We start from the raw sequence: 84,056 nt of genomic DNA, 5'->3' as shown, positions 1-84,056 counted from the left end.
GTGATAAATCAGAAAAAGACGATTGAGTTTTTAAGATTCCCCGTTATCTTTTTATTATAAGATATGGGTCAAAGGTGAGGGATGGTGAGGGTAGATTTATAACCCTTTATTTTATTATTTTCTATACTATCTCCTTTTTTATCTATAAAAAAAATACGAAAGTTATAAATCTACCCTCACCATCCCTCACCCTTGACCCATTCATTAGCGCAACGTTTAACTCGTTTCTGCACAAACAGTACGTACTGTTTTCTACACCTCATTCAGTTAAAAGCAACTATACTTATACTTTCCTTTTTTTAAAAGCTATGAAGTACCCGGAAATTTATTACCTTTGTGTAATTGATTTATAAAACCGGAGTATATGAGCACTAAAATTTATCCCATTGGTATACAGAATTTCGAAAAGATTCGTAATGACGGTTATTTCTATATTGATAAAACGGCATTGATGTATCAAATGGTAAAAACCGGTAGTTATTATTTCTTAAGCCGCCCGCGCCGCTTCGGAAAGAGTCTGCTCATCTCTACTCTTGAAGCCTATTTTCAAGGAAAAAAAGAACTGTTTGCAGGACTGGCTGTAGAAAGGTTGGAAAAGGATTGGATTAAATATCCGATACTACATCTGGACCTTAATATCGAGAAATATGACACTCTGGAGAGCCTGGATAATATACTCGAAAAATCGCTGACTGCTTGGGAAAAGCTCTATGGAGCCGAGCCATCCGAACGGTCATTTTCCCTGCGTTTCGCCGGCATCATTGAACGCGCCTGCAAGCAGGCAGGACAGCGCGTAGTCATTCTGGTAGATGAATATGATAAACCTATGCTGCAAGCCATCGGTAACGAAGAGCTACAAAAGAAATTCCGGGATACTTTAAAACCTTTTTATGGGGCACTTAAAACAATGGATGGGTGCATAAAGTTCGCGTTCTTGACCGGTGTCACCAAGTTCGGCAAAGTCAGCGTGTTCAGCGACTTGAATAATCTGGATGACATATCAATGCGGAAGGATTATGTTGAAATCTGCGGTGTCAGCGACCAGGAAATTCACGAAAATCTGGAAACAGAACTTCATGAATTCGCAGATGCACGCGGAATAACATATGATAGGCTCTGTACAGAATTAAAAGACTGTTATGACGGTTATCACTTTACGCATAATTCTATCGGCATATATAATCCGTTTAGTCTGCTCAACGCTTTCAAATATAAAGAATTCGGCAGTTATTGGTTTGAGACGGGGACACCTACCTATCTGGTTAAGTTACTAAAAAAGCATCATTATGATCTGGAACGGATGGCACACGAAGAAACTGATGCACAAGTACTGAATAGCATCGACTCCGAATCAACCAACCCGATTCCAGTGATTTACCAAAGCGGATACCTCACCATTAAAGGATATGACGAACGTTTTGGCATATACCGTTTAGGTTTCCCCAACCGTGAAGTAGAAGAAGGATTCATTCGCTTTCTGCTTCCTTTTTACGCGAATGTGAATAAGGTGGAATCCCCATTTGAAGTTCAAAAATTCGTCCGTGAAGTAGAAACGGGAGATTATGATTCTTTCTTCCACCGCCTGCAGAGTTTCTTTGCCGATACGACTTACGAAGTAATCCGGGAGCAGGAACTACATTATGAGAACGTACTTTTCATCGTTTTCAAGCTGGTTGGCTTCTATACCAAGGTGGAATACCACACTAATGACGGGCGTATAGATCTCGTGCTACAGACAGAGAAGTTCATTTATATAATGGAATTCAAGCTAAACGGAACAGCAGAAGAGGCTTTGCAGCAAATTAATGACAAACGCTATGCGCTACCTTTCGAAGCGGATGGACGGAAACTATTCAAGATAGGAATTAACTTCAGTGAGAAAACCCGCAATATCGAAAAATGGGTGGTAGAATCCTGAAGTATACCCCGCCTTGAAAAGAGACTGTTATTATTAACGTGGTGATCTTATTCCAATCCCGGCCACGCTTTTGTTGAATACGTAGACTCAAGCGCATTTTCTAAATTGTCATTCAGACTCGGAAAGAAATCGATTCCTGTCTTTTCTTCCAGTTCGTCTATTGATAACGCATAGTCAACAAGTTTTATTGTTTTTGACGGTTTGCTGTCCGTATGTTCCATCCAGAAAGCAATTGCTTTGAAAGAATCTCCCTTTTTAAACAACAAAGCCATATAATAATATTTAGGAACAGGCTTGCTACGGTCGCCACCTATATATTCTTTGACTTGTTCTTCCTTATCAATCGTTCCGCCTTTTACTACATACAAGGTATCTGAAGCTGTACAGCTACGCCCCCATGACTGTACTTGCCCTTCCAATGCCAACCAAACACCTGTATTAAAATTGTTCCGTTGCGGACTCATATTCGTGTAATAAAAGGTTTGGTCGTTAGCTTCTTGTCGATAAAGTCTGTCGGCAGAAGCACAAAGATGCCCTCTATCATAACCTTTTTTCCCAAAATCTACTTGAGTACGCTGATATTCCGTATCAAGAGAAGGGTCCGGAATAAAATTATCGCCACGAGTTGCCCCTTGCAGTCTAGTTTGATTATCGAATCGAAAAGCAACCCAACGGGAATGCTTCTTACTCTTATCGTATTCCATACTGAAAGAGGTTACTTTCTGCCCATTGAAAGTGGTGTAGTGTGTTACAAACACATCGTTTGCACCATTGCGAAGTGCAGGTAGTTCTACGATGCCAGTGGCAAAATTATTGGAGTCGTTATTATCATCTTTATCACAAGCACAGAAACTTATACATAACAGACTCAACCCCCAATATAAAAATCTATAATTCATATATTGTATTATTATAATCAAACAAAATGGACGAAATTATATCTATCAAATAAATTCATTTAAATAAGCCATACAAGCTTCACGAACAAATATGAGAAACTCATAAAATTAGCATCTCTCTCATTCTTCTTTCCAGGATAAGAATAGAACAAGAGAGATGTTAAACTTAGATTAAAAGATTGCAATTAACTTATTGTCATAAAATGTATGTCATTCCTTCACTTCAACAACTTCAAAGTCATCAAAATAAATAAATCCAGAATTATCGCCTTCTTTATAAGTTCTCACTTCAAAACGTAATTTATTTGCTGTAGCTGGTGCTAGCAATGTTTTAGAATACTGTTGCCACTCTACATTATCAACAGAATAAGTACTAGGACGTAAATCATTAACATGATCATTCAAAGTAGTAGTTCCATCTACCCAGAATATCCACGGACGAGTTCTTGCATTTGGAGTATTATCCAAATACCAATATGATATTCGATAAGTTTTTCCTCCTTCAATTGTTATTTCCTGTTGAAGTTTATTGGTAGCTGTTGCATCCTGTTTCACGGAAAAATTACCTCCGTGCACTATTGATGCTTCTTTGGTGATACCTGTATTGTAAGTTGCATTATCCCATGCCGTAGGTAAAGCCGCAGTCCAATTTTCAAATCCTGGATTAATCACCAAATTACCTTGTTCTGGCTCCGGGTCTACTCCTCCACCTCCTACAATACCTCCATCTTCAGTTTTCAAACTTGCATCATCTATCAACAAATCTTTTCCCGGACTTTTAGGATTCATAACAACCAAACATATCTTCTTTTCTTCTGTCAAAGAAAATGTGTAACTTTTTGTAACCCAATCCGCATTAGTGATCTCATTTACATATTCATCATATACATAACTTTCAGGTTTACCAGCTTCATCAATTGGAACATACCCCAAACGAGCACTAGTCTTATCAGCTGTAGCAGCCTTAAAATAAGCAGAAAACACATAAGTACCAGCCTTCAATGTCATTTCTATGCTACCTAGTCGCTTATTGCTTGATGGGTCTCCCTTTACTAAAACAGACGATGTACCACTCCGCTTATCAGTAGACTGTTCTAGAGTTGCACTGCTTGCTGTAGATACAGACTTCCAACCCGTCGGATATCCATCAGCCCAGTTTTCAAAACCTCCATTAGTTAACAATTCAGTACCTTCTCCCGGTCCAGGAACTTCTCCGCCTCCTTCACCATACAAAATATCATCAATTCCATAAGTCTGTACCTCTTCACCTCGCATTGCCATATACTGGAAACCAACAAAACCATTCTGCCCCGCATAAGTACTTAAATCTACCTTTAAATCACTTGTCCATTGATATGTACCAGAAGTAGGGATACCAGTAACAGATATTTCATGGCGTTCCATTTTACCATCTTTCATCTGCAAGAAGAATACCTTCAGAGACATTGTTTCAGAATACTTATTTACAGTAGCTTTAAAAGTAAATTGCTTATCGGCATTAACTGTAAAATAAGGAGTCACAAACCAATATTCTGCTGTCTCACCACTATTTACCCCATAAGTTGAAGCTGCCAAATATTTTTGAGGATCATAAATAGCACCTTGCCAAATTCTATTTCCTTTAACAGCCTTATTAATCCAACCAGCTTTTGAATAATCTGCCTGATGTTGAACATCGTCAAAATTATTAGATAAATCTACTAATGGAGCTACTGAAGTATCTAATCCCAGAGGATTATCAGGATCTAAATCTTCTCCACCTTGTTCTTCGCCAATCTCTTTATTATTAAATACTGCAGCTGTTGTATTTATCAATGCTGCTTTTCCAAAACCAGCACTTAACTCACCTTGAATCAACAAGATTCCTCCTTTATTTTCAGGATGGTCTTTCAAGTTTAAAGCAGTAGACAGTTCACTTCCATTCTTTATTTTAACCGGCAAGCATTTACTTTCATTGGTTTCATCTGGACTTTCAGCAATCAGCACATTAGATGTTATAGTAAAAGGAGCTGTAAAGCTGGCCTTATTGCCTGCAAATTCCCCTTTATCATCATATACATTTTCTATAGCACCCACAATATATCCTTGCACCCAAGCTATGGAACCGTCTTGTTTCTGTTGTGCAGCTTCTATATTATATGGATTCTCTTTCGTACCATCACCCGCCAGTCCCGGAACATCACCTTCTCCCAATATATCATAAGGAGCCGGTACATCACTACATGAACTAAATGTGAACACTGTAAGCAGCGTCAAGAATAAAGCATTTAGAATCTTTTTCATAATTATATGTGTTAATTGAATTAATTATTTCGTTTGATATCGTTTAAAGTACGAACAACAACCTCCCATTGGTTATTGTAACGCAATAAAATACCTGTAATATTTACACTGCCCTGTGGCATCACTTCCATTGAAAAATTAGCATAAGCGCTGGTATAAAGGAATAAGTTACTTCCACTCTCCGTACCATCGGCATAAGTAAAATAACGTTTTACCGATCCCTCATCACCCGGAGCGTAAGTCGCAATTCCATCTGCTTCGGTAAGTTTCACATTTTTGAAGGTAACCAATACCGGAGCTTCTTTCAAGTTTATAGCAGCAAGTTCGGCAGGAGTAGTAATTTCAATTGGTGTCAATTCCGAATAGTATAACTTAGGTTCGTTTATCAAACGTACATGTTGTTTCCATACATATTCCGGCATACGTCCTACTGCATTATTATAAACAGTTCCGATCTGCGCCTGTTTACGATAGCTACCTATCTGCAAACCCTTACAGTCAATCACTACTTTCTGACCTACCGGGCAGAATGCATACAATCCGGTTGCATTAACACCAATAACGATCGCTCCTGTTTCATCTGCCACCACGAGCTTCTTATACAAGTTTCCACTTTCATCATCGCAGGTAATTACCCCTTCAATACGCGTTTCACCTTCGATAGTCGTATAAGTATCTTTGCTTGTATCGATGAAATCATTGTATTTCTCTTTCAACGCCGCTATTGAAATCGTACGTCCTTCCGGGATCGAGTTATTGCCATAAGCATTTCCCGTCACCGGATTATCATAGTTCTCACAGGAAGTGAGGCCTGCGCCACATAGCAGTAATCCGGTACATAATATAGATAGTAATTTCTTCATAATTGTTTCTTCCTTTCTTTTTGTTTTGGATTGATAACTACACATTCTTAAAATCTATAACCAATGTTCAAGAAAGCATTGAACGGGAATGCGTAGAAATACTTAGAATTCTTGGAAAACTTGTAAACACGTGCGTCACCGTCTTTGTAATTATCATCACGGTTTTGTTCGAAACCACCTGTACGCAAATCTGTATTGTTCAGGATATTAGTCAAACTTAAATTGAGACTAATGCTCTTTCCATTGCGCAAACGGATATATTTTCCAATAGAAGCATCCAACATAAATCCGCCATCCAGTTTCTCCTGACCCGGTACATTGAGAACCGGATTTCCGTTAGCATCTACACCAGCACCATTCTTATCCAATACACTGCCAAGACGACGATAGCTTGAGAAATCGATATATACACGATCATAATAATTTCCTGTCAAATTGAAGAACCAACCTTTTACGTTATAATCCAAAGCAAGACTATAAGCAGAAAGCGGAGTGCCATTGGCACGCATACCTTTAGCATAAACACGGTCGAGGTTTGACTCATTCTCACTTTCATACGTCAACACAGCATCCGGATTATTGGTATACTTAGCTTCGCTCCAAGTACCGATAGCTGTTAATGACAGCTCACTTGTCAATTTAAAGGTAGCAGCAGCTTCTATTCCCCAATGTTCCTTTTCAATACCGTTCATAGAAAGATAAGTGAAACGTGCTTCGCTATCGTTATAGAAAGCATCCATTTCTACTTGATTCTGGAAACGAGTGTAATAACCCGTCAAACGTCCCATCACCCAAGGAGTATTGAAGTTGTAAGTCAAATCACCACCAATGATACGCTCTGTTTTCAAATCTCTCACAAAATCGTTCTTAATACGCGGAGCGATGAAAGAATTGTAAGCCAGCGGTGCACGTTCTTCATATCCGGCATTCAACGTAAAGGAATGATTGCCATTGATAGCCCAATTCAGACCAGCTTTTATACCGCCTTCCAGGAACTTCGCCGTACCGCTACTACCTAGTGATTTCAATGGCGCACGTCCGTTTCTCATCAAGCCATCACGGAACATTTGTGTAGATCCGATTTTACCGGAAGCAAAATAATTTAATGATCCACCATTATTACCCTGATAACGTACCCATGCGCTCTGCTTATTCACATAGATGTTATAGTCATAACCAAATTTATCACCTTCACCAATACGACGGTTAGGATTATCGAGGTCATTCTGCACCATGCTGGAACTAGCGCCATGGTCACGTACTGCGAACTTGTCGACATCCGTATAAAGTTGTCCACCCAGCAAGTCTTTCATTTTCTTATAATGCATACCTTTGGTTGTATTCACTGCAATTCCGGCAACATAGCTATTGCGCTCATTCCATTGATGATTGAATACAGAACTTAAGTTGAAAGCTAACTGGTCGTCGTGACGTTCTTCCACATAATAAAGCGTCTCTTTACCTAATGCATTCGCTTGTTTATTGGCAAAATAAAGAGCATCCCAATCCAACTGACGATAAGCTTTATTATTCTTCCAATTATCAGTAACCTCATTAAACTGCTGCAGTTCATCGGCAGTAGGAACGGATTCCCACACGTCGAAGATAGAGCTAGGCAACTTTTTATAATAATCCGGACGCGGATCGGCTGCATTACCATTCCAGCCCAAAGCACTTTTGCCATAATTGGAATATTTGAATCCGGCACTCGTCACCAGTTTCTTATTATCATCAATGGTGAAATTCCATGAAGCGATGGCTGATGGCTCGAACTGGCGTACAATACGCGCATTTCTTTTTTCTCCATTCTGATATCCCCAGTTCGGATTATAATAATGACTGTTTGCTAAATAATAGGCTTCTTCAGTTGCCGCCATTTGCTGCCCTCTCTCTGTAGGTGTTCCCCAAGTTGCCAAAGAAAGACTATGGCGATCATTGAATACTTTCTCTGCACCGAGGAAGTAAGAAAAAGAGTTGTACTTGATTCCTTCAATATTTCCCTCGTTACCCCAACGATATCCCAATGAACCGGTAAAGGCCCATCCATTATTCATCAGACCTGTAGAATAAGTATACATTCCACGCAAGATATAGTTGCGGTTACTACCTGATAAGGTTAGTTTTGAACCGGCCGCATATTGGCTGGCACGTAAATTGATATTGGAAGCTCCCCCTATGGCTCCGAAAGTAAAGTTGTTAATTTCAAAAGGACCGATCCCCTCCTTATTACGGGTAGCATCGTTTAATCCTCCTATTAATCCGTAACTGAAACGTCCTGTTTCTGCATCATTAAACTGTACCCCATTGATATACATGTCACTATACTGGGAATCATATCCCCTCACACGAAATCTCATTGGGCTAAACAGATAACCTACATTTGACAGATAAACATCATTGTTAGAAGTGACCAATGCAGATGTGCTCTGTGCTGCATCATCATCCTCATTCAATTGTGATTCTGTAAACATGAAAGAAGCATTGTCCTCACGGGCGTTTTGCTTTGCCTTTTGCTGAGCAAAAAGTGCTGGCATTAAGCAAAATAGCACGATCGCTAACCCTAGTCGTTGTTTCATAATTTAATTTATATTAATGTTAATTGGTCTTTCGCTTTGCAACACAAATGAAATAAGCTGTTACGCAAAATAACAAAGAATTTTATAAATAACAATGTTTTTTACAAAAAAAGTAACTCGTAAGGGTGGGTTTTTCGTTTTCTTTTTAGATATTTGTCATACAAATGACAAATTACCCACTTTTAAAATCAATTTCAAAGATGAAAAAAAGCTTAATGACTTTAGGTGTACTCGCTCTTTTCGTCCTCATGGCCTATGGACAGGAAAAGAAATTTGCCCTCTACAGTGTAGCGTTCTACAATATGGAGAATTTGTTTGATACCATTCACGATGAAGGTAAGAATGACTACGAGTATCTTCCTAACGGTACTAATCAGTGGAATACGATGAAGTATAAGGCTAAGCTGAAAAACATGTCGGAAATATTAAGCCTGTTAAGTACCGACAAGTTGCCAATGGGTCCCGCCATTATCGGCGTTTCTGAAATCGAAAATTACAGAGTATTGGAAGACATACTGAAACAACCTGCTTTAGCGGACAGAGGGTACCAGTATGTTCACTACGAAGGAGAAGACCAACGTGGTGTGGACTGTGCTTTTTTCTATAATCCCAAATTGTTTGAACTGACAAATAGTAAACTCGTACCTTATGTATATATCAATGATACAGTGCATAAGACACGTGGTTTCCTGATTGCCAGCGGCAATATCGCAGATGAGAAAATGCACTTTATCGTCAATCACTGGCCTTCGAGAGCTGCCGCTTCTCCAGCACGTGAACGCGCAGGAGAACAAGTTAGAGCTATCAAAGATTCACTGTTAAGGGAAGACTCCGCAGCCAAAATTGTTATCATGGGGGATATGAACGATGACCCGATGGATAAAAGTATGGCTGTAGCACTTGGAGCTAAACGGAAACCTGTTGATGCAGGTCCTACAGACTTGTACAATCCATGGTGGGATACTTTGAAGAAAGGATATGGAACTCTGATGTACAAAGGTAAATGGAATTTGTTCGATCAAATTGTATTCACCGGAAATTTGTTGGGCACTGACCGCAGTACACTGAAATTCTATAAACATGAAATCTTCAGCCGTGATTTTATGTTCCAAAAAGAAGGAAAATATAAAGGATATCCTAAACGGACACAGGCAGGTGGTGTATGGCTAAACGGATATAGCGATCACTTGCCTACTATTATTTATCTAATTAAAGAAGTGAAATGACAAAAGCATTATTTAAACTATTCATCCTGTTCATAACTTGTAGCACTGCAATCTCATGTAGTGAACAGGATTCGCCTGAACTTCCAGACAACTCAGGCAATACCAATCAAGGAATTGCCTCTATTGACCAAACACAAATCAATGCCAATGGAGGCGGATTTATCATTCGTGTAAAAGCTGATGGCACATGGCAGGCTTCAAGTAGTGAGACTTGGTGTACATTGAGTAGAACATCCGGCAATGGAAATGGCTCTATCAGTGGATATATGAAAGCAAATACCGGAGCTGAACGAAGTGTCATTATTACAATCACAGCCGGAAAAGAGGAGGCCAAATTCACACTCAAACAATTAGCAGGCAATGGTTCAAATCCCGTTCCAGATCCGGAAAAACCTTCGGGATATGCAAGCATGCTTGAGATTCCAGCGTTAAAAGGTGGAAGTATGAACCAATTTATCACTCATACAACTAAACGGAATGGCAAAGATTACCCAACTTATAGTTTGGAATACAGTTACAAGTATAAACATTCTTATTGGATAGCTTATCGTTTCGACAATACAACAGGCGGAAATGTTGGACGTAATGAAGCATACAAACCCGATCCTGAATTACCATCACAATATGCGGCAAAGCACAACGACTATACAAATTCCGGATATACTAGAGGGCATTTATGCGCATCATCAGACAGACAGTACTCCAAAGAGGCCAATCAACAAACATTCTATATGTCAAACATAAGCCCGCAATCTGGTAACGGATTCAATCAAAGTGGAAGTGCCTGGAATACGGGAGAAGACAAAGTACAAGCATGGGGATATAACATTTCAAGATCAACAGATACACTATATGTTGTAAAAGGAGGAACTATTGGAGAAGGCATGATAAAAGGATATATAAAAAATGAGATAGCTATTCCAAAATATTTCTTTATGGCAGTACTTTTCCGTAGCGGAGATAATTATAAAGCAATAGGATTTTATATGCCTCACGAAAATCTTAAAGATGATCCTGACAAAAAAGACCCAAAGAAATATCTCATGTCGATTGATGCTTTGGAACAAGAAACTGGCATAGATTTCTTCCATAATCTACCCGACAATATCGAAAATACAGTAGAAGCAACTTATAATGTAAATGATTGGCAGTGGTAAAAAACAAGACACGTTACTAGCAATCATTAGATAAAAGATTTCATGTGATTTTTAAATATAATAAAAAAGAGGGGTGCACATTAATCTGGCATACCCTCTTTTAATATTTAGTCCTGAATTTTTATTATCCAGGCATCTTTACAAATCAGGAATAGCTTATTCATCCTTCATCATCCAACAACCACCTCCATACCGGCACAACCCGAATCGTCTTCTCTCCTTCTACGATCATTTCCTCTTCGTCTCTGGTAATAATACACAGATCATCCACTGCCACATTTTCTGCAAGTTTCAGTAAGGCATTCACTTCTCGTTTTCGAGTCTCCGGATCTTTTAAACTATATGATACTTGTATGGCCTTATGCCCTTCATCCAGATAAAAGTCTACTTCTATATTCCGATGATAGAAATATAAATCATCACCATACCGTTTCTTTAATGTAACTGCCACGAGATTTTCCAATAAAGAAGTTTCCGGATCCATTAAAAACAGACTAAGTATTCCATTATCCATAAAATAATATTTTTTATTGGACACTTTATCGGCTAACTTACTAGCGTAGTTTTCTAAAGAAAACATGATCCAGGTATCTTCCAGATAATTCAAATAGTCTATAATAGTATCAGTGGTAATCTTCTTGCCTGTGGAAGATACTAAATTAGCCAGACGAGTGAAAGAAGAAGGCTGCTTCACGCTTTCAGCCAGTTTTCGAATGAGTACCTTTAACGCCATATCATTTCGAATAGAATAACGAGCCACTAAATCACCGAAGAATATCTTATTAAAAAGACTACTCAGCCATTGTCGTTTCTCTTGTCCCTCGGCCACTAACAGTTCAGGTAAACCACCAAAACGAAAGTAAGTATCGAAATGTCGGACTACCTCCGAACGGTTCTTATAAATCCAAAGCTTATCTAATTGAACACCGTTAGATGACAAATACTCACGAAACGAGAAAGGATAGACGTATTGAATCATAAAACGTCCCCCTAGAGTAGTAGCTATATCCTTACTCAACATCTTAGCATTGCTCCCTGTTACATAAACCCTGTACTTCTGATCGGCAAGCCGTCGGACAAATTGTTCCCAATGCGGTACAATCTGTATTTCATCTAAAAAAATATAGGACGATGAGAATACATCTCTTCATAACATCTCTTTATCATATCAAGATGTTCTGTATCCATACCAGCTATTCGCTCATCCTCAAAATTAAAGAAAAGAATCTCTTCCGGTGAAATACCTATCTCTATTAAATGATGTATCTGCTGATACATCAAATAAGACTTCCCAACCCGACGTAAACCTACAAAGACATAATTGAAGTTATCAGATAGAGTCACCGCACGTTTCACGAATGACACGCTCTTTACAAACTGCTGATATTCAGCTATCAATCCTTTTATCAGTTCCTTATTCATTTTACATTATCGATTATATTCGACAAATATAGATTATTTTTATCGAATATAGTCGACAAAAACACATCTATTTCATCGATTATATTCGACAAAATAGTAAATTACTAGAACTAGGACTAATGAAAAACGATCAATTGCTCCCCTTTCTTAAATATAAAAGAACAGCAACAAAACGAGATTACAAGCAATTACCACACCGAATCCTCCCAAAATCCAAGGACGAAGTTTACTCCCCTTCCCTGCAAAGAATAGAGCATAGAACATGTTTACCATTATATTGCTAATAATAGCCTGCATACTACAAGCAGTAATTATCAATGCAGCAACACTACCCGTATTTTGCAATAAGTTTAATATGAAAGGAGTGATATCACTAAAACCGGATACAAAAGAAAGGAGATTCAATCCGCCTGTACCTGCATAAACAAGTGTATAATGAGTTAAGAAAGTGAATATCACAAAGAGTACGGCAAAAATCAAAGCAACTTTAAATTCCAACGGGTTGCTACTATCATCCTCTTCTGTTTCAGCAGACTGGTCTTCCGGTCGTTTTTGCCGGGAATGGATAAACCAGGCAACAATAGCCGCGACTACAGCCATAGTCAACAGATATGGATAAATAGACAAGAAGATTTCTCTACTGAAAATAAGTATCAGTATCATAAATCGCAGAAACATCATGCTAACAGCCAGCAACATGGCAGCAACATAATCAGTCGCTTCCTGCTCTGATGCTTTTCGGCTTTTGCGGGCAAGTACCGAGATCGTAGCCGTACTGCTGTATAATCCACCAATAATACCAGAAACTAACGTTCCGGATTCATGGAATACATACCTTTTTAATAGATAAGAGAGATAGGAAATGCCGGATACTACTACTGTTGCCAACCAAATAGAATAAGGAGTAAGATTAATATCCGGAATCAGATTCTTATGCGGAAGCATCGGTAATATGATACCGCTGATAGCCAAGAACTTGGCTAACGTAATCATTTCATCATTCTTCATTCGTTGCGCAAATTCCGTAAAAGTATGTTTGAGTTCAGTCAGCAGGAGCACAGTCACAACTACCATGACATAAAACCAGGAAGGTTGGGTAGCTACGATAGGAGCCATACAATAAGTAATCAGGGCAATAATGATGGTAGTTACACCAAAAACATGAAATTGTGATTGCTTTACATAATAGTTTAATCCCAACAGCAATCCCAATACCGCTCCACCTCCCATAAACAGACGCATATCCGTAGGGTCTAAGATATAAAGCAAGTAACCCAGTATACCAATAAAGGTAAAAGTGCGGTCAGTTCCGAAAAGAGTAGTCTCCCCCTCACGCTTCAGACTGATTCGACGTTGCGAAAGTCCAATTAATAAAGAAAACAAGGTTACTAAAACAAAAGTAACCAATTCACGCGGCACATAGCTGTACAACTGTTCCATATCCATACACTGCTCTCTTTTTTATATAAGAACAAATATACGGTTTATTTGTTAACGCTCACCACGTTTTATACGGTTTTTTCATTAGCTGTGAATTATAGTAGCGTATGTCGCCCGTTACCTCCTCACCAATAAAGTCGGGTTTTACAAAAGCCTCATCTTCCGATTCCAACTCTACTTCTGCCACAATAAGTCCTTCATTCTCACCATAAAACTCGTCGACTTCAAATACATGTTTGCCACTACGTACCAAATAACGGGTCTTGTCAATAATCCCCGGTTCGCAAAGCCTCATCAATTCTTCTGCTTCTGATAAGGCCAGCTCCTTTTCCCATTCATAACGACTGGTACCGGAAGCATTAGAAGCTCCCTTTATTGTCAGATAACCTTTTTCATCCCGAATACGAACCCGGACAGTACGCCCGCGAGCACTACTGATATACCCCTGCACAATATGACTCTGCGCAAAAGCCGAAGACTTGAATTCACCGATAACTAAAAATTTACGTTCTATTTCCTGTGCCATGGCACAAAGATAAATTAAAAATTGAAAATTGAGAATTAAAAAATGATAGTTTGATACCTCACATCATGTATCAGAAAACTACAATTCTCAATTTTCAAGTCTCTATTTATTTCAGAATCTCGTCATGAACTCAATCACGATTTTGTCCCGTTCCGATTCTTTTGGAACGCCGGAGTTCTTATAGAAATATTTCTCGAAGTTCAGTCGGAGGTCGGCAATGAAAGCTTTGGAAAGACTTAATGTGATTCCGCCTGTCACACGATGTCGGGCATAATCATTTATAATCAAAGCTTTTGTCGTTTCATCCATCTTACCATCACTATGATCGGTCATCATATCATAGCGAGCCAGGAAGGAGATTTTATTGAATACTTTCTTTAATGGTAAATCGTAATTAATAAAACTATTCACCGCATGAACATCTTTAAATGCTTCGTGACCGTACATTTTATATAAATATTCCGCCTCAATATGAAAACGGTCATTCTGATAATAGACACCGGCATCGTACATATTAATCCGTACATTTTCCGGTTTTATCATTTGGGTGCTAAGTGTCAGATTCCAGTTCTTATTAGGCAGTAACTGTGCTTTTATGGAGTAATTCAGCGTTTTATGCCATTCTTTCTGATTGGTCAAACCGGAGCCGTTGAATAATCCTCCTTCAAGGATAAAAGGGAAGCCACCTTTATTCGTATAGCCAGCCGTAAAACCAACGTCACGCACATTTCCTACTTGCTTGGCAATGAATGAACGGTTGGCAAAATACTGCTGATGTGGTGAGCGGTGAGCGTCTATTGTGAAAGGAACGCGCATCTGACCAATCGTAAAATTCAGGTCTTTCACCGGAAAAACACGTGCATACGCATCAAGCATCTTGATAGAGCCTTCATCGGAAAGGTCGATTTCCGCTTTATAAGCAACTATCGGATGCACATTTCCCGAAACACTGAAGCGTGCATTACGTACTTCAAAACGGCTTTCACTTGTTTCTGTCTGATATTCGTACTTTCCCCGGATTGTTCCGTGAATCTCCGGCAGATAATCCTTAAACTCCATGGTCTGTTTATCCAGCATCTTACCATCCCCTGCATCTTCTTTTGCCTGTCCAAAGGCCATTGTCGCCAGCAAAAGCATAACGACGGTTGTTCTGATTCTACTCATTTCAGTTGTCTGCTACTAAATTCACGGCAAAAGTACAACTGTGAGGATACACGAAGATGACAAATCGAATACAGGAAAATGACAGAAAAGTTACATTTATATTACAGAGAACACAAATGCATTACAAAACAAAGAGTTCGCCACAAATTACGCAGATTAACACAGATCGGATTTGATATTTATCCTATCAATAACCAAACAATCTGGGTTAACCGTATAATTTGTGGCGAACTTATCAGCCGAAAAAGGAAAATGCGATCAGCATAATCAATGCCAAAATAATTAATGAGACGAACACTATTTTGACAACCTTCTGGGCTTGTTCTTCTTCTTTCTTACTAATTGCTACTTTTTTCTTCACCTTACCCATAATAGTTAGCTTTAAAGTTCAACGCTAACAAAGTAAGTACAAATCTATTAACTTTCCAAAAATAATTCTTGCTAATTTTATTTTTTATGATTCTTGTGAAGAAAACTCCATCAAATAAGCTTTGATAAAACCATCTATTTTGCCATCCATCACGCCGTTCACATCCGAGGTTTGATAGTTGGTACGGTGGTCTTTCACACGACGGTCATCAAATACGTAGCTTCGGATTTGTGAACCCCATTCGATTTTCTTCTTACCGGCTTCCACCTTCGCCTGTTCTGCCATACGGTGCTGCAATTCCTTATCATATAAGATAGAACGTAACTGACGCATTGCATTCTCACGATTCTTCGGTTGGTCACGGGTTTCGGTATTCTCGATCAGGATTTCTTCTTCCTCACCGGTATAAGGGTCTTTATACTGATAACGCAAACGGACACCGGACTCCACCTTATTCACATTCTGTCCACCGGCACCACCGCTTCGGAACGTATCCCAAGAGATATTGGCAGGCAAAATATTAACTTCAATACTGTCATCTACCAACGGAGTAACAAACACAGAAGCAAAAGAGGTCATACGTTTACCCTGCGCATTGTAGGGAGAAACACGAACCAAACGGTGCACACCGTTCTCTCCTTTCAAATAACCATAAGCAAAGTCACCTTCGATATTGATAGTACAGGTCTTGATTCCGGCTTCATCCCCTTCCTGAAGGTTGGCAATGGTAGCTTTATAACCATTCGTCTCGGCATAACGCAGATACATACGCATCAACATGGAAGCCCAGTCCTGACTTTCCGTACCACCGGCACCTGAATTGATTTTCAGCACACAATCCATCTGGTCGGCTTCATCACGAAGCATATTTTTGAGTTCGAGTGCCTCTACCGCCTCACTGGCTTTTGCATAAGCAGCATCTACATCTTCCTCAGTCACCAGTTCTTCTTTATAGAAATCAAATGCCAGTTCGAGTTCGTCTGCCAGCGTTTTGAGTTCGTTGTAACCCTCAATCCACTTTTGCAGGTCTTTCACCAGTTTCATTTGAGCTTCGGCTCTCTTCTGGTCATCCCAGAATCCCGGAGCTTGTGTTCTTAATTGCTCTTCTTCGACTTGAATTTTCTTCCCGTCGATGTCAAAGATACCTCCTCAGCGCATCAGTGCGCTCTTTCACGTCTTTAAGTTGTTCAATAGTAATCATTTGATTTACAAATTTATTATTTACAAATTTCAGATATCGGGGACAAAGATAAGCAAAATTCTGCTACCTTTGTTTTTGTTATTAAAATGTTGTCATATTATGAACAAACGATTGAAACTTTCTTGCTTGTCACTCTTCCTGGCATTAGTGATTTGCAGCTGTAGCTCACAAAAGAAGTATAGCTACGAAACAGTGCCCAATGACCCGCTAAAAGCCCGCATTTACACACTGGATAACGGACTAAAGGTTTACCTCACCGTAAACAAGGAAACTCCGCGCATACAAACATTTATCGCAGTAAGAGTGGGCGGGAAGAATGACCCGGCAGAAACGACGGGACTTGCCCATTATTTCGAACATCTCATGTTTAAAGGCACCGACAAGTTTGGCACAAAAGACTACGCGACCGAAAAACCTCTGCTGGATGCAATCGAACAACAGTTCGAAATTTATCGTAAGACTACGGATGAAGCGGAACGTAAGGCGATCTACCACACCATCGACAGCCTTTCTTACGAAGCTTCCAAGTATGCTATCCCTAATGAATATGACAAATTAATGGCAGCCATCGGATCTACCGGCAGCAATGCTTATACCTGGTATGACCAGACGGTCTATCAGGAAGACATTCCTTCCAACCAGATAGACAACTGGGCGAAGATTCAGGCAGATCGTTTTGAAAACAATGTAATTCGTGGTTTCCATACTGAATTGGAAGCTGTATATGAAGAGAAAAATATGTCACTCACCCGTGACAACAGCAAAGTGCAGGAAGCTATTTTTTCTTCTCTTTTTCCCAAGCATCCTTATGGAACGCAGACTGTGTTAGGTACACAGGAGAACCTAAAGAATCCTTCTATCACGAATATCAAGAACTACTATAAACAATGGTATGTGCCCAACAATATGGCAATCTGTATGTCTGGCGATTTAGACCCGGATGCAACAATTGCATTAATCGATAAATATTTTGGTGGATTGAAACCCAATCCGGAACTCCCGAAACTGGACCTTCCGAAAGAGGCGCCAATCACGCAACCTGTTGTAAAAGAGGTGTTAGGTCCGGATGCCGAAAGCGTTGCATTGGCTTGGAGATTCCCCGGTGTATCCGACAAAGACTTTGAAATCCTGCAAGTCGTTTCGCAAGTATTGTACAATGGAAAGGCAGGACTTATCGACCTTGACCTGAACCAGCAACAGAAGGTCTTGAATAGTTACGGTTACCCGATGGGACTGGCAGATTACTCTGCATTGCTGTTAGGAGGACTTCCTAAACAAGGACAAACACTGGAAGAGGTAAAAGACTTGCTACTCAGCGAAATCAAGAAGCTCCGTGCCGGAGAGTTCGACGAGAAAATGCTGGAAGCGAACATCAACAATTTCAAACTCGGTGAACTGCAAAACATGGAAAGCAACGAAGGACGTGCCGATATGTTTGTCAACTCATTTATTAACGGCACAGACTGGAAAAATGAAGTTACTGCCATCGACCGTATGGCCAAACTGACCAAAGAAGACATCGTAGCGTTCGCCAACAAATACCTGAAAGAAGATAATTATGCCGTTATCTACAAAAAGCAAGGAAAAGACCCGAACGAAAAGAAGATGACGAAACCGGAGATTACTCCTATCATAACCAATCGTGATGTAGCCAGTCCGTTCCTTGTGGAGGTACAGGAAAGCGCAGTCAAACCGATTGAACCAGTGTTTCTCGATTATCAAAAGGATATGAGCCAATTAAAGGCAAAATCGGATATTCCGGTTCTTTACAAACAGAATGTAGCCAATGACCTGTTCCAATTGATTTATGTCTTTGATATGGGAAACAACCATGACAAAGCTTTTGGAACAGCATTCGATTATCTCGAATATCTCGGTACTTCGGACATGACACCGGAAGAACTGAAAAGTGAATTCTATCGCCTGGCTTGTACTTTCTATGTTTCTCCGGGTAACGAACGCACGTATGTCGTACTTTCCGGACTGAATGAGAATATGCCTGCTGCCGTACAATTATTCGAAAAGCTACTGGCAGATGCGCAGGTTAATAAGGAAGCCTATACTAATATGACCAGCGATATACTGAAAGCCCGTTCGGACGCCAAACTGAATCAGGGACAGAACTTCTCCCGTTTGATGAGCTTTGCCATGTACGGTCCCAAATCCCCTGCCACCAATCTACTGACGGAGGCGGAACTGACAAATATGAATCCACAGGAACTGGTAGACCGGATTCACAATCAGAACAGCTACAAGCACCGTATTTTATACTACGGCCCAAGCAGCAGCAAAGATTTACTGGCTACCATCAACCAATATCATCAGGTTCCGGCAGTCCTGAAGGATATTCCTGCCGGAAACGAGTATGCTTATCTCGAAACTCCCGTTACTAAAGTTCTAGTAGCTCCTTATGACGCCAAGCAAATATACATGGCACAGATATCCAATCTCGATAAGAAGTATGATCCTGCCATTGAACCTATCCGCGCATTATATGATGAATACTTCGGAGGGGGCATGAACTCTATCGTCTTTCAGGAAATGCGTGAAACACGTGGATTGGCTTATTCCGCCTGGGCTAGCATAATGCCGCCGAGCTACTTGAAGTATCCCTATGTACTACGTACACAGATTGCCACGCAAAACGACAAAATGATTGATGCCGTCACTACATTTAATGACATCATCAATAATATGCCGGAATCCGAAGCTGCTTTCAAACTGGCTAAAGACGGATTAACCAACCGTCTGCGCGCCGAACGTATCATCAAAGGTGACATTATCTGGAGTTATATCAATGCACAAGATTTAGGGCAAAACGTAGACCCGCGCATCAAGCTCTACAACGACATACAGAACATGTCGCTAAAAGATATTGTCGATTTCCAAAAGCAATGGGTAAAAGGACGTACGTATGTTTATTGCATCCTGGGAGATAAGAAAGATTTGGAGCTGGATAAATTGAAAGCTGTAGGTCCTATTGAAGAATTGACCCAAGAACAGATTTTCGGATACTAAAAAGAAACGAGCCGGCCATAAATAATTAGCAGGTGTCAAAGCCCCCCCTAAACACAAAGTTTACCCCTGTTACAAATTGAACTGTAACAGGGGTAATACTTTTAAAGAGAGCTCCAATACACTCTTTATTGTTTCCGATTTATCATTTACGGTTTATCGTTTCATTTTTAACGATAAACCGCTTATCGCCTATTTCTCACTTTCTTCGTACATCTTCTCTATCTGCTCACTATAATTCTTGGCAACCACCGCCCGTTTCAGTTTCAGTGTATTAGTCAATTCTCCACGTTCCATGCTGAATGGCTCAGGCAGTAAAGTGAAACGTTTGATTTGTTCATAGTGCGCAAATTGTTGCTGAAGTGTATCGATCCGGGCACGGAACAATCCTACAATCTTCGGATGCTGCAACAGTTCCGTCATATCCTTATATTCAATACCCTTTTCTTTGGCATACTCTTTCACAAATCCATATACAGGAACAATCAGAGCCGAGACAAACTTACGTTGATCGGCGATAATGGCAATCTGGTCGATATAACGGTCAATGACCAACTTCGTTTCCAAAGCTTGCGGAGCGACGTATTTGCCGTTTGATGTTTTGAATAAATCTTTAATACGTTCCGTCAGGAAAAGCTGTCCATTTTTAAAGTAACCGGCATCACCTGTATGGAACCAGCCATCCGGCTCAATAGCGGCAGCTGTGGCTTCCGCTTTTTTGTAATAGCCTTTTGTGATCGTCTTACCCCGAAGCAGGATTTCATTGTCTTCACCGATTTTCACTTCAATCCCCGGCAGTACAACACCTACCGAACCGATATCATAGCCAACCGGCAGTGTACAAGATACAGTAGCCGTAGATTCCGTCAGTCCATATCCTACCACCATATTGATTCCTACCGAATGAACGAATTCATTAATCTCATCGGGAACGGCAGCACCGGCAGTCGGGAAAAAGTTACCATTCTCAATACCGATTGTTTTTTTTAGCAAAGAATAGATAGTCTTTTCGTAAAACTTATATTTCAGTTGATTCATCACCGGAGGAGTCTTTCCCAGACGCAGATAATCCAGATTATGGATTCTACCTACCCGGATAGCATCCAGCATCAGTGCCTTCTTCAACCCTGTAGTTTCGTTTATTTTTTCCTGTACCCCTGCATACACCTTCTCCCAAAAACGGGGAACACTGCACATCAGTGTCGGGCGAATTTCCTTAATGGTTGTTTGTATATCTGCCGGACGGAGATTGATACAAACCTGCACTCCTTTATGAATACAGAGATAACACCATGCTTTCTCAAACACGTGTGTTAATGGAAGGAAGTTCATCGATACATCCTTATCCGACATCGTCGTCAAACGGTCATCATGTGTATGAAACTGTTCCAGATAACAAGAATGATGAAGCATAACCCCTTTCGGTTCCCCCGTTGTGCCGGAAGTATAGAGAATATTTGCCAAATCATCATAAGAAGCCCGCTCCGTACGTTCTTCTACCGTATCATTATGAGGCAATCCCTCTCCCGTCGCCATAAATTCATCAAAATAGATAGATGATACGTCACGAGGGTCTTTTACCACCGAACGGTCAAAGATTATCAGTTGTTGCAAAGAAGAACAGAAACCAAAGATACTGAAAGCGGCATCATACTGGTATTGCTCACCGACAAAAAGAAAACGAATCTGCGCATCATTAATGATATATTGCGCCTGCGCAGGTGAACTCGTTGCATAAAACGGAATGGTAACCGCCCGGTTGGCAAATGCACCAAAGTCTACATAGAACCATTCGGGTTTATTCTGTGAAAATATACCGATATTCTCTTGTTCTTCCACTCCCAATGCCACGAAAGCATTAGCTGCTTGCCGTACTGTTCCGGAGAACTGCTTCCATGAAATAGGAATCCATTGAGCTGTCTCATAGTCACGGTATTTTAAGGCTACCTTGTCGCCATATTTTTCGGCCTGACGATGGACCAGGACAGATAAATGATGATAAGTCATACTCTTTGTATTAGTAAATATGGTACAAAGGTATTAGTTTTATTTGAAACTATTGCTCAAAACGACTATCTTTGTGCAAAGATTAAGATATAGATAAAAGATTTGCACTATGAAATATGATATTCCATATATGACAACAGAGGCTGTAAGCCTGCTTAAATCACTGATTAGTATTCCTTCAATCAGCCGGGAAGAAACCCAAGCTGCGGATTTCCTGCAAAACTATATTGAAATGGCAGGTATGCAGACGGGACGTAAAGGAAATAATGTGTGGTGCTTTAGTCCTATGTTTGATCTGAAGAAGCCGACTATTTTACTTAACTCCCACATAGACACAGTGAAACCTGTTAACGGTTGGCGGAAAGATCCGTTCACTCCACGTGAAGAAAACGGTAAGTTATATGGATTAGGAAGTAACGATGCCGGTGCCAGCGTTGTTTCGTTATTACAGGTGTTCCTGCAACTATGTCGCACTTCGCAGAAGTATAATCTGATTTATCTGGCCTCTTGTGAAGAAGAAGTTTCTGGAAAAGACGGAATTGAGAGCGTATTGCCGGGACTTCCTCCAGTCTCATTTGCCATAGTGGGCGAACCGACAGAGATGCAACCCGCCATTGCCGAAAAGGGATTAATGGTATTGGATGTTACTGCCACAGGTAAGGCGGGACACGCAGCGCGTAATGAAGGAGACAATGCTATTTACAAAGTATTAGATGATATTGCCTGGTTCCGTGACTATCGTTTTGAGAAAGAGTCACCCTTGTTGGGTCCCGTAAAGATGAGTGTCACTGTCATCAATGCCGGTACACAACACAATGTGATTCCCGACAAATGTACTTTCATCGTCGATGTCCGGAGTAACGAGCTTTACTCAAATGAAGAACTGTTTGCTGAAATCAAAAAGCATATTTCCTGTGAAGCCCAAGCCCGTTCATTCCGTCTCAATTCTTCACGAATTGACGAAAAGCACCCATTTGTACAGAAAGCTATGAAGTTAGGACGCGTTCCTTTTGGTTCTCCAACATTGTCCGACCAGGCCTTAATGTCCTTCCCATCGGTAAAAATAGGTCCGGGACGTTCGTCACGTTCACACACGGCAGAAGAATATATCATGTTAAAAGAAATAGAAGAAGCGATCGGACTTTATTTAGAGCTATTGGACGGACTTCTGATTTAATAAAAGTCATTGGTGAATTGATAGTGGTTATCCTATTATATAGTTCTCAACTATCAATTCACCCATACAATAAAAACAAAGCAACGATTATTCAAACAACTTCGATAAAGCTTCCTCCAGTTTTTCACCCCTTAAATTTTTGCCTATAACAATTCCCGTAGGATCTACAAGGAAAGTTCTGGGTATAGCATAGATACCATATATATCAGAAGCATCCACATCCAACAATTGTACCCAATTCATTCCAAGTTCTTCAACAGCAGCCCTCCAAGGTTTCAGTTTCCGATCTGTGGATATGCTAATCACCTCAAATCCCTTAGAAGCATATTTTTCATAGGCAGCTTTCACATTGGGCATTTCATGCCGGCAAGGTCCGCACCATGAAGCCCAAAAGTCAATCAAGACATATTTTCCCTTACCCACATAATCAGACAAGAGTTTCATGTTACCTGCATTGTCTTTCACTTTAGCATCCGGGAAACGTTCGCCAATCTTTATCTTGGCATCCATCTCCTGCCGTTTCTTTCGTTCTTCACGCTGTTCCGGAGTCATTTTATTTTCAAGTTCCGCCTTCCTTCGCAGCTCTGCTTGGTTCTTCTTTTCCACAATATTTCTCACCAAATTATTTTGTGAAAACAGAGGCGAAGCTTCTTTCATCAGAATCTTCATATCATCAAAAGGCATCATCATACCTCCAACGGAGAAAAGATATACACCCACTATACTATTCTTATAATCCTTTATACAATGTGATACTGAATCCATTTGTGCAAGAAATTTCTTCTCTATTTTATCATATCTTGCTCTAAATGCAGTATCATTCACCATCTTATCAGCAAATTCTTCAGATTTCATTCCAGTCATTAACTTATAAATACTATCTGATGTTTTCAACATATTATCCATTATTAGCTGCATACGATTCAAAGCTATATTCAATGAATCATTTAAAGGCGTTCCCCCTCTCTTATTCGCAGCAATATTTACTGATATTTCTCCTTTTTCGAAAATCAACGGATAGGTTTCTCCATCCATATCCTTGATGATTGCAATATCCGGCATCCGATGTACACCAGAAAAAGAGAACTTACCTTTTTCCACTGTTGTACTGTCCAAAACGACTTCTTTGGCTTTCTCTCCATCTCCCATCAGGCATAAATACAACAATTGATTATTCAATTCCTCATTAGCAATACCTCGGATAGAGAATTTCTCTTGGGCAGAAGAAAATATAGCAATAGCACAAAACGTGCATAAAATCATAATTCGATTTCTCATATAGAATAAATTTATATCAAAAACAGTAAACACTCATGTTCAATGCCTGCTATTATCATTTCAAATTCTGATAATCATTTAAACTAATAATAGATCTTCTTATTTTTCTTATCGGAAATAGTCTGATAATCTTTCACCTTTACATTAAAATATGATTTAGACTTTCCATCATCATTAGAAGGCAACTGTTCTTTATCTTTTTTGTGTGGCAACTCAAGAATATCTATTTCTTTCACACTCTTCTTCAGTTTCGGGAATAAAAGACTGATATAAATATATTTATGATTAAATCCTTTGACAGCCAACAGCCTACCTATCGGAGCTCCACCATCATATCCTCGTACATTATACTCATCGCCACTTTTCTTATCGATAATCTTAAATCCCGGACTATAATACAACCATTGCCAGTCCCAATAAATAGGTTGTATAAATGTCACTTTAGTATCATTCTTTCTCCTTTCAATCGAATATAAAGAAGGACTTGTAGACATCCCATTTTCATACGCTTTCTCATACACTTCTTCAGGAACTATAACTATACTATCGCTTGGAAGCATATAGGCTTGTGCATATAATTCTTTATCACGTTTCTTCTTTTGCTCATATTCTTTCAACCGCTGTTCACCTCTTTTTACTCGTTCACTTTTCTCTGATCTAACCACTTTGAATGTCTCTGTCTGGAGTTGCTTCACTAACAACGGCATTGTCTCACGCATAACAATCAATGAAGCCTCTTTATATTTCTTACCTACGGGAGATTCATAAAATGCAGCAACAGCTTTTAATTCTTCCAAAGTTAAATGCTTCTCATAAACAGGCATATACATTTCAAACACCTTACTTTCTATTTTCTCTTTCCAGTTTTTAGAAAACTCATTCCAATAAGCCTCATCCTTTTCCGGCGCATTTAATTTCATCACAGATGTGATTTTTTGGAAGAAGTCATCCGTAGTAGCCGAAGCACCGGAAAGTACCATAATCTTTTTCAACGTTTCTTTGTACTCATCTGTCGCATTTGTATTTTGTGCAGAAGCTGGTAAAATTAAAGTAAACAGTGCAATTATGCACATCATTACTTTGGGAAGGAAAATGTTTTTCATAATTATCTGATTTTATTTATTTTGATTCCATATTTTATTTTGCATTTCCTACAAAGATACACATTAAATCTATATCATTTAATAGAATAGTACAATCAATGAGGCTACTATCCGGCTGCCCTGCAATGTATAGATAAACGAAATACCCCCTATTCATCCCTAATTATAACATTCATCCCCCTCTCTTATCAAAATGGCTTTGAACAATTCATTTCATCTTTTGATATGATATTATTATCTTTTTCTCACATACTTCGTTCATTTTTCGTAATTAACGCTATCTTTGCAATAGGTCGCTAAATCTAAATAAGGCTTTCAAAATACATAATATACGAATATGAAAAAGATTTTATTTTTATATATCATTCATCTAGGATTTGCCCTACAACCCATACAAATTCAAGCTTGTTGTCTCGACAATGAGGTTGTTCTCGCCAATGGAACTGCCATTATTCTACAATCACCTAAAGTGGACAATACCAAAACCATTCAGTTCATCAAAGATTTCTACGCAAACTACGTTTTTGGAGCAAAAAATTATGTTCCGGCAGTAAAAAAGCATTGTACAGCCAAATTGCAAAAGCAGCTGAAAGATAACTACGAGTATGACGGCGAAGGATATGCGATATGGAACTTCCGAACAGGTATGCAAGACGGACCAAGCGACATATCTAAAGTAACATCAGTAACTACATTGGGAAATGGTTTATACAAGGTCAATTTCATTGATATGGGAATAAAGGGTAACCGTACTTTGAAAATTATCGACGTAAACGGGACACTGAAGTTCGATGCTATTAAATAATCCCCTCTAAGCAGATATATTATCAATTTAACAGATAACTAAAAAAGCCTTACTATTCAATCAAACAATGAAAGTAAATCATCTATAAGACTACATCCTTCACCGCTTTCACCTTCTTCCTGAAACCTCCACCCAAAGCAGGAAAGCGGGTGAAAGCGACCATGAAAAACCCTTCCATCCTACTTTCAAAGGTTTCACCTACACACTTCAAAAGTTCCGCTTACCGCCGGAGCACATCACGAGACACCCCGTAATAACCTGCTGAAGCCACATAAATCGGCTGCATACGTTTGCCGATATTTTTCAATTTGCCTTCTTCCAGTAATCGCCGGAGGTGACGGTTCGCCGTAGTCCGTGTCATGCAGCATACCTCCTGAAAATCGTAACGAAGCATTACGTCATGATCGGCGAAATATTCCTTCAGCCGCATATCTATCTCCACTACCGACAAGGATTCCGAATGGCGTGCATACTTGCTCCGGCTGCCCTTAACACCTACCAGTTCCCCTCGCAAACGAGCGTCGGGACGAAAACCGATTGTTTTCAACTCCATTTTCAACCATTTGTTCTTAGTGCTGCGAGTCACTTTTTGTGTACTCCGCAAGATTGGAGCAAAATAGCCAAGTCCCTCAATATGCACCTCACGTCCCTCGCGCAGTTCTTCACCACAAATTTGGGCAAGCATCTCGAACGCATTTTTTACATCACCTACGGAAAGCGAACTGCGCCCGTGAATCATCCGGCACAGTTTATCCGTTCCCACCTTACCATTCAAAAAAATGCGGGGATGCAAACCTTTCTCTTCCGAATCGTCGGACTCACCGGGATTCTCATACCAATCGTAAAGTATAGCCATTAGTAGTTAACGTTTTGATAGTGATTATATTTCATGTAAAAACTTTAAGCTTATTATTAAACCACTACCGTGGTTCATTCAAATCACAGTTGTTATCCAATTAAATCACCTTTGTCATTTGATTGGACCACGAAAGTGAATCATCAATAACTCTTCGTCAAAGATACGATAAAAAATAGAGAAAAGGACGATAAGAAGCCGACTTCTTCAGATACGTAGAAATTAATATTTTTTCCGGAGAAATACTTGCAAACCGGTATCATCCTATAGTACCTTCGCAGTATCAGCGCTGAACAATAAACCGATTTTAATCACTTAAAAATAGAAAAAATGATGAATGCAATAACATTGATATGGAAACAGGTATTGAAGGAACTAAAATTGTTTCAAATGAAGGAGAACAAAGAAGATGCAGTTGAGAAAACAGACAAAGAGCCACAGAAAACGCTAAAATGTCATGAAGCTAAATATACCATTCCCCTGCCGGACACTGCACCGCCTACTGGAAGGGAGAAAGAGACAGAACGAAAACAACCGGTCCGATTAACCCAAGAGGTACGTACATTCCTGCAAAAACAGTATGATTTTCGTTACAACCTATTGACGGAAGAAACGGAATATCGTCCTGCCAACAAGCGTGCCGTTCCTTTCGAACCTGTAAGTAAGCGGGAACTGAACACTTTCTGCATGGAAGCACACGACCAGGGCATATCCTGCTGGGATAAAGACTTGAGCCGTTACATTTATTCCACTTGTATTCCCGAATACCATCCTTTCCGGCTTTACATGGAAGAACTGCCCGGCTGGGATGGGACAGACAGACTGGAGGCTTTGGCACGGCGTGTCTCTGACCATCAGCTCTGGATAAAAAGTTTCCATACCTGGATGCTGGGACTCACCGCCCAATGGATGGGCATGACGGGAATACATGCCAACAGTGTAGCCCCCATACTTGTCAGCAGCGAGCAGGGACGACAAAAATCCACATTTTGCAAGGCACTGATGCCGCCGGCATTGTCACGTTATTACATGGACAACCTGAAACTGTCTGCACAAGGAAAACCCGAAAGGTTACTTGCCGAAATGGGACTTCTGAACATGGATGAATTTGACAAGTACGGAACGCAGCAAATGCCATTATTGAAAAATCTGATGCAAATGGCAAACCTGAATATCTGCAAAGCTTATCAAAAGAATTTCCGCAACTTGCCGCGCATCGCTTCTTTCATCGGTACAAGCAACCGTTTTGACTTGCTCACCGATCCCACCGGTAGCCGGCGATTCATCTGCATTGAAGCAGAACATCTGATCGACTGCGAAGGTATCATGCACGATCAGATCTATGCCCAACTGAAAGCTGAACTGCTCTCCGGCATCCACTATTGGTTCACAAAAGAAGAGGAACGGGAACTGCAACGCCACAATGCTGCTTTTTATCATCCGTGTCCGGCAGAGGAAGTCTTTCATGCCTGCTTCCGGATAGCTAAAGATGATGAAGAGGGAAGCGAACGGCTCTCGGCTTCGGACATATTCAGGAGACTGAAGATGTATAACCCCGCTGCCATGCGTGGAAGTAATCCGGCTACGTTCGCGCAAGTTTTGCTTGCGGCAGGGGTCACCCGCAAACATACCAAATATGGGAACGTGTATTTGGTGAAACCGATGAAAGCGGCATAAAGCTCCAAACAGAGGGAGGGTTCACCCGTAAGAAGCTGGGGAAAAACTGTTTACAAAGGGGTGAAAGAGGTGAAAAGAGAAAGAGGATATTAAGAGGGAAATAAGCTATAAACAATAAGATTTTGAATAGAAAATCAGGAAAAACTTGATTATCTATTCAAAATCTTATTGTTTCCGGATATTTATCCTACTATCCATTTACTGCCCGGTATAAACGAGATTATCTTAGTTGTTACAAAACAACAGATAAACGTAACCACTGCGATACATGGTATAGCGGCAACAGTGGGAAGCGCCAATGTATCTTTGAACACAGTCACCCACAGTCCGAGCCAGAATATGTGCATAAGATACATACCATAGCTAAGTTTCGATGTTTCCGTCACCAACTTGGGAGCTTGCGGACGTTTGATACATGTAAACATAAGGAATGTACCCGTTGTGAGAAGCACACAGTTAATCGTACAGAAAGCCCATCCTATTTCTATTACAGGTGTGGAATGGAGTTCGCCGGGTATAGCCTGCACATAGAATGAATAAATAGTCCATACAGCACCGATCACCATTAAAATAATTCCTATAATGAAACGTTTGGAACGGTTCCACGTAAGGTGTACACGAATGTAATGCGCTAGAACAAGATAGCCCAGATAACCGGAGAAGTACCACAACATGTGGTATTCATTCCAGAAACATTGTCCCCACACTTCACCGCACCAACGATTGAGATAAGGCATACAGGTTGACAACACGAACAGCCCTATAAAGAAACGCTCTTCTTTAGCCGTGGCTTTTCTCAACCATGGGGATATAATTGGGATAAACAAATAAAGGCTTATCAGAGGATACATAAACCACAAGTGTCCGGCTAGCGTCGGAAAATTCAGGAATATCCGCGACAAGTCCTTCATAGATGTTTCTCCGTCTATCTGTCCCCACAACATAGGTAGAGTGCTGTACAGTAGCATGAATATGAAAAACGGTGGAAGGATGCGAAGACAGCGCTGGCGATAGAATTGCCACATAGACTGCTCTTCCTTCATCGGTGCAAGCAGGAAGGCAGAGACTATCATGAACAGGGGTACCGCCATACGTGAAAAGCCATCGTATACTGATACCCATAGCCGGTCTGCTTCATTCGCTAGAAAAGACTGCGGTCCTGCCATATCGGTGGATCCGGGAGCACCGTAGAAATTCTCACTGGCATGAACAAGGATGACGAGAAAGCATGCAAACACACGGATGTAATCTAAAAAAACAATACGTTTCATTTATTCTAAGTTTTCTAGTTATTAATTTATTCTTTTGTATTCGGGAACGCAGAGATTCTCAACCGTGCCGCACCCATAGGGATCAATGTTATTTCTTCTTTATCACCTTTCACCGCATCTTCTTCCGGCAATACGCCACACAGTCCTGTTTCGTCTATCTTCCATTCAGGTACCGGACGACCGATAGCTTTTACTTCTAAAGGTACACTGGCTACTGTGAAAGGATAGTTGTCAGCCGGCCAGGATTTACGGATGACCTTGAAATTCTTCAAAGGTTCTTTCTTATCCAATACCAATGAATAATTCCAGGGGCTATCCGGATAGATTTCAGTAGTAGGCCATTTCTGGGGATCAGCACCTTTCTGCCATTTTGAATCACCGATAGCAGTCTCGCGACTGTCTTTCTCTACATATTTCTCTGCAATCTTAAGAGACAAAGTCAAAGGTCCGTAATCTACGCTTACGCTGTTTTTATTAACCTGCCAGGTACGCATAGACAAAGACATCGGAAGAGTCAATTCCACACGGTCACCATTCGCCCACTCGCGATTGATGCAAAGATATTTTCCCGCTACAGGAGCTGCACTTACCTTCTTGCCATTCACCCGCACTTCCGCCTTTTGAGTCCATGAAGGAATACGAAGATAAAATGGAAAAGCGACCTTTTCATCGGTAGAAACAGTGAAGGCAATAGCTTCTTCAAAAGGATAATTTGTCTCTTCGTGAAGAGTGATTTCCTTGCCGTCACCCACTTTCACTGTAGCTTTGCAAGCTGCATAAATAGCTGTTGCCACTCCGTTGTCGGGAGTTGCCAGTACCAGATGTTCGGTGAAGTAAGGCCAGCCCTGTGCATGATTATGTTGGCAGCAACGACTGCTGAAAGGATTCATCGAAAGGAACGGGCCACGATTGTCAATGCCCGGATGATGATTCTTCGAATCACTGACAGCATGGTTCGGACAAGTGATATAACGCAATGCCTTGAAGTCCGGCATCACGGCAGCCGGATAAGAGTTGAACGCTACTTCTTCACAGTGTTCCGCCCACATGGGATCTCCTGTCATGCAAAGCATGATTTCATCAGAAGCCATTTGTTCTACCAAGCCGCAGGTTTCCACTCCCTGTCGGGGATCGATATATCCTAAACGGGCATTTTCGTCCGCACCGAACATACCTCCGGGAACCTGACCAAAAGTACGCCGTATCAGATGATGGACATTATAAGAGGCTTTCAGCATCGCTGAATCTCCGGTCTGCATATAATAAGTGGCAGGTTCACGGGAACATTGGGCGATATTTACATTGTGCCAGTTAGGTAAGGAGGTGGATTTCGTCCAGTCGGCTGTGTTACGGTGAATCTTCTCGGCTAATTCGAGTAGGAAAGCATCCCCAGTATGGTTGTAAAGCCAGTAGATACTGATGATGTTATCACCGCCACGGCTTTTCTCCCAATAATCTTCCAGAAGTTGGTCATCGGGAACAGTCATCTGCCACTTGAAGTAATTCGTCATCAGGTCAATGACACGCTGATCTTGAGAATATTCATAATAAGATTGCAGACACCAGAGCATAATCATCTGTGCCCAAAGTTCGCGTTTGCCGTTACGTTCATTGACCGGACCGAAATAGCCATCCGGCTGGCGACTGGCAAATACACCTTCAATCCAATATTTGGTTTCTTCAATCATCTTCGGGTCATTCAGGATATATGCTAGATTGCCATACCCTTTGAGCCAGTAAGGGACTTCCTCCCAGCCGTGATCGCCACCGGTTGTCAACCAGGCATTATTATCCTTTTCCAGCCAAGCGCTGATTTCTCCCAAGTGTCCGGTCAGACCGTCACGTTGCAACTCCAGATACTTCTTCACCCAGCCTTCAGGCTGAATACTACCTACCGGCAACTTTATAAAATTCAACGGTCGAAGCGGAGCGCGATACCCGATATAATTGGTATTGACGGACTGTATGTCCGGTCGGTCCACTACCGTCACCGTACCACTAGAGGAAGCAGGCGCACAAGCTGTAACCGCCACTCCAAGCACTATCGATGCAAAAAGTCCTTTCGTTTTATTTTTCTTCATTTCGTCTATTCTACTACTTCCGGAAATCATCCTAATTTCCCTATGAACCCAATTGAGCACTAACAAATTACATTAAAATAAAGAACGGATAATCTCTAATCAGACAACCCGTTCTTCAATGGCATGAACTGCCTTTATAACCTATTTATCAACAGAGAATTTGAAGATACATTGGCTTGTATACTTTTCGCCCGGGCGAAGTACAGCCGACGGCCATTCCGCTTTGTTCGGAGTATCCGGATATTTCTGTGTTTCGAGACATACGGAAGCACGTTGGTTGTAAGTAATGCCTTTCTTTCCTGTCAGTGAACCATCGAGGAAATTACCTGCATATACCTGAATACCCGGTTCATTAGTATAAACGTCGAGTACGATACCAGTCTTCGGTGATTTCAAAGAAGCGCATTTACGGGTTACGTCGCCTTTCGTGTTCAATACCCAGTTGTGATCGTAACCATTGCCATTTTTCAGCTGTACGAAATCATAGTCGTTGATACGTTCGCCTACCGGAGTCGGGGTGCGGAAATCCATCGGAGTTCCTTCTACCGGAACGATCTCGCCAGTTGTCATGAAGGTACTGTCCACCGGAGTATAATAGTCCGCATCCACCATCAACAAATGACCGGAGTTGTTGCCGGCATCGCCTTCAAGATTAAAATAAGAGTGGTTGGTCATATTTACAATCGTCGGTTTGTCTGTTTCCGCTTCGTATTGAATATCGATGGCATTATCGTCCGTCAGTTTCATCACTACCTTACAAGTGATGTTTCCCGGAAAACCTTCTTCACCGTCTTCTGCACGATAAGTCAACTGCAATTCCTGCGGATTCAACAATTCTGCATCAAACACCCGGTATTGGAATCCTTGCGGTCCGCCGTGCAGACAATGACCGTAGTTATTGCGGGGAAGCTGATATTCTACACCATCCAAGGTGAACTGTCCCTGATTGATACGATTGGCATAACGTCCGATAGTCGCACCGAAATCCGAAGGCTTGCTGATATAGTCCTGAATAGAATCGAAACCGAGAACAACGTCACGCATCTGTCCGTCTTTGTCGGGAACCATCACTGAAACAATACGTCCACCGAAGTTCGTAATACAAACTTCCATGTTGTTCTTGTTACGCAGAGTGAACAAATCAGTCTTCTTTCCATCTACTTCTGTCTGGAATTTACTCTGCAGTAAACCGGAATCTGTAGCCTTTTCAGCTTTCGGAGTACAAGCTGCCATTAAAAGGGCGGCAACTGCCCATACACATAACTTTTTCATGATACAATTGGTTTTTAAATATTAGTTTTCAGCTATTCATATTTAGATGCAGACGACGCGGATAACGCGTTTTTTCTAATTTTGCATCAGAAAAAGAGCCGCATCATCCGCGTTATCCGCGTTCAATTTACTATGTCAGCATATCACTGTATACTATTCAATAAATCTACCTTTCCTTCATTAACCAGCTTCAAAATCAACTCACCGAAAAGAGTATTCTGCCAGGCAAACCATGCACGGGTAAATTTCTTCGGATTGTCCTTATGGAAAGATTCGTGCATAAAACCGGTACCGGCATCCGTGTCCATCAACATCTTGATACAGGTCTTGATTTCGGCATCATTCTGACTTGTGAAGGCTTTCATCATAATACTCATCGGCCACACCATATCGTAACCGATATGCGGTCCGCCGATCCCTTCGCCTGCCTTGCCTTTAAAGAAATAAGGATTGTCCTCACTCCACACAAAACGGCGGGTATTCTGATAAATCGGATCGTTTACATTCACATCACCCAGATAAGGCATCGCAAGCAAACTCGGCACATTGGCATCATCCATCAGATGATGATTTCCAAAACCATCTACCTCGAATGCATAGATTTTACCATATTTAGGATGATTATACACCGCATATTTCTTTAAAGCTGTTTCCACCTCCTGCGCCAAGTCCTTACATTCTTTAGACAAAGCTGTCTTCTTGTTTACCTTCTCCAAAATCTCGGCTGCCTTACGCAAAGAAGATACGGCAAAGAAATTGGAAGGAACCAGGAATTGAAGCGTAGTAGCATCGTCCGAAGGACGGAAACTGGAAACAATCAAACCGACAGGTTTCACCGGTGCTCCCAGACCGTCATTGCTCACAGTATCTAGTGCACGTTCCGTCTTACGTTGGAATTTATAAGGGCCTACTCCATCTTTACGTTGCTGTTCTTTGAATGTTTTCAGTACATTAGTGATTGCCTGAATCCATTCTTCGTTGAATATACTTGCATCTCCGGTAGTCTTCCAGTAATGATAAGCCAAGCGCAACGGATAACACAAGGAGTCAATTTCCCATTTACGTTCGTGGAGTTCCGGCTTCATATCGGTAAGGTCACTCATCCAATGACCGTCAGGAATAGCGCCGTCATTAAACGCATTTGCATACGGATCGATATTGATACATTTGAACTGGCGGAGAATAACACCTGCCAGCATTTCTTTCAGTTCAGGATCCGCATTAGCTAATTGCACATAAGGCCAGACCTGTGCACCGGAGTCGCGTAGCCACATGGCGTGAATATCGCCCGTATATACGAACGTATCCGGTTTGCCATCGCTTCCTTTACGGAAATGTACGGTTGTATCCAGTGTATTCGGGAAACAGTTGGTAAACATCCATGCCAACTTCGCATTCTTCAAAAGTTTCTGTACACGGAGAATCTCCTTCTCTACCGCATTGGAACAGAACAAACGATTGGATATTTCCGGGCGGTTATCTTTCTGAATAGCATCCGCCAGACATACATGCATTTCCGTCATACGGTTGGAGGCTTGTAGCTCCCCGCCACAGAGAAGCATACCTGCCAGCATACCTGCGCTGATATATTTGATATGTTTCTTCATGATTACTTCTTCTTTTTAAATTCGTTAGAGAAAGAATAAGGGAAATCGGCCTCTTTGGTACCACGTTGCTGATTAGGTTTTGCGTCCATTTTGAAAGAAATGGTGGCACCATTCAGCAGGTCCTGATGAGTCAGGTAGTTTTTGGTATATTCTTTACCGTTCAATTTCATCGACGAAATGTAACGTTTATCGTCTCCGTTATTCGGAGCGGAGATAGTCACCGTCTTTCCGTTTTCCAGATGCAGCTTCATCTCCTTGAAGTAAGGAGTACCCAAGACATATTCATCCGTACCCGGACATACCGGATAGAATCCCATTGCCGAGAATACATACCAGGCAGAAGTCTGACCGTTGTCCTCATCACCGCAATAACCGTCGGGAGCTGGAGTATAGAGCTTGTCCATCACTTCACGAATCCAATGTTGCGCTTTCCAGGGTTGGCCGGAATAGTTGTACATATAGAGCATGTGCTGAATCGGTTGGTTGCCATGTGCATAGTTGCCCATGTTCATAATCTGCATTTCACGGATTTCATGAATAACGGCTCCATAATAACTTTCATCGAAAATCGGAGGCAGGATAAATACAGAATCCATCATCTGGTTGAATCCGTCTTTACCTCCCATCAGGTCAATCAGACCTTGAGGATCATGGAATACCGACCAGGTATAATGCCAACTATTACCTTCCGTAAAGGCATCCCCCCACTTCAACGGATTGAACGGAGACTGGAACGTACCGTCTTCATTCTTGCCACGCATCAACTTATGTTTAGGGTCATAGAGATTCTTATAATTCATTGCACGCTTTGCAAAGATTTCAATCTCTTTTTTCGGTTTCTTCAAGGCTTTGCCCAATTGATAGATACACCAGTCATCGTATGCATATTCCAGTGTACGGGCTGCATTCTCGTTAATACCTACATTATAAGGCACATATCCCAATTTATTATAATACTCATGTCCTAATCGTCCGGTAGAACGAACATTCGGATGCACTGCGTTCGCTCCATGTTTCACGGCTTCCCACAATGTCTCGATATCGTATCCTTTCAATCCTTTCAGGTAAGCATCGGCAACTACAGAAGCAGAGTTGTTTCCAACCATACAACCTCTGTGTCCCGGACTTGCCCATTCCGGCAGGAATCCGCTTTCTTTATAAGTGTTCACCAATCCTTCCTGCATCTTCGTATTCATGGATGGATACATCAGGTTAAGGAATGGGAAAAGACAACGGAACGTATCCCAGAAACCGGTATCGGTAAACATATAGCCCGGAAGCACTTCGCCATTATAAGGACTGTAGTGCATCACGTCTCCTTTGGCATCTATCTCATAGAAACTTCTGGGGAACAATACCGAACGATACAGGCAGGAGTAGAATGTACGCAAATGGTCGATATCATCGTCTTTCACTTCGATACGTCCCAGTACATCGTTCCATATCTTGCGGCCTTTCGCTGCAATCTGTTCAACATTGTCCGTACCCAGCTCTTTCAGGTTCAGTTCCGCCTGTTCAGGGCTGATAAAAGAGGAAGCTACACGCACATTTACCTGTTCGCCCTTGCGGGTTTTGAAACCGATCAGTGCACCGGCATGATTGTCTGTCGCTTCCAGTTTATTGGCATCAATCACACCGCTAGCTACGGCAGCTGTATAAGTGAACGGTTTGTCGAATACCAGTACAAAGTAGTTTTTAAAGTTAGCAGGAACACCACCGCTGTTTTTAGTGGTATAACCGATAATCTTGTTCTCCGAAGGGATTACTTTCACAAACGAACCTTTATCAAAGGCGTCTACCACTACATAAGAGTGGTCGTTTTCGGGGAAAGTGAAACGGAAAGCAGCTGCTCTCTCTGTCGGAGCAATTTCGGTCACTACATCATGATCGGCAAGATATACTTTATAATAATAAGGAGTAGCCGTTTCAGCTTTATGAGAGAACCAACTGGCACGCTCATCCTGATTAAATACTGCCTTACCGGTTACCGGCATGATGGCAAATTGACCGTAATCATTGATCCAGGGACTTGGCTGATGGGTTTGTTTGAATCCTCTGATCTTGTCAGCGTCATACGTATAGGCCCATCCATCGCCCATTTTACCAGTCTGCGGAACCCAAAAGTTCATTCCCCAGGGCAGCGCAATGGCAGGGTAAGTATTTCCGGTAGATAATGCGTGCTTTGACTGCGTACCAACCAGCGGACTAACATAGTCCACCGGTCCGGTAATTGTTTTTGCAGTCATAGCCCATGCACTAAGTAACGTAAAAGCGAATAGAGCTAGTTTCTTCATGGTATTTTTGTTTTATTTAATCAGTTTTCCTTCAAGCATTTTGATATAATATCCACCTACAACGGAACGTGCCTGGAAGCCTCTTTGATTCGGTTCGTCTGTAAATACCCAGTCGGACATCGGAACACGGTTAGGTGTAACGTTCATAAACAGATATACGGGTTCGATAAATTTCTCAAAGGTAGCTTTGTCATTTGCCAATGTAGCTGTCCACATGATCCAGTCGGTCTTTGTGTATGTTTCACGGTTATCCAACGGAAGACCATATTTATTTTGCTTCGAAAGATAGTAAGCTATTTCCGTTTCTGCAACATTTTTAGGGAAGATTTGCAGATCCAACAGTTTATCCCACACCAAGTTATACTTCTGGCTCCATGTTCCCGGTTTGTCAAATGTGAGACGATAGTGGTCACCATCATCCGCCATTTTCACCCATTCGGCAGCCATTTCTTTCGCTTTCTGTGTGTACTTTTCAGCCACGTCTTTCTTGCCCAGCATATCTGCCAGATAACCATAAGAAGCAACACCCATGATCGCTTTGATAGAAAGGTTGGCATTGTGTGCAAAGTGTCCTGCAAAGTCATCGGTACAAAGTTGGTTGGCCGGATCAAGTCCGTACTCTACCAGATAGTCTGTCCATGTAGTCAGAGTTTCCCAATGTTTTTGTGCGTAATCTGCATTACCTTCTACCTTTGCAATGGCAGCAGCCAATACTACCATATTACCCGATTCTTCTACCGGCATATCACCGCCATAAGTCTGGCCGTTAGCCAATGGATAAGTACCGACATCATGTGCAGCAAATGGTTTCGCCCATTTTCCGCTTTCGCTATAATAGAAGATATGGTTCATGGTAGCCTTCACCAACTCCGGATTGTAGTATAAGAGCAACGGAGCTCCCGGATAAGTCAGGTCGACTGTTCCGATGGAACCATTACTGAAGTTCTCCTTAGAAAGGAATACCAAGTCGCCATTCGGAGCCTGTACCAGTTTATGTGCAGCCAATGCCTGACGATAAGCCAATGCACAAAGTTCGGCATATTTACGTCCACCGGCAGCAGTAGCTTCTTCCATCAGTTTCTTGTCGAAAGCAGCACTGTTCTTCATTTGTGTCTTGTATTCTTTCTCCGCTTTCTGGAATTGGGAAACAATCGTTTCATTGCCCTCACGATTCCAGTAAGGACGCAGGTTATCACCAAAGTATTGGATAGAATAAATATCATCATATCCGATCAGCAGATGGCCATCAGCTTTTTGTGTTTCGCCCAATGAACGTACCAAAGCCAGTTTATCATAACCGTTTGTGGTAGGAGCTTCCAGTTTATTGGCTACGAAGTTCTTGCGCAGCTCTCTGCCGTCACCGATTGCATAGGTACTGTTTTCCTTTTCAGCTGCCAGATAGAAATGTCCCCAGTCAATACGAACATCATCACCCTTTTTCTTCAGAATATCCTGATTGCGGCTTCCGGTACGAAGGAATAACAAATCGCCGTCAGTAAAGCTGTCGGCAACAGATTCCTGGTGAGGTTGGTCGATTGCCCATTGCGGAGATGCTTCGAAATACAGTTCAACCTGATGTTTCTTTCCATCATTGGAGGCTACTTCATAAGAGATATAGTTGACAGGACGTGACAACAAGTCCAGATTATCCATGAACATAGGAGCGGTAAATGTCAGTTTCAGATCTACCGGACCACAAGTAAATGTATAATAAGTCTGCATAGGCTGCACGTCTGCAGATGTTTGTTGTGCTGTTTGATGGAAAGAACGGTAACCGTCCAGTTCTACCAACAATCCGAAATCCAGTAATCCGTTTCCTACACGGTTACGGCAATAGCCGGCAATCAGATTCTCACCCGGTTTCAAAGAAGCTACCACTTCTTCGGGCAGTTTCACTCTCTCGTTCTTTTTACAAGCATTACCTGTATCTACCACTTTGATGCCGTTGATATAGATAATAGCATCATCGTCATGAGAGAATTCAAGATATACATTCTTTCCTGTCAAGTCTTCCTGAATATCAGCTACCCGGCGTACCCAGATAAATTCTTCACCCCATTGAGTCTTTGCTGTATGTTCATTCTCCATGGTTCCGAAGGCAGCTTCGCCTTCTTTCCATGCTTTATCATTAAATCCAGCATTCTGCCATCCGTCAGCAGGCTGTTGAGTGGTATACTTTCCCGTCCAGCTACCTTGTTCGGATGTTTTCACCAAAGGACGTAGTTCCAGTTCTTCCGTTCCCATGAAACGGTAGGTTTGTCCGTCTACTTTTGCAACACCAAGTAAAGAAAAATCCTTGCCTGTCCAATGTTTTACAGGACTGTCGTATAGATTGTCCGTAGTAGACCATGCACTAGTATAAGGATCAATTGTCACCAGCGGATATGCCGGAGCACGTAATTCATTCTTCTCGTGCTGTTCTACCTGGGTCTCACAGCTACAAAATACAGAAGCTGTTCCCAGTAACAGCATCATCAGTTGTTGTTTCATAATTTAAATCACCTGTTTATTTAATCTATTTTACGCAAATTCCGTCGTTTTCTATTTATTTTTTAGCCGGAAACAAAAGCATCAATGCCGGTATACCGGAAGCAGAATAACTGTCGATTTCCGCACCTTCCGGCAACTTTTTATAGTATTCGCCTCCACATACGTTCCGTGTCTTATCTCTGTTTGCCCAACCTGTTTTGATGGTACGTTTCAGGAACGGGAGATATTGGGTTTGTCCGCAATCATACACCAACCATGCCATATATTCCGCAAAGATGGCAGTATAGATACCCTGTTCAATACCACCTTCGAAAGGTAGCACTTTATGTTCTGCAGACATATCTTTCACTGTATAGTCTGCTGCCAGAATAGCATTGTCCAGATAACGTTTCTCTCCGGTCGCCTTATAAAGCAGTATGGACGCTCCGATAAAGGTTGCCTGATTATAGACATGTGCTTTCCAGTCAGGATTACCATTTCCATGACGGCTATCGGCAATCTTTCCTGTTGCTTTATCCAAGAGATTTTCCACTCCCCATTCATAGATTTCTTTACCTTTGGCAAGATATTGAGCTTTCGTCTGATAATCCGGCCGTTTGTCGGTCGATTCTTTTCTATTTTCAGGCACGTTATTATAGAGGGTTAATGCTGCAACAACTGTCGGAAAGTTGATACATGCCATCTTTCCATCACCGAATTTATTCGGTTTCGGATTTTGAATGGGTTGCCATTGCCAGAACATACCTCCGTTTTCTTTGTCATACGAACCGGTATCACCGACTTTTTCCGAGCCATACCATACCCGTTTGAAACTGGCTTCCGAGAGTTTCAGATATTCATCCACTCCAAAAAGTTCGTAGCCGCGTGCCAAGCTGATAGTCCACCACATGATGTCATCGTAGATGAACCAACCGGTATTTTCGTTGTTATCATCAAAATCAAACTGACAATATTGCGCTTTGTTCCCTGCGAATATTTTCTCGCAGAGTGTTTTATAATAACTTGTCTTCTTTCTGTCTTTCTGTGCCTTTGCCAGTTTATAGGCATTCATTGCCATATCCCAATAAATAGGCTGACACCAGATAGCCGCTGCTCCATTGCCACGGTCAACAGCACTTGGATAGGCAGAATTTGTCTTGTAAATATATTTATTGGAGTCTAGTAGTGTATTGTTAAATCCTTCATAAGCTGCCCATACATCTTCGTTCGTATATGCGTGCTTCTTCTGGTTTGCTTTTCCTGAATTGCCGACTGCCCATATAGTAGTTGATGCTCCCAATAGTAGTGTCAGAGCTAAAAGAATTTTGCCTTTCATGATAGTTTATAAGTTTATAAGTTTATAGTATTTTTCCTGTTACAAAGATTGCAGAAATAGCTGAAAAAAAACGATAATATTTATTCAATAAAGAACAAATACAGACCAAAACACTTTTCTACAATAAAAATAAAGGATTAATAAAGGGTTATTGGAGAATAATTCCCCCTCACTCTGTCCTTATGACAGAGATAAGGGGAATATTTAATCTACCTATTGAAAACTCATTCCGGTAAACAATTATTTGTTATCTGTAATATCTGTGGATTCAATCCATTGCCAGTTATCACCAACCAATGTTGCCGTATGGCCTTTCAAACCTGTTATTGTGCTGGTAGCACTTTGAGTAGGCTGATCACCTTTCACTTCAAAATCCCAGGCTTCTACCAAATTCGGATTATCGGCACTTACACCTTCTTCATTCCCCATATAAGAAGCATATACCTGATTTTCTGTCCGGTTTGTTTTCCAGATACGTATCTTCTTTATGTAACCGGAGAACCATTCGTTACGATTTCCATTTTTGTCCATCATACAGAATCCCGTCATGCGAATCTGATTGGCTATGGATTGTTCATTGATATACGTTCTCCAAGACTCACCCACACGAATAGGATCTCCTTGCCTCGTACCGTCAATCATGGAATAACACTTCACATCTGTCGGAGTATCAAATCCCGGCAGTCCCTTATCCCTGAAGAGGAATGCATAATGCGTCCAACGATCTTTGGTCCAGTTGTCCGACTTTTTCCATCCCGGTTCCCATTCTTGTGGATTTGTATGATTATTATCTTGCCAGTGAGCAACCATTGTTCTCAACAATCCCTTCGTACGATCCTGTGCGCGCCATCCGCTCCAATAAGGATCGTTGGTCATGGTAGAAAGGAAAGTACAGTTGTCTTCTCCCTGTCTATTGCAATATTCTTTAATATTCACCCAAAGTTCAATCGTAAATGCCTGATTGTCATCCTCTCCAAACTTCACATAATCCTCGCTATAACCAAAGTCTATATAAGAACCGGCATTTCCGTCTACAAACAGATTCCAGGTAATCTGACTGTTATCCGGCCATGCAGAATCTTCGACTTCTTCTACTTTCTTATCGGCAGCAGCAATAGCCTCATCATAAATCTCCTGCGTCATATCTGTGATGGAACCGGATTTGATTCTTTCAGCCAGACTTTCCAAGTCTTTAGCTGCACTCTCCAAAACCGACTTATTTTCTACCGGATATTGTCCCTGATGATTTCCCCACTTCGTTTCATCATTAACGATTGCAAGTATTTCATCCGCCTTAGCCAGTAAATTATTGATATATTGCTGTGCTTCCGGAGACAGATTATAATATTTTGAATTTTTAAACTCGTCAATCGCTTGATTTACCTTTGCTACAGCAGCTTCCAAAGTTGTTTCATCCAGTTCTTCGCCAGCTTCTACCCGTGTTATCAGTGCATCCAACTCGGCAATAGCAGCATTTAATATATCCTTTCCAGTTTCAGGATATGTTCCGGGAGCAGTTCCATAGGTTGAATTTTTCAATAAATAGTTCAATGACGTACGGCTTTCCTGTAAGATACTTAATTGTGTATCTGTTATGTACTCGTCTTCAATATCGTCACAAGCGGTAAATATCCCTGCCAGACTAGAAATCAGGAGGAAAGAGAGGAGCATTGCTCCCTCTCTCCATTTATTAGTTAAACATTTCATGTTTTTCATCGTTTTTACATTATTATTCAACAATACGTTGCCACTCGTAAGTACCGATAATCTTAGCAGTATGACGGCCTGTCAAATCTATTACTTCATTACCCGAACCGGAAGGTTTGGTCATGAAATCCCATGCTGCCGCCAAATCTGCTTCTTTACCCGTCACTTCTGCCGTTCCATTATAAGAATTCTGAACATATTCGTTATCCTTTGCGCTCTTCCAGATGCGGATTTTCTTCATATAACCGGCAAAGCCTTCTTCAAACAGATTATCACTGGTACGCATATAACGTCCGAAAGCGGTCATCGGGGCATTATAGTTGGCATAGTTGCTTGAATTATAGAATCTGCTACCCACGCTTCCCTCGGTTGTTTTCACTTCTCCGTTCACATACAATTTCGCACGAAGCTCCGGACTGCCCGGCAAGCCTTTATCACTGTACACAAACAAGAAATGTTGCCATTCTCCATCTTCCGGTGCCTTTAGTGACGGTTCACAGATATTTCCTCCTGTTTCGCCCCAAGTTGCACGATAAATACCACCGTCTGCATTACGCCAGTACATCATCCAGCCGTTACGCCATCCATCACCGCCCATATAAGTTGACAGGAACACATTCTGGTCTTTTCCACCACCTTTGGTTACTTTCACCCAAAACTCAACAGTAAAGGCTTGGTTTCCTTCGGTTCCGAAATTGACATATTCTTCGCTACGTCCGAAATCGATATAAGAACCACCATCACCACGTCCGTCCACAAACAGTTCAGCCGGTGTTGTTTCAGCGTCTTCTGTACGGATCGTACTCTTGAACTGTTCTATAGACGCCTTGGCTTCTGCCACATAGCGTTGTTTCTCACTTTCCGACGGAGAGGGTTGCTGATATTTGATTAAAAGTACCGCATGATTGGCATCATCTATCGCATCTGTCAGAATTGCCCGGCTTTCGGTGGGGTACTGTCCTTTCTTATCTCCGTAGTCTGAATTTTGCTGCAAATCGGTCATTTCAGCAATCAATGCATCCAGTTGGTCGATATAGGTATCTTCTATTTCAGGAGCCGCAGTATACTCGTCATGCGTTTCTTCAGAACAAGCCGCCAATTGAAGTGTCAGTACCATGCATAACACATAATACCACATTTTCCAATTTGAATATTTCGTATTCATTATTCTTCTTTTTTATGGGTTACAATTATTTATCTGCCGGAAACAACAACATCAATGCCGGTATTCCGGATGCACTATAGCTGTCAATAGTAGCGCCTTCTATCTGTGCCTTATGATATTCGCCACCACACAAATTACGTGTCCGGTCGCGATTAGCCCAGCCGTAATTAATGCTACGTTTCAAGAACGGTACGTACTGGGTCTGGCCACAATCATTCACCAGCATGGCCATGTATTCCGCAAAGATAGCGGTATAAATACCCTGTTCCACGCCACTCTCGAACGGCAGTAAATCATACGTTCCGGACATGGTATTCATTGTATAGTCAGCTCCCAAAATTGCATTGTCCAAATATGTTTTCTCACCGGTAGCTTTATAAAGCAATAACGAAGCTCCGATAAAAGTGGCCTGATTGTATACATGGTCCGACCATGCCGGATTACCTTCACCATGCTTGCTGTCGGCAACCTCTCCGGTATTGCTGTCTACCAGATTCTTCACAGCCCATTCATAGATTTCTTTTCCTTTTGCCAGATAAGCTTCCTTCGTTTCATAATGCGGACGGGTAAAATCACCGTACTTATTACTCCAGCTTTCCGGATTCGGATCAGCCACACGATCGGCAGGAACGTTATTGTAAAGGGTCAATGCAGCTACCACAGTCGGGAAATTAATACAAGCCATCTTACCATCACCGGCAGCATTTTCATTCGGATTGCCGATAGGCTGCCATTGCCAGAACATACCTCCACCCAAATTCTTTTCAGGATCTGCATAAGAACCCGTATCACCTACGCGGGGAGAACCGTACCATACACGTGCAAAACTTGCTTCTGCCAGACTGCGATACTCTTCCACTTTAAATAATTCGTAAGCACGTGCCAAAGTAATGGTCCACCACTGTATATCATCATAGATAAACCAGCCGGTATTCTCATTATTATCGTCGAAATCAAAGTTTACATAATGTGCTTTATTTCCGGCAAACAAATCATCACACAACTGCTTGTATTTGTTTTCTCTTTCCGTATCTCCTTCCGCTTTTGCACGTTTATATGCGTTCATGGCCATATCCCAATAGATCGGTTGGCACCAGATAGCGGCAGCTCCGTTATTACGGTCGGTAGCAGCAGTATAAGCGGTACTTGTTTTATAAATGTTCTTATCGGGGTCCAGTAAGTTATCATTAAATGCTTCATAGGCAGTCCAGGTATCCGCATTGGTATACTCCGGTACAATCTCGTAATCCGGAGTATATGGCTTTGCCTGTTTATCCTCATTGCAAGAGGACATACAAAGGACACCGGACATGAGACAAACTGCAGAGAAAATATATTGTTTCATCATCATTTCTATTTTATAATCAGTATTTAGAATCCTGTATTCTGAACCAAGTTTTTATCAATATCAATTTCGCCCTGTGGTATGGGGAAGAAGTACTGACGGTCAAAAATACGCTTCACAATCTCCGTACGCTTGAAGAATTCATTTCCGTCATAATTGACATTCATACCGTGAATTGCCTTGTTGAAATACTCATTTACCAATCCCCAGCGACGTACATCAAAATAACGGCAGTTTTCAAAACTCAACTCAATGCGTTTCTCCTTACGAATCAGCTCCATGACTTCTTCCGTTGTAGTCGGTTTAGGCAGATTGACTGTTTCACCGTAGCCCGGAATGCCCGCACGCTTACGGATCATGTTCATATACGTCCAGATGTCTTCATGAGTCGGGCTGACATGAGCAAGCGCTTCGATATAGTCAAAATAAATATTAGTCAGACGCAAGAGCACACAAACCAGATTCTGGTTACGGTCACCGGAATCCATACATTTACGTACTAAATAACCTGTACTCGTATAGTCATTGCTACCTTGTTCCTTACCACAGCTTCCGCTATAAGTGAAATCTACTATATAACCGCCTTCTGTTCCTTCAAACCATTTTGAATTACTAAAGGTTATGTCTGCATAGAAACGAGGTTCACGATTAACATACATCATTCTGGTTCCTACCGGTGCATATAAAGTACCGTCTATTCCTTTGTATTCTGCTGTAGAGACTCCTTCTTCTACATAATCGGATTTTTCGTTGATAATCGGAGTGACACCGTCAGCACTATAACCGGAAATAGGGGATTCTCCGTTTGACATGAAATAGGCATCTACCATTTCTTGGGTTGCTCCCAACAAGCTACCACCCCTATAGTTGGTCGTATTACCGGATCTATTCGGCATACGGTCGTACTGCATGGTTCCGGCAGCATTATCCAAACGGTAGAAAATCATTTCTTTATTGTTACCCATTTCAGAAAACAAGGTTCTTACTGCACGGCGATAAGATTCCGTCGGACTGAATCCTTCCGAGTCCGGACCGGAAACAGCAACACCGTCCTTATTGGTATACATCAAATGATAACGACTTCCGTAATTAGAGAAGAAAGTGTTACATTCATCAATCACTTTCTGCCAATTGGCACGTTTGGTAGCTTCATCCGGTTTGTTAGGGAACAGCTTTGTTCCGTCCGTATTAGCCAAGCCTGAATAGTAAGTGCACTCTCCGTTAAACAACCAGCTGGCACGATAAGTCAATGCTTCAATGATAAACGCCTGTGCAATCGCCTTGTCAATACGGCCATATCCGGACACTTTGTCGGTAGAAGCATCGTCCAATAAACCATCGTTTTGTGCACCTTTCAGTTCTGATACGATAAAATCAAAACACTCATCTACCGTATTGCGCGAGAGTTGCAACTCATCACTCGGAGTATCCATCGGAAAATCCTTTTCAAGCAAAGGAACCGGACCATAAGTACGTACTAAATAAAAATAATAGATCGCCCGCAAAGCTCTTGCCTCCGCTTTCCATTGATTTCTTTCTGTAACAGTCAGCGGTGCCTGATCTACATTTTCTGTAAATACTGCCGCTTCATGAATACCTGAAAACCAACTCTTCCAGCGATATAATACCATTGTTCCTTCAGTCGCATCGATAGAGTTGTTATTTATCAGTTTTTCCTTTTTGTCATTTGTCCACTCCGCCTCATCGCTAGCGCCCGTCCAAGGACCGGGAGTACGGTACAGACTTGTTTCATGCACCTGACGTTGGTTAAATTCATCCGGTAAGAATGTGTATACATTCGAAAGATACCGCAAGGCTCCATCTCTGGTTGTGAAAATCTCCTTGAGTGATAAACGGTCATCAGGCACCTGGTCAAAATAGTCATTACAAGATGTCGTCAAGAGACACGCCAGCAAACTTACGATTATATAATTATATTTTTTCATTATCTTTTTGTTTAGAATGTGAAATTAATACCAACTGAATAAGAAGTCGTATTCGGATAAGAAGCACCATTATCGGTATTCAACTCCGGATCCCACAATTTGAAGCGACTCAAAGTGAACAGGTTAGTTCCCATTACATATACAGCCGCATTCTTCAGATGAACTTTATTCACCCAGGGTTTCGGCAGATTATAAGAGATCTGCAATGTCTTCAGACGCAGGAAGTTCATGTTACGCACCCACCAGGTACTTTTCTGGAAGTTATTAATGCTACTGGTTGTTTCGCTTCCATAAGACAAACGCGGATAAAAGGCATTCTGATCCGGATTTTCCTCTGTCCAACGGTCGTCAATGTTAGAGTAGAGGTTACCGCTACCACCACCGCCATTAAACGGATTAATACTGCTACCGTTCAATACACGTTCGGCTCCCGCTACGCCCTGAAACATCATGCCCACAGACAAGTCTTTCCAGCCTACTGTAAATCCGAAACCATAGACAGTTGTCGGCACATCTCCACGAGAAATGTAAGTCTGGTCGTACGCATCAATCTGACCGTCATTGTTCAAGTCCTTGTATTTGATATCTCCGGCTTTCACTGTTCCAAACTGTGAAGCAAACGGTTTGGGAGTAATGGCTTTATTGGCAGCCGACAAAGATTCCCAACGTGCCATATCATCTATTTCAGCCTGAGTGAACAGTCCCTCGGCAACATACCCTTTCGCTCCATTGATGTTACGTCCATATTGGTTCATCCATTCGTATTTCTGTTCCGGCAATTCTCCCTGAATCCATTTATCCTTATTAAAGGTGACATTACCCCGAAGCGCAATTACCCAGTCTTTATTGATACGCTTGTTATATTCGATTGTTCCGTCAAATCCCTTATTTTCTATGATACCGATGTTTCCGTAAGGAGCAGATGTGTTGTACCCCAAGAATGAAGGCATAGAATGTTCACGCTTCAACAGAATGTTTTCACGACGTTCCTTAAACAAGTCGAACACAATAGACAGGTCGTCATTAAATAGCTTAAGGTCAATACCCAAGTCTTGTTTGCGAGATTCTTCCCAGATCAGGTCAACAGCCATATTCACTGTTTCATAACCGGCCCACTTAGTTCCATTCGGTCCGAATTTATAGCCATAGTCTCCATTCTCTTTCATCTGATCCAGATACATGAAACGACGGTCGGAAACTTCGCTATTACCCACTTTACCATCCGTATAACGTATCTTCAAGAAAGAAACTGCCTTCGACAGAGGTTGCCAGAATTTCTCATTTGAAACAACCCATCCTACACCAAATGCAGGGAAAGTTCCGAAACGATGTTTGGGCGAAAAATTCTCGGCACCGTTATAACCGATGTTGAACTCTGCGAAGTAACGGTCTTTCCATGAATAAGTGGCACGACCGGCAATACCCATCATACGATACGGAATCGCATCTTCCAATGTCCCTTTCGGATATAATAGTTTGGATTGCTGATTGAACAGGAATAACGCACTAACACGATGATCGTCGTTGAATGTCCGGTCATAATTCAAGGAAGCCTCCAAATAAGTCTTTTTGTTGCCACTCGTTTCCTGTGTATAGCTTAACACGTTACTTCCTTCATAAATACGTTGCAGAATAGGTTGTCCATTCATATCGTAAGGAACACTAGTGTCCAGGAAGTTGTAGGTAGACTCCGCACGGTCCTGATGTACATGTATCTCATTGTATACGTCGAATGCGTACATAGCAGTCAGTTTCAGTCCTTTCGTGAGCATATCCAAATCCTGTGTGACGCGCAAATTAGAGTAAATCTGATTTTTCGTCAGGTTGTCATAACCACGACGTGTAGCCTGTGAATAAGGGTTATTAAAGTTGTTATTGGTTGAAGTTCCCGGCACAAAGGCTTCTCCGTTAACAAAGAACATCTTCGGATATTCAACCGGTGAGATAGACATTGCCGCATTATACAAATCGGCAGAAGAGATGGCCGGATAGTTTCCTTCTCCCAGATAACCTTGCGCACCGATCTCGACCTTAGTAGTAGGAGTTACGTCGATATTCAAATTGGTAGTAAAGTTATAACGGCTATATTTCATTTTGGAATCATAGGTGTTGATATTCTTATCAGTCACCGTCATACCTGTCTCATTAAAATAGCTGACTGATGCATAATAAGCGACTTTCTCGCTACCACCGCGTACATTTACATTCACACGGCGATTATGTCCCCAATCATTAAAGATTTCTTTCAACCAATCCACATTCGGATATAGATAAGGATCCTTACCGGCAATCGTGTTACGTATCTGATCTTCTGTATATTTCGTAGCAATACCGTCATTACGCATTGCCTCGTTGGCTGCATTCATATAAGTGATACCATCTGCCAAATCGACCATCTTCGTGAAACGGGTAAACGATTCATAATAATCCGCGCTCACTGTCGGTTTTCCTACCTTTCCCGGTTTGGTTTTAATCAAAATTACGCCATTGGCACCACGTACACCATACACAGCTGTTGCTGATGCATCTTTCAGCGTTGTCAACGATTCAATATCTTCCGGATCGATGTCATTGAACGAACGTTCCACTCCATCCACCAATACCAGCGGAGAAGAAGTGTTGGGAGTGGAAATACCACGAATCCAGATATCAGCAGCATCTTTTCCCGGTTCTCCTGTACGTTGTACAGCCACAACACCCGCCAGACGTCCCGCCAATGTAGTTGTTAAACTGGCAGAAGGCGTCTTAATATCTTCCATCTTCATGGAAGACTGTGCACCGATATTACTTATTTTACGCTGGGTACCATACCCCACAATAACAGTCTCTTCCAATTCGTTGACCTGTTCTTCCAAGGTGACATCATAAATGTTGGTCGAGGCATTGGTTCGTATTTCAGAAGTTTTAAACCCGATATAGGTAAATTTAAGCACTACGCTCTTCTTGGTTACGAATATCTCATACAAACCATCCATATTCGTAATCGAACCGTTTGCATCTCCATCCACAGTGACGTTCACCCCAATAAGCGGCTCTCCTTTTATATCAGTGACACGTCCGGATATTTTCCGCTTATTCTGTTGCTGTTCGGTTGAAGCAGGGGCTTTTCCGGAAATAAATATTTGCCTGTCAGAGATCCGATAAGTACACGAAGTACCTTCGAAAAGTTCAGAAAGAATATCTTCTATATTTTTATTCTTACTGTCGATAGATACCTTACGTTCTAAGTTGACAGCGTCATCTAAATAGAAGAAAACAAATTGACTACTTTTCTCTATTGTTTTAAGCACTTCTCTCAACGTCGAGTTACTCATGCTGACCGAAAGAGTCTTAAATTGAGAATAATTGTTGTAACTTGCGAAAGAGTAGTCTATTCCGAGAAGTAAAAAGCACAGGAATAGCCCGAGAACCTTACTCTTTCGTTCTCTAATTGCATTTTTCATATTAAACATGTTAAAAATTTCTCATAATATTATTTTCTGTATATAAACATTCATAGGCACACAAGTCCCATCTGGATGATAGTTCGTATCATCCACTCTCTTCAATAATTACCATAAAATACGGGAGTTAGATTAGTTTATTATCTTATTTTTTTATATCTATTTCTTTACTACTCGATACGTTTTATATTGTTCATCATAGGCATAAGAAATTGGTGCAACAAAGGTTAATCCATTAATAACTGTTTCAAAGTTGTCTTTCAAATCGATTTTTCCGGAACATTTTATTTTACTTAGCGCTGGGTCAAATTCTACATTCACACCATAATAGGTAGACAAGCGTTGCAAGACTATTCCCAAATCGGCACTTTGGAAACAATAGAGTCCATTTATCCACGATATTGCCTGTTCTACATCTACTTGTGATATATTTTCCTTTCCATCGGCAGAACTGAACATCTGATTAGGAGCCAAAATCGCTTTCGGAGTCCGGGCTGTCTCTACCTGAACACATCCTTGCGCCAGCACTACACTTCTAATTGCTTCCGACTCATACGCCGTTACATTAAATTTAGTACCAAGCACCCTGACATTCATATCTTTGGTCCGCACATAGAAAGGGCGGTTTTCATCTCTGGCTACTTCTATGTAGATTTCTCCGTCCACATAGATTTCACGTTTATCTTTTTCAAACTCTACCGGATAAATCACTCTCGTGCCGGCATTCACCCAGACTTTAGATCCATCGGCAAACGTCAATACCGATCGCTTTCCACGCGGAATGACCAATTGATTGTAAGCTGCCGATTTTTCCTTTTGTATACTTTCCTGATTTGTTTTGATTTCTACGGAATCATACGTAATCTCCGTTTCTTTTTCTTTCAGGCTCACTACGTTATCTTCCGCCAAAATCAACAGTGTTTCTTCCGTCAGAGGCAAATCAGCTTTGGTATTCACTGCAAAAGTGGCAATATCCGGATCCAGCACCGAAGAATAACTCTTTAATAAGAAGAAACATCCCACAAGAATAGCAACACTGGCCGCCGAGCTCAATCCTATTAAGAAATAGTTCTTACGTTTCGCCTTCTCCTTATTTATATTGGTTGCCTGTATACGAGTCCATAAATCATCCGTTTCCTCGTTTGAAAGTACTTCTTCTTTCTCTTTTGAAAAAACCTCCAAATATCTTTTTGCTGCTATATATTCATCTATATTAGAAGGATTCATCTGTTCAAATTCATCCCAGAACTTCTGTGTTTCTTCCGTAGGGTAATTCATGGAAGAAATAAAGAAATCATTCTGAAGGAATTCTTCAAAAGTATATAGGGAAAAATCTGTATGTTTTTGTTCAGAGTTCATCATTTTCATTGTCTTTACGTATGAATAACAGTTGTACTTTCATTTTATACTCACCTTTTCCGAAGTTTTTTCCACTTTTTTTGATTGACAGGAAAAATAGGCTGATTATTCTCTCTTATTTTCTCTTAAATAAGTCCCGGATACGTCCCAAAGCCCGTTGAATGGAGTTAGAAACAGATTGATTATTCATGTCTGTCACCTTACTTATTTCATCGATACTCATCTCTTTGATATATCGATAATAAATAATTTCACGCTGTCTGTCCGTCAATACAGACATCATAGTATGCACGGTTGCCTGAACTTGTTTTTCCTGTTCATTATTAATATATATAGTTTCCGGAGTGGAGGGGGATTCGTCAACCGTCTCTTCTCTCTCACCTATTTCATCAAACGAAAGAGAATCTGTTGTCTTTTTTAGCGCATTAAAAAGAGTGTTTTTCAACGCTACCGTCAAATAAGCTGCAATATTATCTGTTGGGGCTAACTTTGCACGATTCATGTGGATTTTCACAAACACATCATGTATGCAATCTTTAATTAATTCTTTGTCTGAAGTATATAATAGTCCGAATCGAAACAGATCTTGCACCGTTCGATTATAGATTTGGGTATACGCACTCGAATCTCCCTCGAGAAACCTTTTCCACAAAAGGGAGTCGGAAAGAGTGTGTATATCTGGGGTCATTATAATAATTATGTTTGATTTACAAGGACAAAAATAAAACAATAAATCAAAAAAAGCCCATCTTTATTAAAATATTAATTACGGATGGGCTGAACTTTTCAGATTTTACTTCAATGGGCTTGCCTTTACTCCCTCGAAAGTCATCTTTATGGGTTTTATTTTTCCATCTTTATCAAAGTACATACGGTCAACGCAGGTCACACGAGCGTTTCCATCCGTTTCACCCAATGGATGGCGATGATAAATGATGTACCATTCATCCTCTCCCGGCCCTTTTACAACTGAATGATGACCGGCACCTGTTCCAATTTTGGGATCTCTCTGTAATATTTTTGCTTCTCTTTTGAAGGGTCCGAACGGTGAGTCGGCAATGGCATAAGCAACACAATAATCCGGTCCGGTCCAACCGCCTTCTGACCACATAAAATAGTATTTTCCGTTACGTTTCAACATAAAAGGTCCCTCTACATATTTTTCGGGGGTTACTTCCTTATAAAGGGTACCATCTTCAAACGGTACGATACTCAACAAGTCCGGGGCCAGTTTCACCATATTACAATGTCCCCAGCCACCATAATACATATAATACTGTCCGTCATCGTCTTTGTAAACAAACTGATCGATCGGTTGCGCACCATTTACAAATTTATCAATCAGAGGTTTGCCTAACGCATCTTTAAATGGTCCGGCAGGATTGTCGGCCACAGCTACACCAATACCGCCCAGTTCATTATTGCTTTGGATATCATTCGCACCGAAGAATATATAATATTTATCATTCGCATGAATCACGGCAGGTGCCCACAAAGCACGTTTAAACCAACTAATATTCTCTTTTGATAACACTTTCGGGTGCTTTGTCCAGTTCACCAGGTCTTTAGATGAGAAGGCATCCATGAAAGTCTGTTCGTCATAAGGCGCCGAATACGTAGGATAAATCCAGTATTCATCCCCAAATACAATTCCTTCCGGATCGGCATACCATCCCGGAAATACAGGATTGCCACTCGTCTTCGGTTGTTGATTGGCTTTTTGTCCAAATACAGACTGGGAACAGCAAATAACACTAAGAAGAATAAGGTGCTTCAGTTTCATACAATATCAATTTTAAAGTTCGTGCCACAAAGATGAGAAAAAACAACTAGAAATTCAATAAATACAAACCAATTAAGGATAAATACTAACCAATCTGCAAAAAAAAGATGATTTATCAGGATTTTGTGCTTTCTTTGCAGTGTCATTATTAAATGAAAAATACCATGAAAAGCAGATTGTTATTACTAGCCGTACTTTTAGTCATTATTTGTGCATCCTGTCAACCCAAGAAGAAAACAGAGCCGGAAAAGGAAGCCATAACAGGAGCTACTTATACAAATCCGCTACGTGAAAGAGGAGCAGAGCCATGGGCTGTTTTTTATAAAGGGAAATATTATTATACGCAAGGCTCTGAAAGCAGAATCATGCTCTGGGAGACCAGTGATATTACAAATTTGAATGACAGTCTTAGAAAGCCGGTATGGATACCAACCGATCCAAGCAATTCCCATCACTTATGGGCCCCCGAAATGCATCGCATCAACAACAAATGGTATATTTACTTCGCAGCAGACGATGGTAATATGGATAATCACCAGATTTATGTGATTGAAAACGAGGCTGATATTCCTACAGAGGGTAAGTTTGTTATGAAAGGGCGCATACCGACCGACAAAGATAACAACTGGGCAATTCATGCGAGTACTTTCGAACACAACGGACAGCGTTACATGATTTGGTGCGGATGGCAAAAACGAAGAATTGACAGCGAGACACAATGTATATACATCGCTTCGATGGAAAATCCGTGGACTCTTTCTTCTGATAGAGTCCTGATTTCCAAGCCTGAATATGAATGGGAGTGTCAATGGGTGAATCCCGATGGCAGCAAAACAGCCTATCCGATCCATGTGAACGAAGCACCTCATTTCTTCCAGCCGAAGAATAAAGATAAAGTATGCATTTTTTATTCCGCCAGCGGTAGCTGGACTCCCTATTATTGTGTAGGATTGCTAACAGCAGACGCCAATGCCAACCTGTTGGACCCTGCTTCCTGGAAGAAACATCCGACACCTGTATTTCAGCAGAAACCGGAGAATGAAGTTTTTGGCCCCGGCGGCAGTTCTTTCGTCTCTTCACCGGATGGAAAGGAATGTTATATGCTTTATCATGCCCGTCAGATACCGAATGATGCTCCGGGTGCAATGGATTCACGTACTCCCCGCTTGCAGAAAATAGAGTGTGACAAAGATGGGATGCCTGTACTCGGAATACCGGATAAAGCCGGAGAACCCATGGCAAAGCCATCTGGTTCTCCAATCAATTAGACTAATTACATTTTGTACTTTCAGGTCCAAGGTATGAACGTTTTAATCCTCCCATGTCGATGACTATTTTTTGAATGACGACTCCGGGATCACCACAACGTATCTGTAGGGTGTGTTTGCCCGGCTTCTTCACATACAAAGTAGATTTATTCACTCTACAATTCTTCAGTACACTATCATACCAAACTTGAGAATACTCAATAGCAGAAGTAGATGGAGTAGAAATAGAACCATCATCTATACGGACACTATACTTTGTGTCCGAATTAGTATGTTCCGGCAATTTATAGTCTCGCTCTGCGTGCAAAGGGAATGTAGGTAGAACATAGGTATACACATCATAAATCCCGGCATTAAACGTATAAAAATCATATTCCACTCTAGGTACATCACCAGCACGATACATCTGTAAGGGAGATATAGGATTCCCTAATTGCAAAGCATGCCCTTCAACCCCAACCCCGGGAAGAATATTCATTTTTATGTCATTACTCTCAAACTTACGATGAACCCCTGCAGCCGGAATAGAGACATACCCATTCTCTTCCATATACACTCCTTGCATCTCATCACGCGCAGGAGACGCCGGATTAAAAACAGAAACCAATACACATTCTTTTTGATCATTAGAACTAAACTCCACAGAACCTTTAATACTCTCTCCAACCGGAACTTTCTCCCAATCAACAGATACCCTGATTCGGTCCTCTGTCGGAGTTTTCCCAGCTTTTTGAGACACTATAATCCAATCGTCCGAAGACTTTGCAGTCCAACTCAAATCTCCACTTCCTTGATTATACACATCGATCCAATGGCTTTTACGGGAAAAAGTGTTATAAACAGGCAAACTATGATAGCTTATCCCACCTTTATCCAAAATTTCACTTTCTGCCTGAAGAGCTAATTTAGGAGCACCAACCGGTGTATAACTTTCTTCCATCAACGGAAGCATAAAGTAAGAACTGGAACCTTCATAATTCTGTTTCAAAGACATCATATATTTCCATTTCCCGTTCAACAAAGAATTATACCCTTCAGTTATGATTTGCAGACTATCATGGTAATTCTTTACCTTCTCCTTTATCAAATTGGCGGCGGCACGCTGCTGACGAACATACTGCCGATAATATTGTCCTTTTATAGTCATGTGGTTCATCAGTTCGGCACCTTTCACCGGGTAGTATAATAACTGATAAAAAGCCGGCTGACTGTCTTTATCCAAAGATGCCAAAAGATTTTCCGCTTTCTTCCCAATACGGCTATATTCGTTCAGACGATTTTCTGCTTCATTATAATTGGCAAAAGAGAACTCCGTATCCGTACGTTTCTCTCCCCCGCCCCAATAATTATTCCAATATCCCCAACCCATATATTCCGGTTTCCGGGAAAAGGCCAGATTGATATGCGAAGAAGTGATATCTTCAAATACGCTATAATACTGCTCCCCAAACATCTTTGCCAACCAACGGGCGGGATAGGTAACCACATTATTCGCATTAAAGCTATCTATATCATAAGCCATATCAAGGAATAAAGAGACTTGCATTTCGGCTCCTTTTAAATCACCGCAATTAGCCAGCCAGATACGGTCTGCCGTCGTATCATAAGCCTTTCGGAGTTCCTCATACATCAGAGCCGGGGGAGTAGTGCTGTACCACAAATAGCTATGGGGAACTCCCAGATAAGAGACATGGTAGTAAACACCTGCACGCCCGGAGCGCTTCTGTTCATGCGGGCCACTTAAGCGCTTCATATAGCCGAAGTTATCATCCGGCCAAATAATGGTTACATCATCCGGCAATTCCAATCCATTCGAATAGATTTCCAACACCTCCTTGTATGGAGTAAATGCCTGTGGAATTGTTTCAACCGGTCGATCAAAATGTTCTGCAATCAAATTACGCTGGTCTTTCAACGCACTCTCCAGCATTTTGACCTTTTCTTTCATGGGGACATCACCTCCTCCCATTGCCGCATCATGCAATCCTCTCAAAGCCAATGTATATACATTCTCATAAGCACAGTTTTCCTTTACACGGTTTCCTAGAACTTCATTAATTTTATCCTTATTTTTACCATAATCCCAAGGCCCCATCGTTTTTGAATTCCATTCACTAGCTGTATTTAACAATAATGGTTCGCAATGACTGGACCCCATTACAATAGCAAAAGTATCTGCCACCAACTTATTTTCAGGTATCTTATAAAATGCAGTCGACACCGGATGCATGGCAGGAGCCAGATGATTGGCTTTCAACCGTAACAACAATTCGCATATTTTGGCATAAGTACGGGGACCTATATTGCCACGCTCTTTCTCAAAAGTCTTAGCGGCCCAAGGTTTCAGTCCCCAATCTTCATCATTCAGAAAAACACCTCTATATTTCACGGAAGGGGTCTTGGAAACAGTAGTGGGAGCATCCACATAAAGTGTTTTATGTTTCTTCACAGGGACATCCGCCCACCAATACCAAGGAGACACACCTGCCATTTCCGAAAGAGAAAACAAACCGTAAGAAGCTCCTCGCCTGTCACTTCCGGCTACAATCAACGCTTTATCTACTCCTGGAAAAGGATGATTAACTGTCTGAATCAGATAACGTTCCCATGCTCCTTCCAAAGGAGATATATCTATTTTCCCATTGGAGGCTAGCTGACGAATTGCCTGATTCTTTTCAATAGTACCGACAATCACCACTGTTCTTCCTTTCTGCCATTCATCTGCCAATTTTAATCTCTGCCCTGTGACATTTTCAATATCAGACACAAACAGTTCGGCAACCTTCTTTACAACCGGGTAATCATTGGCATCATAACACACGGTCGCCTTTATTTTCGATGCGACTAATGGGAAAGCATATTTACTATGTTTTACATTCTCATTCACAACCACTTGTGATTGCAGGGCAGATGCCACTACCAATAATATTAATAGCGAAAAGATTCTCATTGATACAGTAGTTCTAGTTATTCAGTTCTATTTCTTTTTATCTTCAAAATGATAGTTATATGGATTCCGCTTAAAATGATAACGATTTCTTGGCACCGGCAATGGGTCTTGTACACGCAGTTCCCAAGTCGTCAATTCTTCCAGCAATTCCATTTGTTTGGAGGCATATTTCTTTTTATTATAAAGATTATTAATCTCGGAAGGATCGGCTTTCAAGTTATACAGTTCACCACGACCATAATTGTCGAGTACTAGTTTCCAGTCATCTTTGCGAACCATACGTTCAGTTCCGCTTTGTGTCCAGGTATTCAGTTCGTCAAAGTGAGCTATTTTATTGGGTTGCAAAGCCCCCTCTTTAGCAAATGTCAACGGTTCATCCCGGGTGAAATCTTCACCACCGAATCCCTGTTGTACAATTACACTCGAAAATTCTTTCTTGGGGTACGATTTACCCGTCAACATCGGCCATAAACTGCGTCCTTGCACTCCAAGAGGTATATCTGCACCAATTGCTGTACAAATAGTAGGAAATACATCAGCAATAGAAACATGTGCATCCATAGGAGATTTTTGCGGATGAATGTTATATCCTGCCCAAATCATCGGAATACGGGTCAAACATTCAGGCACTCCTGCACCTTTACGAATCAAGCCATACTCCCCACAATAATCCCCATGGTCTGACAGGATTACAAAAATAGTATTTTCATAAAGCCCGGCTGCTTTGAATCCTTCAATCAGACGTTTGGTCTGGTCATCAATCAGACGAAGCATTCCTAAATAATTTCCACGCAAACGAGGAAGATCTTTTGCCAGGTTCGGGCAGGCTGTATCTTCCAATTCCGCCAAAATCTCATACTTATTTCCTTTTTTAGATAAATCGTTCCGGCTAGTCAAAGTTGCCGGTATCTTTTCTGGAGAAAACATTGAGAAATAAGGCTCTGATATCTGATATGGATTATGCGGTTCAGGCATTGAAACCCACATAAAGAATGCGGAATCTTTTTGCTGCTCCGCCCAAGCCAAAGCTTTGGTAACCATTTTCACCGGATTCTGCGCTTCTGCCGGGAAAGGGGTGGCTTCCAAATATTGACCTCTCGCTTTATTATTCAGAAAAAATGCAAAGTCCTTATCTTCCTGCGTATCACGCTGATTCTTTCCCCAATGAAAATATTCCTCACAATAATCAAAATCTTTCCCTTTCACATGCGCATGGTTCTTTCCCAGTAATGCCGTCTTATATCCTTGTTCTTTAAACACTTCGAGCATATCTTTCTTATAATACATATCGGGAGTGTTGTGGTTCGTACGGACATGCGTAGCAGTCGGATAACGTCCTGTAAACATGGAACAACGCGCAGGCATACTAGCAGGAGCTACCGTATACGCCTTATCAAACCAGACATTACTCAATGCCAGTGAATCGACAAAAGGAGTGACAGCCATCGGAAAACCTTCGCGACCACACAAATCAGCTCGCTGTTGGTCAGTCATGATGATAACAACATTGGGTTTGGGTGTTTGTGCCAGCATTGGAATAACATTAACCATACTGGAAATCGCAGAGATTGAAACTAAAACTTTTGTATTCATATAATAAATTCTTTAATCGTTCACGCCCAAAGTTCGACAATTCATTTGACAAACTACGAAAATAGCTGTTCAATAAAGGACAAAAAATGACAAATAGTCCAGTTACAAACACACGATGAGCCTATTGACCACGATCAATAGTTATGCACAAAGCAATTACCAATATTGGCTAAAGAAATTCAAAGCTGCCTGATAAAAGGCCTTTGTATCTCTTTGCTCTTTATATAGGCTCTGCAATACTTCTTCATATCTAACCGGGTCAATCTTGTTCTGGATAGATTTCCATAGCCCGATGTTCACATCAACCTGTTCAATGCCTCGTTTCAAATTGGATTTGAACTCTTCACGCAATGACTTGCCAGACTTCATCTTGTACGACCACGGCACGTTGTGAAAACAAAGCAAGTAAAGTTCGGGACATTGTGACAAACTGTTGAATATATCCTTGTTGTATTTAAAGTATTGAGACACATAGTTCGTACCTTTTGTGGTACGATCAGTGCCGATAGACTCTTTGCTCACATGCCACTCTTTGTTTGCACGCTGTTCGAACCCCGCCGTATAATGATCTTCCCGCTTTACAGTAAATCCCAGACTGTAAGGGGCATGGGCACAGACAAAACTTTCCCATGTGGGCATCATCATTTGCCGGATGACCTCCAGCGTTGCTTCGTCACAATTCCATGTAGACTTTATCCAATCGGATGTAATACTTTCAGTCGATTCTTCCGGATTCCATGCCAGACGCCCGAAAGCATACCAGTTGGCTTGGGCAAAGTGATGAGCAGTCCAATTGCGCGAACGACCGATATTGCCTACTCCTGCCATGCCAAGCATACGTGATGAAAATGTCTTGCCGGTGATAATGTTCGACACAGTACTCCCTTTTCCGTTACAATATGTATCGAAGTCGAGGAAGGTTTGCCTCCACATCGGCAACAAATAAACCAAGCTAACAGAGCGTCCCAAGTACTCTTGCGTAATTTGAAGTTCGGGGAATAAAGGAGTATGACGCATGGCTCCGAACAACGGCTGTGCCGGTTCGCTGGGCTGAAAATCAAGTGTTCCGTTTTTGGTTTGCAACACTACGTTTTCGTCAAATTGTCCGTCCAAAGGCTGAAACTCCTTATAAGAACGTTTCATTCTATCCTTATCAATCTCGGGATTGTAGACAAAGGTGCGCCAAAGCACAATGCCTCCATGAGGTTTGAGTGCACGGGCTAACATATTGGCGCCATCCACATGGCTACGATGATAATCTTGCGGACCTGCCATGCCTTCAGAGTTGGCTTTTACAAGGAAACCTCCAAAGTCAGGTATCAGACTGTAAATTTCGTTGACCTTATCCGTCCACCACTTTTGCACTTCGGGATTGAGAGGATCGGCTGTATCCAGATGTCCAATTCCGACACCTCCCCATTGTTTCCCCGCGTCTTTGGTCGTAGAAGGTTTTACGGGAGCAGCAAAGTTGGGTGCAAGATACACCTTGATGTGATACTTGCGGAAGATATCAGCTAACGCAGCAACCTTCTCTAAATAGTCATGTCCTAAGATGCGCGGATCGGCATTAACATTATTCAGAATCACGGCGTTAATGCCGATGGATGCTTCCGCACGGGCGTAATCGGTATATCGAGGTTCGATTTTCTTTGGCAAATCGTCCCATGCCCACAATCCTTTTCCAGCATAGCCGCGTTCTACTGTTCCACCCAGACCTACCCAATGATTGATCATACGGAATTCCAATGCAGGAATTTCTTTGAGATTTAACTGTTCAAGCGGATATCCACATTGTATCAATCGAATCAAGTGGAACGTACCATAAAGAAATCCTGCATCGGAATAGGCTTGAAGTGTTATCCTCTTTTTACCACTGCGGATGATATATCCTTCTTCTCCCAGCCCTTTATCTTTACAAAAACTCATTTGAATTCCCACCGCATTATCCTGAACAAATATTGGTGTAACTGTCAGTAACGCCTTCAAAGCACGCTCCAGTTCTTCTCTTATGACTTCATCGTACCGGCTTCCGGGCAGAGTAATGTGACTACCATACCGAATGGCAGATTGTTTTAAGCCAGATTCGGGAAGAGGTTTATAATTCATCCAAAGTTCATACCCTGTATCTACAGTGGATAACGTCTGTTCCTGACCAAAAAGATAGCTCATACAGCTCAAAAAGAAGAGCAGAACGATGCTAAAACAACGAAAACAGTGATTCATGAGTTTCTATTTTATCGTATTAAAACTTTATTTTGCTTGAGCAGCCTCCAATCGAGCCACTCCTTCCATTAAAGAAGCACCGCTTGCCTGCGCTCCCATAGAAGCTATATTAGCCGAGTTGAATGAACTTCCCCAATAATAATTGCAATACATGGCAGGCCATTGTGTTCTGTCCATGTTTTTTCGCAAAGCTTCCGCGTTGTCTTGCAATTTGAGCGTCAGCGTATTTCTAACAGTACCCGATGCCGCATCATCCAAAACGAGATTCACGGCATAGGGAATTAACACTGCTTTGAAAATGCTTTGGTTCATATCTGTCCCTTCGTCGCGCAGAAATCCTTTGTTAGTACAGCGAGTACTAGTAAAGGCATAACTTATTACCTGTTCCGCAATTGCCATGTATGACTGTTCCTGTGTGATGTGGTATAGCTGTCGGCAAGCTTCGCCGAATGTTCCCTGTGTATAAGTCAGAGGAGGTTCTCCCACCCGATAGTCACTTTTCAGAATATTGGCATTAACATAAGCACAGAGTGTTTTCGCATCTGCCAGATATTTCGCATCTTTAAACTTCAGATAGAGCTTTGCCGCTACCAGACAACCCGGAGCATTCGTACAAGCGTTTCTAGTTTTATCAACACTTAACTCTTTCCACGGAAGCCCTTTCCCTTTCTCGTCTTCCCATGCGCGGGTGATAATTTGAGTATCATAAAGAGTTTTAGCCATATTGATATATGTATCGTCTCCAGTAGCCTCCGACAAACGTATCAAGGTAAGGCTAATCCAACACATGTCATCCGTGAAACGATTACCGAATCCAGTAGTTCCATATTTTGTGTCACCTTTATCATAATTATTGGCTTTATTAGCATACCATAACTTAAAATAGTTTTCATACGTATCAGCCAAATTCGGATTTTTATCTTTAATACGTTGGTACGAATAGATCACTACATCCATGGCATGCGCTTGCTGCCAATAGATATTGCCGGAGTTATTGCTCTCATTTGCAGGTGATGCCCAGAAAGTGCCTTTCGGTTTGTTCATGAACTGGTTTATCAGCACCGTTGTACAACTGTCGGCAAGGTTAGCCCACTTGAATTCAGAGTCTGCCTCTTCCCGTTTCTCCTCTTGCCCTTTTTCCTGTTCCTGTTGTGCTATCAAGTTTACCCATTCAGGTTCTGCTTTGCACCCCATATATAATAAAGGAGTACACAACAGCAGCATTAATAGTATTTTTTTCATCTTTACTCATTTTTTTATGGTTACCAAGTCTCTACGCGCAAATCATAAAGCGGATCTTGACGCAACACAAGTTTCTCTACCACATGGTAAAACTTGCCACCGTTCTCATACGTATATTCCAGATCGAACTGCGGAGCACGCGTACCAGTCTTCGCCACATAATCGTAGTCTCCTTCAGCCTGATAGGTACCCGTTGCATTGGTGATTGCCGCTTTGCCGCTCACTCCTTCCACTGTCACATTCTTGTTGGCATCCATCGCCAATGTCAAACTACCTACTGCTTCCAACTTATTGCCTACACCCGGACACACCACTACACTCGGAGCCGTAGTCTTAAAAGTGGTAGTACTACATTTGATAATATCTTTGGTATTACCATAACTTACAGGTTCGCCGACAGGATTTCCTCCGGCATCCACTTCAGTTACACTTCCCATGCGGTAATAAGTGCCAGCGTAAGTACTGATATATTTAATAACAGCGACACATGTTTCGGCTCCTTCTCTCAAAGCGTTCATCGAGTTTTCCGTCATTCGGAAAGGGAGTGCGTAATGATCCGTCAGACATAGCGGATCGCTATAGAAAGCATCGGTAAAACTAATGCTTACATCGGCTACCGGAGAGTTCGATTTACGCACCCGGAAATATTCCGGATCCGCCAGTGTATAATAGTTGGCGGGAAGCAACGTTTTCCCCGTTCCTTCAAGCAAGGAGGGGTCAATGGTAAATTTCGCCCAATCATTCATGTCTATTTCACGTTTCCCACCAATAGCCACTCCGACATAAATGTTCATATCACGGTCGCTAATCACAGTTCGCAGCGGTTTTGCTACAGCAAAGCCCATATCAGCTCCTTCGTAATCGTGGGTATAGTCGTCATAACACGCCGTAATCCCAACTAACAGCAGGAGTGCGGACAGTAAAAGTTTTGCAGATTTCATACTTTCTTCTTATTATAGTTAAACACAATCACCATCCTTTATTATTGATAAGATTCGGATTTTTCTGTACCTCTAAATAGGGTAATGGCATGTAATAATAGCGAACATCGTTTAATGGGCGATCTTCTACCTTCACCACCTTGAATGCCTCATCGCCTGAACCGTCACGAGTAACCTGCATTCCATAAATAGGTTCATTGAGAGGTAACAACCAACGCCGCAAGTCCCAAAAGCGTTGATTTTCAAACGCAAATTCAATTCGACGTTCATTTTGTATCAATGTACGGAATGTTTCTTTCGAGGCAGCCATCTCGTCCAAATAAGTCACATCGGTAATTCCACCTGACTTCTCCCGAATAGTTTTTATCACGTCGTAGGCAGACTTGGTGCATCCGGGTCCCACAACTTTCGGTCCGAAAGCTTCATTGGATGCTTCGGCGAAATTGAACCATACCTCTGCTTTGCGCAACATCGGATTATAGTGACGGGAATCCTGTTCTTCAAGAGGTTTCAAAAAGTCGGCAACCGTATTCATAAACTTTGCCAGGTAATACCCCGTACGGGTAGCATTCACGTTCATGTATCCGGAGTCTTTTCCCCCCGGAGTAACATCAATATACGAACTGTTGGTCCCAAACTGACGTCCTTGATAGTAAAGATTCACATTGAAGCGGTTGTCACGCTGGCAATCATAAGGATCGGTTTCGTCATACAACGATCGCGAATCGGTTATGGGAAATCCATTCTTTGCCGGAAAAGCATCAGCCAAGTTCTGCGAAGGCGTAGTCTGCGCGTTCCCGAAATAGAACGGCGGATAATGCCGTTGCTCCAGACCATGATTACGTCCTACAAATGTACGAAAAAGGAATTCGGCCGATTGGGCATCCCCTCCATCGTACAGGTCCTTCGGAACTAATGCCGAGTAGTTTTTCATTCCACTCATCGCCAACACTTCATCGGCATAATTAGCCACACGTTCCCATTTGGCTTGGTAAGCCGTTTCGTCCACCACCGTATAATCGCCCATGCCGTTCAATCGTACTATGTTATCTGGCTGATAAGCAGGGCTGGCCGCATAGAGCAGTGTTCGTACTTTCAGTGCTGCGGCAGATAATCCCGAAGCACGACCAAATGCTTGGTCGCCCAATATAGCATCCCCTCCGGAATAAGTCAACGGAAGTAACGCCATTGCTTCGTCACAATCGTAACAAATTTGCTTAACGCAATCTTCATAACTATCGCGCGAAAAACTTTCCGGATGCGCCGCTTCTTCCGGAGTAATATAATGTGTTACGATAGGATAGCCCAACACTTGTCCGTTATCGGTCTTTCCACCATACATTCTCAACAGATTGAAACTGCACCATGCTCTAAGAAAAATAGCTTCTCCACGCAAACGTTTTTTGTAAGCCTGATCAATTTCGTCGCTAGAAATGCTATAGCGTATTTCATCCGTAAGTCCATTGTCGAGGAAAGTATGAATACGTTGCAGTTGATCATAACAAGCACTCCAATTTCCCAAGGGATTGTTTGTACGGCTAAAGCCGCCCTGTCCGGCACGATAAACATTAGAGTCGTAAACACGTGTCATGGCATTGTCTGTTGCCGCATCCAGGAAGTTGCCGTCCCATGCATCAGGGGCGGTCAAAACATCCTGATAAACCGAGAGCAGCACACCTTGTGCCTTTTCAGCGTTGGTCCATGTATCATCCACCGACCATTGATTGTTCATCTTGGTATCGAGATCGGTGCAGGCACTTACGATGCCTGTAATCCATGCAAGGACTATTATGTATCTAAATCTTTTCATCATTTCTTTCATTTAGAAGTTAATGGATATTCCGCCCGTAATGGTTCGGTAAGTCGGATAGTTGGTCAAGCCGGACAACATACGTTCGGGGTCTAAGTCTTTGATGCCCGAAAGTACAAACAAATCGGTTCCCCTCACAAAGAATTTGAAATCTTTTCCTATAAACTTGCCCGTTTTATTGGCAAGCGTATAGCTCAACTCCACATTCTTCAGACGGAAGAACGACCCGTTTTCCGACCAGAAAGAGGAATTGCGGGAGTTGTTTGCTCCGGAGGTGGTAGTCAGTCTGGGCTGGGTCCCGGTAGGATTGTTTACCGGATGATAACGGTCGAGCGCCAATACGGAATATCCATCCAGTCCGTTGTTCCAATAGTACGAACTGGAAAGTATATTCGTGACGCCTGTCGTAGCTGTACCCAGTATGTAAAGGCCAAAACCTTTGTAATTCAACGAAAGATCAATACCCATCGTGGTAGTGGGGAAGCTTTGTCCCAAATCGGTTACGTCATTATCATTAATCATATTGTCACCATTCAAATCGGCATAAGCGATATCACCCGCCTGATAGGCACCATAGCTTTGCAACGGATGCCCAGCCAACTGCACGTCTTTACCAAACAATCCTTCTGCCTGCAAACCAAAAATTGTACTGGTGGAACGTCCCACGCTCTTACGATAGTCTTCGATGTTATCTAATTCATCGCTCTTACGCAATTTGTTTTTGGTAAAAGTAAGGTTCACCCCCACATTGTAATGAATCTCACCTATTTTATCTTGCCACCTTACTTGCGCATCTATGCCTTGGTTCATTACTTCACCGATGTTTTCGGCAGGAATAAAGTCTCCCACTACAGCAGCATATTTAACGGTGTTCTTTCCTATGATATTCTTACGCATTTCACGGAAATAGTTCACGTCAGCCGAGAGGCGGTTGTTGAAGAAGGTTCCCTCTACGCCTATATTCAATTCGTTGGAATATTCCCATTTCAAGTCCGGATTGCCATAACGCACCAAATCGGTAGTTGGACCTCCGGTACTAGGTTTGTGTTCGAATTTATCACCATTCTTCCAGTTGGTACGATAAAGGAAATGCCCCGTATTGCCGGCATATCCCAAATGTCCGTAATTAATCTTCAACTTTAACGAGTTAACAGCCTTTACATCTTTCATGAAGTCTTCCTTAGAAATCATCCATGCCCCCCCAATGGCATAAGCAAAGAAGTAGCGGTTACTGCCGCTAAAGCGGTTCGACCCCATAGCTGAAAGAACGCCTTCCACAAAATAACGCTTATTGTAAGCGTAATTACCGCGAAAGGTAAAAGTACCATTTTTCACATCTTGTGTATTACCGGTTTTCTCTTCAGTAGTATAACGGAAAGCGGCTTCTGCCAATACATCGTGCAAATCGAATGAATGCTCATAGTTTACGTTAGCACGCCATCCGAAGTTACGATATGTATCATTGGATGAGATAGATTGCTTTTTGGGTAAATTCAACTTCTTACGTTCCGTGAATCGAAGCACTTCCTCCCCTTCGTCATCAAGGTAGCGTTCGATAGAATAAGTAGGATAAGCATTACGTAACTGTTGACGCAAGTAACTATAATTATCAAATGTCATATAAGCATTTGCCGTCAGACCTTCAGTCAATGATTTCAGGTCAAACTTCAATCCTAAATTGGTCTGACTATTCACATAACGTTCCGAAGTGTTACCTCCATAAGCCATATCCATATACAGGTTGTTGGTCTTGCGGACACTGGTTCCGAATATCAAAGACGATTCGTCGGTGGTGACTCCATCGCGACCATTAATATCTTCTGGAGCAATCATGAAAGGATATTCGTTGGGACGAAGGGTAGAGATTTCACTAAACAGCGTGGCTCCATCCACAGCCCCCCAATCTTTCTTCTCAATCCGTCCTGCTACATCAGCCGAAGCAGTCAGAAAGTCGGTAATGCGCAAATCCAAATTACCTCGCGCGTTGATACGATTCAAATTCGAACGATCACTGACTTTTTCCAAACCTGAACTGCCGGTATAGCCTACTGTCACGGCATAAGTCGCTTTCTCTGTACCTCCGTTCAATTCGATCGTAGCCTTGCGGAATGTACTTGCGTCACGTAGAAATTCTTTGTAATAATCGACATTAGGATAACGCAAATCATTCACCCCCTTCGAATTCTTATAACCTTCAAGATCAGTTGCCGAATAAAAAGGCTGTATACCATCGTTTACACAAGCTTCATTGAACAGCGTAGCATAGTTGTAGGAATCAAGAAATTCCGGCATACGGGTAACCGGTTGTATGCCGTATTCCAATCCTACACGAATCACGCGTTCGTTGGCCTTTCCCCGTTTAGTACGAACGAGTATCACTCCATTCGTAGCCTGCTCTCCATACATAATTTTAGCAGTGGCATCCTTTAAAATCTGTATAGATTCGATTTCTTCGGGCAGGATGTCGTCAATCGGACGTTTGATACCATCAATAATCACGATAGCTTCGCTCGTTCCATTGTTGTGCAGACCTCGCACATAGAAAGTAGAGTTATCATAACCGATACCTCCCACATTAGGGATCGCTATCAGTCCGGCAGCCTGTCCTTGCAACGCATTCGACAGTTGCAAGGTAGGATACTTCTTCAGGTGATCCATATTGACCCGGCTCACGGCACTTACCGAATCCGGCTGTTCTTTTTGGGCATTCGCAACAGATGTTATCCCCAGAAAGAAGATGGCTGCGAACAATCCTTTTAAGAATCTATTATAACTATTTCTCATAAATATCAAAATATTAAAGTGTTATTACCAACCGGGATTCTGCTGCAAATTGTGAAGTGCATCCACATCGTGTTGCGGCAACGGATACCAATAGTTGCGCATATTCGAGAATCCGCGAATTTCCTTCTCCATGTCAAACACCGTATAAGTAAAACTTGCCGGACGTGTACCAGACTTGCCGTCAGCTGAATCTTCATAACTGCCTACAGGATCGAAGTAAACTCCCTTTATCGGATAAGGTTCGTTAAACAGTGTGTGCATGATCATCCAACGACGAACATCCCACCAACGATGGTTCTCAAACATCAGTTCTACTCCCCGTTCCCGACGATAGGCTTCGCGGAACTTTTCGGGATCAGACACGATGTCGGAAGGAATATCCGTCACACCGATACGATTGCGAATAGTATTAAGGGCTTCTTCTGCCGTCATACCACAGTCTTCTACTTTAGCGGTCGCACTTCCGGTAGCTTCAAAAGAGGCTTCGGCAAAATCAAGGTAAAGTTGCGTAGCACGGATAAAGACAGTTTGAGCAATCTTTTGCAAGAACGGGTTGGTTGTTCCTAACGTTTGATCATGGCGATAGTTTGCTTCCGGCCATAAAAACTTCCGGCACATAAATCCTGATAATTGTCGTCCGTTGGTATGTTTCGAACTTCCATAGTTATTGTAGGCTGTGCAACCTCTCCACAAACGAATGTAATAGGGCTTGCCACTTGCATAGGTCCCCCAAGTATCACCAGGAATAAGAATGTTGTTGTAGAAACGAGGATCACGATCAATGAAAGCATGTTCCGGGTCGAATTTGTAACCCGACCGGGTATCATTAATCGGATAATAAATACCATCTGCTCCTTTGCGCTCGTACATATTTACCGCATTCAGTGTAGGACAAGAAATAGCGAATGATTCCGAGCCGGTTCCTCCCGTCATATCAGCATAAAGCCAAAAAGCACGTGCGGTCTTGGAACGATCGCTATTACTGGGTATTCTGCGTCGCCACCAGATAGTCTCTACACGCTTGAGTTCCGTATCGGGAAACCAAAACAGGTTCATATACTCATCGGCAGTTGCCAGTCGTACACCTGTTTTCGCTTCATTCTGCTTCATATAGGTGATAGCTGCCCATGCAGCCTTTGCAGCCGCCTTTGCACGTTCCTGATCATAGCTTTTTATTTGAACAGAGTTCAGGTCGTTCTGCATCAATGGACTGGCGTCATAAAGCAAAGCCATCTCTTTGAATGCCAGAGCTGCTAATTTAGTAGGACGGCCATACTGGTTATCGGGCCAAGTGTCAGGTAGCATGGAAATGGCTTGATCTATATCGCCTATCATCCATGCACTACTTTCATGATAGGTGACACGGGGAATATCGTCGTCACCACCGGCAAATACTTTATCCAGAATCGGCATACCTCCATAGCGTTTGATGACGTTGAAATAGAACCAAGCACGATAAAAATAAGCCTGTCCCAGAATTTCATTACGTTGTTCTCCCGTCAATGGTACTTTATCAATATTAGCAATGACCCGATTCACTATGCGTATGGAAGGAAGTGCCTTACCAATGGGAGTATTGTTGCCATTTCCGATCTCTGTCACATTGGCCGCCTTATCGGTAGTCAACCATGCCCCGGAAAAGAACTTGGCAAAAACGGTTTTATTGTATGTCGCAGACATTTCATCCGCCATTACACCTACATACGTGCGTTGATTCTTCCCATCATCTGCACCTTCAAATGTGTTGTAAGCTTCCAAATTTGGATATACTTGATCCAAAAATCCACGGATGGACTCATAACTGCTATATACAGCCTCTTCCGTCAGCCCACCGGAGTCTTCGCGCTTATCCAGAAAGTCTTCGCAACCTGCCAAAAACAGGAAGAGTAGTCCAACCACTGCGTATTTATATGTTTTCTTCATTGAATTCATCGTTTTAATAGATTAAAATGAAACTCGCACGCCCGAAGTAAACGAACGTAAGATAGGATATTTGGCTTGTTCGCCCTCGGGGTCAATACGGTCGTCACCACCCCACCAAGTGAGCAGATTGTTTCCGGTGACGTAAACTTGCAAACTCTTCAACCCTACCGTTTTCAACCACTTCTTGGGCAGATTGTATCCTAATTCCATGGTTTTCAGTCTCAAGTACGAGAAGTTTTGATAGCGGTAAGTACTTTCGGTTCCATTAAAAGCACCGTCATTTGTCAGGTGCAAAGCGGGTGCTCTCACACCGCTAGTATTGGCTGTTTCTGGTGTCCACGCATTCATCACATCAGGCTGCGCATTAATTTTCCCGGATTTAAACGAAGCGGAATAAACAGAATTTACCAATTTATAAACACCGGTAGGCGCATAAAACATAGCACTGAAACTCAACCCTTTCCAATCAAAGCCCAGATTCAAGCCATACGTGTGTAACGGATAGTTGAGCTCGTCTACTGCCACTTTGTCCTGACCATTGAGAATTCCATTGGAGTCGAAGTCAATGTAGATAAAGTCGCCAGGCACCACCTGACCGGGAGCTACCGAATTGATGGAACCGGTCTGCGCATTATTAAATACATCATCGATAGTTTCATAATTACCCACTGCCAAATAGCGGTTTTGATGCCCGATAGGTTTTCCCGCCTCTTTCAAATGGTCGGGACCGTTGACAGGGTCATCGCGAAATACTACCCTATTCTCGCTCGAGGCCAATGTGAAACCTACATGATAACGGAAATCGGAACCTATTTTATCGTTGTAATGCAGTTCTAACTCAAATCCATGGTTCTTGGTGGAACCAATGTTTAATGCATTGAACTTGGCTCCCGTAATGAAAGAAGTAGTTTGAGGTTCCATCAGGATGTCTTTACGTTTCTCGTCGAAAAGATCGAGCGTGATGTCAAGCTTGTTCCACAATCCAATCTCAATACCCAGATTTTGTTTCGTTGATTTCTCCCACGTGGAATTGAGGTTGGCTACATCTCCTTCATGATACAAAGGCCCCCAAATCTGTCCGGAGGCATCTGTACCCAACGTGATGTTGCCGTCCGAAGTAAACTGCTGTATATAGTTCCACCTCTTGGCACCTGCATCGGAACCTACCTTACCCCACGAATAACGGAACTTGGCATTTGTAAGTACCTTGCCTATGCTTTTCTTGATAAACGGTTCTTCCGAAAGACGCCATCCCAAGGAGAACGAAGGGAACAAGCCAAACCGTTCTCCACGGGCAAACTTCTCGGAACCGGTATACGAGATGTTCATTTCCGTAAGGTAACGTTCTTTCCAGTTGTAGGTGACACGCCCCACCCAGTCTTCATTGTAGTTAGGGAAACGCATGTATTGGGTATTGTTCTCCGTGTACCTTTCGTCATAGATTTTACGGTTGACCAAAGCAAGCGCACTTACATTGTGATCGTTGAAAGATCGATTATAAGCAACAGAAAATTCATAATAGAAACGACGCGTATAGGCATCCAATCCGTCCCACATAGTCACACCGGGAGGCAGAGGCACCGATTCGGAAGTCGGAAGCCTTTTATCTTCTATCATCGGATAGGTGATGGTCCCATCGGTATTGACCACCGGATTGGCATAATCATAGACTCGGTGATACCGGACAATGGATTTTAAGGCTTGATCGGCAGAGCCTCCTCCCCGATAAACATCGGTATTGGTAGTCGACGAAGACGAATAAGATACTTTTGCAGCCACTTTCAATCCTTTGGTGATGAAATCCAGTTTCTGCTCCAAAGATGCATCATACCACCCCTGAAATGTTTTACGAAGTTTGGCACCTCCCAGATTCATGTTGGCCACCGGATTCTTTTCTTCATCATCACCCCAATTGCCATCAGAATACATAATCGGATGGTCGCTGGTGGATTCGGTCAGAATACGATTAAAGGGACTGTCGTTATCAATCGACTTGTTGCGATAACCCATGCTACCGGCTATGTTAATGGATAGTTTGGTAGATTTGGTGAAGTTGAAGTCGAAGTTCGACCGCCAATTGTACCGTTTGTAGGTATGCCGCGGATCAAAGTCGTCATTCTTTTTCAGGTCGTAAATATCTCCATCACCCTGATAACCCGCCGAAGCAAAATATTTCATGTAGTCGGTTCCACCACGTATGTTGATATTATAGTTTTGAGTAAATCCGCCCGTTATCAATTCATCCCACCAGTTAACATAGGGAAACACATCGTTGTAAGCTCCATAGTTGCCTTCTGCATAGGCTCTGCTCCATGCATCAATGGTAGATTGTGGTATCAACTTGTCCCAACTGGCATCGTTGGCCATTGCCATGTTATAGGCCTGCATGGCAGTAACGTGATCAGCAAGCTTCATGCTTGTGGTCGGTGATTTAAAAGTGTAATTGGCAGAAAAGTTGATGACCGGAGCCGTATCAGTACCTCTCTTGGTTGTGATAAGGATAACGCCATTACCACCACGAACACCATAAACAGCTGTTGCCGAAGCATCTTTCAATACGGAGATACTTTCGATTTCGTTCATGTCAACATCATTCATGTTACGCTCGATGCCATCCACTAACACCAACGGATCGGTATTGTCCCAAGTACTTTTCCCACGAATATACATTTTAACCTCATTGTCGCCCGGCATGCCCGACGAATTGATGGCTACCACTCCATTAAGCTTTCCTTGCAGCGCTTCGGATACCGAGTTTACACTACCACCTTTCATCAGTTCGTTACCACCGGTTTGCGTGATGGAACCTACGCTGGTGACTTTCTTCTGCACTCCATAACCCACCACTACAACTTCCTCCAATTGCTTACTATCCTCTTCCAGAGAGATAATAGCATCCTTTTTCAAGTCAGCTACCTTTAAAAGTATCTCCCTATATCCGATATAAGAAATCTTTAGCACAGCATCGGGAGTCGCCGTTAATGTAAAATGACCATCCACATCGGAAATGGTTCCATTCGAAGTTCCCTCAACGGTGATATTCACACCGATCAAAGGCTCATTACTTTTTGCGTCTACTATTTGCCCTTTGATGCTGTGATTTTGTCCCCAAAGCAAAGGAGGAGAAAGCAACAGGGACAGAAAAAGCAGGCACATCCACTTTAGTTTCATGCTTTGATGTCTCATAGTGATTCTATTTAATTAACAAATTTATTATGAAGCGAATTAGCATTTTAATATATTACGCCTTTCGCCTATTAAAATATATCATTCAATCAATGACCTCATCATATTCTTTCCCAAGGAGAGAAAGAATATGATACAGATTTGCCTTATTATATTTTGTTACGCAGTTCTCTTAATAGTTTAAGCTTGGCTGGAATATTAAATTTACCATCTGCCGAGTCGCCGGCATACCAAGTTGAGAACACTCCTTCTTGGGTATCATATAGTGCATCACGCGCCTCTTCCAATCGCCGGATAGCAATATCCAGGTTTTCTGCGCGCTTACTACTTTCTTTTTCTTTATAAGCAAAGACAAAATGATATAATGAACGGCTCAATGCTGCCATATAATGACAAGGAGCAGCCAAATTATCCCTAAAAAACGTTGGTCTTGCTTTGGCAAACGTTTCAAAAGATTCTCACAACGTTGAGAAACTTCCTCAAAACGCACAGCTGTCTTTTTCATACCTGCAATCAATGAATCAACTTGGTTATTGCCATCAATGCGGAATGAACGTCCGGGAACCCGTTCGAATCCTATGTCATAGAGCGGATTCGGAGAAAAATCGCTAAACCGTTTACCTATCTGATCGAAAACACGGGAATAACGCAAATCCTGGAATATAAACTGACGTTCCATTCCCGGAAATTCAGACGGTTTCTGCTGCCAATAAGCATAGTAATAGTCGTGATAAAGCTTGGCTACTTCTTCAGCATATTTTTGTCCAAAATATTGAGAACAAAAATCAATCAAGAAAGAATCTGTATTATATGCTTGCATATCCCACATCATACGAGCATTAGCGGACATTTCCATCACAAACTCCCTTAAATTACCGGCATTAACCACCGAAAAAGTTAGCGGACCGCGGGTATTCACATAACGATAATTGGCTTCCATTTTCCAAGGGCCTTCTGCAGGAGCCAGATGGGCGCCGGTTGAAGTAAATTGGAGATTCATATAATAACCTAGTTTCACTTGTTTCGTCATATCGAATGAGACCAAATCATCATAAGGATAATGATCTCTCCGTCCTGCAACAAAAGTCCAGAGCATATTTTTACCAGTTGGAGGTTGTAAATAACCTTTAGCCAACAAATCAGAAAGCTCATCATAAAAGGTCATTCGCACGAAAGGATCCTCTTCACCGGTTGCTTTTTTTATCATAGCCAGCTGTATACGGATCATACGGTTAATAATATCTGCACGTTCCTTATCATCTTTCGGCGCATCAGAGAATGCAGCCCAAAAAGGTTGGTCATTTACACCACGAAAAGCAATCTGCCACAAGTTTTCCTGTTTGTTGCGACATACCGTCTCTATACTATATTGCCAAAACTCAATCAAAGCTTTCTCATTCGACAAAAGTAGCTCCGGTGGTTCGACGCCACGTACTTTTCGCCAATATCCTGCCCAATTCATTAAATTATTGTTGCAAGCAACATGATGGTGAGAAGTTAGTACAAGTCCATATTTGCGTAATAAAGCAGCCTGACTATTCAGTTTATAATCAGGATAAGTAACCGTTGCCTCTAATTCTACCGTATTCAGTTTTAACCGAAGCATCGTTTCAAGCCACAGCTCATCATTCTCTTTTGACAACCGCCTCCAAGGTTTGAACAAATCTGTATCATTAGGAAACCATGCGCGATACCTGACCTGTGGTGACTTCTTAAAATAGTCAAAGCTTGATTTTATCTCTACATGTTTCTTATACTGTGGTTCCCACGAGCAAAAATACCATAAGGGCGGCACTCCTAAAAATAACTCGCTAAAAGTATAAATGGCATAAATAGCTCCACGCATATCCTTTCCATGAAGATAAATGCGCTTTTCTTCCGGGCTACAATATACCCTGTGAGATTCAAAACCATCCAAAGGACGGATAAATCGTGACTGAAACAAAGGGTTATCCACCGCCTCATTTATAATAACAATATCGATTTGCTGTGTATCATCAGTATTCTGAAAGATTTCAGGTTTATAATGCATCACCTTCTCAAAATCTTTGCATAAAGTTTTTGCTGCCAATTTTACTGGCTCCATTTCGTTCTTGGATAGTAGAATCTTGAAATTTCCTTTCTGCAGCTTTAAAGAGGAATTTGTATCTATTGCCAGAGACGGGATGGAAACCCAAAATAAAGCAATTAGATGTAATAAGAATAATCTGCTGTAGTTCTTCATACTTTTCACGGTTCTTTGTTGATTTAAGCCATTTACATTCTTCGTTAGTCGAAGCATAGGCAAAATTAGAAATTACATACCGAAAAGTATAAGGTTACACCCGCTGTATAATAAAAATATAAGGTTTTACAACCCACATAGCACTATTAATCAATTATTTATCGTCCCACAACAAGGGTAAAAATATAGGGATTCGCACATCCTTATATAACCCTAAAGACCTATTTTTCTGACATCTTTTTCAAAATTTGCAGGATCAACTGCTTTATTTCGAGTGCGAACTCTATAATTATAAACTGTATTCACAGAATACCCCAAAATCTCCGAAATCTGTTCAGATTCTGTAATTCCCAACCGGATCAAGGCAAAAATACGCAAGGTAGAATTTAATGCACCTTTATTTTCCAGAACAAACTTATCATCTGGTTGAAGCAATGAATTGAAGCTCTCGACGAATGTCGGGAACAGAGACAAAAATGTCCGGTCAAAATCGGCAAATGCACTTTTCCTGTTAAAATCCGAATTCAGATTATGAATCATCGAGGAAAGAGAATCATACTGTTTGCTATCCAGTTTTTGCTGTCCTACTAATACAAAATTATCAAGCTGGTTGACCAGTTTAAAAGTAGCATCCAGATAATGTCCTATATAAGAGTTCTTAATCCGGTTTGCTTCTGACAATTTCAAATTCAACTTTTCCAATAATTGGCGAGAACGTCGCAGATGCTTCATCTGCATCAAAATGTAAATGATAGCTATTATTAATACAACCGCAAAAACAGAACTTAAAATAAAACTATCTTGAAAAGTCTGCCGTTTAACCTGCTCTATACCCAGTTTTTCCCCAACAAAAACAGGGAATAATGTTCCGATAACGTTAATCCTATGACGCGTTCCATAAAAAGTTGCGTCTTCAAAAGCCTCATTTATATATTCGGAAGCAAGATTCACATCATTTTTATAGTAGTATAGCATAGTTGCCAGTCCTCTCATAGACACTGACTCTTTTGTGGCACTACGGATATCGTTTACAGCCGCCTTCACATAATAGTAAATAGCCTCATCATTCAGTTCCAGTTTACGGTTGACATACGCCATCGTGGACAAAAGAACAGAAAGCGTTTCCGTATCAGTAGTATCACATAGTTCCAAAGCTCGTTGATAAAGTTGTTTGGATTTAGCTAACTTATCTTCTTTCAGGGCTACTTTTCCTCTTACATAATAGATTGTCGACGAATCGGAAAGATAAGGCAAACTTTCCATCAAAAGTTCATTCCCTATTTGGTTATACTTGGATGAAAACACATTATCCTTAGTATAATCTGCCAAATCGTGGTAAACACGTCCAAAGCTAATATAATAGTCTGACAAGACCTTTGCAGGCAGTACTTCTTTATCAATTCGAATAGAGGAAAGCGAATCGATAGCTTCTTTAAAAAAGCCTCCTCGCGCTAAAATATATCCCAATCGGGTTCTGGCATCTACTCTATATGCGGAGCTGTCTATATCATTAGCTATCCTACACAACTGGGTAGCATAATGAAAGGCCGAATCAAAAGAATATAACTTAAATTCATTATACAAATCTACATTGACCTGAAACTTTTCTTCACATGTCATCCTGTTCGAATTAGTATTCAAGAAGTTCCGGATAGAATCTATATCATTCAATTTCATTTGATTATACACATCTTTCTGTTGCAAAGCGAGTGACATTTGTTTAGCAACTTCCTCTCTATATTGAATTGGATTTCCACTTGTACAACCCATATAAAATATAGAAATAATAATAAAGAATATTATCCAAAAGTCCCAAACGTATTTTTGTCTATGTTCCTGCATAAATATCAAATAAGAATAGATTAACGATCATCAGTCATACAAAAATACGGAAAATCTCATATAAAAGAAACTTTTAAGACTATTATATTTTTGTATCCTGATATTACATTACAAAGGTGTACATTATTTTCAATATCATATAAAAATAACGGTTCAATAAAGAATAAAAATCGGTCAATCCCCTCCTTTTATACCACCAAAAACTCTTTATTTGATCAAAAAGAAGAGAATTTATTATTTTTTGAACAGCTAATTTCCTTTATTCTCTATTAATTCCCCTTTCTTTGCAATATTCTTTTAATGGAATTTATATCTAATAACTAACTATATTTTTATACCATGAACATGAAAAAGAATTTTCTAACAATGCTGCTTGCATTGGCTTTATGCAGTTCGACTTTTGCTCAATGGAAACCTGCCGGTGACAAAATCAAAACATCGTGGGGAGAACAGCTTGACCCTAAAAACGTATTGCCGGAATATCCGCGTCCTATCATGGAACGCAACGACTGGAAAAACCTGAACGGGCTTTGGAAATATGCAATCACTCCCAAAGGTACTCCTGCACCTGCCGCTTACCAAGGTGATATTCTTGTTCCTTTTGCCGTAGAATCGTCTTTATCGGGCGTAGGCAAAATGATAAACGAGAAAGAAGAACTATGGTACCAACGCACTTTCGACGTTCCTTCTGCCTGGCGTGGTAAACAAATCCTATTGCACTTCGGAGCAGTAGACTGGAAAGCAGAGGTTTGGGTGAATGACGTAAAGGTAGGTGAACACACAGGCGGATTTACTCCTTTCTATTTCGATATTACTTCTGTACTTAATAAAGGGAATAATGACTTGGTAGTAAAAGTATGGGACCCTTCAGATCGTGGCGAACAACCCAGAGGAAAACAAATAGGAAATCCTCATGGCATTTGGTACACTCCGGTTACAGGTATCTGGCAAACAGTGTGGTTGGAACCGGTGGCAACACAATACATCACTAATCTGAAAACTACTCCCGATATTGACAATCATTCTGTGAAGGTAGAAGTTGCTGCCAATACGACTTCCGCAGACAAAGTGGAAGTAAAAGTATTCGATGGCAAGAACCTTGTAGCCAAAGGCGCAGCGTTGAACGGAGTACCTGTTGAACTGGCAATGCCTGCCAATGCCAAACTGTGGTCTCCGGACTCTCCTTTCCTCTACAATATGGAAGTGACTCTATATAAAGACGGAAAAGCAATAGACCAGGTAAAGAGTTATACCGCTATGCGTAAATATTCTATCCGCAAAGGTCAAAATGGCATCACTCGCCTGCAATTGAACAACAAAGACTACTTCCAGTTCGGTCCGCTCGACCAGGGATGGTGGCCTGATGGTTTATATACCGCACCGACAGACGAAGCATTGGTTTATGACTTGAAGAAGACGAAAGACTTCGGCTACAACATGGTACGCAAGCACGTCAAAGTAGAACCTGCACGCTGGTACACTCATTGCGACCAATTAGGATTGATCGTATGGCAGGATATGCCGAACGGTGGTCCTAGCCCACAGTGGCAGGCACGCAACTACTTTAACGGCAGAGAAGTGATTCGTTCTGCCGCTTCCGAAGCTAACTACCGCAAAGAGTGGAAAGAAATTATCGACTGTCTGTATTCTTATCCGAGTATCGCCGTATGGGTTCCTTTCAATGAAGCATGGGGACAATTCAAGACTCCGGAAATCGTAGCATGGACTAAAGAATACGATCCTAGCCGCCTGGTGAATCCTGCCAGTGGTGGTAATCACTATACTTGTGGCGATATTCTCGATCTTCACCACTATCCGGGCCCGAACATGTTCCTTTACGATCCGAGACGTGCTACCGTATTGGGTGAATATGGAGGTATCGGCTTGGTAGTAGAAGGAAATACTTGGGTGAATGACAAGAAAAACTGGGGTTATGTGAAGTTCAATACATCAGACGAAGTAACGAACGAATACATTAAATATGGCAAACATCTGTTGGAATTGATCCAGAAAGGATTCTCTGCTGCCGTATATACCCAGACAACAGACGTAGAAGGTGAGATCAACGGTCTGATGACTTATGACCGTAAAGTGATCAAGATGAATGAAGCTAAAGTCAGAGAAATCAACCAACAAATCTGTAACTCTCTGAATAAATAGGAAATAGCAAATTTAAATAAATACTCTTTTCCTTGTTGAATATCAGGACAGCACCTTTGAATTTTAAATTCGAGGTGCTGTATTTTCATTTATAATAAGAAAGCTCTCCCATCCATCAGTCAGAGAGCCATGTTTCATTTAAAGGAGGTTTTTATGAACAGCAAGCATATCTTCTTATCCACCTTAGTCGGTCCCTTAGTAATTCCGTCACTCAATGCAGCCGAAACCAACAGGCCCAACATACTATTTGTCATTTCCGACGACCAGTCTTACCCACACGCATCGGCCTACGGATCACCCATAGCTAAAACACCGGCCTTTGATTTTGTAGCCCGCAACGGCTGGTTATTCAACAACGCTTTTGTCACTTCTCCGGGAAGCAGTCCTTCGCGAGCTTCTATCTTAACCGGACTCTATCCCTGGCAAATAGCAGAAGCAGGCACCCACGCCTCCTCCTTCCCGACCCAATACAAATGCTTCCCTGATATTTTGGCGGAAGCAGGTTATCACGTTGGCTGCACAGGTAAAGGATGGGGACCCGGCGACTGGAAAATATCGGGACGGAAACACAATCCGGCAGGTCCGGAATACAATAAAAGGCACATTCAGCCTCCTTTCAAAGGAGTGTCCAATACCGATTATTACCAAAACTTCAAAGAGTTTCTTGACGCCCGCAAGGAAAAACAGCCCTTTTATTTCTGGGTCGGTTCACGTGAACCGCATCGTCCTTATGAAAAAGATAGCTGGAAAAAAGCAAACAGAGAGCTGACCGATGCGGAAGTTCCTCCTTTCCTTCCCGACAAAGAAGCTATAAAAGGAGATTTATTAGACTATGGAACAGAAATTGAATGGTATGACAGCCAATTATCACGCATCCTTGACATTTTGAAAGAAAAGGATGAGTTGGAAAATACGCTAATTATTGTCATGGCAGACAACGGAATGCCTTTTCCGGCAGCTAAAGCAACCTGTTTTGAATATGGCATCCATGTTCCGATGGCTATCTGCTGGACAGGCAAAATAAAAGAAGGAGGAATTAGTAATGAATTTGTAAGCGGCGTTGACTTAGCCCCAACCATACTTGACGCAGTCGGCATACAGAATAAAGAGCAAATGGCAGGTATCAGCCTACTACCCTATCTTCAGAAAAAGAAAAAAGACACAGGAAGAACGATGGTTTTTGCCGGAAGAGAACGTCATGCTTCTGCACGTTACCATAATTTAGGTTACCCGACACGCGCATTAAGAACAAAGGATTTTCTTTATATCAGAAACTTCCGTCCGGAGAGATGGCCTGCCGGTGACCCTTGCGCCATTGACAAGAACGGGAAAACAGGAGCAATGCATAGTGCTTATCACGACATAGACCAATGTCCGGCGTGGGATTTCATAGTCGCCAACAGAGATGACAGAGAAATATACCCTTATTTTCTGAAAGCAGCAGGAAAAAGACCTTATGAAGAATTATATAATGTATCTTCCGACCCCGGTTGTCTTCATAATTTAATTGGCAATGGCAAATACACCGAAAAGCTAAATAACCTCCGTAAAGAAATGGACAAATTACTTAAAAAGACCAAAGATACACGCTATTTGGACGATCCTACTCAAGACGATATATGGGAAACTTATCCGCGTTTGAGTGGAGCAATGCGTACGTTTCCAGAGCCTTTATTTTGAACAAACTTATATAGAAACATCAATTTATATACCGATTGAAGGAGAATGGTGCATCAAAAGTAAGACCATCTATTAAATCGATATTATTTAGGCACGGATTACACGGATTAACACGGTTCCACTAAACTAAAACCGTGTAATTCCGTGTAATCCGTGCCTAAATAAAAGTTATAAGAGTATGCAACACACTACCTTCCCTCTCCTTCCTGCATGAAGATCTTTACCTGATTCCAACTATTCTTCGTATCATTCGAAACTTTCTCACCAGGAGTAGAACGACCATTCTCTACATATTGCTTCATAGTCCGTTTCATCTCTTTCACCTCATTTTCGTAACGCTTATCACCGATAATGTTTTCTTTTTCCGAAGGATCTTTCACGATATCAAACAATTGCATCGGAGGGAATTTTTCTACATCGGAGGGTTTGACAGGATAGGAAAAGCCACCCGAACCTCCATAGAACACCAATTTCAGTTGGGAAGTACGCAAAGACAAATACCCCTCCCCCGCTTCGTGCACCAAGTCTTTACGCGCAGAAGCACCTTTCTTACTCAATATCGGCCACATACTGTAGCTGTCAACAGCTTCTTCTGTCTCCAAATTGTGGTTAAGCATTTGAGCAAAAGTGGCATAAAAGTCTATCAATGAGACTAAAGAGTTGTTTGTCTCTTTCCCATATTTTCCTTTCCAGGAGACAATAAGGGGAATTCTGTGTCCGCCTTCGTAAATATCGCTTTTGTAGCCTCTATAGATGTAACTAGGAAAATGTCCCTTCTTTTCCATATCTTTCACGCCGATATAACCGGCACACCCATTATCCGAAGCAAAGACAATGATGGTATTATCCAGTTGCTTGTTCTTCTTCAATGTTTTTACGATTTGGCGCACCATGTCGTCTATCATGACTACGAAATCGCCATAAGGACCGATACTGGTTTTACCTTGAAACTCTTTCGAAGGCAATATAGGGGTGTGGGGAGCTGTAATAGGCAAATATAAGAAAAACGGCTTCTTGCTGTCTTTCTGCTCATTGATATAGTTCAGGCTATGACGAATGATGTTGGGAAAACATTCTTCCGGCTTGAAGTCGGCTCCTGCCATTCCTCCGTGCATCAATAATGCCAGATTCTTTTTCTGGGGTTCTATCACATGATCGGGGATAGAGGTTGCTTTGTTATTTTCTACATAAACATAGGGAGAAATATCCAATGACGCGGGTATGCCGAAGTAGTAATCAAATCCTCTGTCGGCGGGTCCGTTCTTGATTGGAAGCGAGAAATCTATATCTTTCATACTTCTGCCATTGTTCGTATATCCCCAGTCCCAGCCTAAGTGCCATTTACCGATACAAGCGGTATTATAGCCATTTGCAGAAAACATTTGCGCGATTGTGCGACGTTCAGGATCAATCATTGCAGGCGAATCGCCATCAAGACCACCTCGTTTCAGCTTGGTTCGCCACGGATACCTTCCGGTCAGAAGAGAATATCTGGAAGGAGTGGATAAAGCGGAAGAAGCATGGGCATCCGTAAAGGCAATCCCGTGCTCGGCCAGTTTGTCAATGTTAGGAGTATGGATTTTAGATTCGGGATTAAAGGCCGAGATGTCTCCATAACCCAAATCATCCGCCAATATAAATACGATATTGGGTGTTTGCGCTTTTACAGCAGCAGCTGTAAGAAGTACAGAGGAGATTGTGATTAGTTTATTCATATATTGAATGTATTAAAGCTATAGTTTATGTATGATATAACCTATCTCTTCATGTTTTCCAACCGACATGCCCGGATTATCTGACTGACATCTCAATCGTTCCACTCCAGTAGGCAAGTCTTTTCACTCCAGTGAACGAATCTATGCACCCTAGTGAACAGCCCTCGTCACTCTAGTGGAACGATGGAGATGCTCTATCAATACAGGGCAGACGCATTATATTTTTTACTATATTCTCGTTTGTAATTTCCTTACTATATTGTTGGTTATTAACATATTATCATTTGCTAATGTCGATTATTTTCCTTATCTTTATAAGATATATTAAAACATAAACTAACATGAAAATTGGCATAATTGACCTTTGTAAACAAATAGAAGATCCTAGGATGAACCGCAAAAAAGTAACATAAAATGGAAACTATTATCTATATATCCATTGCTGCTGTAATCTGTGGCGCTCAATCCTGGAAT

General features: G+C 41.7%; 50 protein-coding genes and 2 pseudogenes. 11 read left to right on the top strand and 41 right to left on the bottom strand.

All coding sequences use genetic code 11. The features are described 5' to 3' along the window. Window positions 1-364 precede the first annotated feature (364 nt). Window positions 365-1,918 carry an ATP-binding protein gene (locus HMPREF9010_RS10960; RefSeq protein WP_004322320.1) on the top strand — a complete coding sequence of 518 codons (1,554 nt, stop codon included), beginning with the start codon at window positions 365-367 and terminating at the stop codon, window positions 1,916-1,918. A gap of 47 nt (window positions 1,919-1,965) precedes the next feature. On the opposite strand, the gene HMPREF9010_RS10965 is transcribed toward HMPREF9010_RS10960, so the two are convergent. The 4 genes from HMPREF9010_RS10965 to HMPREF9010_RS10975 all read right to left on the bottom strand — a co-directional run bounded on the left by HMPREF9010_RS10965 (window position 1,966) and on the right by HMPREF9010_RS10975 (window position 8,539). Continuing rightward, on the bottom strand, window positions 1,966-2,817 hold the full coding sequence (locus tag HMPREF9010_RS10965) for a DNA/RNA non-specific endonuclease (protein WP_008649405.1): 852 nt from the start codon (window positions 2,815-2,817) through the stop codon (window positions 1,966-1,968). 210 nt (window positions 2,818-3,027) lie between these two features. Next, window positions 3,028-5,100, bottom strand: coding sequence for a DUF6359 domain-containing protein (locus HMPREF9010_RS26365; protein WP_032852731.1), 2,073 nt, complete (start codon window positions 5,098-5,100; stop codon window positions 3,028-3,030). A 20-nt stretch (window positions 5,101-5,120) separates the two neighbouring features. Next, window positions 5,121-5,963 (bottom strand): DUF5689 domain-containing protein, encoded by an 843-nt coding sequence (locus HMPREF9010_RS10970; protein WP_008776004.1) that lies wholly within the window; start codon window positions 5,961-5,963, stop codon window positions 5,121-5,123. 47 nt (window positions 5,964-6,010) lie between these two features. Further along, window positions 6,011-8,539 (bottom strand): TonB-dependent receptor, encoded by a 2,529-nt coding sequence (locus tag HMPREF9010_RS10975; protein WP_004299561.1) that lies wholly within the window; start codon window positions 8,537-8,539, stop codon window positions 6,011-6,013. A gap of 200 nt (window positions 8,540-8,739) precedes the next feature. Here HMPREF9010_RS10975 and HMPREF9010_RS10980 point away from each other — a divergent pair, with 200 nt between their 5' ends. After that, complete coding sequence (locus HMPREF9010_RS10980; RefSeq protein WP_004324470.1) at window positions 8,740-9,765, top strand: endonuclease/exonuclease/phosphatase family protein; 1,026 nt, start codon at window positions 8,740-8,742, stop codon at window positions 9,763-9,765. Next, window positions 9,762-10,922, top strand: a complete 1,161-nt coding sequence (locus HMPREF9010_RS10985; RefSeq protein WP_004299559.1) for a DNA/RNA non-specific endonuclease — start codon at window positions 9,762-9,764, stop codon at window positions 10,920-10,922. Before HMPREF9010_RS10980 ends, HMPREF9010_RS10985 begins: the two co-directional genes overlap by 4 nt. A 160-nt stretch (window positions 10,923-11,082) precedes the next feature. On the opposite strand, the pseudogene HMPREF9010_RS10990 reads toward HMPREF9010_RS10985, so the two are convergent. The 5 genes and pseudogenes from HMPREF9010_RS10990 to prfB all read right to left on the bottom strand — a co-directional run bounded on the left by HMPREF9010_RS10990 (window position 11,083) and on the right by prfB (window position 17,045). Beyond that, window positions 11,083-12,344 (bottom strand): annotated as a pseudogene (locus tag HMPREF9010_RS10990) (ATP-binding protein). A 147-nt stretch (window positions 12,345-12,491) separates the two neighbouring features. Beyond that, the gene (locus HMPREF9010_RS10995; protein ID WP_032852763.1) at window positions 12,492-13,784 is read right to left on the bottom strand and encodes an MgtC/SapB family protein; all 1,293 of its coding nucleotides are present in this window, start codon (window positions 13,782-13,784) and stop codon (window positions 12,492-12,494) included. A 58-nt stretch (window positions 13,785-13,842) separates the two neighbouring features. Then, entirely contained in the window at window positions 13,843-14,310 is a 468-nt protein-coding gene (locus HMPREF9010_RS11000; RefSeq protein WP_004305204.1) for a CYTH domain-containing protein, read from the bottom strand. Window positions 14,311-14,421: 111 nt separating this feature from the next. Further along, window positions 14,422-15,474: a porin gene (locus HMPREF9010_RS11005; protein WP_008649397.1), complete on the bottom strand. Its 1,053-nt coding sequence runs from the start codon at window positions 15,472-15,474 to the stop codon at window positions 14,422-14,424. Window positions 15,475-15,928: 454 nt separating this feature from the next. Continuing rightward, a protein-coding gene (gene prfB / locus HMPREF9010_RS11010; RefSeq protein WP_143256892.1) for a peptide chain release factor 2 occupies window positions 15,929-17,045 on the bottom strand; the annotation gives its coding sequence in 2 pieces (ribosomal slippage) (window positions 15,929-16,981 and window positions 16,983-17,045; 1,116 coding nt in all). Window positions 17,046-17,144: 99 nt separating this feature from the next. On the opposite strand from prfB, the gene HMPREF9010_RS11015 reads away from it, so the two are divergent. Further along, complete coding sequence (locus HMPREF9010_RS11015) at window positions 17,145-20,063, top strand: M16 family metallopeptidase (RefSeq protein ID WP_032852730.1); 2,919 nt, start codon at window positions 17,145-17,147, stop codon at window positions 20,061-20,063. Window positions 20,064-20,252: 189 nt separating this feature from the next. Here the strand turns inward: HMPREF9010_RS11015 and HMPREF9010_RS11020 are convergent, their stop codons facing one another. Further along, the gene (locus HMPREF9010_RS11020) at window positions 20,253-22,067 is read right to left on the bottom strand and encodes an AMP-dependent synthetase/ligase (protein WP_008649395.1); all 1,815 of its coding nucleotides are present in this window, start codon (window positions 22,065-22,067) and stop codon (window positions 20,253-20,255) included. Between the two features lie 109 nt (window positions 22,068-22,176). On the opposite strand from HMPREF9010_RS11020, the gene HMPREF9010_RS11025 reads away from it, so the two are divergent. Then, a complete protein-coding gene (locus HMPREF9010_RS11025) occupies window positions 22,177-23,244 on the top strand; it encodes a M20 family metallo-hydrolase (protein WP_004299550.1) in 1,068 nt (355 codons plus the stop codon). 87 nt (window positions 23,245-23,331) lie between these two features. Here the strand turns inward: HMPREF9010_RS11025 and HMPREF9010_RS11030 are convergent, their stop codons facing one another. Together HMPREF9010_RS11030 and HMPREF9010_RS11035 are read right to left on the bottom strand one after the other, a co-directional pair. Further along, window positions 23,332-24,522 (bottom strand): TlpA disulfide reductase family protein, encoded by a 1,191-nt coding sequence (locus tag HMPREF9010_RS11030; protein ID WP_232284359.1) that lies wholly within the window; start codon window positions 24,520-24,522, stop codon window positions 23,332-23,334. A gap of 83 nt (window positions 24,523-24,605) precedes the next feature. Then, the gene (locus HMPREF9010_RS11035) at window positions 24,606-25,625 is read right to left on the bottom strand and encodes a DUF2059 domain-containing protein (RefSeq protein ID WP_008649393.1); all 1,020 of its coding nucleotides are present in this window, start codon (window positions 25,623-25,625) and stop codon (window positions 24,606-24,608) included. 337 nt (window positions 25,626-25,962) lie between these two features. Between HMPREF9010_RS11035 and HMPREF9010_RS11040 the strand changes: the two genes are divergently transcribed. Beyond that, entirely contained in the window at window positions 25,963-26,430 is a 468-nt protein-coding gene (locus HMPREF9010_RS11040; RefSeq protein ID WP_008649392.1) for a hypothetical protein, read from the top strand. A 220-nt stretch (window positions 26,431-26,650) separates the two neighbouring features. Here HMPREF9010_RS11040 and HMPREF9010_RS11045 read toward each other — a convergent pair whose 3' ends face one another. Beyond that, entirely contained in the window at window positions 26,651-27,286 is a 636-nt protein-coding gene (locus tag HMPREF9010_RS11045; protein WP_004299544.1) for an HU family DNA-binding protein, read from the bottom strand. A gap of 333 nt (window positions 27,287-27,619) precedes the next feature. Here HMPREF9010_RS11045 and HMPREF9010_RS11050 point away from each other — a divergent pair, with 333 nt between their 5' ends. Further along, a complete protein-coding gene (locus HMPREF9010_RS11050) occupies window positions 27,620-28,963 on the top strand; it encodes a VapE domain-containing protein (RefSeq protein ID WP_008649388.1) in 1,344 nt (447 codons plus the stop codon). A 182-nt stretch (window positions 28,964-29,145) separates the two neighbouring features. On the opposite strand, the gene HMPREF9010_RS11055 is transcribed toward HMPREF9010_RS11050, so the two are convergent. From HMPREF9010_RS11055 to HMPREF9010_RS11125, 15 genes are all read right to left on the bottom strand, one after another. Beyond that, the gene (locus HMPREF9010_RS11055) at window positions 29,146-30,234 is read right to left on the bottom strand and encodes an acyltransferase (RefSeq protein WP_008649386.1); all 1,089 of its coding nucleotides are present in this window, start codon (window positions 30,232-30,234) and stop codon (window positions 29,146-29,148) included. Between the two features lie 26 nt (window positions 30,235-30,260). Further along, window positions 30,261-32,315 carry a beta-L-arabinofuranosidase domain-containing protein gene (locus tag HMPREF9010_RS11060; RefSeq protein ID WP_008649385.1) on the bottom strand — a complete coding sequence of 685 codons (2,055 nt, stop codon included), beginning with the start codon at window positions 32,313-32,315 and terminating at the stop codon, window positions 30,261-30,263. A 141-nt stretch (window positions 32,316-32,456) separates the two neighbouring features. Then, entirely contained in the window at window positions 32,457-33,587 is a 1,131-nt protein-coding gene (locus HMPREF9010_RS11065) for an aldose epimerase family protein (protein ID WP_008642822.1), read from the bottom strand. 143 nt (window positions 33,588-33,730) lie between these two features. Then, window positions 33,731-35,149 carry a glycoside hydrolase family 125 protein gene (locus HMPREF9010_RS11070; RefSeq protein WP_232284364.1) on the bottom strand — a complete coding sequence of 473 codons (1,419 nt, stop codon included), beginning with the start codon at window positions 35,147-35,149 and terminating at the stop codon, window positions 33,731-33,733. 47 nt (window positions 35,150-35,196) lie between these two features. Further along, on the bottom strand, window positions 35,197-37,488 hold the full coding sequence (locus HMPREF9010_RS11075; protein WP_008649383.1) for a GH92 family glycosyl hydrolase: 2,292 nt from the start codon (window positions 37,486-37,488) through the stop codon (window positions 35,197-35,199). A gap of 12 nt (window positions 37,489-37,500) precedes the next feature. Continuing rightward, window positions 37,501-39,978 carry a glutaminase domain-containing protein gene (locus HMPREF9010_RS11080; RefSeq protein WP_008649382.1) on the bottom strand — a complete coding sequence of 826 codons (2,478 nt, stop codon included), beginning with the start codon at window positions 39,976-39,978 and terminating at the stop codon, window positions 37,501-37,503. A 55-nt stretch (window positions 39,979-40,033) separates the two neighbouring features. Then, a complete protein-coding gene (locus HMPREF9010_RS11085) occupies window positions 40,034-41,293 on the bottom strand; it encodes a glycoside hydrolase family 76 protein (RefSeq protein WP_008649381.1) in 1,260 nt (419 codons plus the stop codon). Between the two features lie 240 nt (window positions 41,294-41,533). Beyond that, window positions 41,534-43,000 (bottom strand): DUF4972 domain-containing protein, encoded by a 1,467-nt coding sequence (locus HMPREF9010_RS11090; protein WP_032852762.1) that lies wholly within the window; start codon window positions 42,998-43,000, stop codon window positions 41,534-41,536. Between the two features lie 22 nt (window positions 43,001-43,022). Next, a complete protein-coding gene (locus HMPREF9010_RS11095) occupies window positions 43,023-44,165 on the bottom strand; it encodes a DUF4972 domain-containing protein (protein WP_032852728.1) in 1,143 nt (380 codons plus the stop codon). A 25-nt stretch (window positions 44,166-44,190) separates the two neighbouring features. Next, window positions 44,191-45,513, bottom strand: a complete 1,323-nt coding sequence (locus HMPREF9010_RS11100; protein WP_008649377.1) for a glycoside hydrolase family 76 protein — start codon at window positions 45,511-45,513, stop codon at window positions 44,191-44,193. Window positions 45,514-45,536: 23 nt separating this feature from the next. Continuing rightward, window positions 45,537-47,456, bottom strand: coding sequence for a RagB/SusD family nutrient uptake outer membrane protein (locus tag HMPREF9010_RS11105; protein WP_004322390.1), 1,920 nt, complete (start codon window positions 47,454-47,456; stop codon window positions 45,537-45,539). An 11-nt stretch (window positions 47,457-47,467) separates the two neighbouring features. Then, window positions 47,468-50,899 (bottom strand): TonB-dependent receptor, encoded by a 3,432-nt coding sequence (locus tag HMPREF9010_RS11110; RefSeq protein ID WP_032852761.1) that lies wholly within the window; start codon window positions 50,897-50,899, stop codon window positions 47,468-47,470. Between the two features lie 159 nt (window positions 50,900-51,058). Beyond that, window positions 51,059-52,261, bottom strand: coding sequence for a FecR family protein (locus HMPREF9010_RS11115; RefSeq protein ID WP_032852760.1), 1,203 nt, complete (start codon window positions 52,259-52,261; stop codon window positions 51,059-51,061). Window positions 52,262-52,373: 112 nt separating this feature from the next. Continuing rightward, the gene (locus tag HMPREF9010_RS11120) at window positions 52,374-52,946 is read right to left on the bottom strand and encodes an RNA polymerase sigma factor (protein ID WP_008649373.1); all 573 of its coding nucleotides are present in this window, start codon (window positions 52,944-52,946) and stop codon (window positions 52,374-52,376) included. A 105-nt stretch (window positions 52,947-53,051) separates the two neighbouring features. Then, entirely contained in the window at window positions 53,052-54,041 is a 990-nt protein-coding gene (locus HMPREF9010_RS11125; RefSeq protein WP_008649371.1) for a glycoside hydrolase family 43 protein, read from the bottom strand. A 164-nt stretch (window positions 54,042-54,205) separates the two neighbouring features. Here HMPREF9010_RS11125 and HMPREF9010_RS11130 point away from each other — a divergent pair, with 164 nt between their 5' ends. Beyond that, the gene (locus HMPREF9010_RS11130; protein WP_032852727.1) at window positions 54,206-55,309 is read left to right on the top strand and encodes a family 43 glycosylhydrolase; all 1,104 of its coding nucleotides are present in this window, start codon (window positions 54,206-54,208) and stop codon (window positions 55,307-55,309) included. Between the two features lies 1 nt (window position 55,310). Here the strand turns inward: HMPREF9010_RS11130 and HMPREF9010_RS11135 are convergent, their stop codons facing one another. The 12 genes from HMPREF9010_RS11135 to HMPREF9010_RS11185 all read right to left on the bottom strand — a co-directional run bounded on the left by HMPREF9010_RS11135 (window position 55,311) and on the right by HMPREF9010_RS11185 (window position 77,955). Continuing rightward, window positions 55,311-58,259 (bottom strand): glycosyl hydrolase 115 family protein, encoded by a 2,949-nt coding sequence (locus tag HMPREF9010_RS11135; RefSeq protein ID WP_008649367.1) that lies wholly within the window; start codon window positions 58,257-58,259, stop codon window positions 55,311-55,313. A 27-nt stretch (window positions 58,260-58,286) separates the two neighbouring features. Continuing rightward, window positions 58,287-59,792 carry a sulfatase gene (locus tag HMPREF9010_RS11140; protein WP_198139069.1) on the bottom strand — a complete coding sequence of 502 codons (1,506 nt, stop codon included), beginning with the start codon at window positions 59,790-59,792 and terminating at the stop codon, window positions 58,287-58,289. Window positions 59,793-60,008: 216 nt separating this feature from the next. After that, the gene (locus HMPREF9010_RS11145) at window positions 60,009-62,075 is read right to left on the bottom strand and encodes an alpha-glucuronidase family glycosyl hydrolase (RefSeq protein ID WP_008649363.1); all 2,067 of its coding nucleotides are present in this window, start codon (window positions 62,073-62,075) and stop codon (window positions 60,009-60,011) included. Between the two features lie 27 nt (window positions 62,076-62,102). After that, complete coding sequence (locus HMPREF9010_RS11150; protein ID WP_008649361.1) at window positions 62,103-63,317, bottom strand: glycoside hydrolase family 76 protein; 1,215 nt, start codon at window positions 63,315-63,317, stop codon at window positions 62,103-62,105. Window positions 63,318-63,337: 20 nt separating this feature from the next. Further along, on the bottom strand, window positions 63,338-64,258 hold the full coding sequence (locus tag HMPREF9010_RS11155; protein ID WP_008649359.1) for a DUF1735 domain-containing protein: 921 nt from the start codon (window positions 64,256-64,258) through the stop codon (window positions 63,338-63,340). Between the two features lie 28 nt (window positions 64,259-64,286). Then, window positions 64,287-66,068 carry a RagB/SusD family nutrient uptake outer membrane protein gene (locus tag HMPREF9010_RS11160; RefSeq protein WP_032852758.1) on the bottom strand — a complete coding sequence of 594 codons (1,782 nt, stop codon included), beginning with the start codon at window positions 66,066-66,068 and terminating at the stop codon, window positions 64,287-64,289. A 12-nt stretch (window positions 66,069-66,080) separates the two neighbouring features. Further along, on the bottom strand, window positions 66,081-68,852 hold the full coding sequence (locus HMPREF9010_RS11165) for a SusC/RagA family TonB-linked outer membrane protein (protein ID WP_032852725.1): 2,772 nt from the start codon (window positions 68,850-68,852) through the stop codon (window positions 66,081-66,083). A gap of 24 nt (window positions 68,853-68,876) precedes the next feature. Further along, entirely contained in the window at window positions 68,877-70,775 is a 1,899-nt protein-coding gene (locus HMPREF9010_RS11170; protein WP_008649355.1) for a RagB/SusD family nutrient uptake outer membrane protein, read from the bottom strand. Between the two features lie 21 nt (window positions 70,776-70,796). Further along, window positions 70,797-73,961 (bottom strand): SusC/RagA family TonB-linked outer membrane protein, encoded by a 3,165-nt coding sequence (locus tag HMPREF9010_RS11175; RefSeq protein ID WP_008649353.1) that lies wholly within the window; start codon window positions 73,959-73,961, stop codon window positions 70,797-70,799. A 149-nt stretch (window positions 73,962-74,110) separates the two neighbouring features. Beyond that, on the bottom strand, window positions 74,111-74,347 hold the full coding sequence (locus HMPREF9010_RS26600; protein ID WP_232284357.1) for a hypothetical protein: 237 nt from the start codon (window positions 74,345-74,347) through the stop codon (window positions 74,111-74,113). Further along, window positions 74,335-76,047: a glycosyl hydrolase 115 family protein gene (locus HMPREF9010_RS11180; protein WP_232284356.1), complete on the bottom strand. Its 1,713-nt coding sequence runs from the start codon at window positions 76,045-76,047 to the stop codon at window positions 74,335-74,337. Before HMPREF9010_RS11180 ends, HMPREF9010_RS26600 begins: the two co-directional genes overlap by 13 nt. Window positions 76,048-76,398: 351 nt before the next feature. Continuing rightward, the gene (locus HMPREF9010_RS11185; protein WP_232284355.1) at window positions 76,399-77,955 is read right to left on the bottom strand and encodes a DUF6377 domain-containing protein; all 1,557 of its coding nucleotides are present in this window, start codon (window positions 77,953-77,955) and stop codon (window positions 76,399-76,401) included. Between the two features lie 417 nt (window positions 77,956-78,372). Between HMPREF9010_RS11185 and HMPREF9010_RS11190 the strand changes: the two genes are divergently transcribed. Then, window positions 78,373-80,187 (top strand): glycoside hydrolase family 2 protein, encoded by a 1,815-nt coding sequence (locus HMPREF9010_RS11190; RefSeq protein WP_032852757.1) that lies wholly within the window; start codon window positions 78,373-78,375, stop codon window positions 80,185-80,187. 129 nt (window positions 80,188-80,316) lie between these two features. Then, entirely contained in the window at window positions 80,317-81,867 is a 1,551-nt protein-coding gene (locus HMPREF9010_RS11195) for a sulfatase (RefSeq protein WP_008649345.1), read from the top strand. A 188-nt stretch (window positions 81,868-82,055) separates the two neighbouring features. Here HMPREF9010_RS11195 and HMPREF9010_RS11200 read toward each other — a convergent pair whose 3' ends face one another. After that, window positions 82,056-83,582 carry a sulfatase family protein gene (locus tag HMPREF9010_RS11200; RefSeq protein ID WP_008649343.1) on the bottom strand — a complete coding sequence of 509 codons (1,527 nt, stop codon included), beginning with the start codon at window positions 83,580-83,582 and terminating at the stop codon, window positions 82,056-82,058. A gap of 341 nt (window positions 83,583-83,923) precedes the next feature. Between HMPREF9010_RS11200 and HMPREF9010_RS26775 the strand changes: the two are divergent. Next, window positions 83,924-84,056, top strand: a pseudogene (locus HMPREF9010_RS26775) (ISAs1 family transposase); the annotation flags it as partial.

The organism is Bacteroides sp. 3_1_23 (genome assembly GCF_000162555.1).
Taxonomy (GTDB): Bacteria; Bacteroidota; Bacteroidia; order Bacteroidales; family Bacteroidaceae; genus Bacteroides; species Bacteroides ovatus.
The sequence above is the reverse complement of the archived record's forward strand: the minus strand, read 5'-3'. Positions and strand labels throughout refer to the sequence as shown.

What these genes read in the sequence shown, in the direction of transcription:
- HMPREF9010_RS10960 (WP_004322320.1), top strand. Translation starts at nt 365, where the DNA reads ATGAGCACTAAAATTTATCCCATTGGTATACAGAATTTCGAAAAGATT.
- HMPREF9010_RS10965 (WP_008649405.1), bottom strand. Translation starts at nt 2,817, where the DNA reads ATGAATTATAGATTTTTATATTGGGGGTTGAGTCTGTTATGTATAAGT.
- HMPREF9010_RS26365 (WP_032852731.1), bottom strand. Translation starts at nt 5,100, where the DNA reads ATGAAAAAGATTCTAAATGCTTTATTCTTGACGCTGCTTACAGTGTTC.
- HMPREF9010_RS10970 (WP_008776004.1), bottom strand. Translation starts at nt 5,963, where the DNA reads ATGAAGAAATTACTATCTATATTATGTACCGGATTACTGCTATGTGGC.
- HMPREF9010_RS10975 (WP_004299561.1), bottom strand. Translation starts at nt 8,539, where the DNA reads ATGAAACAACGACTAGGGTTAGCGATCGTGCTATTTTGCTTAATGCCA.
- HMPREF9010_RS10980 (WP_004324470.1), top strand. Translation starts at nt 8,740, where the DNA reads ATGAAAAAAAGCTTAATGACTTTAGGTGTACTCGCTCTTTTCGTCCTC.
- HMPREF9010_RS10985 (WP_004299559.1), top strand. Translation starts at nt 9,762, where the DNA reads ATGACAAAAGCATTATTTAAACTATTCATCCTGTTCATAACTTGTAGC.
- HMPREF9010_RS10995 (WP_032852763.1), bottom strand. Translation starts at nt 13,784, where the DNA reads ATGGAACAGTTGTACAGCTATGTGCCGCGTGAATTGGTTACTTTTGTT.
- HMPREF9010_RS11000 (WP_004305204.1), bottom strand. Translation starts at nt 14,310, where the DNA reads ATGGCACAGGAAATAGAACGTAAATTTTTAGTTATCGGTGAATTCAAG.
- HMPREF9010_RS11005 (WP_008649397.1), bottom strand. Translation starts at nt 15,474, where the DNA reads ATGAGTAGAATCAGAACAACCGTCGTTATGCTTTTGCTGGCGACAATG.
- HMPREF9010_RS11015 (WP_032852730.1), top strand. Translation starts at nt 17,145, where the DNA reads ATGAACAAACGATTGAAACTTTCTTGCTTGTCACTCTTCCTGGCATTA.
- HMPREF9010_RS11020 (WP_008649395.1), bottom strand. Translation starts at nt 22,067, where the DNA reads ATGACTTATCATCATTTATCTGTCCTGGTCCATCGTCAGGCCGAAAAA.
- HMPREF9010_RS11025 (WP_004299550.1), top strand. Translation starts at nt 22,177, where the DNA reads ATGAAATATGATATTCCATATATGACAACAGAGGCTGTAAGCCTGCTT.
- HMPREF9010_RS11030 (WP_232284359.1), bottom strand. Translation starts at nt 24,522, where the DNA reads ATGAGAAATCGAATTATGATTTTATGCACGTTTTGTGCTATTGCTATA.
- HMPREF9010_RS11035 (WP_008649393.1), bottom strand. Translation starts at nt 25,625, where the DNA reads ATGAAAAACATTTTCCTTCCCAAAGTAATGATGTGCATAATTGCACTG.
- HMPREF9010_RS11040 (WP_008649392.1), top strand. Translation starts at nt 25,963, where the DNA reads ATGAAAAAGATTTTATTTTTATATATCATTCATCTAGGATTTGCCCTA.
- HMPREF9010_RS11045 (WP_004299544.1), bottom strand. Translation starts at nt 27,286, where the DNA reads ATGGCTATACTTTACGATTGGTATGAGAATCCCGGTGAGTCCGACGAT.
- HMPREF9010_RS11050 (WP_008649388.1), top strand. Translation starts at nt 27,620, where the DNA reads ATGAATGCAATAACATTGATATGGAAACAGGTATTGAAGGAACTAAAA.
- HMPREF9010_RS11055 (WP_008649386.1), bottom strand. Translation starts at nt 30,234, where the DNA reads ATGAAACGTATTGTTTTTTTAGATTACATCCGTGTGTTTGCATGCTTT.
- HMPREF9010_RS11060 (WP_008649385.1), bottom strand. Translation starts at nt 32,315, where the DNA reads ATGAAGAAAAATAAAACGAAAGGACTTTTTGCATCGATAGTGCTTGGA.
- HMPREF9010_RS11065 (WP_008642822.1), bottom strand. Translation starts at nt 33,587, where the DNA reads ATGAAAAAGTTATGTGTATGGGCAGTTGCCGCCCTTTTAATGGCAGCT.
- HMPREF9010_RS11070 (WP_232284364.1), bottom strand. Translation starts at nt 35,149, where the DNA reads ATGCTTCTCTGTGGCGGGGAGCTACAAGCCTCCAACCGTATGACGGAA.
- HMPREF9010_RS11075 (WP_008649383.1), bottom strand. Translation starts at nt 37,488, where the DNA reads ATGAAGAAACTAGCTCTATTCGCTTTTACGTTACTTAGTGCATGGGCT.
- HMPREF9010_RS11080 (WP_008649382.1), bottom strand. Translation starts at nt 39,978, where the DNA reads ATGAAACAACAACTGATGATGCTGTTACTGGGAACAGCTTCTGTATTT.
- HMPREF9010_RS11085 (WP_008649381.1), bottom strand. Translation starts at nt 41,293, where the DNA reads ATGAAAGGCAAAATTCTTTTAGCTCTGACACTACTATTGGGAGCATCA.
- HMPREF9010_RS11090 (WP_032852762.1), bottom strand. Translation starts at nt 43,000, where the DNA reads ATGAAATGTTTAACTAATAAATGGAGAGAGGGAGCAATGCTCCTCTCT.
- HMPREF9010_RS11095 (WP_032852728.1), bottom strand. Translation starts at nt 44,165, where the DNA reads ATGAATACGAAATATTCAAATTGGAAAATGTGGTATTATGTGTTATGC.
- HMPREF9010_RS11100 (WP_008649377.1), bottom strand. Translation starts at nt 45,513, where the DNA reads ATGATGAAACAATATATTTTCTCTGCAGTTTGTCTCATGTCCGGTGTC.
- HMPREF9010_RS11105 (WP_004322390.1), bottom strand. Translation starts at nt 47,456, where the DNA reads ATGAAAAAATATAATTATATAATCGTAAGTTTGCTGGCGTGTCTCTTG.
- HMPREF9010_RS11110 (WP_032852761.1), bottom strand. Translation starts at nt 50,899, where the DNA reads ATGAAAAATGCAATTAGAGAACGAAAGAGTAAGGTTCTCGGGCTATTC.
- HMPREF9010_RS11115 (WP_032852760.1), bottom strand. Translation starts at nt 52,261, where the DNA reads ATGATGAACTCTGAACAAAAACATACAGATTTTTCCCTATATACTTTT.
- HMPREF9010_RS11120 (WP_008649373.1), bottom strand. Translation starts at nt 52,946, where the DNA reads ATGACCCCAGATATACACACTCTTTCCGACTCCCTTTTGTGGAAAAGG.
- HMPREF9010_RS11125 (WP_008649371.1), bottom strand. Translation starts at nt 54,041, where the DNA reads ATGAAACTGAAGCACCTTATTCTTCTTAGTGTTATTTGCTGTTCCCAG.
- HMPREF9010_RS11130 (WP_032852727.1), top strand. Translation starts at nt 54,206, where the DNA reads ATGAAAAGCAGATTGTTATTACTAGCCGTACTTTTAGTCATTATTTGT.
- HMPREF9010_RS11135 (WP_008649367.1), bottom strand. Translation starts at nt 58,259, where the DNA reads ATGAGAATCTTTTCGCTATTAATATTATTGGTAGTGGCATCTGCCCTG.
- HMPREF9010_RS11140 (WP_198139069.1), bottom strand. Translation starts at nt 59,792, where the DNA reads ATGCTGGCACAAACACCCAAACCCAATGTTGTTATCATCATGACTGAC.
- HMPREF9010_RS11145 (WP_008649363.1), bottom strand. Translation starts at nt 62,075, where the DNA reads ATGAATCACTGTTTTCGTTGTTTTAGCATCGTTCTGCTCTTCTTTTTG.
- HMPREF9010_RS11150 (WP_008649361.1), bottom strand. Translation starts at nt 63,317, where the DNA reads ATGAAAAAAATACTATTAATGCTGCTGTTGTGTACTCCTTTATTATAT.
- HMPREF9010_RS11155 (WP_008649359.1), bottom strand. Translation starts at nt 64,258, where the DNA reads ATGAAATCTGCAAAACTTTTACTGTCCGCACTCCTGCTGTTAGTTGGG.
- HMPREF9010_RS11160 (WP_032852758.1), bottom strand. Translation starts at nt 66,068, where the DNA reads ATGAAAAGATTTAGATACATAATAGTCCTTGCATGGATTACAGGCATC.
- HMPREF9010_RS11165 (WP_032852725.1), bottom strand. Translation starts at nt 68,852, where the DNA reads ATGAGAAATAGTTATAATAGATTCTTAAAAGGATTGTTCGCAGCCATC.
- HMPREF9010_RS11170 (WP_008649355.1), bottom strand. Translation starts at nt 70,775, where the DNA reads ATGAAGAAAACATATAAATACGCAGTGGTTGGACTACTCTTCCTGTTT.
- HMPREF9010_RS11175 (WP_008649353.1), bottom strand. Translation starts at nt 73,961, where the DNA reads ATGAGACATCAAAGCATGAAACTAAAGTGGATGTGCCTGCTTTTTCTG.
- HMPREF9010_RS26600 (WP_232284357.1), bottom strand. Translation starts at nt 74,347, where the DNA reads ATGGCAGCATTGAGCCGTTCATTATATCATTTTGTCTTTGCTTATAAA.
- HMPREF9010_RS11180 (WP_232284356.1), bottom strand. Translation starts at nt 76,047, where the DNA reads ATGGAGCCAGTAAAATTGGCAGCAAAAACTTTATGCAAAGATTTTGAG.
- HMPREF9010_RS11185 (WP_232284355.1), bottom strand. Translation starts at nt 77,955, where the DNA reads ATGGGTTGTACAAGTGGAAATCCAATTCAATATAGAGAGGAAGTTGCT.
- HMPREF9010_RS11190 (WP_032852757.1), top strand. Translation starts at nt 78,373, where the DNA reads ATGAAAAAGAATTTTCTAACAATGCTGCTTGCATTGGCTTTATGCAGT.
- HMPREF9010_RS11195 (WP_008649345.1), top strand. Translation starts at nt 80,317, where the DNA reads ATGTTTCATTTAAAGGAGGTTTTTATGAACAGCAAGCATATCTTCTTA.
- HMPREF9010_RS11200 (WP_008649343.1), bottom strand. Translation starts at nt 83,582, where the DNA reads ATGAATAAACTAATCACAATCTCCTCTGTACTTCTTACAGCTGCTGCT.